A 99,719-nucleotide genomic window follows, 5' to 3' on the forward strand; every position below is an offset into this window, starting at 1 on the left:
CGTTGACCGTGACCCTGCTATGCGTCACAACCCCACATCGGACGCCCGCTCGCTCTGCCGTGGCGTTGCTCGGTTGGTCGATGTGGTCCTGCGGGCTGGCCTTGCCGTTGGACGTCGGGTACGGCGAACACCTGACCGACGGGCGCGTGCGTACGTTCATTCCTAACCGCCAAGGCAACTACAGCTTTGCCGAGTGGCGATATGGTTTGTGTGACAGCCATCCGCAGCATTGGACCGACGATACTGTTGATTTGGACCGACGAGCCGGTGACGCGCTGGCTGGGAAGGATCGATTCACGAGCCGGTTGAAGACGCTGTGCGTAGCAAAACGCGCAGCCACTCTTCGTCCGGGGACGGCGGTCCCGAAATGGGTGCCGGCTCCACCGTGGCCAGCAGGTCAACGAGTGGCGCCAACTGTGCGTCGAAGTATGACGCGAGTATGAACATCTCCCTTCCGCGGCGACGATCCCACGGCTTGCCAGGCCGGTAATAGGTGTCGCCCGCCTCCCATCGCTGTCGGTCGAGTGGTTCCTTCGAACTGTCCCACTCAGAGTGTTGCTGCTCGCCCTTCGCGTACGGCACGACGTAGTCGACCGATCCGCGGATCGAGGAACCGCTCGGTGACTTGTAGTCGTACAGACCTGCTCCGCCCGACCGACGGGCGGCCAGCGCCAGTTCCATCAGGTTCTTCAGGCAACTGGTGTGGTAGCTCATCGCATCGCGGCGGTGGAGGTCCTCGCTGGTGCCGTCGGGATGAAGACCGGCGGCGATCAACCGTTTGGCGCCCGCCACGCCATGGTCCACCCACTTCTGCTCCCCGAGCGCGGCGCCGATCAGCAGCACGATCTTCAGCCGCTTGGCACCCCAGTTGTCGTTCTCGCCGATATTGCCCGTGCGGATTTGCAGGTCCGCCATCTTCCGCAGCCACGTTTCGGTCCGCTGGCGTTCATCGGGCGTCAGGCGGTCGCGCAGCAGGTCGTACGAGGTAATTGTGGCGTCGAGTTTGTTCTCGTTGATCGAGTTGCCCGTCGGCTCATACGTGCTAACCCACGCCACTAGAAGCTGCACGGCCTTATCTGCAAAACGCTCCTCTCCAGTTGCGGCCCATGCCCAACTGAGGGCCCGGAGGTGATCCATATCCCCCAGTGCGGCCTTGGTGAGCACACGATCCGGGTGGGCTTCCAAGTATCCCTGGTAAACAAGCACGGGAATCGGAGACGGCGTGACAGCCAACGCCATCTCGGCACGTGCGACCAGGCGTGCCAGCACTGCTTGCGCGTTCGGATCCGCAGCGATGACATCCGGCAGGCGCTTCCACTCCGCCGGCAGCAGCATCATCGAGGGAGGCGGTTGGATGTCGACCATCGCAGCCGGCTTCACGGTCGCTGGGGCTGGGGTGGCCGTCGGTGTGCCGACGAAGATGCCGCGACCGCCGGTTCCGACGTACACGCGTCCGGGATGTTGCCGGTCGATTGCGATCACGTTCGGATTGGCCATCGCGACGCGGTCGTCGTTAGCGCGGGCCCAAGTCGCGCCGGCGTCGGTCGAGCGATATAGTGCCATGCCTGGCGTGGTCGAACCGGCGATCTCGCCGAACACGTACGTCGTCGCCGTCCTGTTGCCGAACAGGCTCGGGCCGACCGCGATTCGGTAGGCCCGGGTGATGCCCGTCAGCTTTGTCCATCGCTCGCCGCCATCGGTAGAACGAAACAGACCTTTGTCGTCGGCCGCCAGCCACAGCTCGCCCTCGATTCCGGGCGCGGCAGCGAGCGTGTGCTGCGTGAAGTGTTCCGATCCCTGCTGCGGCAAGTCGGCAATATGCTTGAAGTTCGCTCCGCCGTCCGTGCTGCGCAAGAATTTTCCGTCCCGGCGGTCGTAGATGTAAAACGTGTCGGGCCTGGCGCGATCGGCGACGAGCGGCTGGTACAGCGGGTAGATGAACCCGCCGTAAATCATGCCCTCGGGCGCGCCCGCTGCGAGCGTCCAAGTCTTGCCGAGGTCGGCCGTGCGATAGACGGCGGCGTCGTCGCCCATCGGCGCCCAGACCATCACGTCCGGGTTGGTCGCCGACACGGCGATCCGCCCGTTGCGCGCGCCGTCGAAGGGCTGGGTCGCGACCGGCGTCCAGGTCTGACCACCGTCGCGCGACGTGAAGGCGGTGCCGTGTTTTCCTTCCTTGTGACCGGCCGTGCGCGCCATGTGCAGTGGCTGCGTTTCGCAGAAGTCGATCTTCGACGTGTCGCCGATGCCCCAGGGGTATCGATTGTCCTCCTTCGCAGGATTGGCAGACAGCGCTGCGGTCGGCTCGCCGTCCATCGGTGACGTGTGGACGAAGCCATCCGTGTCCAGCACCGCGCTCAGCAGCGGCGCCGCGGGCACGGGCGGGCAGATCAGGTCGTTGATGCAGAGCAGTTCAAGCCCGGGATGCTCGCTGCGGAACACGGGCCGGTCGGCGGTGATGTCGTCGCAGCTCCACGCGCCGTACCAGAAGCCGGCCCAGATGCGCTTCGGGTTGCGCCGGTCGAACGCGATGTCGGATGGGCTCGCAAACGCCGCCGCGCGCCCCTGCCAGCCCGGCCACCCTTCGACGGTCCAGTTCTTCGTCTGCGCGGTGAAGCGGTCCCACGTCGCGCCGCCATCGCGCGAGCGGTACAGGGCCGAGTTGTACGCCCCCTTCGCCTCGCCGACCACGATCAGTCTGGGGTCGGCGGCGCTGACGGCGATGCCGGCGTAGCTCTTGCCCTTCTCGGGGGTGATGTCCTGCCACACGCTACCGTGCAACCGCCACACGCCACCGGTGCCGTCGTCACCGCGACCGGCGACGTAGAAGGCGCCGTCCGGCCCGGCCTCGCCGCGCATGGGGGAGAAGCCTTCGACCGGACCGTTGGTGCCACTGCCGGTAATGCGCCTCCAGGTGCGGCCGGCATCGCCGCTCGTATAAATGCCGCCGGGCGAGGCGGCGCGGTTCTTCTTATCGGGGGCCGCGCCGACGTAAACCGCCGGCGTGACGGACGACGTTTTGCCATCGGCCGGCGCGAAGGTGACGAACGTCAGGCCGCGCCACGCTTCACCCCGCGTGGGGAACGAGTCGACCGGCGACCAGCTCACGCCGCCATCGGTCGTGCGGAACAGGCCGTCGTTGCGCGACGCGAAGTAGACGATGTTGGCGTCGACCGGGTGGACGGCGAGCCGCTCGCCCCCCTGTCGGTCGGCGCCGTTTCCCTCCATCGTCACGTCCTTTCCGTCGGGCGTGCGCAGGTTGGTGCGCTGCCACGTGCGCCCGCCATCGACGCTTTTGATCACGTCGGCGTTCTTCTCCCAGCGGCTGGCCCCTGCGGCGGCGTAGATCACGTTTGGGTCGCCCGGCGCGACGGCCAGCCCTTCCACACCCTGGAAGTTCTTCACCTCGAACGGCAGACCGTCCATCAGCGGCGTCCAGCGGTTGCCGGCATAGTCGCGCCGGAACGCGCCGCCCACGTCGGTGCGGATCAACAGCAGGTCGGCATCCGCAGGATGAGTAACCACGCCGGTGACGAACCCACCGGCCCCCATGGGAACCGACGCCCACGCGTGCGGCACGTCAGCCTGCATGCGAACCGCGGGCGATTCGGCCGGCGCGGCCATGTCCGCGCCGGCCGGTGGCGTCGCCGGGCGCACGACAACGTCGTCCAGCCACGCTTTACCGTCGCCTTGGATCATCAGCATGACCGAGGCGTGGCGCGTGTTGGCCGGCAGCCGCACGCGCTTCGAAAATTGCTGCCAGTCCCGCACGCCTGTCAGGTCGGCGACGATCTCCCAGCTTAGTTGCTTGTACTGGTCGTCCATCGCCTGAATGACGACCTGCGCCAGCTCAAATTCCTTCCCGACACCTGCCGGCTGGCTTTTGGTCGACAGCGAAATTCGGAACGCCTTGTCACCACCCAGCCGGTCGAGCTTCAGCGCTTGCGCCGCCGAACCGTGCGCCGGCCCGGCGATCGTCGCGAAGGCCATCGACGCGGGGGCGCTGACGAAGTCGTTCGTGTCCCGCTGCAACTTGAACTTGTCGGCGGTGGTCTTCCAGCCAAGCGACCATTCGTCGGGCGCAGCGTCACCGGTCGAGAAATTGCCGTTGGCCAGCACGCCGCTCTCGTCGGCGGCGCCGTGGGTTGCGGTCGCATCGTCATCGAACGACACGGCTCGCTTCGCCGGTTCGGGCTTGGCCGCGACGGGCGCAGCCGCAGCGGGGGTGAGGGGGATCCAGAACGCGCCGGCGCCGGCACTGCCAATGACCAGCCGGTCACCGGCGAAGGCCATCGGGTTGGCGTCGACGCGTTCGGGCAGCGATCGATCAAGCACCTGCCAGCTACGTGCGCCGTCGGTCGAGACGATCACGCCATCCATGGTCGCCGCTGCCGCGCGGTTCGGCACGGCACGGTCGAACGTGACGTGAGACGCGCCGGTGCGATCGTACGTGCGCTGCCACGTGCGGCCGGCGTCATCGCTGACGTAGACGCCCGCAGCCTTGGCATCGCCAGACACGCCAATCGCAAACCGACCAGGCGTCGTCCAGTCGGCGGCGACGCTCATGGGACGGGTGCCGTTCGGCAGGTCGAGGCTCGCCTTCGCCCATTCCGCCGCTGCGGGGTCGTAACGGTAGACGTGCCGCCCATCGCGGCTGATTGCCACCAGCACACCGTCGGCACCGATCGCGATCTCACGACCGATCGCCCAAATATCGTCGCGGAAGAACTTCGTCCCGTTCGGCAAGCCCTGGCCCACCCAGCGCCACGAGCCGCCCCCGTCGTCGCTGCGGTAGACGCCCCCCTTGTCCGGCTCCACCTCGCCCGACACGGCCAGGTACAGCACGCCCGCCTCGCGCGGATCGGCGGCGATCGAGTTGCAACGGTGTTTGCCCATGTCGGGCAGGCCTTCCATCGGCGACTTCGACCACGTCTGCCCGCGGTCGGCACTGGCGTAAACCAGGTTGGCCGCCCACGCGCCCGGCTCGCTCGGCCCCACGCCCCACAGGCGGTTCAGTTCCATGGGGCTTGCGGTCAAATCCTTGATGTTCGCCGCCAAGCGCACCTGGTCGAACGTCTCACCGCCGTTCGTGCTGCGGAAGTAGCCGTTGTCGGCCATGCCCAGGTGAACGAGGCCCGGGTCGGTCGGGTCCTGCAGGAGGTTGTGGATAACCGTGACCTCAATGCCATCGATGCTCAGCTTCCAGTTCTTGCCCCCGTCGTGGCTTTGGTAGAGCGCGTACCAGTCCGTGAAGAACCAGTGGTTCGGGTCGCGCGGATCGATGGTGACGGTGCCGAGCGCTTTGCCGAAGTGCGTCCAGCCGCCGTCCTTTTTGTCGTTCTCCGATGATGCGTACCAGCCGGCGTCGTGGATGCCCTCTCGCTCGATGCGCTGCCACTTGGCACCACCGGCAGGCATGCGGAAGAACATGCCGTCCCCATTGGCGACCACGACGAAATTGGGACCGGCGGCCAGCGCGTTCCAGCCCTCGGCCCCCTTCCACGTCGCGCCGCTCGTGTCCAGCCCCTCGACGAGCGGCTGCCAAGTGGCGCCGGCGTCGGTGCTAATGCGAACGCCAGGCTTACCGTCAAAGGTGCCGTACAGGCGGGCCGGGTTCTTGGGATCCTGCAAGATCTCCTTCGGCCCTTCATCGTCGAGTTTCTTCCACGACGCGCCACCGTCCTGCGTGCGATAGAATCCACCTGGGAACTCCAGATGTTTCTGGTGGACCCAATCCTTCCGCGGTACGGTGCTGAGCCACAGCCGCTCGGGGTTCGCCCGATCGACCACGAGCCCACCGGGGTTGAGTCCCTCGGGGCCCAGCTTCGTCCACGTCTTGCCGTTGTCGTCGCTCCGATGCACGCCGGTGTTGATGGCGGCGGCGTAGACGACGTCGGGGTTGCTCGGGTCGCGCGCCAGCACGAAGCCTGAGTTGCGGCGGCTGCCGTTGACGAAACTGGCCTTGAGCGTCTGCTCGAACGTCGCCCCGCCATCAGTGCTGACGTAGACGCCCTCTTGCGGATCCCATGCCGAGCCAAGGGCGACGATGAGGTGGTCCGGGTTGCGCGGATCGACAACGAGGCCGCGCGTAGAGTAATTGCCGCGCCGGGCCGGCAGGTTTCCCTGCAACATCCGCCACGTGTTGCCCCCGTCGTCGCTGCGGTACGGCCCGCTGACGTCGGTGTAGGCGTAGGCACGGTTGGCATCGGTCGGGTGAAGGACGACGTTCTGAATGAACCCACCGCCACCGATGCGGCTCGAGCGCCAGTCGCCGTACTGCCGGGCGTCGGTCGGCGCCCAAGAGGTGTGACTTGGCTTCGCGGTGGCGTCATCAGCCATTACGTTGACCGGGCGGGCGCCCGTGAGCGCGACGACCATAAGGGATAGGCGAATCGCGCGGGGAATCATGCGAGGTATCTCCAACAGGTGTAAGTACTTCGGATGCGATGACGTTCGCTCGACTATTGATTGATGAAGAACAACCCGCGCACCACTTGCCGGATGCTGATCGACTCGACATGGAAGTCGGCGTGAAGCACGTTCGCCCGCGTGTTCCGCGAGTGGCGCAGTCGGACCCCGTTGCCCGCTTCGTCATAGTTCACCAGGTCGCGGTTCACCGTGGGAATGAATCGCGTCGGATCATACGTAGTCGTATCGACCCAGTATGGTGGCGCGTAATAGCTCCATCCGTCCATGGCTTCAGAACGAGCAGTGGCGTTGAACGCGCCGCCGGGGGTCCCGGGGTTGTTGCTGCACTGGTTGCCGTCCCAGACCAGCGCTTTCTCCGTCGGTTTGCGGATTGCGGCGATCTTCATCGTCTTCGCCGGCACGGCCGGCGTTACGGAGTTGTCGGTCAGGTAACGCCCGCCGAACGCGCGGGCATTGGCCGTGTAATGATTGACGCCACCGTCAAGCGTATCGGTGTCGCGGAAGACCGGCGAGGTGCGCAAGGTCGGGCTGGGCGTGGCACCAGTGGCCGGCTGCTGATAGGTGAGGAACTGGCTGATGGTTTCATACCACGCGTCTGACCGCCCGCCGTTCAACGGGTTGCCGGCCGACAGGCCTCGAGGGAGCGCGCCCTTGCTATTGTTGACCGCATACAGGTTCAGCGCCTGTCCGATCTGCCGCAGGTTCGACGCACACGCCACCGAGTTAGCTGCTGCTCGTGCCCGGTTCAGGGCCGGCAGCAGCATGCTGATTAGCAGAGCAATAATTCCGATAACAACGAGTAATTCGACCAGCGTGAATGCGCGAAGCTTGCGTTGAACAGCGGACATGGGACCTCCGTTACGAATTTGGCCAGCACGTTACCGGCGGAAGGTTGCGGACAACATGAACGACATGACAGCGGCAGCACATGATCGAGGCCCCGCACGTTCGTCACAACGCGGGCTGGCCTCGAGTAGGTCACTGGATCGGATTGCGCATCGAGGCCGACGTCAGCGTCTGCGGGGCGACGAGCTCGACGTGCCCGTCGACGAAGACCGCGTTCGCCCGCATGCGCTTGCGAGCCTCGACCGACGAGCCGCGATATTCCGGGTGCCGGAAGGCGACCCATCCGCCTGTGTTCTGATACGGATTGCTGTAGGACCAGAATCCCGCAGGGGCTAACGTTTTGGTGACAGCATTATATTGTGGCGAAAAGTTCCGATCGCCGTTGAACGTCGTAAACATTCCTGTGGATTCGGCGTGCATCTCGCCGACAAGCACCCGCTCAGACGGCCGCCGGGCCTTTGCTCCTCGATATAACCACCCGGGCCCGCCGTTCGTGTTGGACGGGGGCAACACCATGGCCACGAACGGGGCGTACGCATAAGTGGTGGAGCGCGAGTCCAACCCAGACGGTGCAGCGGCGAACTCGCCCTCGGGAACGGCCGGACAGTTGAAGATCGAGGTAGGATCCCTGGAGATCCGGCGCTGACCGGACGGTGGCGAATCAGGGACGTAGCCTCGTCGCACCAACGGCCCCAACTTCTCCTGCCACTTCAAATAGCCGTCAAACGCGCCCAGTTCCGGAACGTACCACCCGCGGTTCTCGTTGGCGTACATCGTCTGATACATCGCGATCTGACGCAGGTTGGCCGCACACTTGGTCGACACCGCAGCGGCGCGCGCCTTGTTCAATGCGGGCAACAGGATGCTGACCAGCAGGGCAATGATGCCAATGACAACCAGCAGCTCCACCAGCGTAAAGGCCGTCGCCGGGTGGGAAGGGCTAACTGGACGGGTATTGCTTGCGATCCTAAACATGCACAACCTCGTTTGCACCGGACGTGCGACCAGCGTTTCTCGACGGCCCAATCGCGCACCTGCCGATGCGTGCCGCGATTACCACTTTCCGATCTCACTACGCAACCGATCGGTCACTAGACTTCTGGCGATCTCGCGATCGTCTCCCCCGGCCGTTCCTCGAACGGGACGGCGACCGTGGCCACCGCGGTGCTGGGGACGCGGATCTTCTCAACCAGCAGCCGGACCGCCGCTTCGCCTTCGTGGCGACCGTGGACGGCGAACGACGAGACCCGCAGGCCAGCGGCAAACAGGTCCCACTCGTCGCTGATCGCGACGACAGACACCTGCCCAGGGACCGACAGGCCAGCGTGGACCGCCTCATAAATGGCGTGGACCGCATTGCCGTCGCTGCCGGCGATGATGGCGGTCGGTCGATCCGATCCCGTGACGAACGCGCGGGCGGCAGCGGGCTGGTCGGCATGGGAAACCTGCCGATGAAGAACCCGAGGCGATAGTCCGGCGGCGGCCATGACGGCCGAATAGCCCGCAATGCGGTCGCCGGCGCTGTAGTGCGGCAACGGGACCGCCAACGGGCTCATGTGCAGGTACGCGATCCGACGGTGACCGAGCGCGAGCAATTTCTCAGTCGCCATGCGGCCGGCGAGCTCGTCGTCGGGACGCACGGCATCATTGGGTCGCTTGGTGTTCAACCACACCGCTGGCGCACCCGACCATTCCATCAGTTTCGCCAGCTCGGGCGGATACTCGTGCGTGTAGTTGACGATGATGCCGTCGGCCATGTTCTGGCGAAGCACCTTCGGCACGATGTTCGGGTCCGACAGTTGCTGGTCGGGCATGCGCGTGACCGCCAAGTGCATGTCGTGCGTCACGAGCTCCGCCTGAATGCCGTTGATCACCCCCATCGGCACGAAGCTTCGGCCAGGATCGGTGCCCATCACCAGCACCGCACAGTCAAACCGCCCGGAGTTGATCGCCTTGGCGGCGGCGTTCGGTCGATATCCCAAGCGACGGGCGGCCTCCATCACGCGCTCGCGCGTCTCGGCCCGAAAGGGAGCCGACGCGTCGCGCAATACTCGTGCAACCGTGGGCTTGGACAACCCCGTGGCGGCCGCGATATCCGAAACGGTGACTCGCATGCTCATAATCTACGTGATACTGGTATAAAAGGCAAATTACACCGGTATTTTTCTGTGTTTTTCAGGCTATGGGGCGGATCCCTGTGTCCGCAATCTTTGTTTGCCCCTGCGAACTTTTAGTGAAATCAGGATCCCGGACAGGCCCTAGTTGGCTGACTGGGTCAATTTCAGTCGAGTACCAACCGAGAGAACCGGCACGTCGAGTAGATTGACCAGCCCGCGGTCGTCTGCCGCCACGGACCCGCTCGCCAGCAAGCGGCCATCATCCCGTGCGGTGGCCCGCCAATCCACGGTTTGACCGGGCCGCGGTCGGAAAGCGATCGTGTTGCGCGGCGTGATCGCGACTTTCACGGCGTCCCCGGTCAAGGCTTTGAGCGTCACGCTGAACTCATCGGCCCGGTCAACCATGGCGTCCTTGAGCGAGTCGGGCCACAGGTCGCGCAGGCTCGAACTCCAATCGACGTTCAGGTTGCGCGACCCCGCGGCGGGCACGTCCAGGTCGTCCCCGGCGCCCGAGAAGGCCAGGTACGCTTCGTCCTTGCGAAACCGAAACATGCTGCGGCCCCAGTTCCAATCGTTGAAGAAGGCTTGGTCGCCGTCGATCTGTCCGTACCCCTTGTGCTTGCCGTCGCGCCAGCCGGCGGTGAAGTGCTGATGTCGATCTTCCAGCGCCGCGAGGAACGCGGGCACGCCCTGCCCGAGGATGATTGGGTCGTCCTTCCGATAGAAGAGCGCGACCGGCGGCAACTGAACGGTCGGTGGTGCATGCGCGGCCAGCCAGTTGGCGTCGACGGCCTGCGCCCAGGTTGCACCGGCGCGTTCCCACCACGGGTCGCTATAGGGGCTGCGGGCTGGCCAACTGGTGGCGGCGTCGACGCCGCCGAAGCTGCCGATCATGTCCTTGTGGGCGGCGGGGAAGGCGGCAGCGTCGATCCACGGCAGTTCCACCGCGGTGGCGGCAAACGTGTCGGGATAGGCCCATGCCAGTTTCAGCGAACCGCCACCGCCCATGCTGCCACCCGTGACGTAGACGCGGTTCGCATCTGCGTTCACCGGTGGATGTTGTTTTAGATACTCGATGAAGCGGACGATCCGCTCCTGCGTCCAGTTGTAAGCGACGCCGTCGCTGCCGTAGCCGAACCAGAACGAGTGGGGCTGCTTACGCCCGCTGTACGGGTTGGGCTCTTTCTCGTCCCACTTCCAGTCCTGGGTGACGATCCAGACGGCGGGCCCACCGGGCGTCCAGCCGGCGTAGCCGGGCCCCGTGACCCCGGCGCCGTGCAACCACACCGCCAGCGGGCGCTTCTCCCCCGCTTCTGTCGCGGCACGAGCGGTGCGATCGCTCACCAGGAACGCGGTGCCGTAGTAGCCCGCCTGCGGGTCCCACTTGGCGTAGTCGTCCCACATGAAGTAATGGCCATCGATGGGATGGGCGGTCTTGCCATTCAGATCGAACCGATAGGCCTGAGGGGCCACGACCGTTTCCAAAACCGGGCGTGCAGTGGCGTTGACGCCGCCCACGATCGCCTCGTCCACGGGCGTCGTGACCGCGTAATGGAACTCACCCGGCTCGGCCGTCGTCCAGACCAGCAGGCCCGTGTCGGTAGGAAGCGGCTCGCCATCGTGGGTAATGGTGAACATCGTCTGGGGCCTGTGAAGCCGGTTCAGGCCCGACCCAGGCCGGAGCGTGGCGATCGGCCGTAGTTCGGTGGTGGCGGCGATCGGACTCGCCGAGCGGTAGACGCGGTACTCGCCGTCGTAGCCGGCGATCTCATCGAACGTCACGAAGCTCTGGCCGTGCTGGTGCAGCACGCGCAGGTTCCGCGGGGATGCGGCGTCGGCGCAGGCGACGAACGCGCAGAGGGCCGTCAACGACGAAAGCAGGGAGTGAAGCCTTGGAAACATGTTCGATTTCGCCCGAGACTAAGAGCACCTGAAAACATCACCTTCAGAACTTCTACGGCAGGTGAACCGGCCCGGTGTTCGCTCCCGGCGGTTGCCGTCCCATGGTCGCCCACCACCACTGCGTCACCGTAAATGCCGACGGGCCGGCTTTCGCCGGCCCGCGGGAGCAATGCAGGGGATGGCCGTCTGATCGGGTTAAGCATTTTGCCGGCGCCGGGCGAGCGCACCAAGCCCCACAAGGCAGAGCATGGCGATCGCGGTGGGCTCGGGGACGGCGGTGACGTCGGCGAAGGTCTCGCCCAGGCGGATTTCGTCGACCGCGATTGCGTTGCTGCTGAATCGGCCGACCGCGAAGCGGTCGAACCCACCGAAGTTCACGCCGCTGACAATCGCGGCGGCGGCGGCCGAATCGCTAGTGGGATTGATGAAAAGCGAAACCGTGTCGGCGTTATTGTCGGCCGACATATCGAACTTCAGCACGAACAGGTTCACGTCCTCGTTGAAGGCGACGTTGCTGAGCGCCCGGCTGGTGCTGCTGTTGTTCACCCGCATGCCGAAGTTGGCGGAGGCCGTGCCGAAGTCGGTGCTGCTGTAGCCGACTTGAAGCTTGCGGTGGTCGCCCTCGTTCGTGCCGCCGTTGAAAAGTTCGACGGCGCGGTAGTTGGTGGCGGTCCCAGTGAACTGGGCGAGGAAGCTGAGGTAGCGCGTGCCGACGAACGAGGCGCCGGTCGTCGCGCCGGTCGTCGTCTCGGTCGTCGGCGTAAAGTTGCGGAAGACCCGTGCGTTAGTGCCCGTGCTGGTGATGGCGCCGCCTTGGGTGGTCCCACTGACGGTCGCGCCGGCTCTGGACAGGCCAGTCGCCGTGACGCTGACGGAGCCCGACGACCAGTTTCCGGTGAAACCAGGCACCGTGGGGCCTTGGCCACCGATGTTGCCGATCGTGTACTGGCCCGCGGTCGAGTTCGAACCGACCAAGAACGAGTCCGTCGCCAGCACCGCCGCCTCGCTGGTGCTGCCCATCATAGATAGACCCAAGCCGAACAGCGCCGCCATCACAAACCGAACCGATTGCTTTGCCTGATTCACTCTACTCTCCTTTGACATGACTAACCCCGCATCGCTAATCAGACCGCCTGCCCACACGGGCCGAGCCTGCTAACGCCTGCGCAACCATCACGAATCGAAATTTTAGAAATGACCCCCTGTTGCCTCTGTCCCCTCAAAGCGCTGCCGGACGGAGGGCGTCCTGTTCACCCATGCGTAGCGACACCGGCCCTTACCAAACGCAACGCGGTGCCGATGTGGCTGATCGTCAGCACTATCGCCTTACAGGCCTTAACTCTACCATGATACCGGTGTAAAACAAGTTATGACGGAAATATTGATGGACTTGCAATTTTTGGATATCGACAAAGGCCCAAAAGGGTCAGATCAATAACCCCACAACTCCAGTTCCGCGACGTTTCCCCAAGAATTGTCTGGGGCGACGTAGCGCACGTACTGATACGTTCCCGCGACCGAAACGTTGCGCGTCGTGAAACTGCCGCTGGGCGGGTTCTCGCTGGCGCCGATCATGTAGAGCGTGACGTTGCCCGAACTGAAATTGGCAGTGTTGGAGGCCTGGAAGTACCCGCCGTTCATTCGCGCCGATTGCCCGCTGCGGGCGGCGTACTTGATCTGCGTGATCGTCTTGGCAGAGCCAAGGTTCAGCCCGACCCAGTTGCCACTGGCGGCCGGGCCGTCGAAGAATGTCGTGAGGTCGCTGTCGAACACCTTGTCGCGCGTGTTGCCGAGGCTGTTGTACGACCCGCTCGTGCCGATGACGGTGCCCGAAAACTTCACCGCCGTTGCGGTGACGGCGTTGGACGGCGTGAGCGAGGCGTCGTTGGTCACAAGGAACCGGTCGATCCGGGTGCCGCTCTCGCGGTAGGCGATCGTCAGCGTATGGCTGCCGGCGGCAAGGTTGAAGGTCGATCCCCACTTCTTCCAACTGAACCCGCTGGCCGAGTTCATGTTGTTCCAGGTGTTCCAGCCGCCGTTGTCGACCTTGAAGTAGATCGAGTCGTCATCGACGGTTGGGGCGTGCACGCGCGTCCAGATGTTGAACGAGCCGGAGCCGGAGAAGGGCATCGAGAACTGCCCGTCGGTCGGGACCGAACTGGTGTTGGCGGTGGTGACGATGTACTTGCCGCCGAACGCCGCCATGTCGCTGACCTCAGTCCACGGGCTGACGTCGTAGGCCTCGGCCTCGAAGTAGGTCGAGGACGTGGCCACCGGCGGCGCGACCGGCGTCGCGGTGGCCTGGTTCGAGTTGCCGCTCTCGCCCGCGGTGTTGACGGCGCGGACGACGTAGTGGTACGCGGTGCCGTTCGTGCGGCCAGTGTCGGTGTAGGTCGTGCCGCTGACCGCTGAACCGTTGATCTTGCTGTATCCCGACCCGCTGGTGGTGGACCGGTAGACGTTAAAAGTCGACGCCCCGCTGACGGCAGACCACGATAGGCTCACCTGCGCGTTGCCGGCGGCGGCCGATAGGTTGGCCGGCGCGGTGGGGACGGCCGGCGCAGAGGTGCCCGAGATCTCGCCGACCCAAGCCCCCCTGCCGAGCGTGCCGACGTAGACGCGGCCGTAGGTCTGGCGGTCGGCGGCCATGCGGAGCCACTCGCCGTGGTTGATGCCGGTCGCGTACGTCGCCGAGTCATAGATCTTGACCCACGTCGCCCCCGCGGCGTCGGCGGTCGTGGTCGCCGTCGCGTCGTCGGAACGGAAGATGCCACGGGCGAACGTCCCGTTGGCGTTCACCCGGCCCAGCACGTAGAGCGCCGGGTTGCTGCGCCCCGGCGCGGGCTTGCCGAAGCTGAACGCCTGAACGTTGTCGATGTTGGCCACCCGCGTCAAACCCGTGGCGGCATCGGTGGAGCGGAACAGGCCGCCGTCCTGGCCGTTGTGATTGTTGTATTGGCCCCAGTTCCCGACCCACACTTCCCGCCTGCCACGCGTCGCGCCGCTGCCATCGACCCAGAGCGGCATGGCACGCACGTCGTTGATCACCCCACCCGCAGCGCCGTAGATGCCGACCCGGTTGACCTTCGACCAGTTCCGCCCGCCGTCCGTGCTGCGGTAGACGTCGGTGTTGCCGTACGTGAGGTAGAAAAGGTTCGGGTCGGACGCGTCGGCGGCGACGAGCTCGCCCCGCTCCTGATACCCGCCGCCCATGCCGGGCAATGCGCCGGTGGAGTCGTTCCAACTGATGTTGCCGGCGGCGTCGAACGTCGCATAGCGCGGCACGTGTTGCGATCCGGGAACGTAGACCATGTTCGGGTAGGTGGACGGTTGCCCGGCGACGGGCACTTGGCCGCCCGGACCGCGCGCGCCGACCGCGACCTTGCCCTGGTGATAGGTCGTGCTGCGCGTGCCGTACGTCAGCCCCGGCATGCCGGCGCCACCAGCGCCGAACGGAAGCCAGTTCGTGCCGTCGACCGTGTACCCACCGATCGCGCCGTCGCGGCGGTTGCCTTCACCGACGAACGCCTGGAAGTTGACGTTCCCCTCGCTGAACGCGTACCCGCTCGTGTCGCCCAGCCCGATGAACGGCGCCTTGGTGGTGTCCCGACCGGGATTGGGCGCTTGGCCGAGGTCGCCGTAGGTGACGCCACCGACGTCTGAGAAGTAATGGACGAACCGATTTCCACCCGCGGGTTGCGACGACACGCCGATCGACACGATTGATTCGTACCCGTTGGAATCGCTGATGAACGTGGGCGTGGTGGCGCTGAGGTTATCGGTTCGCCAAACGCGGTAGTAGTCGGACGTCCAGGCCCGGTTCGCATTGTTCGGGTCGATGGTGACCATCACCGCCGACCCGAAGGCGCCCAGGCCCTGGTTGATCCACGGCGAATCGGAGCGGTCGATGTTGGCGGTGCTCTTGTCGTCCACCAGCACCGTCCACGTGGGTGACGCGGCCGAACCGTTGGTCGTGCGACGTACGGAGTAGCCGGTGGTGATAATGGCGGTGTTGCCGTCGAGCGAATCGATGCCCTTGGCCCGGCCCGTGAAGTTCTTGTTGACCAGCACCGGCGCGTTGGTCCCGGTTGGACGCCCCGCGGCGAAGACGCCCGCGTCGTCGGCGACCCAGAGCGTGCCGTTGGCGTCGACGGTCATCTGATTGACCTGCCACGGGCTGCTGGCGATCTTCGACCAGGTTTGCCCGCCGTTGTTCGTGTAGTGGATGCCACCGGCGACGAACTCGTTCACCGCGGTGGTTGCGGGATCGTCGGCGCGACCGCGCACGCCTGCATAGGCGATCCTGGAGACCGTTTGGTTGTTGACGGTCGTCGTTCCGCCGTTCTTATCGAACGCGATCGACTGCACGCCGAACGGCCCAACGCCGAACTCCGTGAACGCCGCGACCGGCGCCCACGAGCCGGGGGACGACGCGGCGCCACTGCGCCACAACCCGTCCTGGGCTGACCCGAAGAACAGGACCTGCCCGTTGCTGTTGGGGTCGACCGCCAGTCGCTCCCCCTTCTGGCGGCTGTCGTCGCCGCCACCGATCTTCACCCGGGTGGTCGTGCCAGGGTACTTCAGCCCGCTCGCCGTCCAGTTTCGCCCACCGTCGGTCGACTTGAAGATCTCGCCATTGTGTTGGCCCGTGCCGCTGAATCGGTTGCCGCCGGCGACGTAGACCACCTGCTTGGTCGCGTCGGACGGGTCGATCGCCAGCGAGGAGGTGGGCCAGTACGAGGGGTCGGTCATGGTGTCGGAAATGCCCTCCCACTTGTTGGCCGTCGCGTCCCATCGGCTGGCCCCCGTGTCGGAACGCAGGTAGCGGACGTTGGAGTCGCTGGGGTGTACGATCACGTGCAGCGCGTAGCCGCCCCCGTTGAGCGTGACCGTGTCCCAATCGTACGCGACGTCCGCGGCGAGCAACTTGCGCGGTTCAAGGGCTTCGGCCCAGACGAAACCCGATCGGTGTGGACGTGAGGCGAGCAGCGTCGTGATCATGGTGAGGACTCCGAAAAATCGAACGGTCATTCGGGGGTTTGGCACGGGAAGATAGGTCCCTAAAATCGCGGAACCCGGCGCGCGCGGGGACGCGGGCCGGGTTCCGGTGAGTACGAAGGTGATAGGTGCCGCCCTGCGATCGAACGTCACGCGAGGCCGATCGGCGAGCAGTCTTAACGCGGCCTTAGCAGGTCGCGCCATTGCTGCTGCGGCGACGCCGGGCGAGCAGTCCGCAGGCGCCGACGGCGGCGAGGGCCAATGAGGTCGGCTCGGGGACGGCGGTGACGCTGACGATCTGGAAGCCGTTGACCGACCCGTTGAACCGGGCCGCGAAGGCCTCGATGCGGAACGTGGAGGCGGTCAGCGGGGCGGCATCGCTGCCCAGGGTCACATAGTTCCCGATCGCCAGCGCCTCCGTCGTGTTGTCCGCCGGGACCGGGTTGACGGTGACGGTGCTTTCCACGTAGTTCGCCGACGTGCCGTTGGCGGTGAAGTTGGCGCTATCCCGGAGATACTTCGCCTCGCCCAGTTGGGTCGAGCCGCTGGTGCCTGAGAGGATGCGGTACTGCCCGACGCGGTCGCCGTCGGTCTTGTCGCTGTCGGCGTAGACGATGACCTTGTACCCGGCGTCCGTGAACGTGGCCGGGAGGTTGGCGATCGTGATCGTCGCGGCGCCGTTGTTGTCGAGGTAGGCCTTCATCAACTGCCCGTCGCCGGTCGTCGCCGTGGCGGTGAAGATGCGGTACACGCTGGTGGACGACCAGCCGATCGTGGTGCTCGCCAGCGCGTTGCCGGCGTCGTCCTTGACCGTTCCGGCGGCCAGGCTGGGCGTGACGGCACTGCTGACGACCGCATCGTTCCAGTTCGCCGCCGGTACGACGCCGGCCGTTTGCGTGGCGGTCAGCGGGGTGTCACCGCTGCGTTGAAAGTTCACGCTGATGACCGCAGCGTTCGCCACCGATGGGACGACGATGGCGGCGATCAAGGCGGCGGCGGCGCGGGAGACAAAAGATGACGACATGTTGCTTATCCTCGAAACGACGGTGACAGGGCGGCGGTCAACAACGACCACGTGCAGAAGATACGCCACGTGACATGCACAAAAGCGGATTTTGAGTCTCCGATTGCGGCAGACGTGTGGCTTTTAGCGTAGAATGAAATAATGACCCCAAAGACGGTCGGCGTCGTGCTTTACCGCGGAAGCGGCATGCACTTACGGATGCTCCACGGGGTGCAGCGATTCGTGCAGGAAGGGCACGATTGGCGAATTCAGCTCATCGAGCCGGACTCAGACCAGGTGCCGTGGCTGGAGCGCGCAGGGGTTTCCGGGGTGTTGGCCAGCCACTCGGTGCCGGAACTGGCAAGGCTAAGTCGCGCGGGCGTACCCGTCGTGGGGATGAGCCATTCGACCGGACTGCTGCTGCGCTTGCCCGGCACAATCTGCGACGACCTTGCCGTGGGCCGGGTGGCGGCCGAAGCGCTGCTGGCGCAACCGGTGGCCGACCTGGGATTCGTCGGGCGGGCGGGCGTGGTCTGGTCCACCCTGCGCGAGGCGGGCTTCCGCTCGGCCGTAGAACAGGCGGGCCGCCGCTACCACCGGTGTCCAGAGCCGCACGGCGCCGGTCAGGCGGAGCCGAGCGATGACGACCTGATGGAATGGCTGCGCAGCCTGCCGAAGCCCGTGGGCGTGCTGGCGGCCAACGACGTGCTGGGCCATCGGGTGGCGGCGATGTGCCAGCACCTGCAGATCGGCGTGCCCGACCGGGTGGCGCTGGTGGGGGTCGACAACGAGGAGCTGCTCTGCCGGATGACCCACCCCCCGCTCAGCAGCGTCGCCATTCCCCACGAGCGCATCGGCTACGAGGCGGCCGCCCTGCTTCACCGAGCGATGAGCGGTCAGGACGTTCCGACCGCGCGCGTGACGCTGCCGCCCCTGGGCGTCGTTGTGCGCCAGTCGAGCGAGGTGCTGGCCGCCGGTGACGCCGACCTCACCACGGCCGTTCGGTTCATCCGCGACCGGGCGGGCGACCCGATCACCGTCCGCGACGTGCTCGACCAAGTGCCGGCGTCGCGGCGTTCGCTCGAACGGCGGTTTAAGAAGCTGTACGGGCGCACCCTGCTGCAGGAGATCCGCCGCGTGCGCCTAACCCGCGTTCGCGACCTGCTGGCCCACACCGACCAAAGCCTCAAGCAGGTCGCCCGGCGCAGCGGCTTCCGCAGCGTGCGCCGGCTGCACATGGTCTTCACCGCCGAGGTTGGAATGACCCTCGCGGCGTACCGGCGGCAGTTCCGTTCGATGGGCGGCGACGAAGAGGCGTAGAGTCGGCCGCTGGCCCCAGCGAGGGCCGTCGCGGGCATGCTATGCCTGCCAGGCCTTGCACGACAGTCCCTCGCTTGCGCGGCCTCAGGCACGCTGCGTGCCCAGCACGGCCCGCAGGGCGGCAAGGACGAGGTCGACGTTGCGCAGCGAAGCGCCGTGGCCCATCAGGCCTATGCGCCACGCCTTGCCCTTGAACGCGCCCAAGCCGCCGCCGATCTCGATGTCGTGATCGGCCAGCAGGCGCTTGCGCACGGCCAAGTCGTCGATGCCGTCGGGAACGCGGATCGCGTTGAGCATCGGCAGGCCAAAGCCCGCTTGACTGACGTACTCGATGTCCATCTGGCGCAACCCGTCGCGCAGCCGCTCGTGGGCGGCGCGGTGGCGGGCGAAGCGCGGCTCGAGCCCTTCCTCGAGCACGATCGTCAGCGCCTCGTGCAGCGCGTAAAGCATGTTGATGGGCGCAGTGTGGTGGTACGCGCGCTCGCCGCCCCAGTAGCTGCGGACCATCATCAAATCGAGGTACCAGCTCTGCACCTTCTGCTTGCGGGCGTCGAGGCGGGCCACGGCGCGGGGGGAGATCGTGACCGGCGACAGGCCGGGCGGGCAGGAGAGACATTTTTGCGTGCCGCTGTAGGCGGCGTCGACACCCCAGGCGTCGATCTCGACCGGAACGCCGGCCAGGCTCGTCACGCAGTCGAGGACGAACAACCCCCCCGCGTCGTGGACGGCCTGTCCGATGCGGTCGACGGGCTGGAGCGCGCCGGTGCTGGTCTCGGCGTGAACGATGCCGAAGACCTTGGGCTTTCGCCGGCGAATCTCCGCGATGAGGGCTTCCTGATCGAACACGGTGCCCCAGGGGGCTTCAATGGTTTCAACGACGGCCCCGCACCGCCCCGCGACATCGGCCATGCGCCCGCCGAAGACGCCGTTGACGGCCACCAGCACCGTGTCGCCTGGCTCGACGAGATTGGCGATAACCATCTCCATCCCGGCCGACCCGGTCCCGCTGACGGCCAGCGTCATCTCGTTCGTCGTGCGAAAAACTTGCCGCAGCATGTCGCGGATGTCGTCCATTAAGCGAAGGAAGACGGGATCGAGATGGCCGATGGTCGGCCGGGCGAGCGCCGAGAGCACGCGCGCGGGAACCTCACTGGGACCGGGGCCGAGAAGGACGCGTTGTGGGATAGCAATCATGGTGGTTCGGTTGAACGACGTTGCGCTGGAAACTCTCGGGCACCCGCCGCGCGTGCTCTATGCTGAGCCGCGGGCTGGTGAGACGGCTGGTGGCTTGTTCGCCGTGCGGGCGCGGCTCTCGTTGTGCGTCACGCGATTGACGCCGGCGGCGCGTTCGGCGCGCGTGCGGTCGACGACCTTCTCCGCCACCGCGTAGCGGTCGGCCTGGCTCGTCAGGAAGTCCTGCGACCGCAGGCGCTGCTTCAGGTCCGCCGCGGGCAGTTGCCGCGGGACGATTCCCCGCTCGGCGGCCATGGCGGCGGCAGTGCCGCAGACCTGGCCGCTCTGGTGTACGCTCTCCTGCTTGCGGAACGTGGCGTTGGCGATGTGATCGGTCGATGCGCACCGCCCGCCGACCAGCAGGCCGTCGACCCCCAGCGGCAGGAAGCAGCCGTACGGCATGTCGCACACGCCGCTGATGCACTCGAGGATGTACTTGTCCACGTCGTGCGCGTCGAACGCGATGCGAGTGGTCATCACCGAGTTTGGGAACTCGGCGTTTCGCCGGCAGTCGTCCTCGGTCAGCGTGTAGTCGCCGATCACCTCGCGGGTCTCGCGCACGCCCACCGCCGCGGCGACGTCGACGATGCAGCTATGATCGAAGCCAGGTACGTACTTCCGCAGGCACCGCCAGATCGCATAGGCCTGTTTGCGGGTGACGACCTCGGCGCGGCTCAGGTCCTCGGCCCTCGTACCATCGAGCCCGTAGACGCGCGTGCAGTTCACGCTCAACTCGCCGGGACGCATGCAGCTTGTGTTGAAGTAGGTGTGTTCGGGGATGTCCGGGAACTCGTCGCGGTGGGCGGCGAGGATTCCGTCGAGCCTCGTCGGAAGAAAGAACGCCGCGCCGGCGCTCGCCAGACGGCGGCGGGAGGCGAAGAAATCGTGATCGTGTTGCGACTGGGGAAAGTACGCGGGATTCTGCTCGCCGAACGCGAAGAGGCGTTCGAGGTCGATGTGACCGATGCGGAAGCGAAGGCTCATGCCCTGCATCTTGCCACCGTCGCCCTTGTTGTACTGCGCGCCCGCCAGGGCGGCGGCGTCACCGTCGCCGGTGGTGTCGACCATGGCCTTGCACACGAACGCGCGCCGGCCCGACTTGCTCTCGGTGACGATGCCGGTAACCCGATCACCGTCCTTCAGCACCCCGACGACCCAGGTGTGCAGGTGCAGGTGGACGCCGGCCTCTTCCAGCATGTTGAGCGCGACGATCTTGACCGTCTCGGGCTCCATGTGCCCGCCACTGGTGAACGGGTCGGGCCCTTGGCCAAACGCGGCGACGCGCCGGCCGAACTCGCTGAGCAACCCGGTGTGGTGCCCCGACATGCCGTGCCAGCAGGGCATGATGGAGTACGCCGCGACGCCACCGGCGAAGCCGTGACGTTCGAACAGGGCGGTGCGAGCCCCGTTGCGCGCCGCCGCGATGGCGGCTGGGACGCCCGCGGTACCACCGCCGCACACGATCACGTCATACTCACCCGCCACTTCGGTGTCTCTGGCGGGCTCGCGGACGACGGGCATCGACTGGTGTTTACCATCCATCATTGAAGTTCCTTTCCAAATGGTCTCTTCCTGGAACGACGGAGAACCAGCGTGACCGTCGGCAGCCAGTCGCTGATCGATGGATGGAGTATCGCGTGCCGTAGCCGCTGCGGCGTTAGCAAAAGAGGACGAAGTGTGAGCGCATTAAGACGGATCGTCGCGCGGTTCAGGACCGACCGTCGGAAATGCGGGCTTGGGTGGGGGTGATGCCGGCCTCGCGCCGGAACCAGCGGGAGAACGTCTGCACGGAATCGAAGCCCATCTCCCGCGCGACCTGCTTGACCCGCACGTCCGGCCGACTGAGCAGTTCCTGCGCCAACCGGGCGCGCTGGCCATCGGCCCAAACGTAAGCAGACGAACCGGTGGCGGCGCGGAATCGCCTCGACAGATGGCGCGGGGAAAGCCCGACGTGGTCGGCCATCTCCTGCAGTTCCACGCGACGGTTCAGGTGCGCCTGGACGTAGCCCATCGCCTGCTCGACCGATTCGTCCTCAACGCTCCACGGCCCCGGGTTTGGCGCCACTGGGTTTCGCGCGGGCCAGAGGCATAGCACCTCTTGAAGCCGCACGAGCCGCATCGGGACGTGCGTGCCTGGCCCCATCAAGCGGACGAGCCGCTCAACGGACCGCGCCATGGTTTGGGAAGTGGCCAGGCGAGGACGGTGTTCAGCGAACCAGCGTCGAGTGACGCACGGTTCATCAACGCGGTCGACCCGGATCTTGATGCTGAATACCCGCCCGCCGCCCCGGGCGCGGGGCCAGATATCGTACCGATGAACTTGGTGGGGATAGAAGACGGCCGCCGTGTCCCCATGGATCTCGTAAGCGCGCCCATCGACCTCCCAGCGGCCGACGCATCCGAGCGCAAGGTCGAACTGGAGCAAGTCGTCGTGCGCGTGCAACCCCATCTGATGCGAGCTGCCCGCCGGAAACACGTGCGCCTTCAGTAGCCGGGCCGGGTCGGCGATTAACTTCGCGAACAGCGTGAGCAATGGGTCCACCAGCCGCGCCTCCATGGCCCCCTCGCGAGAGAAGCACCCGCCCCACACGATAACCTCAACATCCTTAGCGGCGAAACGGTCGATGACTTGGCGGTCGCCTCAACGAGACACCGTTGCAGCCTGCGCGGGCCACGACGCGTGCCGCCCCGCCGCTTGGGTAACCTCTTGGGGCCCACGCCTCACGGCCGAGGTGACGTGCTTGACACCTGACGCGGGCGGACGCAGAACTGCGCCCAACTTCATTGGACCACACCCGTACATGCCACATCGTTATTCAGCCTCGCGAGGTGCGCAAAGCGGCGATTGACGAAAGCGGCGCCGGCATGGCAAACTCGTCGTCGAAGATCACAACTTCGGGGGCATCCACGCAATGGCTCCGTCCCTTGGTGACTTCCTCGCACGCGGACTGCTCGACCGTTTCTGAACATCGGCGATCGGGCCGGCTGCATAACCCGCTATTGCAGCGGACCGAGCCGGCGGGTAGCTTCTCGTGGCCCGAGAATCGGGGCGGCGCCGCCTCGGCCACGGGTTGGCACTACGTCATTCGTCGCGGAGGACTGCATGCTTGTGCTCTCCCGTGAACCCGGCACCTCGATCCACATCGGCTCGCTCGATGAGGCGTGTCTCGTGACGGTCCTCGGGCTGCTGACGGAAAGACGGGCCGTCGCCGTACTCGTCAATCGCGCCACGGCCGCTCGTCCCGGCGACCTGGAGAGCCGCAGCGTCGAGCTGGCGATCGACGCGGTTCTGAAGATCGGCGAATCGGTAGAAGTGACGCTCGTCGAGCTGCGCGAGGACAAAGCCCGGATCGGCATCAACGCCCCGAAGGACACCGCGCTCCACCGTCTCGAGGTCTACGAGGCGCTCAGCAACGGCAAGCGGCGTGGCCCGGATCCGGAGGACGGACCAGCTGGCTCGCGCGTCCCCCGTCCCTCCTCGCCCAGCCCCGTCGCTTGATGTCCTATTGGATGAGCCGCCCACAGCCGACGGCTGAGGTGAATAGACACGCGCTGCCGCGGAAGGGTCGATCGTCACCCCCTGCCCCCTCCCGGCCGAGACGGAACGATGGCGGGCGGGGCCGGCGGGGCAGCGCTCGCATAGTGCGATATCGCGATGACAAAACTAGCGGGTCCCATTCATGAACTCACCGACCACCGCCCCTGACGTCCTGCGGTAGCCACGTGTTCCTCGCCCGCGTGCCCAAAGATCAGGTCCTCGATCGCAGCGTGTGGCGCTTCTACGGCGGCCGTTCCACCTCGAACGAGGCCGCGTGGATCCCGGAGGAGACCTATGCCCGCCCCATCCTCACGGATCACGGGCACGTCGGCCATCCGATGATGACGTACGTCCCCGGCCTGAAGCTATTCCTACTCACCTTCGGTAGCGACGCCGTTACGAAAAGCTACGCGCACGACCCGCAGATCGCCTGGGCGCATTAGCATCGCCGCCGCGAACTGCAGATCTACGAGGCGCCCACGCCATGGGAACCGTGGGCACTCGTGCATTACGATCCCGCGTGGGAAGGCGATCACATCGCCTATCTCCCGCAGCTGCCGCCCTGCTGGTTCGATGCCTCCGGGGCCGAGGGTACGTTGCTCTTTAGCGGCGACTACCGCACATGTGGGGCGTGCCGAAACCGCCTGGCCACGAATCTGGTATGCACAGATGACCCGGCCGTTCCGATTGATGCTTCACGAAGGCACACCTGCATCCCGTGATCTTTGACCGGTCCTGCCGACTTTCCCCTGCTACGGGACAGCGTCCGTCTTCCGGCGGTCGCAGTCGCTGCAACGGCACCGCTCGTGGACCTGCAGCGAGCGACGACGTGGACGCCATCGCGGCGTGGGCACGCGTCAAACTATCCTCGCCTTTTCCGCGCCCGTTCCCGCACAGGGTGCCGATCCCGACGCGGTTAACTGGCAGCGGGAACAGCAAGCCACCCGAAAGACGACTGAGTCCTTAGGAACTTAACTTCTGCTAGCTCAAGGAGCTTTCGTCGAGGGACTGTGCGACGCGACGGGTGATTAGAAATGTACAGCGGCTAGTCTGTTTGGGGTGTAAGCCGGGCAAGCCGAAAGTGACATCGCTTTGAACTATTGAAACTGGAAACTGGAAACTGGAAACTGGAAACTCTCGAATGTAAACATGGAAGAATGAGAGGCGAAATGTAAAAACGATCTTCCAATTCAAAGTCGGAAATCGATTTTTATCGATGCTATCCCCGATTTATCGCAATGCGAGACGCACCGCGACATGAAAATCAAAATGGAATTTACAATTTGACATAAATCAAATCGGTGTCATGATGGAGTAGCTATGCCGCCAACCATTGCAGAACTGGGAAAGCTCGCTGGGTGTTCCATTGCGACCGTGTCGCGGGCGTTGAACAACAGTGGATCGGTCAGCCCCAAGACGCGGGAAAGCGTGATGAAGGCGCTTCGCACCGCTCAGGCGGGACAGGGAAGCATCGGGAAGAATAGCGCGCGACGGGGGAAGGCAACGGGACGGCAAGTAGGTTTCGTCGAGATCATCCTACATCGCCATACGATTTACGAACGCGTCGAACTCAACAAGGACGGATTGAGAATTGGCCCGCTGGCCGAGCAGCCGTCGACGGGGGTGCTGGACGAGCAGTCGGGTGCGTTGTCGCACGCATTCTACCGTCGGATTGTCGACGCGGCCGTGGCAGAACTGGGGCGATGGGATCAGCGGGCGGTCATGCAGTTCAACAGCGACTTGATGGATGGCTCCTTCCTGCAGGGTCTGAATCGGCCCGACTGCAACGGGGTCATCCTCGTCGGCGAGCCGAGCCCGGACCTGGGGCCATTCATCGCCCAGTGTTCGCATCCATTAATCCTCGCCGACAGCGCCTGTGACAGTTGGCCCAGCGTCGTCACCGTCGACAACATCGCAGGCATCACGATGGCCTTCGAGCACGTGTACAAGCTTGGCCATCGCAAGATCGGCTTCGTCGGCGCCGAACTGGACAACTTTGCCGCTGCGGAGCGATTCACGGCGTTCAAAATGCGACTGGCGGACGTCGGCCTGCCGCTGCGGCCCGATTGGGTGTACGGGGGTGGTCCGCAGATCCAGCCAGCCGTTCGGGGGATGACGAAGATCCTGTCGCTCGCCGATCGGCCGACCGCCTTGGTCTGCGTGAACGACTGGAACGCGATCGCGACGATTCGCGCCGCCGAGTCGCTGGGGCTCAGCGTGCCACGCGACGTCAGCGTCGTCGGCTTCGACGACGTGGAAATCGGCTCACTGTTCAACCCGCCGCTGACGACCGTACGCGTGCCTGTGACGGAGATCGGACGGCAGGCGGTGCGGCAGCTCATGATTCAGATCCAAGCCGGCATTTCGACCGGCACGCTTGGTAGCAAGATCCGTCTTGTGCCGGAATTGATCGTCCGCAGTTCGACGGCGACGGTTGCCGGATAGGGTCTCTTTAGCGACGTCGTGTACTTAACGAAGCGCACTGATCGTCCGTCACGACGACGAGAGCACGGGGGCGCACGCCCGCTGGTCCCGGCCGATGCCGGGCGATTGGCGTGCCGGTCGGACATGTCTCATCTGTGACGCATAGAAGGTGGAGGAACATATGGCAGGTGCATTTTCATCTCGTTCACGACACGGCGTCGCCCGGCATGGCACCGGGGTTTTGATCGGTGCCGCGGCCATGCTGTCGCTTGCGCACGCCGCCGGCGCCGCCACTTTGTACTGGGACGCCGACGGTAACGGGGCCAACGCCGGGTACGGCGGCTCGGGCACGTGGGATTCCGCCACAGCCAACTGGAACACGAGTGCCGTAGTCGGCGACGGCAGCCTCCAGACTTGGAACAGCGCCGCCGATCCGTTGAATGATGCGAGCTTCCTCCGCGGCACTGACGCGACCGTCGCCGTCAACGGCACGCAGATCCTCAAGTCCATCAGTTTCGGCGCCAGTACTGGCAGCTTCACGACCGGCAGCGGCACCTACAACTTGAGCGGTGACATCCTCGATATTCGCCAGACCAGCTTCTCTAACGGTATCAACAACCTGAATGGCGCCGTCACCACGATCGGTGGTGAAACACGTTTGTTCGGCGGGCTGACGAGCAGCGGCAACAGCACCCAACGCATGAACATCGCCAGCGGCGACCTGACCTTCGGCAACCTTCAGGATGCCTCTGGCGTCGGCGGCACGCACACGCTGTCGCTCGAAACTTACGGCACCAGCAATCTGACCTTCAACGGCAACATCACCAAGACCGCAGGCAGCAGCGGCATCACCCTGCAGGTCGGCGGCAGTGGGACGTCCAACAATGCCACGATCAGGCTCGGCGGAAACAATTCCGGGCTGACGGGCACCACGACCTTCACCCGCGGCACGCTTGTCTTGAATCACAATAGCGTGCTGGCAGGCGCGTCGTCACTCACCGTCAGCAACGCCAACTCCACCGTCGCCAACGCCGACTCGGCCAAAGTCCTCATCGGCACGGCGGGCGTCAGCGTCAACAAGAGCATTAGCTTTTCGAGTCTGACCGCGACCGACACGTCCGACGTCCGCGTGATCGGCGGCGCGAACACTACCGGGACCGCGACCTACCAGGGAAGCATCACGCTCGGCGCATTCGCGCCGTCGGGCAACGGGTCCCGCCTGGAAGTAACGGCTGCCGAAGGTGGCACGGTTGCGTTCACCAACACGATCAACGACGGCTCGAACTCGGTCCCGATCTTCAAGACGGGTGCCGGTACCGTGGTCTTCTCGCGGCCCAACGGCAACACCTACGACGGTGGCACGACCGTCGCCGCCGGTACGCTACTCGTGAACAACACGGACGGCAGCGGTACAGGCACCGGTTTGACGGTCGTGAACACCGGCGCCACGCTCGGCGGCACGGGGTCGGTCGCGGCGCTGAGCACCAGCGGCACCCTCGCCCCCGGTTCGGGTTCCAGCACCACGGCCACCCTCTCCGCAGCCGGAAACGTGAACTTCAATAGCGGCTCGACGTTCGCGATCGAGATTGCTGGCGACGGCATTGGTTCCTACGACCAGTTGCGTCTGACCAATACCGCGAACGCCGACGTCGTCACGCTCAGCGGCGGGCCGATGCTGTCGGTCGACCTGATCGACACCAGCTGGTTGACACCATTGGTTAGCCAGACGTTCGTCATCATCGATAATGCCGGCACCAACGCGCAGGCCTACTGGGGGAGCTACTTCACCCTGGCCGACTCCACGACGTTGACCGACGGGTCGACCTTTTCAGTGGAGGGGACAACCTTCCAGATCAACTATGGCGTCGATGGCAGCGGCTTGGGCGGCGTGGGGAATGACGTGACCCTGACCACGGTCGTCACCGCCGTCCCGGAGCCGGCGTCCCTCGGTGTCGCAGCAGTCGCCGGGCTTGCCGTGCTGGCCCGCCGGCGCCGCCGGTAGCGTTTCGCACGCATCGGGCGATGCGCGTGGGGGATCAGACCGCACTTCGGATTTTCTTTGGAGGACTGTCATGAGTCGGACAAAGGTCGATCGAGGTTTTACGCTGGTTGAGTTGCTGGTGGTGATCGGCATCATCGCTTTGCTCGTATCGATGCTTCTGCCAGCGCTGAACAAGGCACGTTACCAGGCGGGGCTGGTGAACTGCGCGAGCAACCTGCGACAGTTCGGCATGTCGCTGCAGATGTATGGAAACTATTACAAGGGCGTGGTGCCCATGGGGTACTACGATGGCACGACATGGCCGTCCGTCTACCATAACAACCAGTGGCAGTTCCTCGGGGTGCTGATGGAAAGCGGGATCGTGAAACCGACGGGAAGCATTGCCGCGTTCTATTGCCCGTTAGAGACCGATCCGCGCATCTCGTACAACACGGCCGAGAACAGGTGGCCGATCGTACCGCCGGACTGGGGGCTGCACTCCTTGGGCTACACCGTCCGGCCCGTTACCCGATGGCTGGCCCGTCCCAATAGCGCCGCGCGGTTGGTGGGTCGGACCGACGTTTGGCCCTGGGCCACCGAGTCGTTCCCGAAGATCACGCAGTTCAAGCCACAGCAGGCGATGGCCTCAGATGCCATGATGAAGTTGGACGGACGAGGGACCGGTCACGTGCTGAAGGGATCCAACGTCTGTTCCATCGACGGCTCGGTCCGATGGGTGCCCTTCTCGGTCTACAAGGCGAACCATAACATCATGCTGGGCGGGGCCAATGCGGTGGCGATCAATTCGATCCTATCCCCGCGCACGTTAAACCAGCCGACCTACTCGGGCATCTTCAACGATTTCGACGTGTACAATCGATAAGCGCACCACCGGGTGCGTACAGGGACGGTTGCCATGGCAGTCAAGTCACGCAGTATGGGTTTCACGCTCGTGGAACTGTTGGTCGTCATTGGAGTGATCGCCGTGCTGATCGCGATGCTGCTGCCGGCCCTCGGCAAGGCGCGATACCAGGCGAACATGATCAATTGTGCCAGCAACGTTCGGCAGTTCGGACTTGCACTGCAGATCTACGCGAGCGAGAACCGGGGCGCGGTACCGCTCACCTTCTACTGGGGCGACAACATCCGACGTTCGGAAAACAGCGTGGTCAACAAGAGGGGCCACCTGCTGACGTCCGGCGCCCCATTCCTGCCACCGTTGGGTGACATGATTTTGAAGACGCGAATCGTGCCGAGCCCGAAGCCGTTCTTCTGTCCGTTGGAGACCGTACCGTCCCGGCAGTTCAACACGTCGGTGAACCGCTGGCCGCTGGACACCGCCAATTCCGACTTCATCCTCGGCTATGGTACGCGTCCGGTCGTCGTGGCCAGACCGATCGGCAACGTGATGCCAGCAACTGGCTACGAATTGTCGATGCCGATGCCGAAGCTGACGCAATTCAAGTCGTACCAGGCGATTGCCGCCGACGTGATCCCGCGGAACCTCGCCGGCGCTGTGCCAGCCAACCAACTGCCGGCCGTCTCGCACGCGCTGAAGGGCGTTAACGTCTTCTTTGCCGATTCGTCGGTTTCGTTCGTGCCGTACAAGATCTACAAAGACAGCTACGTCAACGTGCTCTATCCCGCCGGTGAACTGCCCAACCAACTCAATTCGACGAACGACACCGGCATCTGGTTTGACTACGACCGGTACCACCGCTGAGCAGGCATGCGTTGCCCTTATCAAGCTGACCTACAAGTTGCCGAGTGACACCTCAGACTCCTAGCTGAAAGTACGACCCATGAAGTTTCCTACGCACATGCTCCGGTTCGTCATGACCGCCGTTCTCGCCTTCCCCGCCATGGCCGGCGCTGCGACGATCCGTGCGACCGACGCCAACCTGTCGATCGACGCCGGCACGCTCGGCACACTGACGCTTGAATATCCACAGTTGATCGGCGCCGACAACCAGGCCACCAAGCCGAGCGCGGCCAAGGCGGCGGGTGACGCGGTGTCGTTGACCTATGCGGGCGGCGCGACGATCGATGTCACGGTCGCCAATGACGGCACGATCGCGTTCAAGCTCGCAAATTTGCCGGACAACGTGAAGTCGTTCTCCACGACGATGCTGCTCCGCCAGGCTAGCGTACAAGGGGGCACGTATCAGCTCGGCACTGGCGAGGCAAAATCTTTTCCGGTTGAGAAGCCTGACCGGCCGCACCTGTTTCAGGGCCAGTCCAAGGGGATCGTGTTGACCAGCGCGGACGGCAAGACGTTGAGCGTCGCGGCGCCGCGATCGTATTCGTACAACCAATTGATGGACAACCGGGAATGGGGTGGGTCCGTTTTTGCGTGGCGCGTCTCGACGCCGATCGACCCGCGAAACCTGACCTACAATATGAAGGTCGCCGACGGCCCGCTCGCCGACGCGCCTGCGCCTGCCGCCGCCCCCGCCCCCGCCGCCGAAGCTCCGAAGCCTGCGGCACCGGTGGCTGCAAAACCGTTCGAGCTAACCGAAAAGGGATTGCAGTTCGGCGCGGGCACGATCGGCACGTTCACGATCGAGTATCCACAGCTGTTGGGCGAAGATCGTAAGGTGGCTCGGAAGGTGATCGAGAAGAAGATCGACGGCAACAAGGCGGTCGTGCGCTACGAGGGGGGCGCGCGGGTGGACGTTGAGCTGCAGGGCACCGAACTGCTGCTGAAGTTTGCCGACGTCCCCGCCGACGTGAAAAGTTACAACTGTACCACGCTGCTCCCGTTCTCCCTGGCAACCGGTGGCCGGTGGCAGATGAACGACGGATCGGAAACGCCCTTCCCCGCCGAGAAGCAGGAAAGCCCGCACTTGTTCCAAGGCCAGGCGACGCGCGTGACCATCACGAACTTCGAGGACAAGACGATGTCGATCGTCGTCCCCGACCACAGCTACGTGCAGTTGACCGACAACCGCCATTGGAATTGGAAGGTCTTCGCGATCCGGTTCGGTACGCCGTATAACGCGAACTGGGGCACGCAGCGGATCGCGGTCAACTTCGATCAGGCCACGGTCGCAGCGCCGACGGTGAAGAAGCTCGTCGATAAGTTCGGCCAATCGACGCTCGTGGATTTTCCCGACAAGGTCACGAACGTCGACGAGCTGAAGGCCGACGTGGCCGACGAGGCGGAGTACTACGCCAACCTGCAACCGCCCGCGTTCGACATCTATGGCGGTCTGGCGGGCAGTGGCGAACAATTGGGCTTCAGGAAGACCGGCTACTTCCACGTCGAGCAGAAGGACGGCAAGTGGTACATGGTCAACCCGGCCGGCAACGCGTTCTACGCGCTGGGCATTTGCTCGTACTCGCCGGTGGACGACTACACGTACACGCAGGGCCGCGAGGGAATCTACGAGTGGCTCCCGTCGCCCGACGGCGAGTTCGCCAGCGCGTATCGCCCGTCGTCGCCGGGCGTCTTCTCGTATCATCTGGCCAACCAGTTCCGCAAGTACGGCAAGCCGTTCGACCACGAGGAGTACGCCACGCGCATGCTCGAGCGATTCCGCAAGTGGGGCTTTAACACGGTCGGCCCCTTCGCCTCGCCGCGCGAGGCGCTGAAGTCCGCCAACTTCCCGTACGTCATCACGCTGAACTACGGCGCTTGGCCAGGCCTGCCTGACATTCCGGGCGTGCACCGCGCGTGGGACCCGTTCGACGAAGCCAACCGCGCCGCGGTCGAGTCCGCATTCGCTAAGACCGTGCCCGCGCGGGCCGAGGACCCGTTGCTGATCGGCTACTACCTCGTCAACGAACCGCTGTACGAAGACCTGCCGCGGGCGATCCCGCGACTGGACGGTACCAAGCACGCGGCCAAGCGCAAACTCGTCGAGACTCTGCAGTCGAAGTACGAGACGATCGACGCCTTCAACGCCGCTTGGGGCATGACGGCCAAGAGTTTCGATGATTTGATCGCTTCGGGCCTTCCCGTCACCACCGCTGCGGCGGCCGCGGACGTGCAGGCGTACATGGACCTGTTCTTCGAGACCTACTACGCGCTCGTCGCCGACACGTTTCGCAAGCACGACAAGAACCACATGCTGATCGGCAATCGCTTTCAGGCCGGCACGATCAACAACGAAAGCCTGCTGCGCATCGCGGGCAAATACCTGGACGTCATCTCGTTCAACTACTACACCTACGCGGTCGATAAGGACTTCCTGAAGCGGATCCACACCTGGTCCGGCGGCAAGCCGCTCATGCTGACCGAGTTTTACTACAACTCGCCCAAGTCGTCCGGCCTGCCTGGCGGCGGCAAGGACGTGGACAACCAGGAAGACCGCGGCCTCGCCTACCGCAACTACGTCGAGCAAACGGCCTCGCTTGGGTTCGTCGTCGGCGCGACGTGGTTCACCCACGTCGATCAAGCGCTAACCGGGCGTTGGTTCTCGAAGTACAACGGTGAGAACGGGAACTCCGGGCTGATCGCCGTCACCGACCGCCCGTGGAAGCCGATGCTCGCCCACATGATGCAGACGAACTACGGCATCTACGACCTGATTCTGGGCAAGCGCGAGGCGTTCGCTTGGGACGACGCGCGGTTCACAATGTCGGCTGCCAATAAGCGGTTGACCATCCCGCGCGCCGTCGGTGAGGTGAAGATGGACGGCACCGCCGCCGGGTTCCCCGGCACGCCGGCCGAGCAGATCTCTGGCCAGCGGCTGGTGAATGGCAGCGACGCGAATGGCCTTGAGGCGGCGTTCAAACTCTGCTGGGACGACGACAACCTCTACCTGCTCGCCAACATCAGCGACCCGACGCCAATGCGGAACGATCGAACCGGCGACCGCCTCTGGAGCGGTGACGCTGTCGAACTATTTCTGGGGCACGACGCCGTCGGCGAGGGCGGCGCCATGCGGTTCAACGACCAGCAGATCCTGCTCGGGGCCGGCGTGACCGATGGCGAAGCGAAGTGGCACTTTGCCAAGGCGGCGGTGCAGCCGACGGGCGTCCGGCTCGTCGTCACGCCGAACGTCGACGGCAAGGGCTACACGCTCCAGGCCGCCCTGCCGTTCGACGCGCTCGGGTTCAAGCCGACCGTCGGTCGAGAGGTTCGCTTCGACATCGGCATCGACGACAGCGCCGACGGCACCGAGCGGCACCGGCAGCTGATGTGGAACGGTACCGCTCGCAACTCGTCCGACCGCGGCGGTTGGGGACAGGCGATGTTCAATCAGTAGGCCAGTCGGCCGCGCGCCCGGCGAGCGCCGTTCGCCGTCAATCGTCGCTCCCGCGTAGCGAGTGGTTCTATGCCCCAGCGTATCGTCTTCACCGCCAAGCAAACGGTTGCGGCGCAGCGATGGCGAATTTTCCCAACAGCGGTTCATCAACGTCGCGTGGCAGGTGGGCCTTGGGCTGGCCATCATACGGCAGTTGGTAGAACTGCACGGCGGCACCGTCCGGGCCCACAGTGCTGGCGAGGGCAACGGAGCGACGTTCACCGTGATGCTGCCGCACCTGCGGCCCCGGCAGATGACCGGCGGGTTGGGCAGAGCGGGCACGGCGAGCACGCGCCCCGGCAAGCTCGACCCGGCCCCGATGCTCGCCGGCGTGCGGGTACGGTTGGTAGAGGACGACCCGAGCATGCTCTCGGCCGTCCAGTTGCTGCTCCGAAAGAGCGGGGCCGAGGCCACGGGGGTCGGATCGGCACGGGAAGCTTTGGCCGTGTTCAACGAGTCGCTTTCGACGAACCGGCCGTTTGACGTGCTTACGAGCGATCTGGGCATGCCGGGCATGGACGGGTACGGACTGATCCGCGAGGTCCGCCGGATCGAGCGGGAGCGGGGCTTCTCCCGAGGTATTCCGGCCGTCGCCCTCAGCGCTTACGCGCGGGAGGAGGACCGGGCTAAGTCCACCGTAGCAGGCTTCCAAATGCACGTGTCCAAGCCTGTGGAACCCGCCGAGTTGGTCACCATGGTCGCCAGCCTCGCCGGTCGAGCATGAGGCTCGCATTGCACGGCAGCAACGTTTGCCCGCCCTCCTTCTGTACCCGCCGGCTTTTTTGCGCAGCTAGCGGTAGAGGCCGATCAGCCTGAAGGCGTTTCAATGTCGCCCTCACCGCGGCTTTTCATACCACTCCTGGCGTCGCTTGCGCTGACGCTCGCGGAGCGCGATGAGTTGTTCGGCCAGCCGCGCGTCCCGTTGTAGCTCTGGGTCGGCAGAATCGAGCGCCGTTCGGAGCAGGTTGTGATCGGTCGCCGCTAAGCGGATCGCCGCGGCGATTGCATACTGTCGGAGCACGTTCCGATCGTCCTTTAGATGCGCCGTCACCTGATTGGGATCTTGCGCCGCATCGCTGCGAAACCGCATGTAAGCCACCTTGGACGTCTCGCTCTAACAGTGCCTGCGCCGCGTCCAAATGCGCGTCGGTGGCCCTAGGATCTTCGAACTTTCTCGGTTGATGAGTCCCTGGCGGGCACTGTCTGAACGAGCGTCGGATGATCCTGGTGTCACAGCAGCTCAACGTGCTTTGGCTCGATGTCGTCGCCGACCGCCATGCGCGTTGCGCGGAATCGGACGTAGCGGGCGGTGACATCGCATGGGACGATCTGCGGGGCCGCATTGGCCATCACGTTCCCGAACTCGCCGCTCAGGACGGCGCTCGACCAATTTTCCGGCGTGGTCGCGAACGATAGCTCATAACGACTTACACGACGTGCGATGCTCGGCATATAGCGAACGCCGCGCACGCGCACCGCCGCGCCCAGATCGAAGACGAGCTCCACAGGCGACAGCTGGGTGACGCTTGCGGCGTGCACGCGCCGTACTTCCGTGGCGGTATCGGCCAGGTCCGGCTCGAGATAAAGGCCGACGTGCTCTATCAACGGTTCGCCGCGCGAATCGGTGACGCGCACCCGAAACCGTTTCGCGGTCGTCTGTGGGACGCGGATCAGCCGTTGAGCGCCGACCGCCTCGACCGACGCGATTTCGACCCACCGTCCATCCTCGCGCTCGGCTTCAGCAAGCCATCGCCCGATGCGCTGTCCGTGCGCGATCCGCTCGCGAAGCTCGATCACGTTCACGCGCTGCGGCGCAGCAAACGCGAGATTGATCGTCATTGAATGGCCGGCCGTAGTCCGCTCGATTTCCGCGCGTTCGGCCAAATTCGTCGCGAATGTACGATCGAGGTGCGACCGGAAGCCCGCCAGCGACGCGCGATCCGTCTCCGGGATCAACCCGCGCCGGTCGGGCGGCAGATTGAGCAGGAAATTGGCTCCGCGCCCGACGGATGCGAAGTAGAGGTCGACGAGATTGCGGGGCGAACGGACGGCTTCGTCTTCGGCGGCATGGTAGAACCATCCGGGCCGGATCGAGACGTCGCACTCGGGAATCAACCAGGTCGGGCCGTCGCAGTCCCCACGATTGAGCCTGGCGCGATCGGCCTGCCCGGGCCAGGCACCGGTCGTGTCGATCGTGTACCAGCAGGGATCACCCGCGATGCCCGACTCGTTGCCGACCCACCGCACGTCGGGGCCGGTATCGGAGAAGATGACGGCATCCGGCTGCAGGTCACGCACCATTTGCCACGTCCGCGGCCAGTCGTAGTACGTGCGGTTGTCGATCGACCGCTGCTCCCGCGCGCCGCCGTAGTAGCCGTCTCCACCGTTGGCGCCGTCGAACCACACCTCGAACAGCTCGCCATAGTTGGTTAGCAGTTCGCGAAGTTGGCCGCGGTAGTAATCCAAGTATGCAGGCCTGCCATACTCTGCATGGTTCCGATCCCACGGGGATAGGTAAACGCCAAACTCGATGCCGGCGGAACGGCATGCCCGTTCGAGTTCGCGCACAACGTCACCATTTCCGTTCCGGAACGGACTGTTGCGGACCGAGTGGCCCGTGAGTTCGCTGGGCCACAGGCAGAACCCGTCGTGATGCTTGCACGTGAGGATCAGCCCTTGCATGCCGGCGAGGCGCGCCGAATCGACAATTTGATCGGCGTCAAATGCGCTTGGATCGAAAATTGACGGCGGTTCATCGCCGAACCCCCATTCTTTGTCTGTGAACGTATTGGTCGTGAAGTGCACGAAGCCGTAGAAGGCCCGCTCATGATGGCGCAGTTGGCGCGTGCTGGGTGATGGACCGGACGGCACTTCCACTTGTTATTCCTACAACATGGCCATTCGGTTCCAACGCACTCCCGAACTACAACTGCTCAACGGGAGTGGTTGCTCATCGCCGCCGTCGCCAGCAGCGGCCTTTCCCGTGGGGGAACGCCCGAACCGGCTGACCAGGAGTCGACTTCGGACTGAGTTACCAGATCTGTGCTGATGATGTTAACAGATTGGCGGGCATACGAGATGTGTACGCTGCGCACGGTCAGGTCGTCGTGGTGCCGCGGCGTCCATGTTTCATTATCGCGTCGGCCGTAACCCCAACCATCGGGGCAGTGGACTTGCCAGACGCCATCGTCGGTCTGATATGCGCCGAACAGAGGGTGCGTGGCAGCAAAGTGAACGTGTCCTGAGAGCCACCAGGTCGCATGGCTTCGGCGACGTAACCGCGAGCGTACGGCAGACGTCGGCACGTAGTAGGGCCTGCGGCCGGCCTCGTAGTAGCGGGCGCCGTCCAGTTGCGCCGACAGCAGCGGGAAGTGACAGAAGACCAACAGCGGCACGTCGCTCATCTCGTCCAATTGATTCGCGAACCACGCCTCGTGCTCCGGATCGAGCCGCGCGCTGGAGTCGGTCGCAACGCTGTCAACGCCAAGCAGGACGCACCCCATTTTGCCGTTCTGATTCGCGTGATAACGGCTCTCGATGCCGTAGAACTTCTCGAACCGGCGAAGCAACGATTGCCCAACGGTGGCCGGTGAGTGCGTCCACACCTTGGCGTATGCGGACGCGTCGTCGTCGTCCTGCGGGACGAACGAAAACTCATGATTGCCGTTGACGACCGAGTAAGGCCGGTCCAGCGCTGCGATGAAGTCGCGTACTTTGGCGTACTCGCCGGGCGTGCCGTAGCAGGCCGTCATGTCGCCGAGCAGGACCACCCAGTCGTGCGCGTCGAGAAACGCCCGGTTGCCCAAGAGCAGTTCCTTCTGGCGCGGCCCGAACGGGATGTGCAGGTCGGGCAACACCAGGATGCGCAGCATGTCGCGCCCCGACATCGCCTCGGCAGGCGTAACGGGACGGCGTTCGGCGGATAAGCCGTTCATGCGCATGGACAACTCCTTCCTCAACAACTTCCGGACGTCTCGATGACACCGGCACCGGGCGTAGCGACTATTGATGCTCCCAGACGTACACGGGTTCTTCGCCGACCTGAACGGTGACGTACCCGTTAACCGCGGCCAACGTCTGGCGGCGCCTCCATCGGTTGACGCAGCAGGTCGACGTGCTTCACGAGGCTGTTGATCGCACCATCGGCGTCGTAGCTGTGCATCTCCTCGTACCAGTGGCCCGACACAACGTCGACCTGATTCAGGATGCCCGCCTCGACTTGGGCGTTCACGTACTTTTTGTGGTCACCGGCGCTAACGGCGATGCCGATGATCCGCGGCTTGCCGGGCGACCGTTCCCGCTCCTCCCGGAGGATGCGCGCCATCTCGACCAACTGCTGCGGCGTGCCGTTCCAGCGGTCGGAGGTGTTGGCTTCGTTCCACGTCTCAACCGCCGCCAGCGTGTTCGTGCCGTCGTCGTACCGGTCGAGCAAGGCCCGCACGTAGGTGCGGTAGTCGTTCATGTCGTCGGGCGGGTTGGCGATGCCCCCCTTGATCCACTTGATCGGCACCGCTCGTTCAGGCGAGACCGACCATGCAGGCGCGCTGTCGTCGGCAAGCGTCATCCGGCCGCCGATGCGCTTGATCGTCTCGAATTGCCCGTCAAGCTTGGTCCAAATGTACTCGCCGCGCTGCGGGTTGTTGGTGGCCCAATGCGTGAAGACGCGATAGGTCTTAAAGCCCTGGAGCGGTGGGAGGTCCGCCGACAGGTGCGTGTTCAACGGCCAATCGTCAGGAAGATCGCGCGCCCATCGTGCCGGTGCGTGGCCGATGAACTGGCGAGCGGTCGCAAGCGGCGCGACATCGCCACTGGTCGATGGCTTGGCCATCAACGCCATGTCCAATCGGTACATCCCGTTCGCGAGCGACGGTGCGTACTCGACATGAGCTGGTTGTCCCCCCGTGATCTCAACCGGCAGCTCCTCGACCACCTGCTCTTCGGTGAGCAGGTCGGCGCGCGTGATCAGCAGCCGCCCCGACCAGGTTGGCGCAGTGGGATCGGGTTCGATGCGCACGTTAAGCTTGGCGGGCTGCTGGGGCGTATAGAGTCCCAGTGGCACACCGGCATCAACGCTGAGCTTCATCTCGGCCATAACGGATTGGGCCTCGGTGAGCAGGCTCAGGGCAATCAAACCGGCCGTCAACCCGGTGTGGCGAAAGGTTCTGCATTGTCGAGACGGATTCTGACCGGCCATGTTGACGCTCCCGCTGGACTTAGTTCGTAATGGGTACCCAATCGTCGTTGAACTGCTGGCCGCGGAAGATCGTCTCGACGTGCATGTCGGCAAACAGCGCATTCGACCGCTTGCCGTGGGTAACGTTGTCGATCTCGTAGCCGAGCATCGACACGTTGGCCGACTGCGGCCAATTGGCCCAGTTGCTGGCGTCGACCTGCCACTGCTCCATGCGAAGCTTTTCCCACAGCAGGATGCCCTGAGACGGTAGGCGCGTCAGCTTGTTCGGCACCTCGTTGACCCAGGGGAAGTCGCGGTTGATCCAGCCGCCCTTAGCGCCGTCGTCGCCGGCCCAGGTGTAGCTGTAGCTGTTGCCCTTGCCGTTCACGTCACCGAAGGGAGTAATGTTGGGATCGTTATCGAACTTCCCCGGGCAGAGGAACAGCCCGCCGCGCCCGAAGAGGTAGTTCCGGTACGCCGAGGTGTCCGGCACGCTGTTCGGTCGCTTCTGCCCGAGGTATGGACCGACCAGTGCGGCCCAGCTGTAGCGGGAGCTGCCGTAGATGTAGACGCCGCTGCTGTTCCTGGGATGCAGCGGCGGGATGTAGTTTCGGTTGTCGTTGCCGTACATCGTCAGGCCAAGGCCGAGCTGCTTGAGCTGGCTCGCGCATGCCACCGCTTGGGCCGAACGTCGCGCCTTCTGCAGCGACGGCAACAGGATCGAGATGAGCAGTGCGATGATTCCGATCACGACCAGCAATTCAACCAGCGTGAACCCGCGGTGCTTTTGCCCTCTCATGGGATTACTCCTCTTCATTCTCAGGACCGGTCATCTTGTGGGACCAGCTAGTTTGCAATCGGCCTCTCGCCGCCACGTTACGCACGGCGCCGACGCAGGGCAGCCATCAGCCCGACGCCAAGCAGGGACAGCGACGCCGGCTCTGGGACCACGGCCGTCGCTTCCGTCAGGCGCAGGGCGTTCACGTACCACGCCACGTTCGCCACGGCACCATTGGCATCCCCGCCGGTGACCGTGATGCTGAAGTCTCCATCGCTGCCCGGGCTGATGCTGGAGAAGCGGGCGACATGACCAGCATCGTTGTTGCCAACGGTGAACGTCGCGGCGTCGTTGGTCATGCCCGATGGCGTGCTTGAGATCACGGCGCCGTCGCTGCTGGCGTTCACGAACGAGTCGATGTCGGAGATCTGATAACGGTTCTTTCGAGCCGTGTCGATCGAGCCGCTGGCGCGATTGCCCGTGCTGGCAAAGTCGTACGTCCTCGTCGGGTCCAGGCCGGAAAACGTGAACGTCGCCGTGTTGGCCGTGTTACCGCCGTAGGTCAGATTGCCGTTCAGGTTGACCCCGTCCACCATGAACAGCACACGAGCGTCACTGTCGACCGGCGGGCTCGGGGTCCAGGCAGAGTCGCCGCTGTTGGCGAAAGGGCTGGTGCCCGGCCGCGTCAGGACGACCGTGAGCGAGGCGTTGGAAATCGTCGTTCCAGTTTCGTAATTGACCAAGTCCGTGACGAGCGTTTTTTCCAAGCCCGAACCGTCCGTGCCAACCGACAAATTCCTGGCGTTGCCTGTACTTTGCGTATTGGTACCGCCTAGGTCGACGTACGCGATGAAGTCAGCCTGCGCTAAAGATGGAACTGCCAAGACTACGACCGACAGTAGAATGCTACGCGATGTGAACATGCTATTCCCTCTCCGATAGAATCCAAAAACAATTTATACGCTTAAAAAGAGATGCAAGTCTTAATTCCCAGAGGTCGATTCCCAAAGACTGGGCTTTCCGCAAATGTACCTATGGTTGCAAGCCTAAACGCTTGTCATCCACCCGCTTGCCTCTGAATTCACCAACGAAGCTGAGGCCGCTTTCATTCGCTGGCACCAAGCCAATCAGCTGTCCCATGCTCATATTACACCTTATTTATGCGTATACAAACGGATTTCCAGTTTTTTTGTATTCGCTCCCATTCTTACTGGGTTGACCCACTTGCAAGAGAGCCAGCGGGTCGGACCAGGCAGAAGGAGCCACAAGTTACTGGGCGGTGCCCGCGAGGGTGATCAGTTCCAGCGGGCGAATGCGGACGCGAAGTTCATTCCCTTCAATCACTACATCTTCCGTTTTGCCACCCGGCGACCCGGGCCCCCGGCGATGGACTCGAAAGCGCTGCGGCATTCCGTCGGTCGCGGCGGCGAACCTCACCGTCACCTCGTAGCTCTCCGCCGGTCGGCCCATCTGCTCGCGTTGCCAAGCTGTCGCCTGGTCGCTCGTGAAGAAGTCAGACGTGAAGTTGCTCAGCATCACCGTCCATTTCCCGTCAGGTTGACGCGCCGCAACGGCGCTGACGCGCGGCTTGTGGCCGTACGTCCATGCCATGCCCTCGTCGGCGGAACTGCGGCAACGAAAGATCGTCGAACCGATCGGCAGGGCCCGGCTGATCATGCCGTAGTACGCCGCCTTCTCGAACGGGATAAGGCGAAACGGGTCAGATTCGTAGGCGAAAATGCGGGTGGCATTGTCCCTTGGGTCCACCCGCTCGTAACCGATAAAGTGGATCCATCGGTGGACCCCGTGATTCAGGTCACTCAGCACGCGCGACGCCAGCGAGGCGGCCACCCGGTGGTCGCCCGGCGCCTCTGGGCCGTTGTCCGAAGCCTCGGTCTGCCAATATTCGACCCGCTGCCCGTCCACACGTTCGGCGACCGCGGCCGTCGGACCCATGTTGTACGTGTGCGAGGCAATGGCATGAAGCGCGTTCCAAGCTTCCGCGTCCTGCCGCATCGCATCGACGTTTCGCAGCAGGTGCCCGTCGGCGTTCGCGTTTTCGGGCGCGATGATCTTGACGGCAGTTAACCCGCGCCGATCCAGCTCGCTGCGCAGGCGCTTGACGATGCCCGCCAGCTGTGTCGGGGTGAACGCTACCGGGTCGTTTGGCTCGTTCTGCAGTCCTGTCGCGTCCAGGCTCACGCCGCCATCGCGCAAGGCGGTGACGGTGTCGGCCAACAGCACCGCGTAGGCGTCGGTTTCGGATTCCTTCAGCCGTACTTTGTCGGGCGCGGCCTCGCGCGGTTCTGTCATGTATGACGGGCAGCGACTTGGGGCCAGCAGCAACGTCGTCGCGCCACTGGCCTGGGCATCGCGGATCATGCCCGAGGTCAGGTATCGATCGATGAAGCCCGACACGTCCACCGTCCCACGCTCGGGCGACACCGTATCCAGGTGAATCCAGAGCCGCAGCGTGTTGAAGCCCAGATCGCGCCACAGGGCGTCGTTCAGTTGCGCCCGGGCAGCGGCGGGAAGCTTGCCGTAGTTGCTTCCATCGTTGATAAGGCTGGCCCCGAAGCCACCGAACCGCTGTCGCGGCGTCGCATCGACGTCGATCGTCAGCGGTTGATATGTCACGGGCGCTGCTGCGCCTGCCGCCGGCGCGGTGGCGCCTGCATCAGCGGTAGCGAACCGCCCGATCCGGATCGACATGCCCTCCCAGTAGGCCCCGCCACCACCACCATCCGCATTCGTGTCAACCTGGAATGCCAGTTCATCGCCGGCCTGCATCTGGAGTTCGGCGGTGATGTTCAATCCCGCCTTCCTGTCGCTGTCCGTCGATGCAAACGCGATTGACTTGCCCACGTCCGCAGCGCCGGTGAAGTGAATTACATATAACGCGATGGCCTTGTGATGGCTCCACAGCGTCACCCCGTCCGACGTCGCGGAGACGACGTACCTTCCGTTTGCGGGCGCGATGAAGCTGAGCACGCCCAGTGCCTTGTCCTTGGCGCCCAGCCGGCTGCCCGCACGGTTCCCTTCTGCCTTCGCGGCCAGGGATTGTGCCTTGGGATGGTCGGCCGTGAACGCCCGGGCGGCCGGAAAGTATTGCATCGCTCCGCTGCGTTCGGATCGCAGGAGCCCCACCTCGTTCGTCAGCTTCATCCCCGCCGTGGTCGGCAGCGTCGCCAGCCGCCAGCGGACCTGCCCACCGTCCTTGAACTCCGGCTGGTCGGTCCAGTTCAGGCCGAAAATGGGTAGCGCGTAGGTCGCTTCCGCCTTGGCGCCCGCTGCATCCGTCACCGGATCGGTCGGCGCCATCGGCTCGGCTGGCTCCGTGGGCGCGTCTGCAGCCAGGTCAGCAATCAGCGTTTCGCCCAACGCGTGGGAACCGGCGTTGCCAGCCGCCAACACCTGCTGCAAGGCAGCGACAATCGTTTTCGTGTAGATCGCGTAGTCTGCAGGCTTCGGATGAACGACGTCCCCGAAAAGCGCCTCCCACGATTCGGCGTTCGCATTGACGGCCTGACCGACCGCTGCGCCGGTGTTCACACTGGGAATCTGGTAATGCGCCGCCACCTGTTCGTGGAACGCCGCCACCGCGGGCAGCTCCCCCTTGGCGTATGTCGGGAGGAACTCCTTCTTCGCGTGGTACATGAACGCGATGTCGGTCTGCGGGTCGCGCGTCCACGTCTTTCGCACGAGCCGTTCCATCCATTCGCGCGCATCACCGTCGTCGTTGACGGCGAACTCGATCAGCACGAGGTCGGGCTTTTCGGCCAACACGTCGCGCTCGTACCGCTGACTACCGAACTTTGAGTTTGTCCCGCCGATGCCCGCATTGACGACGTTGATGGCGGACGCGGGATAAGCCTCTTTCAGCCATCTGCCGACGCCCGCAACGTAACCGTTCTCGCGGCCGCCCTCGGTGACTGATCCTCCGATAAAGACCACCGTCAGTGGCTGCCCCGCCGCCAACTTTGCAGCGGCGTTCGGCAGCCCGCCGCGCACCTCTACGAAATCCAGCTGAGCCCCCGGTGCCGGTGCGGCGCCATCGGCGGCGCGCGCGGTTCCCCAACCGTTGGCGAGCCAGCCCACCACCGCAACCACACCAAACAGGAACGTGTGTAACTTTCGAATACCCGTCATGCCTGATCCCTCGCTTCTGGAAATGTATGCTCGCCGCGACACGCAATTGTCATAGTTGCCCCAACCGGTGATTCCCGAACCCACGCGGGAACCGCAGCGGCACCATTCGATGTGCCAGCGGCGAAAGTTGTACTTGCAACCACTCACGCGTGCGTCTAACTTGGACCGGTCCGAAAAACTTCAGGTGCGATCACTTATGCCACGGAAGACACGATTCGCCAGCCTCAAAGCCGAACTTGATCGACAAAGGCGGCAGCATCTGATTGGGATCCTCGATCTTCGCGAGTAGCATCCGCACGGACTCGCGCCCGACAGCCTGCGTCGGATTGACGAACGTATCGATCGCGAAGCCCGTTTCGTCACAGCGACCGCCGTGAAACGTGACGACAGACAGATCCGGGGGCACGCGCATGCCCAACGCTCGCGCGGCGTCAATCGTGGGCCAAGCCGTCGTTTCCGAGTAACAGATGACCGCTGTCGGGCGATCCCGCTCAGGCTCCGAGAGCCACGAAGTGGAGTACGCCACGCGTTTGGCGCGCGGCAACTCTCGCGTGATTATACGGGACGGCAACCCCGCCTCCGCCATGGCAGCCTTGTAGCCCGCCTGCCGATCGCACGTGCTGTAGTGGCTTCCACCCGAATACGAGACGAACGCGATCCGCTGGTGCCCCAACGCCAGCAACCGGCGGGTCGCCTGGTGGCCAGCGTCTAGATCGTCTGGGAACACGCAGTTCGCCTCTTGGCGCGAATTGATCCACACGGACGGGACGCGATACTCGGCAATAAGTTCGATCAGCGAGGGCGGGATGTCGGCATTGTAATTGATCAGCAGCCCGTCAGCCATCAACTGACGGAGGATCTTGGGCACGTAGCCCGTGTTCGTCAGCTTTTCGTCTGGCAACTTCGCGACGGTCAAGTGCAGGTCGAGTTCGGCAAGTCCATCCTGAATGCCGTCCATCATGCCGGTGAACAAACTGCTGCGGTGGGGTTCCGTGCTGAGCAGCATCGCGATCGCCCCGAACCGCCCCGTCGCCGTCGCCTTGGCGGCCGCATTCGTGCGATAGCCCAACTCTTTGGCTACGCGCAGAACTTTTTCACGCGTTTCCGTGCGATACAAGTGCCCTTTGTTATTGAGGATGTTACTGACAGCCGGCTGCGTTAGCCCGACCTGAGCAGCGATCTGCTTAAGTGTTATTGCCACTCCCACCACCTCGCATCGAATAACTAAAATATTTAAGCGTATAAAACGACTTGTGTCAAGCCAGTAGAACATCACAGCATAACCACTGCGTGCCTGCTCTGGATCTTACCGTTCCAAGCGAGGGAGAGGTTTGTGGCAGACTTCCGCGGGCGTGCAGAAGGAGGAAAATCTGGCCGGCGATCGTGGCCGTCCGGAGGAGCAGATGGTCAGCTCTAACATTACCCCGCCCTTCCCCTCCTCCAGTTCCGCCAGCGTCTCCCGCAGCGCCGCTCTTAAACAGTCGTCGCATCGCTAAATATGGCCGAGGGCGCACCTGTTAACTAGCGAGTTAGCGCACCGCGACGGCGAGGAAAATTCAGCTCCCACCTCCCGGCCGAGACGGTATGGTGGCCGGCGCGCGGGGTTGGCCATTGACCGTAGTTGCGTCATTCCGCACAGAGTGAGGCGCAGTGCCCCTAGCGTACGTCGAGGAGATTCCTGACGTGGGCGCGCTTGCGGAGATCGTCAAAGAATGGACGCCGTCGCAAACGCATCGAGCGACGGCTGTATAGGCGTCGGCTGAGCCACCGCATGCCCTCTTGAAGCGCTTCCATGCTCATTCTCTGCGGACGGAAGTTCACGTCGAACAGCGTGCACAAGTCCCACCGATCCGGTTGCAGGATCCGCCCCTCGCGGGCAAGCCGGTCGTACAGAGGCGTGCCCGGAAATGGCGTCAGCACGGTGATCTGCACGTCGAACAGCGGCACCTCCATCGCGAACTCAAGCACCTGCTCAAAGATCGCTGGCTCGTGGCCGTCGAGGCCGAGAATGAAGCAACCGTTCACAGTTATGCCGTGCGACTGGATCCGCCGCAGGCGCTCGACGTACCGCGGCGCCCACCGGGCCTTCGCGTTACGCCGCTGTTCGAGTCCCTCGAGCGGTGCCTGTGCCGGGCTCTCCAGGCCGACCAACACCTGGCGACATCCGGCAGCGCGCATCAACGACAGCAGTTCCGCGTCGTCCGCGACCGTCACGTCCGTCTCCGTGAACCACCGGATTCCGAGCGGGATCAGCGCGCGGCAAAGCGCCTTGCCCCACGCCTTGTCGACGAACGTGTTGTCGTCGGCGAACTCGATGAACGCCTGCGGGCGAAGCCGCTGGATCTCGCGGATGTCGCGAATCACGTCATCCACGGGACGCTTGCGGTACGTTCGGCTGAGCATCACCGTCGACGCGCAGAAATCGCACCGCCACGGGCACCCACGCGACGTTTGCACCGTAAAGCGGTCGTACGGGCGACCGTCCAGCAAGTCGTAACGAGGCGTCGGTAGCCGCGCGACATCGACCGGCGGGTAATCCTTGGAGTCGAACGTTCGGGGCGACGCGGTGGCCCGCGAGCCGCTGGCCCGGTCCCGGTCGGCCGTTGCGACGACCGCTGGCCAAACGTTGTCCCCCTCACCGACGATCACGTAGTCCGCGTGCCGCGCCGCCTCGTCCGGCCGCACGCTCACGTGCAGCCCTCCCATGGCGACCGCAACCCCCGCGCCGCGCAACCGTTTGGCGATTGCGTACGCCTCGAAGACCTGGGCCGAGAACGTGCTGATCGCGACGAGGTCACACTCGTACACCTCATTCGGTTCCTTGCCGTCCCCCTCGGCCTCAAAGTACCGCAGTTCGTGCCCCGCCGGCGTCGCCGCCGCGAGGTAAAGCAGCCCGAGGCTCGGCAGTGACGCGATCGTCTTGCCGCGTTCGACAAAGCCGGGCAACGTCAGGCCCAACCTGAGCAACTCCGGGTCGTGCGCACGCACGCCGCTCATCGCGAGGAAGCCGATCTTCATTTGCCGCCTCCGACCACAGCGCGCGTCGCAGGCCGCGTCGTCGGCACATCCCGATTGTCGTGGCGGAAGGCCAGCGCCCGGATCACCTCGTTGTGCCTCACGCGAAGCGCCGCCCCCTCGGGTAGCTGGTCTAGGACGCGTTGGACGTCCGTCCAACGGGCTGCTTCCTGGTAAATGGCACCCCGGGACAGGAACCTGCGCTCGAACTTATCGAGGTACTGTGCCCGGACCCAACCGGCGGCACCGTGGGCGTCGATAACGTCGAGCACGGCGATGACGTCCGGCACCTCCGCCTCGGGCCACCCGATGCGGGGCGGCGGATCCCACAGCGGCGGGTAGTCGGACTGCGCATGGCGCGACATGGTGGCGATCGCGGCCTCCAGATCGTTGGCCCGCAACAACCGCTCGGCCTCGGAGCGACGCTGCTGCGGAGGCTGCGTGACCGGCAGCAGCATCCCAAACGCGATCAACGCGACGGCGCCGAGCGCGAGGGGACCCCGCGCTATGCCAGGTAGCGCTGCCGCTGCCATGGCCAGGGGGTCGCCTCGTGTACCCGTTCCGGGCGGGCGTTCTCTCAACCAAATGACCGACGCGATAATCGCGAGGATCGGCAGCGATGCTATCGTGACGAGCCTCGCGATCAGGCCGGTGCTCTGCAGGAGTTGGTCGACCTCGGTCAGGCGGACGCCACCCATCACCTGCAACGTGGGGATGGGCGCCGCGATCAGAGCGATGACGGCGAACACGTCGGCCACGAATGCCGCCAGGAAGAAGCTGGCGCCGAAGCCACGCCCGGTCACGACCTGCACCAGGCGAGCGGTGACGAAGCCGCGCCACGCGGAGACGACGGCCAACGTCCACAGGTTCGCCCGCACCGATTGAGCCGGTTCGAGGAAACGCTCGTAGGGGATCGCGTAAAACAACGCCATGGGCGCCGTTAACCAGAACAGGCCGAGGAACTGACGATATCCGTTCCAGAACTGACCTTCCCGGTTGCCGCTGCGCACCAATACGAACAGCGCGGCCGAAAGCGCAACGGACGCTGCGAACGGGATCAGGAGGTGCCACGGCTGGCGGCGGAGGTCTTCCTGGTCGTACTCGCGTGCGAGCGCGGCGACGCCCACGAAGACCATGCCCACCCAAAACGTCGATGGATCGCGGGCGGCTGCCTCGACTGACCCGCGCCGGCCGGCCAGCACCCCCGCGAGGTGTGCGAGCGTCAGCCGTCGCGTCGGACTCGTAGCCTCGACCATTCCGTCATCCAAGTGGTTTGCCGTTCGAACAGCTCAGCTGGCCCACGTTGGGTGGTTCGGCCGCCGCCAGTCGCACTGGCGGCTTTAGGATACCCGCGTCATCCATTCGATCCAGCGCGAGCAAACCCCGCTAACTCGGTAAAAGGGGTTCGCCGTGAAGTGTTCTCACGCCTTGCCAGACAAGAATTCATGAAGATCGTTGAGCTGGCCGACGTATCGCACCAGATCCTGGACCGCACGACCGCGACGTTCGCATTCCCGCATGCCGGCTGCGGGGCATTGATCTTGGCGGGGGGTTCAGACCAGCTTGTGCTGCCGCGATGCCGCCGCGCCCGTGGCACGTGGAACTTGATCGGGCGCGAGGACGGCAACGCGTCCGGAGATCAATTCCAACGTGTGCAATTGCCGGCGGAGCGGGTCGAGGCGCCGGGTGAACCGCACGCAGCTGACGTGCCAGGCGCCCTTCACGTGGTGACACGTGACGACGGCGCCAGGCACGGCCGCAACCTGACCGTTCTCATGCGGCAGGTGCACAACCAGCGCCGATCCCTCGTAGAGGAAGTTCCGGCGAAGGAACGTCAGCTCGCTGCACGAAAGCTCGCGCCCGTGCGCCAGCAGGCGCCATGCGAATTCAGCCTGAACTACGGCTGCCGCCGCCGCAGCAGGGCGAGCATCGCCGCCCCGCCGAAAACGCCGAGAGCCGCGGGCTCGGGGACAGCGGCGGTCTCGATGAGCGACACGTCGTCCGCAAACATCGCGCCGCCGCCGTTGTCGGGATTGTTCAAGAACAACATGACCTCAACCGACGTGGTGCCCAAGGGTGCCACTGCCGACACCGTCCGCTGGGCCCAAATGTCGGTGTTGCCGGCGGGCGCAAACGCCGGGCTGATGATCGAGTCTCCGATGGCGACGCCGCCGGAGTCTTTGAACGTCAACCGGACATCTTCGGTGGCGTTCGCGCTGGTGATCGCGTCACTGGCCGCGTTATAGAACCAGGCGGATGCCTCGTACGTCATGCCCGCAGTCGCCGCCACGGACTGGTAGATGCCAGCATTGGGCCCGCTGTACGTCTTGCCGCTCTGGGTGCCGGTGCGCGCATGTGCGGCGCTGTAGTAGGCCGAGTGAGGCGAAACCCAATTGTTCCAACCGCTCCACGGGTTCGCCGCGGTTGACACGTCACCGGCGGCGGCACTCGGTGCTCCTTCGGATTCCTCGAACCCACCGGCGATCAGCGGGGCCGCAAAGGCGGACGACCCGACCGACATGGCACCGACGATGGCGACGGCACCGACAATAAGTGTACGAAACATGGCCATAGGATCCTCTCCCTCAATGAAGCGCCCGCGGACGCCGGAACCGGCAACCGCACGGGCACTGAAAATGGTTCAAGACATGACCGGCGCTCGATTGCGACGCGCCAGCAGGACGATCGTGCTTATAAGCGAGAACAAGCCCGCGGTGCCCGGCTCCGGCACGGGCGTTACCAGCGAGCGAAACTCGAGCCAGTTGATCACCTGCCCAGGCCGCTGGAACTGGAGCGAGAGCGACTCATATCCGGCGTCGAGTTGGACCTGCGTGACCAGCGTACGCCAGCCGCCGGCCTCCATCCACACGGAGCCAAGCGTTTCGGTCCCATCCAACAGCGTGACGTTGCCCCACTCGCCGGCAACCCGCAGCGACACCTCGTAGAGGCCCGGCTGGTCCACGAACAGGTTGTAGTTCAGCTGGGCGCCGTTCGCCGACGATACCATGTCGGCGAGGCCGGCGGCGTCGCCGGTCGCGCCGATCACCTGGTCGATCATCGTCACGTACCGCTCGGCCTGCAGCCGGCCGTTGGGCCGGTAGTACAGGTCCGGGTCGTGCACCGGCATGTTCACGTATGTCTGGCCGAGCGAGGTCAGCACCCCCGGCTCGGACGCCAGCAGCGAGATGTGCGGCGTGGCCGAGCTGTTGCGTTCCTTGAACCACGCGTACGCCTCGACGTGCGAGCTACGCTCCATCAGGTCGACCGTCTTGATCATGTGGTCGCGGGCGGCCGCAACAGTCGGGGCGTCCCACCATGCGAATTCGGTGACCCAGATCGGGCCGGCGAACTGCTGCTGCGCCTCACCCAGCCAGTACTCGAACCCGCCTCGGTTGTCGTACGCGTGGAACCCGATGCTGTCGACGGTCGTGTTGTTGCCCGCGGCCTGCTGGAAGAACTGGGTGAGGAACGACTGCATCGTCATCGTTCCGTTTACCGCCATCTGCGGGCCCGAGACGGGCACCCCGTACGGGGCGGCGATCGCCTTCACATTCTTGTAGACTGTGGCCGCTTGGGCCGGGGTCATCGTCGCTTGCCCCTCCAGGTTCGGCTCGTTGATCGCCAGCACCTGCCGCGGGAGGTTGCCGGCGGCGTTCGCATCGGCGAGGTAGTTGCTGAGGGAGTCGAGGCTCCCCGACGTCCCGTTCCACGCCATCGGGATGAATTCCATATTGGCATTGCCGGGAATCGACTGATTGGGGGTGGGAGCCCAATTGTACCACCACGACACGCCTGGACTCAGCGCGGTGAAGTCACTTGCGTTGAGGAAGTTGGCCGACACCCCCCGCTTGACGCTCTGTACCTGTGCTGCCGCGTCCACGATCCGCACCTGCCCATGCGCCGCGCCGGCCGCCATGCCCCCCAACGCGGCGAGCGTCGCGGCGGCCATGGCCTGAGTCGACGGGCGACGGACGTGTCGGGCGGGGCGATGTCCAGTCATGCGAGCATCGTTCATCTAACCACCAATCTCATTTGCACAGCGTCGACCGGACGTGGGCCAAGGGCAACCCGATCCGAGGCGAGGCGACTTAACCAGCGGGAGTTCGCGACGAGGCCACTGCTCGCCGCACGGAAGATGCGATTCACTATGCCCTACGTTTCGCGGTCGGCAAATTTCTTCGCACATTTTCGGCTTGGGAGTTTGCGGGCCGCGCGCGGCGTCGAGAAACGACGCGAGGCGGCAAGAACTTTGCCGCATATCGCAAAGCACATCCTGCCAGCGTGGGCGATGATGCACGGTTCGGACTGTTGGTGCGAAAGGCCAATCGTGTTCGCGCCTTTTGAGCATTTGGGTGGCCGCGCTGCGATGCGAGCGCGCACGCCCCAACTCGTGTCGCCGTGGGACGCGCGATCGGCGTGCGCGGCGAGAAAGATTCGAGGATTATGACGAACAAGTTCGCTACCACCCTGGGTCTCGCCACTGCTGTGCTGCAGCCCCCGGTCGTCAAACTCGAATTGCCCGCGATGGCAGCAGTCCCGGACTTTGGGCCGAACGTGCTCGTTTTCGATCCGAGCACGCCCGACATGCAGCGGCAGGTGGACGCGCTGTTCGCGAAGCAGGAAGCCAGACAGTTCGACGACAACCGTCACGCCGTCCTGTTCAAGCCGGGGCGCTACGAGTTGGACGTGCAGGTCGGCTTCTACACGCAGGTGGTGGGTCTCGGGCGGTCGCCCACAGACGTTGCGATCGCCGGCGCGGTTCGGACCAACGCCCGATGGATGCGGGACAACAACGCGACGTGCAACTTCTGGCGGTGCGCCGAGAACATCAGCATCCGCCCGGCCGTCAGCGATGCGGCGAACGTGTGGGCCGTGTCGCAGGCCACGGCCCTGCGCCGCGTGCACGTCGCCGGCGACGTGCACCTGTGGGACGGCGGGTGGTCGAGCGGCGGGTTCCTGGCCGACTGCGTGATCGATGGCACCGTGACCAGCGGGTCGCAGCAGCAGTGGCTCTCCCGCAATACCGACTGGCGCCGGTGGGACGGCGGGAACTGGAACATGGTGTTCGTGGGCGTCAACCGTCCACCCTTGGATAACTGGCCCCATCAGCCGTACACGGTGATCGATAGCGCTCCAGTGGTGTGCGAGAAGCCCTACCTGTACGTGGATGGCGACGCCCGCTACGCCGTCATGGTGCCGCGGCCAAGGATCAACGCCAGGGGCGCGTCTTGGCAGACCGGCCATCAGGGGAAAGGCATCGCAATCCCGATTGACCGGTTCCACATCGCTCGCCCCGACCGCGACACCGCCGCGACGCTGAACGCGGCGCTAGACAAGGGCAAGCATTTGCTGCTGACGCCCGGCATCTACGAACTGGACGACGCGCTGCGGGTGACGCGGCCGGGTACGGTCGTGCTCGGGCTTGGGTACGCCACGCTCCGCCCCACCGCCGGCACGCCCGCCGTCGTGCTGGCCGACGTCGGTGGAATCCGTCTAGCCGGGGTGCTGCTCGAAGCGACCGTGTCCGGCTCGGTCACACTGCTGCAGGTGGGCGAGCCGGGCGCCACCACACGCGCCTCCCACGCGGCCGACCCGATCGTGCTCTCGGACCTGTTCTGCCGCACAGGCGGCGCCATCGCTGGGCGGGCCGACACGTTCGTCACGATCGATGCCAACCATGTGATCGGCGACAACCTGTGGCTCTGGCGCGCCGACCACGGTGAGGGTGCCGAGTGGAACGTCAACTACAATCGTAATGGCTTGGTCGTCAACGGCGATGACGTCACGATGTACGGCCTGTTCGTCGAGCACTGCCAAGAGTACCAGACCATCTGGAACGGCGAGCGCGGGCGGGTCTACTTTTATCAGTCCGAGATGCCGTACGACCCGCCGAGCCAAGAGGTCTGGTCGCACGATGGCGTCCGTGGATTCGCATCGTACAAGGTCGCAGACCACGTGACGCAGCATGAGGCGTGGGGCATGGGCGTCTACAGCTACTTCACCCGCGCGGCGGTCGTCGCCGACTCGGCGTTCGAGGCCCCGGCGGTGCCGGGCGTGAAGCTGCGGCACCTCGTGACGGTGCGGCTCGGTGGGCAGGTCGGTAGCGGCATCGCCAACATTCTCAACGACCGGGGAGGGCCGAGTGTGGGCAGCGGCGTCGTTCCAGTCCGAATGGACTGACCGGCACCGGACGCACGAGCCGTCCTCGTCGCCCCTCGCGACCCGCACAGGCGATGCGAACGGGCCCATGCGTGACGCGGCAGGGTCGGAAAAGCCAATTCGGTCGCCCAGCGTGCGACGAGTCACGGCCGCAAAATGAGAACTGCGGGCGACTGTTGTCCGAGCGGCCGTGGCCGCTCATTCGGCATCGAGATTATGGGGCTATTATTGGTAATTTACTCGTACTTTCGGTTGAAGTCGGACTGAAAATGCGAACCCTCATTCTCCTGACAATAGCCGTCGCAAATTGTGAATTGTTTTTGCGTGAATCGAAACGCATGGTCGGACGCACGCGTGTAAAATTCACCCGTCCAGACAATTCTTTTGGCTGTCCATGAACACTGACGGCTTGGCGGCAATCGGTCGCCGAGCATCTATCACTTCGAAGCAGTCGGACAGACCAGACGTGAGATCACTTCCCCGCTTATGTCGGGCGCTCGGGGCGCCCAGAACAGAAACGTCGAGCCGGTGGTCAGTGAGAAATCGGCTTCCGCTCGATCGCTGCACGTTGAACCGTGTGCATGTCCTGCCCAAGGAGATCGTCATGAAGAACGCTAAGGCTCAGGTCGCTTCGGTTCGCAATGGTTTCACGTTGGTTGAGCTCCTCGTTGTAATCGGGATCATCGCCCTGCTGATCTCGATCCTGCTGCCGGCCTTGGGCAAGGCCCGGGCGTCGTCGGCCAGCATCAAGTGCCAGAGCAACCTCCGGTCGATGGGCCAGGCGTTGATGCTCTACACCAACGCCAACAAAGGGTGGATCCCTCACTGCTTCGGTCCTGACAACTACGCGACCAAGTCTGACAACTTCGATGACTACCTCGCCAAGTACATGCCCGGTCAGCAGCACGATAATGCGACTGGCGACCGGTTTCTGGAGTCGGTCTTCCTCTGCCCCAGCCGGGTGATCACCGACCTTCACTGGTCTGAGATCACCTACGCCAGCAACCGGGGAGCGTTTGCATTCAACTGGGACGGGAACCAGAAGCTCAAGAAGATCACGAAGATCAAGCGCACCAGTGAGGTGATCGCAGTCGCCGATGCCAACCAGGCGTTCCCGACTGGCGGGTCCTGGGTCTACTTCGATCTCGCCGCCTATTACGAGCCGGCCGTGCCAAATCCGGGTCAAAAAATCGTGGCCAACAACCCGGTGGGTGGGAACAGTGACATTCCGTGGAGCGCCACGGGTCTTCGGTACCGCCACCACGAGCGGAAGCGAAACGTCGACGGATTTGCCAACGCCGTCTTCTTTGACGGGCACTGCGAGGCCGTTCGGGCCAACTCGCTGCAGGAAAAGAACATTGCAGTGTCCTACTAGCCAGTCGACCGCACCCGCATAAGACCTTCAGCCGGCACCGCTGCGTCGGTGCCGGTCATCGCCTCGAACATGGCGGCGAGGTTCGGGTACTGGAGCACCAGATCGGCTCATCCGTCGGGCATGACCGCCTAGCCAACAGCAGGGACGCCAAGATCTGCGCCACTCCAATCCTGATTGAGGCGGCATGTCTGCAACCGCCTCAACCCAATGGTTCCAACCCTGCCGGAGATGACCCGCACACCACGTGCCGATGTCCCCAGCCGACGCATCGGGAGCGCCCTCGGCATATTCGAGACCGGAGCCAGTAGGGCAGCTGACGCCGACGAGGCGCCGAAACACGTCAGTGCGACCTATGCCCATCGGGTAACGGAACAAAGCAAGAACGCGGTCCAGCCTTGCTTGGAAGTGATTGGTCGTGCGTAAGCACTGTGACGGCAATTCCTCGCGCATCGGAATGATCTCATGCGACGCCGTCTTGCTGTTACGACGCGTATCGCAAGCCAACCGCTCAGCAAGAGAGGTCGACGCCGATCGGTTCAGGCACCGCTGACACCGATGGGAATCAAGCCAGCTGATAGCGTGTCCTAGCCGCTCGAACTGAAGTGATAACGAGTCGAAGCCCGCGTTGTGAGTAGCACCTGCGTGACCAGCATTCGCCATATACCGGCGCTATTGTCGATCGCACACGGGCGCTGTGTCGGCGTCACGTCAGTCTTCCGATCGTTCCACCACGATCGACTGCTGCGCAATCGCAAGGTTGTCGTGCTTGTCCTTCACGTACGCGTAGATCTTGATGACTCCGGGGTGGTCGGGAACCTTGATCTCGTAACCCGCGGCACGTGACCCGCGCGATTGCAGGTCGAGGATCTCATCGCGCTCTTTTCGCGTGGTCCCGCTCGCACGACGGTTGAATCGGAAGGAGATCTCGAGGGCGTCTTTCGACCCCTGAGTCGTCAATTCGATCGGCAACCACTGCCCGACGCGCGCAGCGTTCTGGCTGGCCTTGAACGAGGTAATCGCTGGAAACCGGGCCGCCGGCTCGCGGTTCCGATATGCTTTGTAGATCCCCCAGTAGGCGGGCCGCGTCAGGCCCGCCACTCGCGTGCTGAGCCAGACGGCGGCGTGGTCGTCGTTGTCGCCGTAATGAAACACGAAAGCGCCCAGGCACATCGGCTGCGGCCGAATCCACTCCCTGTAGCCCGTCGCGATGGCGTCATATTTCTCTTTGTCGTTGGGCTCGATTTCCAGGCCATTCTGATCTTTGGGCGCGTCCCACTCGCCGCGCACGCCGAACTCGCTGATGAGGTACGGTTTCGTCATGCCCATGCGTTTGTGTTCGCCGTCAAGTACGCCGGCGCCTGGACCGTACACGTTCGTGCCGTACACATCGACGTCGGCGGCGTGGTCCGCCCAATACTGCCAGCCGATGGTCCATGCCTCTACGGACATCACGGGATGGTCGCGATCAATCGCCTTGATCTCACGGCAGAGGCTGCCGAGAAACTTCGCATATGCGAGTTTTGCGGGCTCGGTGGCGATGTTCAGGATCACCTCGTTGCCGACGCCCCACATCAGCAGCGCCGGATGATCTTTGAATCGTTGCACTGTTGCCAAGGTTCGATCCAACTGCGCTTGCCGTCCGGCTTCGTCGCTTACCCAATCGAAACTGTCGTCACCCTCGGCGCCCGGGCGCCCATGTCTCAACCACAGGCCGAGAACGACCTTGATGCCGTGCCGTTCAGCGGCGTCGAGCAAGAGTGCAGACCGTTCCTCAGTGTCCCAAGTGCGGATCGCGTTGACACCGAGAAACTTCAAGTCCTTGAATGCCGCGTCGAGACGGTCCGGATCATCGATGCTGACGCCGAACGTCACGCCCTGCACCTGAAATGGGCGTCCATCGACAACGAGTGAAGCCTGGCGGTCGCGCACCGTGACTTCAACGCGGCCAGCCCGGGCGGTCGCGGTGATGAACGGAACAGTCAAGAGCATGGCCATCGTCGTGCTGCGGAACATGGTGTGGAACCTTTCGAATCATCCCTTGTGCCCCCGTGGCGATGAATCAGTGGCGGCGATTACTCGTAGCGAATGTCGTCGAGAAAAAAGATGACGGGCTTGCCTTGGCCGGCGACCACCCAGCCGAACCCCGTCTTGATGCGAGTGAGGTCCTTGCCCTCGAGGTCAATCGCGTACTGCTTCCAGTCCTTTTCGAGTTGCTGGTCTTTCAACTCGGCGTTCGCGGTGTCGTGAAACGGCTTGTCCTTGCCGATGTAGCCAAAGCCGAAGCTGACGACCTCTCCACCTTCGGCGCCTCGAGCCCAGAACGTGAGCTTCTTAGCGCCGGTCAGGTCGACGCCACCATCGACGTCGCCCCAATCGTTAATCGGACTTTGCGCAACGATTCCGCCGAATCCACTCGGACTCTTAAACTCGCACTTCATGCTCGTATTGCCCGAGTGGGGGTTCGCAGAGTCCTTGTCGTCCATAGCAACCGAGGCACCATCGCCCATCCAGCCCGACCAGACGTAGGGCGCGTCAACCAGGTCATCTTCAAACACGGGCAGTGGCATGGTCCCCTTGCGGGCGGCAGCGATGGCTGTCCAGGCCGTCAAGAAGCCGATCAGCGCCGCGCACACGAATGTTAGCTGGATTTGCTTGTTCATAGTTCAGGAGCGCCGCCGACCGGCGGCGCTTTCCCATTTTCCCGGTGCCATCTCCAGAAGCTGGCGACGACTTGAAGCTTCCAAATTTTACTGACTCGTCATCCTGCCGTACCCCGAAGGGTCTCCTTGGTTCCGGATGACGATCAGGGTTGTTTAAGAAGCTCTTAGTAGGTCCACGCGACGTTTTTTTCCTGGACCGTCCGGAGGCGCATCGACTCCGCGTGCCCGTCGAAGAACACGGCGTTCGCGGACCCGTCCTTGTTTCGGTTTCGTTCGAAGTGCCGATACCGGAGGCCGGTCGGCCCCATGCCGTCGGTGTTACCGAGGATTGGGATGGCGCGGCCTGGCTGCGGGCCAGGGACGGGGCTGGTCGGCTTGTGCCACGTGTCGTTCAGGTCATCCAGGTAGACCCACGAACCGCCGTCGCCAAACGCTTGATTGTTGTCGCCGATCGCGATCACCTCTGAAGACCGCCTGATCTTGACGAGCTTAACGTAGGCAACCGGCCCACCCCAGTTGAACACGAACGGACCCGGCAACGCGCCGTAGTGGATCGCCATGTCGACGGTGGTGGTGAGGTTGAGCGTGGCAGTTGGGCAGAGGAACACTCGGGCAGCATGGGTGGCCCTCCCCGAGCTGTTCGCGGCATTGCCGGGCAGATACTTGGAGAGCAGGTCGTCATAGCAGTCATTGGGATTGCCACCAGGCCCGTACCCGTGCGGCAGGGAGCCCTTGTTCTCATTCGTGTACATCAGCAGCGCGATCCCCATCTGCTTCAGATTGCTGAGGCAGCTCGCGTTCTGGGCCGACTGCTTCGCCTTCTGCAGCGAGGGCAAGAGGATCGAAATCAGCAGTGCGATGATACCGATGACCACCAGCAGCTCGACTAACGTAAAGGCATGCTTCCTTGACATGATGCTCTCCTTGGCCATGTCGACAGTGCGGCTGTCGTCGACGATGATGACAACGAATGAAATGACGTATCAGTAACTATTATGCTTGTAATCGGTCGACTTGCCTTTCTCCATGCGACCTTCCGGTTTACGCTATGCGCACAGTGGGGCCACCTTGGTTCACGAAGTTTCCCGAGGGCATGGCTGAGCTGCCAGACGAAAAGAACCTCTTGGGGGCGGCCCCGCCCTGATTCTCAGATTTCGCACCGCGGCTTTAGGGGTTCAAATCAGTTCGCTCACCTGGCTGGATCAATCGCTAAGGGCTTTACCCTTCAGTTCTCGCAACGCGCATACGGTAACAAGTCCGTCGCCGCGAGATTTTGCGCGGCCAGCGGGCCAGTCGCTACGCCCCGCTCAGCTTAAGAACGCCTCAGGAAGATGGTTCGCTTGCACTAACTTGTCGAGTTTGTGCGCATAGCGTAAATCGCGTTTCGCGAATGGTAAGGCCTTCGACATTTTATGGCGTATGTTAGGACCGTGCGTTGAGGAAGGAGCGGAGGAGCAGGGCTTCCTCAGCGCGATGATCAAGTCTCTTTAGTATCAAGTCACGCCGACAGCAATTAGTGCAAGATTCGCCGTTCGTCGAACGCATCGGAACTTGATCCGATCGCGCGGGCGTCGTTCGTCGATCCGTACGGCACTATCTGAGGCATTTTGGAGGACGAGGCCATGTCGAAGCTTATTGATCGTTCATTTGGGCCGGGTCGCTGGCCAATCGGGCACCGTGCGGTACGCGCCGCGGCGGCGGTGGCGGTGGTGGCGATGGTCGCTGCCCATGCCTCGGCCGAGACGTGGGATAACACGAGCACCGATTTCGATTGGGATACACCGACCAACTGGAATCCGGACACCGTACCGGGCTCGGGTTCAACGGCGACGTTCTCCAGCAATGCCGCGGGCGTGATCGGTACGATCGACCTGGAAGGACAGGCCCAGAGCATCGACGCGCTGCAATTCACGCACGGCTCAGGGCTGTACACGATCGGCACCGCGATCGGCGATGGCTCGCTGACGCTCAATCAACTGACGAAGACCGGCGGTGGGAACCTTACCATCAACTCCGGATTGATCGGAGCCGGGTCGGCGCTGACGCTGAACGTCAGTAACCAAACCACAACGATCGCTGGCACAGTGACGGCTACGAACCTCACAAAGGGTGGCGACAACACGCTCGTGCTGTCCAATCTTGGCAACGCGATCAGCGGCACGCTGACGGTCGGCTCAGGCACGGTCGACGCTCGCGGCGTTGGCTCGCTCGGGCCCGCTGGAAGCGCGGCCATCGCGATGTCCGGTGGTACGCTCAGCCTTCGCAGCACCAGCGCCACGCCGAATCCGCTGGTGTGGGGCAACAACGTCACGATCACCGGCAACGCGTCGATCAACGTGGACGCCGCACCGAGCACCAGCGGTTCGGGAATCACGCAGCGCCTGGGCAACTTGTCGATCGGCGGCCAGCAATTGAGCTTTGGCAACGGCAGCAACCAACGCCTGTCGTTCGTCGGAACGACGCTTAGCGGTAACGCGACGTTTTCCAACGCGGGCGGCATCAGCCTCGGCGCGTTGGACGACGGCGGCGTCGCTCGCACGATCACCGTCACCGGTGGCAGCAGCAACAACGGCGGATTCAACCTCGATACGGCGGCGGCAAGCCTGACGGCGGGCGGCACCCTGAACGTGGTGAACGGCGCGACCGTCTCCCTTGCGACGGCAAACGCGTGGAACTCGACGATCAATGTCACCGGCGGAACCGTCAACTACAACGTCAACGACGCGCTGGCAAACGGGTCGGCCGTCAACGCCATCGGCACCAGCACGGGTAGCAATACCGTCGGTCAGGTGGTGGTGAACAGCGCGGTCAGCAGCTTTGGCAACGACACGGTCTCCATTGCTTCGGGCAACGTCCTTCAAATCAACTCTAATGCGGCGACGGGCCTGACGCGCGGCTCGAACCTGACGTTGGCTCCTGGTGCCATCGTCTCCGAGACGGCTGCCAACCAACTCACAGCCGGCACACCCATCGCCAACCTCGGCACGAGCAATGACCTCATGCTTGGGCTGTCCAACGGCATCACGCAGAGCGTGACCGTCGGCAACGCGGGCGGCACGACCCCCTGGATGGGCATCAGTACCGATGCGTTGAGCGACCGCCAACTGAACAGCGGCAGCGTGATCACCGTCGCAGCGGGCGCGTCGCAATTCACGCTCCAAGGTGTGAACAACCGCGTGTTGGCCATCGCGTCCGGCGTCACGATCAACTCGGCCAGCGCATCAACAGCCAACCTCGTCGGTCGCATCAATTTGAACAATAGTACGGCCGGGGCATACAACAACGTGACGTTGCTCGCCAAGGCGGCAACCGCCAACTCGGCGGGCAGCGAGGTGACGCTCAACCAGAACGCCGGCTCCCTCCCCGGCGCCGTGGCACTCAACGTTGAGGGCGCCAATGCAATCGGTCTGAATCCGGCGCGGATCACCTCCATCACCAACGGAGCGATCAACGGCTCGATCAACGTGCAGAGCGGCGCAGCGAGCAACCTCCCGGGCGGGCAGGTGACGTTCGGCAACAACAATCTCTTCAACACCACCACGCAGGGGACCGTTACCGTCAACGTGGGCGGGCTGGTGAACATCACCCAGCAGCAGGCGATCAACAATGGACCGGGCTCCTCGGTCAACGAACTCGTGCTCGCGACCGATGCAACCAAGCCTTATCAGGGTCCGATCGTTCAGGTTAACACCGGTGGCCTGAACGGCACCGGACAGATTGCCCGCACTGGCACGGGTGCCGTGATCTGGCAGCTGGGCCAGTCAGGTGCGCTCAGCGGTGCCCAGCTAACCCCTGGCACAATCCAGGCTGGGGACATCGTTCGGTTGAGCGCTGACAATATCACGAACCTCAGCAACGTCACCGGCGCCGCGATCTACGAAATCATCAACGATCGCAACGAGAGCACCAACAACAGCAATATCAACCTCAACGGAGGCATGCTGGTCACCGACCAGAACAACCGCGTCGTGGCGACGACGGGCGGCATCAATGTTGGCTCAGCTGGCGGGACGTTCGGGGCACCCAACGCCGGCTCGTTCCGGATCAGCGCGCCGGTCCTGGCGGCCGGCAATGCACTGACGCTCGGCGTCAACGCGGTAATTGATCCGATCCAGCAGAACAGCGCGACGAAGATCAAGGATGGCCTGATCCGTTTCAACACCGACGGCGCTGCTAACACCGTCACGGCCGGCTCGGTCACCCTCGCGGTGGGTTCCGCCGAGTTCACCAGTGGGGCCAACTCGATCGGCAGCTACACCAGCAACAGCACCGGCAAAACCTTCGCGTCAAACGGCACGACAGGATCGGCGTTGGGCACGGCGAGCGTGCTGATGAACGCGGGCATCCTCGCCACGGGTGGAAACGGGTCATCGACCGGCACGCTTGCCGGCCTCGTCTCGGCCGGATCGGGTGCCCATACGTTCGCGCCCGGAGACCTCGGCGGCATCGGCACCCTCAATCTGGCGGCGGCCGGTAGCTCGCTGTCGCTCAACGGACTGTCGACGTTGCACTTCGACATCAACGGAACCACTGAGGCCAGCGACCTGCTGGTGCTCACGGGCACGTTGGACATCAGCGGCGGCACGCCGAGCATCGCGCTGCAGACGTTCGGTGGGACGCTGGACAGCGAGACCTATACGCTCGCTACGTTTGCGGATTCCGCCATCAACCAAGGCAGCTTCAATCTGCCGGCGGCGCCGTTCGGTTATGCGTGGTCGGTGTCGTCAACCGGCATCCAGTTGACCACCGCCGCCGTTCCCGAGCCGTCGGGTCTCGGGCTTCTGGCCCTGGGCGCGGCCCGGTTGCTCAAACGACGGCGCGCGACGCGATAGTCGGTGGCCATCTAGATTTGCGCCCCAGCGTTCTCCTCGGCCTGACGGTCCACCCGTCAGGCCTTTTTTTATTGCTGTTGGGCGAATCCCGTCCGACACGAACGCGACGGGCGTCCTCCGAACGCTCGGCGTCGTTTGCGAGACGGACACGTTGTATTGCGATACGGCCGCGAGGTGCCATCGTGGCCGCGCTGCGTAAGGAGGCCTACAGGCGGGTCGGCTTGGCCGCCGATCTCACGTGGGTCCCATACAGTCGGCGAAATTCGATCGGGCTGATGCCGGTTTCCCGGCGGAAGACGGCCGAGAACTTGGACGCGCTCGGAAAGCCACTTTGAAGCGCGACGTCGATGGCCTGTAGATCCGTGCTGACCAGGAGCGTCTTCGCGTTCGCCAGACGTGTCCGCAGAATTTCGTTTCGCGGCGTACGACCGAGCAACGTGGCAAACTTTCGCTCCAACAGGCGTCGCGAAATCATCACGGCCTCGGCGACGTCGCCAACCTCAATGGGAGCCGAGGAGCGGCGTCGAATAAAGCGGATGGCAGCCACGAGATCGTGATCGTCGATCGCCAGGACATCGGTCGATTGGCGGACTGCGATCCCGCCCGGCTTTACCTTGATCTCCCTTGTCGGCGCCGCCACCGTCCCACCCATCAAGCGGTGCAGGAGCTCGGCGCCTTCGTATCCCACCCGCCTTGCCGAGCCCATAATGCTCGACAGTTCCGGCGTCGCAAAGCCGCACTCCAGCAGGCTGTTGTCGACACCGAGGATCGCAATGTCTTCCGGCACTCGCGTCTGCAGGAAGGTACATGCGTTGGCGCAGAGCATGGCCGCGCGATCGTGCGCCGCGAACAACGCGACCGGTTTGGGAAGTTCAGCCAACCATCGCGTGATCGGACCGGTGACCGCGCGCGCGACGAGTTCGCCATGATCGGCCTCGAACGACGCCGCGTCGTATCCGCTCTGCCTTAGCTGTTGGCGATATCCTAACAACCGCTCGTCAGACCAATCCGTGCCGCGATATCCAGCAAACGCGAAATGACGAAATCCGCTCTCGAGAAAATGCGTTGCTGCGATGCGACCGATCGCGAGATTGTCGGTCGTAACCCGTGGCACGCCAGCCATCACCGGTCCGCCGATTTGGACGGTGGGCACATTCAAGCGATTGATCAGTCCAAGCCAATCGCCATCGGTGTTGCTCACCAAGATGCCATCCGGCGCCCAAGACGTGGTCGACGCGACCGCTATCTCAAATGATGGGTATACTTCCAACACCCATTTGGCCCCGCCTTTCACGAATTCCTGCACGCCCATCACGACGTCGCCGAAATAGCCGACCGTGGGGGGGAAGAAGAGCCCGATTAGCAAAGGCGAGCTAGCCATTCGTGGTGCGATCAAAAGTGCCGAAGCCTGCGCGTTTCGTAACCCGCGGCGGACATCGACGAGTAGCACGCGTTGACATGTGCGCTCAATTGTCGTTGCCGTACTGACAGGCGTCAAATCAAAATGCGGTTGCTCGACGTCCACATGCTGTCTTGACGTTGTGATAGCCAGGCGTGCGCAACGACGGTAAGGTGACACGCTTGTGTAGCACGCGAGCGATCGCACGATGGCGGCCTAAAATGCGATCATGCATGTCGATGCGATAAGCTCGAGTCGGCACCTGTTGGCAATACGGCGGGGCCTCCCACCCTACAGGGCGCAACTTTCCAATGCCGGCTCCCACCGCTGAAACCTCAGGCGATCTGCCGTGCCACCAGTGCGGGTACGACCTGCGCGCCCACCCGCATGACGGCAAATGCCCGGAGTGCGAGGCGTCCGTCGCCGAATCGGTGCGAGTGACCGCGATACCCGGCCGCCCGTCTTGGCGGAACAGTGACCCGCGCTGGCGGCGGCGGGTGCTTGCCGGCACGTGGACCCTGGTGCTGTTGCCGCTCGTGGACATGCTGAACACGCTCGGGTGGGCTAAGAACGTGCCCGTCCCCACCGTCTTCGACTACCGGCACACCGTCCGCACGCTGGACGACACCCTTCTTTGCAGCGGCATGGACGTGTACGAGCCGCTTGTCTTCTGCATCGGTGTGGCGCTGCTATGCTCGAACGAGCGCGGGCGACGCCCCAGCACGCTGGACTGGACGCGTCGCTGGGGTGTCCTATGCAGTTACGTCGTGCTGCTGCTCAGCGCCGCTCAGGTGCTCTTCATCGTCGCACTGGTCCTGCTCGGCATCGCCGCGCTCTTGCAGAGCATGCCGCCGAAGTATCAGCCGGGCACTACGGAGTTATTCGTTGACGTAAGCACGGCCAACCTTCGGTACGGGCCCCACCCGCAGGAAATCGCGAGCCTCGTGCTTGTAGCATTCTCCTCGATCGCGATCCTGCTGGCCTGCGTCCCGCTCTTCGACGCCCTGCGCAGCAGCGGCCGAAAGGCGTTCGCCGCCGTCCTCCTCGTTCCGCTCGCGTTGTTCGCATTGGTTTACGTCGCGCAGGTCGGTTGGTCCATCGTGAGCGACCCACGCGTGGGGTCGCAGGAATTATTCGGTTACCAGACCTACTTCTGGCCCGAGTTATTGATCGCGACGTTCACCGGTCGTCAGACGGACTGGAGCGCGTCTGGATCCGTCGTGAGCCCGCTCGTAGAAACGACGAAATGGTGCGTCCTCTTCGTGACCGCCGTCTGGTTGACCGCTGGCCTGCTCCTGACAAGGTGGCGGGGCCGGAAAACGCCGGCCGCGTAACTTCTACCCATTCGGACCCCTTCAGCAGGTGGCGATGCCCGCAACGACCTTCCCTGTGAGACGGGCGTGCTGGCTGGCGGGACCTGCGACGTGCGAGGTCCCCTACCTGTAATTACCGGGTTGGCGGGCGGAAGGGGTTAGGAAGGTGGGAAAAATTCTTGGCCAGTGACCTGGCACAACGGTAGGCTCCTGGTGCGGGACTGGGGGATGGGGAGCGTTCCCTGCTACCTGGTCCGCATTCTAGATCATGATCTTATGTCACCCGAAGACCAGCCGCCGAAGCCAATTCTGATTCATCCTGCTGCCAATGAACGTGGGATGACCGAGCTGCACTTTGCTGCTTACTGCAATGATGCCGAGGCGGTCGCCTCCCTCTTGAACGGCGGTGCCACGGTGGGGCATAGGCCGCCCCCTGCCTCCTCCCGCCCCGCTCGCCATCCCGGCCGAACAGGAAACAGCCCAAAACCAGCCCGAAACGAGCGAACCCCGCTAACTCGGTTAACGGGGTTTGCCAAAGAGATTTTACCCGTACCATCATCGCAGCCGCCGGTTCCGATCGGCTTGGCCGCCGCACTGTGGGTAGTGCGCGATGGGCGGCGGCGGCCAACACGATTGGCTGGTTGTCTACAGCTGGATGCTGTCGGGCCGAACGTCAGTCACCGGAACGTCGCAAACCCCCACACTGATCGGTCGGCGGCGTTGCGGCCGTTGCCGCTCCACATGAACTGGCGCAGACGGCGGTTGCCATCGGCGCTGTCGTCGACGGCGAGATCGAAGCGGACCGTCTGGCCCGGCTGGGGCGTGAAGCCGAGCGTCGCGAAGGGGATGGCGGCCTGCAGGCGGTAGCCGGCACCATTCACGTTCGGCGTCACCGCGACGTTCGTCGTGTCGGGCTGTCGGTCGGCCTGAACGAAGTGCCACTGCGACTGGCCGTCCACCTGCCCCGCGCTCAACAGCACCTGGTGATCGCCGAATCCCAGCGGGCCACCGGCGTCCGGGTCGCGCGAACCGATGAACAGCTCGACGCCATCCCCCTTCCAGATCGGCTTGCCGGTCTGCAGGTTCTGCATCGGTGTCGGATCGACGACGTCGACGAGCACGTGCAGGAACTGATCGTCGTAACAGAGTCGAAACGTCGCCTCCACGCCGCCGGAGTCGGCGCCCGAAACCATGCGCTGGCTTGAGATCGGCTCGCCCGGAACCCCCGGATAACCGCTGGTCGTCCCATCAAGTTGTACCGGCCCGACCGCCCGCCCAATGCTTACCGAGCGGCTGGCGGTCGCGCTGACGACGAACCGCGGGTCGTCCCATGCGAACGCCTCGCGCTTGCCCAGCACGACGTCGTACACCGTGTGGTTCGTCTCCATCATGTGGGCGAGCATTGGCCGGTACGGCCGGTCGCTCGTCGCGATCAGTCCCGTGTTGAAGTTCTCGCCGCTCAGCCCCTCGTGCGCACGGCCGAGGACCGACTGGTCGACCGTCTCGAACCAGGTCGACCCGATCACGAACCCGGTCGCCGCGGTCTGCTCGACGTAGTTGCGGTAGCCCAGCCCGCGCATCGCCTGCGTCTCGACGCTCTTGGCGGGGCCGGGCACGCCCGACTCCTGCGGGCAGCTGTAAAAGTACTCCGACAACAGCAGCGGTCGTCCCGACCACGCGTGGACGTTCTTCAGGAACGCGTGGTCGATGCCGTACGTGTAATAGTTGACCGACATCACGTCGAGGTACTTGCCTGCGATCTCCAGCAAGCGCCGGTCGCTGGTGGTGGCGGTGAGGAACCGGTTGCCCAGCAGCATGTGATTCGGGTCGTGCCGGCGGAACGTGTCGGCGATCAGCTTGTAGTACGTCTCGAAGAAGTGCTCGACCATGGCCTGCAGGTCCGCCGCGGCCACGGCCGTCTTCGGGAACAGGTTGGCATCGGGCAGTTCATCGAACGAAGCGAACGTGGTGCCCCACGCTTTATTCAGCGCGTCGATCGACTTGTACTGCTCCTGAAGCCGACCGACGAACTCGCGTTTTACCGCATGCGAGCCGTCGAGCTTGGCGATCAGGCGCGGCACCTCTTCAAAGTGCGGCTCATTGTTGATGAAGTACCCGATCAGCACCTGCTCGCTCGCCTTGGGCGCTAAGATCTTTGCGAACGAAGCATCCATCGCAGCGCGGTTCTTTTCGTCGAACGGATCGAAGACGTGTTTGAGCTCCTTAAACATCGTGACCCCGTGCCACGTGATCGGCAGCGAGATCATGTACGGGTACTTCAACCGCTTGCTGGCGGCGGACGGTCCACTGAAGGGCCCGCCGGCGTTGAAGCCCCACTTGCGCAGCCGCTCGACCATGCGGGTCTGGTAGGAGTCGCGGTCGTAGGGTTTCCCGTACTTCCTGATCTGGTTGGCCAAATGGAACGAGAAATTGTCGGTGCCCCCGTCCTGGTACGCCGTGCGGAACGGTCCGTCGGCCGGCGGTAGCCATTCGAACACGCTCTCGGGTCGGCCCTTCACGCGCACCCAATCGTCGCCGGGCGCGTACACGCAGACGCCGAGCATGTAGTAGAGATTCCCATCCGGGCTCACGAGGTGCCAGCGGTCACCCTTCTGTTCGACGTGGAAGAATCCGGTCTTCTTCAGGCCCAGCGCCCCGCCGCTGCCGGGCAGGCCGCCCCACGGATCGCGCGCAGGCGGGTTGATGGCGTCGTAGTACGCCTTCTCCCGTTCCACGTCGGCCATCAGGTCCGCCTCGTCGCGGACCTTATCGGGGTAGTCCATCTGCGTGTTCTGACCAAAGCGATCGACGGCCGGCGAAGCGGGCGACGTCGTCGGCTCGGCGCCGAACGCAGGACCAACGAAGCCGAGCAAACAAACGGGCAACAGGGAACGGCGCAGGGGGGACAGGAATGTCATATTGGCTCCGAAACGTGGAATGGGCGTCTCGCCCTTGCAGTTAAGTGGGAGGAAAGCCGGATCTGTGCCAGTCGGGCTAGCCGGCCGCCGAAGATGAACTGGAACTTCTGACATCGCCGGCCGCATGGGCGAGACACCCATGCGGCGGCGGAAGTCGATGTACCGGGCGGCTACTTGGCCAGTTCCAGCCGCCGCTTGATCGCCGACAGGTTGGCTTCGCGGACACGCTCGAGGAGCGGCCACTTCGGGCGGTCGGTTGTGTCGACCATTCCGAAAGCCCAATGCTCGCCCCGGGTCAGCTGCTGGTTTGGCTCGCCGGCGTCGCGGCCGGTAAGCGCTTGGTCGCGGTACTGGAACCATTCCACACCGACGATGTGTGGGTTCGACGATGTCGCTTCCAACCACTTGGCGTACAGTTCACCCGCCTCGGCCTCAGAGTAAACGGCCGAACTGTTGGCGGCGTAGCCCTTGGCGAAGATGGGGAACGAAAACTCGCCGATCAACGCGGGCTTGCCGGTTTGCTTGATCAACTTCAGCAAGTCCGGCTTCTGGAATTCACGGTCGTAGTAGTCGAACCCGACGACGTCGACGTGTTTGGCCATCACGTGCCAGTCTGCCTCCGACTCCCACCATCCGTGCACAATCCAGAAGCCGAAGTACAGGTGGTTCGGGTCGATCTCCTTGAACGTGCGGTAGACGAACCCGTAGTACGCGTCGGCGAAGAACAGGCGCATCGCTTCGATGTCGGCTGCAGGGGCCTTGGCGTTGGTGGCGGATTCGAGATCGGCGATCGTCGTCACCGCGGGCGGCAGCTGCCACGCCTTGGCCAGCGCCGCGACGTCACCGTCGTAGCGCGTCTTCAAGGCGTGCGCGATGATGGCCTTCTTCGCCGGCAGCGTCGCGGGCTTGGCCAGGATCGCAGTGATCTCCGAACGTAGGACGATCTCCTCGTGCTCGTTGCCCAGCGACCAGCCGACGACCGTCGGATCGCCCTTCTGCGGCTCAATATTTTTGCGGATCGTCTCGCGGAACTGGGATTGTACTTCGACGTCGAAGATGTCGGGCATCTTCACGATCTTCGGCACACCGCTGCGCCGCACGACCGGTTGGCGCGGCAAACCCGGGCGCGTGTCGCCGGACCACTTGGCGACACCACAGAAGCCCCAGTGACGAATGCGCTCCTCGAGCGAGTCCATGTGCTGCTCGGCCCAGTCGGCCTGGCCGTACTTGCGGATCAGGTTCGCGATTGGGAACGAGAATCCACGTTCGGTCCAGGCGTCGGCGAACTGACCTTCGCGCGGGGGAAGCCATTCGTAAAGGAATTCACGCCCGCCGGTGAACGTGCGCTCGAATACACCGGGCGCAGTATCGACACCCGTGTAGAAGACCGGATTGCCTTCCGGCGAGATGAGGAAGTCGAACCCGTTGCGCCGCGCGATCTTGTAGAACCCGGTCGGCTCTTCCTTCCACGGCGAGGCGGTGTACCCGCCGTAGGCGTCGCGATCGGTCGGCAGGCCCCATTGGGCATATCGTTCGGCCTCTTCATCGGCAAACGCCTTGAGCTGCTCATCGGCCGTCACTTTCTTGTCCCAGTTGGCATGGACGGCTTGACCGTACCGATCGACGAACGGCGCGATTTCCGAAATGGCCGGCGCGGGGACCACACGGAACGTGGTCTCGATCGTCACGCTGTCGCCGGTGTTCAGGGACACTGGCAACCGGGCGGGTGCTTGCGGGTCGAACAGGAATAGTGGCAGGGAAGTCGCGTCCGGGTCGGGCAGATCGGCCGATATCGTCTGATCACCGGCCAAAATCTTCAGTGCCGACACGCGGACGACAAACTCCGGATCACCGGTGATGGCCTTGTACGGCAGACCAGAGACGACGTCGGTTTCCTCACCGGCCTTGGGAATGAACCCACCGGGGCTGACCGCGACGGACTTCCCATCGATGAAGAGTTCCGCTTTCGACGGCGAGATGACGGCACGCACGCGATAGTCGTGGCCTGGCTTCCACGGGCCGTCCTGCGACAGGAACCGCCAGGACTTGCCATCTCCGACTTGCAGATTGAGCTTGAGCTTGTCAGCGGGAATGTTGCGCGTGTCGGTGCTCGTCTCCAGCAGCAGGTTAAAGCCGCTCTTGGCGCTCCAGCTCTGCAGCATGGCCAACTGGTAGCGATATTTGCCGGCCGGCTTGGCGACCGGGGCGGCGGTGTCGGCCGGTTGCTGCTGGGCGTCCGTGGGGAGGGCCGGGAGGGCGAGGAACGCCGGGAGTAATAACAATGGTAGCAGTCGGCGGGGATGGCGCACGGGGGGAACTCCTGGATTTTCGAGTTACGATACGACCCGCGGCGGAACGCACACGGGTCGAACGAAGCTGGCGTACGGAGCTGATGCTGGCGACCGACGGTCGCGAAGGGTTCGCGACCGTCGGCGGTGGCCAGCGCGGTCGCTAGTAGTGCACGCCGTGATAGTTGTCGAAGTCGACGAAGATCCCGCGGCGCGGACGATACGCGTTCCAAGCCGCCCCGTAACCGCTCGACCCGTAGATCATGCAGGTGCCCGTACCACCGTCGATCCCGTCGCCGTAGTTGGCTTTATAGACACTGAATGGGACGATCGAGACGGAGCCATCAGCGAAGTACACATTGACGTTCTTCGCAAAGTGCCCGTGCGCCGACGTCTGACCAATGTTGGTGTTGTTCGCCGGGATGAAGTCTGACGCCAACGCGACGCCCGACTTCATCCGCGAGAGCTTCACGGGGCCTGGCTGAACCGTGCGGTAGTCTTCGCCACCACCCGCGATCGAGTCACCGTAGTACGAATAACGATATCCACCCGCACCGTTACCGACCCAAGTGTTCATCGGGCGCAGGCTAAAGCCAATCGACGTCCGGGTGCCGGGCCTGAACGGGAACGGATTCTCCGAGGTGGCATATTGGAATCTGGGCATCGACTGCAGTGGGCAATAGTACGTCTTGATGTCCTTCGAAACCTGCATTAACGCGTCGCCGAGCGGCGAGAGCACGTTCGTACCCGCGGTCGTGCTGAAATCAGCGGCGACCAAACTCGTCTGGCTGGCGGTGCCCGAATAGCTCGACAGCGGCGCATAACCCTTGTTTTGCGACGCGTACATCTGCAGGGCCATTCCAAGCTGACGGAGGTTGCTCCCGCAGGCGATCAGGTTGGCTTGGAAGCGCGCCTTGTTCAGCGACGGCAGCAGGATCGAGATCAGCAGCGCGATGATGCCGATGACCACCAGCAACTCGACGAGCGTGAAACCGACCAGTCCATGATACTGGGGGTGGCACTTGGCACCTTGAAGACGTGAACGATTCATGACGACCTCCGTATACCCTCGGAACCGAGGGGTCACTCGACGACAGGACCCCAGCACGGAACGAGTGGTGAAATGTTGGTTTGACCATCTACTTAAATCGATCAGCAGCTGAACGCGCCGATCTGTAATGGACATGTTCATTTCCAGATGAACAGGCGACACTGAAACTATACAACAGGTCTCATAATGGTCAAGCAACATTTCAGATTGGACATGTTCACTGATTTCGCGGTGCGATCACTTCAGATGCGGCGTGCGGCAAGTAGATTATGCGTATTCTCGCGGGAACCGTCCGGCAAATAGCAGTCTGCCTTCCGGCCGGCGTGTGTTGGATCACGCAGGCACGGGACCATCGGTCGTACCGTCGAGAAGCGTGCAGGGCAAAATGGACGTCTTCTGCGGCAATTGTCCAGCAGCGGCCTCACGGGCTTGTTGTGCGAGCAGACGTCCCGTTGCTTCCAAGGGTAGCGCAACTGTCGTCACCGTTTGGCCTGGGAACCAACTAGCTTCGCGGGCGGCCTGATCGAAAACGATGACGGATAAGTCGCCGGGGATCATGAGGCCGACCTCGACGACCGCAAGCGTTAGCACGCGCAGCAGTGACGCGGATCCGACCACCACGGCGGTCGGCCTACGCCGGCGCAGGAAGCGGGCGAGCCGACCATCGTCTGTTTTACGTTCTTCCTGGTTGATCCAAAGGCACAGGTCTTCATCGGGATCGAGCCCGGCCTCGGTCATGGCCTCAACGTACCCCCGGTATCGCTCGAAGGCCCAAGGGGCAGGGACCATGTCCTGAATGAACGCGATCCGCTGATGCCCCAATCCGACCAACCGTTGCACCGCCAACTTCGCGCCACCGACGCCGTCCTCGCGGATTGTGGGTATTCCCATCCCGGCCAATCGGCTGCCCGTCAGCAGCACCGGTATTCCCATTGCCTTGGCCTCCGCCACCAGCATCGCCCACTCCTGGTGGGGCGACAGACAGGCCAACACGTCCGGTCGGATCTGCTCGAGCCGGCGGCGGACGTGTTCGATGCCCAATCCGCACCCGAGCAGGTCGATCGACAACCGCTCGGCTACCGCCGACTGTTCAAGTCCTTGGATCACCTCGAACGAGTACCAACTCCATCGCGGCCCCGCCGGATAGCCCAGAAGCAGGGCTAGCCGGACCAAACCCTCCACCGGCCCGACCGCGGCAGCGCCGTCCCTTGCCGCGGGCGCGGATCCCATGTCGCCGTCGTCGGACCTCCCCTTGCCCGTCCCCAACCGCGCCGCGGGATTGACGATGCGCGGCCCGACGAAGGTGCCCGTCCCTTGGCGACGCTCCAATAGTCCCTCACGAACGAGAAGGTCGAGCGACTTGCGCACCGTATTTCTCGATAAACCGGTGCGGCGAACCAACTCATGGTCCGACAAGAACAATTCCCCGGGCACCGCCTTCCCGTTCAGGATGTACTCCCGAAGTTGCTTCCGGAGCACTTCGAATGCGTTTCGTCCCGGGAGGGGCTCCGTCAAGATGAAATCTGCATTGGACATGTGCAGCTAATATACCACAGTTATGCCCATGTTGGTGGCCGAGTTTCTGAGTGATAGACAATTTCCAGCAGCATAGTCCAGCCAAATACTTTCACTATGCAGGCGACGCGCCCTCAGATGATGCAGTATTCCGCCCCATTTTCCCTCGACTCAAGCGATACGGTCGTTTCGGGCAGATCGAGACGACGCCGCAGAGCCGTCCTCATCCCGTTCGCACAATCCTCTGATCGCAGACAGCAATTGATGGACATGTCCAACACTGATTTCCGTTCCGAAAACGCCTATTTCATCCCAAGAGTAGACCGTTTGCGAGAATTCCTCCCTTCTTCTTTGCCCCTTGGGAAAGATGATGTATAGTTGCACTGCTACTTGTTCACTAACTCGTCGGCATGTTCATTATGTTGGTCGGCATTGGCGGTGACCGCGATCACTCCGCACACAGCTAACGACCGCAAGCATGAGAGTGGTGATTTCCCGTCCATGGGCTGAGGGTGGTCTTTCCCAGTGCCGAGATCGGCGGTCAGGCCAAAGGTCGGGCAGAGACACGGTCCCGGTAATGCGATGGAGGCGAAGGGACCAACGGGGCTGGAACGCCTTTGGTTCGCTTGTAGCGGCAACGCCCGGAACGCCACCACCGGTCACAATCTAGCGCGCTTTGCGAAGGAACAATATGACTGCCCCATCTGCCTTCCGGCACCATCAACCCACCGTCTGCGAATCGCTGGAGTCGCGCAGTTTGCTTGCCGCCGCTCCACTGTTTCTCGACTTCGGCGGCATCGCGAGTGAAGCTGCGACGTACACGTTCTCCGGCGCCTATAGCGCCAGCCCGGTCTCCCATACCACACCGGCCCACCAAGACATCGCAGGCGGTGGTGGCGCGGGCCTCAGCGGGTCGTTGTTCAACACGTACAACAACGTGGGCATGACCCATCGCGCCAGCGGCCTGAAGTTCGCCAACGGCGCCGCCGCAAACAACGTGACATTGACGTGGGGGCGGTCACCCACCGCCGGTGGGACGATCGCGTGGGGCACGTTGCCCGCCCTGTCGACGGCAACCGTCACCACCGCGGGCGCCGAGCTCAACCATCCGGTCTTCCGATCCGTCTCATCGGCCTCCACAAGCGCCAATGGAAACGCCGACGTGGGCGTGCGGATCGCCGGTTTGGCGCCGGGTACCTACACGATCTACCTGATCAACCAAAACCCCGGCGCGCCCAACGAGCAGTACGCCACCCTGATCGGGAAGAACGTCGGGAAGTTCGATCCTGAACTGAGTCGCACGTCGGGCGCATTGAAGGCTGACGGACAATTCTCGTCACCGACCGACTACACCATCGTCCGCATGGCGATCAACGCCGGCGATAACTTGGACGTCGTCGTCCGCGGGCTGGGCGCCCAGCGGGGCACAGCCAAGTTCAACCTGATCGAGATCGTCCCCGACGCCAACGACACGACGCAGTTCGCGATCCCGGGCGTGGGTGGCGTCGTCGGGCCGGTAGGTGGCAGCGCCGGCGACAACGGCGCACGTAACACGAACGCGATTCAGGAATGGCTCGGGGGCGTCAACGGCGTCGGGATCAGCAACAACGAGATCTGGACCGGCGATTTCATTGGCGGCTCGAACTGGTCGGAAATGGCTTACTCGGCCACCACCCAGCGCATCTGGGGCCAGTGGGCGAACGACCCCAACCATTCAGGCCGCAAGGCCGCCTTCGCAGTGAAGATGTTTGCCGGGCCGGGCGACGGATCGGGCACGCCGAAGTATCAGGCCGATGGGGTGACGCTCACGAGCGACGGCCGCAGCGGGTGGTCGGGCCCGGCGTCGTTCGACGACGGCTTGGCCGGCAAGTGGGACAGCGTTTGGCGCCGGCTGGCGAACATCTTCGTCGAGCAGGGCCTGGGGGACACGGTCATCCGGCTCGGCTGGGAGATGGACGGCACTTGGTATTCATGGTCGGCGCTGGAGGAACCCGAGAAGTTCGCAGCCTATTTCCGCCACATCGTTCACGTCATGCGGTCCGTTGCGCCCGACCTCCAGTTCTGCTGGAATCCCGGCGCGTCCAACAGCCCGGTGACACCGAAGTTCGACGCCTACGCGGCCTACCCAGGCGACGACGTCGTCGACCTCATCGGCTTGGACTTCTATGACTGGGACGCGTACATCTACCCGTCCACGAACTACAACAACCCGCCGTCGCAAAACCAACGTGAGATTGTCGCCAACCGGTTTCTCACCGGCCCGAAGGGGCTGAATTTCTGGGCGGACTTCGCGCGCAACCGTGCACAACCCAAGCCGCTGGTCATCTGCGAATGGGGAACGGCCGACCGTGTCGGTGACGTGAAGGGCAGCGGCCTGGACAACGCGACGTTCGTGCAGATGCTCCACTCGTTTGCCAGCGATCCAATCAACAACGTGGCTTGGTCGGCGTACTTCAACCGAGGTGGCGACGGCAACCATCAGATCGCGCCGTACGAGGGTGGCCGGTTCGTCCATTACCTCGACGACGGCGGCACCCAGCGTCAGACAACTTACAAGTCGCAGTTCCCCGTCGCGGCGACGAAGTACCAACAACTGAACACCTACACGCCGACGTCGCTGGCCAACAACTGGGACGTCGGCGGCGCGGCGGCCGGTGGCGCGTGGTACGACCGCTACACGAACGGTTGGACCGTCGTGGGCGGGGGCAGCGACATCTTCGGCACCGCCGACCATTTCCGCTTCGCCGGCGCTGCCGCCACCGGCGACACGACGATCGTCGCCCGCGTCACCTCGCTGACAAACGAGGACCCGTTTTCCAAGGCCGGCATCATGCTGCGCGACGGTACGACGAACGCGGCGGGGGCCGCCTTCGCCAACGTGGTCGTCACGCCCACGAACGGTCTTCGCTTCACCTATCGCCCGAGCGCCAACGCACCCGCGCAGTCGATCGGTAGCGCGACGGTTCCCGCCGGCGCCCCGACGTTCGTGAAGCTCGTGCGCGTCGGCAACATCGTGACGGCTTACTACGCGATCACCACGACCTCGCCGGACGCGGCGGACTGGAAGATCGTGGGCAAGTCCGTCACGCTCAACCTCGCCGCGAATTACCAGGCCGGCCTGGCCGTCACGTCGCACAACACGTCCCGTTTGGCTACCGCGACGTTCACGCATTTCTCGATCACCAAGCCGGGTCGTTCGCCGGCCGCCAATGGGGCGTCCGACGCGTTCGGTGGGTCGGTGTTGGCACGGTCGGCGGACGTGGGCGCCCCCTCGTTGCCGGGTGGCGCTTACTACGCGAACGGCCAGTACACCGTGAGTGCCGGTGGCACTGACATCAACGGCGCCGCCGACCAGTTCCACTTCGCCTCGACGCACCGATCGGGCGACACGACGATGATCACCCGCGTCGAGGCCATCTCGGGCGGCAGCGACTGGGTAAAGGCCGGGCTGATGTTGCGCGATACCGGCGTGACCGACGATGCCGGTGCCCGGTATGCCGCGGTCCTGCAGACGCCGGCGCACGGCATCCTGTTCCAGTTCCGAAGCGGCACGTCTGGTGGGACGAACGCCACCTTCCGGACCTCGCAGAACATCGCCGGTCCTCTGTGGCTGCGGCTCGTGCGCAGCGGGGACAATTTCAGCGCCTACTACGCGACGACGACCGCCACCCCGGCGGCCGGCGACTGGGTACAAATCGGCGGCACCGCGACCCTGCCGCTGTCACCGGTCATGGCCGCGGGACTCGCGGTGACGGGCCACAGCGCGTCCGCCACCGGCCAGGCCGTTTTCAGCAACCTTGCCGTCCTGTCAGGCAACGCCGGGGTCGCCGCGCCGGTGCTGCTGTCCACCGCGGTCAACGGTGGTGGCGCGCAACGCTCCATCGTCAACTCATGGGTCTTCACGTTCGACCGACCGGTCGCGTTCGACAGCACTTCGATCGTGATGCAACGGCGCGGTGGCAGCAGCGTGACGTCCATGTCGTTCAGCCTCGTCAATGCGTCAAAGGACCTGATGCGATACGCGTTGACGTTCAGCGACGCGTCCCACATCGGCGGCTCGCTGCCGGATGGCGTTTACGACCTTCGGATCGGCACGACCGGGGCCACCTACACCTTCCACCGCCTGTTCGGCGACGTTGACGGGAACGCCCGGGTGGATGGGTCCGACTTCGTCGCGTTCCGCGCCGCTTACGGCACCGGTGTGGCCGGCTACAACCCCGCGTTCGACTACAACGGGGACGGCCTGATCGATGGTACCGATTTCGTTGCCTTCCGCGCGCGGTACGGAACTGGCATCACTTACTAGGAGAGGAACCCGAGCAACATGATGAGCAACTACAAGAAGACGAAACAGATGATGGCGACGATCGGCGCGGCCATGCTGTCATTGGCAGCAGTGAACGTCGACCGCGCGACGGCGGCCTATTCGCTGCAATACACGTTTGACGATGCGGACGGATACGTCATCGCTTCGCCAGGCGCAACGACGGCGGTCACGGTATCGCTGCGGGAGACGGTTAGCGGCGCCGATGCATCAATCCTCGGCACCGCGGGGTTGACCGGGGCCGGTGTGAGACTGAACTGGGCCGGATCGGCCCTCGGCGTCGCCGGCGCCAGTTCCGTCACCGCGTTGTCCGGGTTGAGCAAGACCGTTGACCTTACCTCCAGCGGGTCGGTCGGTTACGCGGGCTTCGCGTTCGACAACGTCATCCCCGCCGCGACCAACAACGGCAACGGGAGCGTGAGCTACACGATCCCCATTGCGCGATTCGTCATCTCCGGTTCGACCGCAGGCGCCACGACCCTGAGCCTTTCCCGCTACCAGCCAACTGGAAATTACACGTTCTCCGACGGCACGGAACTCGACGGGGTGGAAGCCCTGTTCGCGAGCACTACCACGATCACGGTCGTTCCCGAACCGAGCGCGATCGGGCTGATCGTCGTCTCTGCCCTGTTCATGCTCGGGCACCGAAACCCGAAACTGCGGCGACACTTTACCGCTTGAGGCATCCGAACTGACTGATAAGTCATAACAAAAGCGTACTTGCTCCTGATCCACGTGGCTTAGGGTCAGTCCGCTCATTTCATCCGGAGGGAAACTCACATGAAGAATGGTCCAGCAACGGTCTCTTGCGTTTTGGCTGCTGTTTCTACTTTGACCATGTTTGGCACGATGGCCCACAGCGCCGAAATCGTGCTAAACAATAATGACGCGTTCGGGCAGTCGAGCTTCGCTCCGAATGCGGGCACCACGCTTGCGCAGGTAAAGTGGAGCGACGGTCAGTTTCCCACGGCTGGCAACAACTATGACGTGAACGGTAGGCAACTGCGCACGCCCGCAGATGCCAATAGTTACAGCTTTGCCGGTGACTCGCTAACCGTTGAGGCCAACGGGATCATCAATACCAAGGGCACGTCCAACAGTGTCGTCTATACCTTTGCAAACCTGATCCTGTCGGGCGGTCGGATCGCCAACGGGAACGGCGTCTTCAACGGTGGAACTCAAACGATTGCCGGTGCCATCACGCTGGCCGATGGCACAACCTCCAGCCTCTCGACCCCCGCGGGTGGAAGCAACTCGAATGTCCTCTCGGTGACGGCTGCCATTTCGGGCACTGGCGCGCTGTACGCGTATGGTGAAGGCGGTTCGATCGGCAAGATCGTTCGGCTGAGTAACACCAACAACGCCTATTCCGGTGGCACGACAGTTGGTGGCGGCACGAGCACGGGGGGCGACATCGACCTGCAGGTGACCGCCGATCGCGCGCTGGGTTCCGGCAACCTGACCATCGCGCCCAGTTCAGCCACCACCTCGAGCAACGTGACGTTCAGCGGCGGCCTGACGAACGACTACATCGCCGACGTAGCCACCTTGAACTTCGCCACCGGCCCGGAGGCCAGCCCCAACAAGCTGAACCTGAACTTCACCGGTAGCGATATCCTGATGGCGATCCTCGTTGACAACGTCGCGCTGGGCGCGGGCATCTACGGATCGTCGACCAACACGGACGTCGGAGTCACCCAGGTCAACTGGATCTCCGGCACCGGCACGCTGACCGTCGCGGCGGTGCCCGAGCCATCGATGGTGATGGCCGGCGCCGTCGCGACAGGCATCATGATGATGCGCCGGCGGCGCCAGCATTGATAATGCCGCATAGGAACGGGGCGGCGGCGGACGGCACGGTTGCTGTCCGCTGCCGCCATCCTTTTCCTTCGCAGCACGATTTCCCGCCTCCTTCTGCATCCGCTGGCGCTTTTATGCGCCCATCAATACAAGACAACAGCCAAGGCTACGCCGCCCTCTCCTCCAACGCTGCCAGCTCAGAGCGCCGCCCGCAGACAGTTATCTCACTGCTGGATATGCACGCCGCCACAGGAGTCGCAGTGCGTCTGACGATACTCCTGCTCGTCGGCATAAGCGTTGATGAAATTTACAACTGGCCACTACGCGAGGCCTTGAGTTTTGCCTAGCGCGTCCGACGTTTGAGCAGGTCCGCCACCGTCGCGACCAATTCATCTGGATCTAGGGGCTTGGCCAGATGAGATTGGAAGCCAGCCTCGAGCGCGCGGCCACGGGCGGCGCCAGTGGCGTAGGCGGTAATGGCGATCGCGAGAATCGTCCCGCCTTGGGCGGCGGGGGTGGCGCGGACGTGCTCGATCAGCTGATAACCGTCCATCCCCGGCAAGCCGATGTCGCTTAGAAGAACATCGGGCAGGCCACCCGCCCCGCCTGCGGACGTTCGCTGGAGCACGTCGAGCGCGTCGATGGCCCCGCTTACGGCCACCACCCCGGCGCCCGCCGCCTCGAGCGCGAGCGTTAACGCGCGGCGCACGTCGGGGTCGTCCTCGACCAGCAAGATGCGGACGCCCCGCAGCGCTTCGGCCGTCGCGACCGCGTCGGGCGCGGGCGGCGCGTTCGAGGCACTGCCTTGCGCTGGCGTCGTGTCGCGCGCCAATGGCAGCTGAACGATGAACGCCGACCCCTTGCCCTCGCCATCGCTCCGGACGGAGATCGCACCGCCGTGCAGCTCGACGAGTTGATGCGTGATCGCCAGGCCCAGCCCCAGGCCACCTTGACGACGGCCCGCCGATGCGTCGGCCTGCCGGAAGCGATCGAAGACGTGCGCGAGGAACGCCGGGTGGATGCCCTTGCCGGTATCGGCCACTTCGATGAAGACGTGCGCGTCGTCGGCATCTCGCCCGAGGCGCACGAGCACGTCGCCGCCGCGCGCGGTGAACTTCACGGCGTTGCTCAGCAGGTTCCAGACGATCTGCTGCATCCGATCGGGATCGGCGCGCACCACGCCGGCACGAGCATCCAGCGATGCGGTCAGCCGCACGCCCTTGGCGTCGGCCGATGGACGCACCACGTCGATCGCTGCCCGCACGGCCGGTTCGACCTCCACCTGGCGGTCGTTGAGGCGCAGCTGGCCCGAGGTCATGCGCGCCGCATCGAGCAGGTCGTCGATCAACCGCGACTGCGACTGGGCGCTCCGCTCGATGTTGCGCAGCGCCTCGGGCAGCTCCCTGTCCTTCAACCGCCCCGCCGACGCCAGCTTGGACCAGAGCAGGATCGCGCTCAACGGCGTGCGCAGCTCGTGGCTGACGGTCGCGAGGAATTCGTCTTTCAGGTGATTGGCCCGCTCGGCCTCAACGCGGGCCGCGTGCTCGCGCGCCATCAGGTCCCGCACCTCGAACTGCCGCCGCCGGGCGCGCATGGCCGCCTGCGCCGTCGTCACCAGCGCCACGGCCGGCACCGGGCGAAACAGCACCGTCACGTTCCCCGCGCGGCGCAGGGTGCCGACCAGCTCGGCGACCGGCTCGCGCAGCCGCTGGTCATCGGCCAGCAGCAACAGGACGGGAAGGTCCGACCAGGGCGCCTGCGCCGCCAGTGCCGAAACGAGTTCGGTCAGGCCGTTCTTGGTCAACGCTTCGACGGCGACGACGATGGCAGCGGTCAGCTCGCTCCCCACCGCCGCGGCGAGTTCGGACATGCTTCCCACCGCGGCGCAACCGATGCCCCCCTTATTGAGCACGTCGCAGATGACCGACGCATCACGTCCCACTGGCGTAAGCGCGACGATGCCCGCAGCCGCAGCCGCAGCCGCAGTATCATGCCGGTCATCCGCCGTCATCGGCAACTCCGGCATTGCTCCGCCCGCCGACGGCGCGCGTGTCGGGCAGCAACAGGTGGTAGAAGCCGGTCAGCGGCTCGTCGCCGACGACGATCCGGCCGTCAATCACGGCCAGCTCGCGGATGCCGGTGTCGTGGGCGCCGTGCTTCTTCTTTACGGCGGAGATGCAGCGGTGGATGGTAGCGTCGGACTCGTAGAAGCCGAGGACGAGGATCGTGTCGGACAGGTAGCTGACGTCGACGCCGTCGGTCGTGCCGATGCTCATGAAGCCTTCCTGGGCGCCGCACATGATCAGCAGCACGCCGCTGCGGGTCAGGTAGGTCAGCAGCTCGTGCAATTGGGTGACGAGCACGTCGGCGACGCCCATGGCGGCGAAGTAGCCGATGACGCTGTCGATCACGACGATCTTGGTCCCCTTCTTCTCGACGAGCTCGCGGACCTGCTGAGCGAACTCGCCGGGCGCGATCTCGCCGGGGTCGAGCTGGCGGATGAGCATGCGGCCGGCGTCGATCTCGCGGCGGATCGGGATGCCGACGCCCTCGGAGCGGGTGATGTAGGTCTCGGGGCGCTCGTCGAGCAGGAACAACGCCGAGTGCCCGCCGGCGCGAGAGACGGACGCGGCGAACGCGGTCGCGAGGCTGCTCTTGCCGACGCCGGACGGGCCGACGATCAGGCAGCTCGTGCCCTCCTCGACGCCCCCGCCGAGGATTCGATCGAGGTTGTCGATCCCGCTGGGGATGCGGCGGTACTCCTTGTATTCGGGTTGGACGTACGCACCGAGGCGCGGGAAGACGGTCATCAGACCGGTGTCGATCTTCATGTCGTGGTACCCGCCGTTGTGCGGCAGCCCGCGGGCCTTGATCACGCGGACGCGGCGGCGGACGTCGCCGTACGGGCGCGGGTCCTGGCTGAGCTGGATCACGCAGCCGCACAGCGGGTGGAAGATCACCTCCGGCGGGCTCCCCTTCTCCTCCTCCGCGGGATGATCGGCCATCACCATCACGGTGCAGCCGTTCTCCGCGAACAACTGGCGGAGCGTGACGACCTCGCGATGGTAGCGCTCGACGGTGCCGGCGACGATCTGCAGGATCGTGATCGAGTCGATGACGGCCCGCTTGGGCTTGACCTTCTTGACGAGCTTCTCGACGTCGTGAAACAGCTCGTCCAGCTCGACCTCGGTGGTCGGCAGGACGGTCTGCTTCCGCGAGACGCGGTCGGCGACGGTGGCGGGCGCGAGCTCGTGAACGGTGATGCCGTCGAGCGACCAGCCGTGCGAGTGGGCCATCCGCTCCAGGTGTAGCGCGGCCTGCGACAACGTCACGTACAGGCACGGCTCGCCCAGGCGCACGCCCTCGCGCAGGAAGTGGAGGGCGATCGTCGTCTTCCCGGTGCCGGCGACGCCCTGCACCATGTGCATCTCCTCGCGCGGCAGTCCGCCGTGCAGGACGTCGTCGAGCCCGGCGACGCCGGTGGAGGCGACGGGCGGCTGTTCGGGGCTGATGTCTTTGTTGCTCGAGGGTGACGTGGCCATGTGGAATGAGCGGAAGGAGTTCCGGACCGTGGGCCGCCCCAACGTCCGCTAACGCCGTGGCCGCCCTTACGATTTCGACCAGCATATCGCTGGCGGCAATTGGTGAATGCGCCGAAATATCTCGCGATGGCCGCGCCGCCCTCGAAGGCGGTCCCCAGCGACTACCTTGGGCCGGTCGTCTCTGTCGCGGCGTGTCCCTGGCGGCTGACGTAGACATGCCCGGACATCACCGACCGTATCGCGACGACCAGTTCGTCGTACGCCTTCTGCTTGCTCAGCACGGCCGCTGCGCCGGCGTGCAGCGCGCGGTCGGTCGCTCCGGCGTCGGTGTGAGCCGTCAGGGCAACGACCTTCGTCTGCGGCGCCATGGCCAAGATCTGGCTGGTCGCGCCGAAACCATCGAGCTCGGGCATTCCCAGGTCCATCACCACCACGTCCGGCCGGAACTGGGCGGACAACCGAACCGCATCACGACCGTCGGCGGCATCGTTGGCCAGAACGCTGAGGTCGTGCTCGGCGTTAAGCAGCGCGCGCAGCCCGTCGCGCACGATCTGGTGGTCGTCGACCAGCAAAACCTTCGTCAGCGCGCGCTCGCCGAGGTCGGACGCTGTACCGGCCTCATCATGTGCGCGGGGCGACGCTTCCTGACGGGCCAGCACCTGCAGCAGCAACGGACCCATCTCGCTGGGCGGCAACACCCACTGCGCCGGTCCGATCGCCGCCGCCGCCTCCGGCATTTCCGGCCACCGGGCCGAGATTGGATCCTGGGCGACCACGACGCCGCCCGCGTCGACGATCGCCTTGCTCCCGATCGCGCCGTCCGTGCCGGTGCCCGACAGCACGATGCCGATCGCGCGCGAGCCGTGCGTCCAGGCGAGCGAGGTGAACATCAGGTCCGCCGACGGCCGCACGAAGTTCAACCGCGGCCCGTCGATCAATCGTAGTGTTTGGCCCGCCGTGATGTGCATGCCCGGCGGGCAGATGTAAATTGAACCGGCCCGCAGCGGCTCGCCGTCACCCGCTTCCTTCACCGTCCACGTCGTGTGTTTGCGCAACAGCTCGACCAGGAAGCTCCGGTGTCCAACGGCCCGGTGCAACGCGATGACGATGGCTGCGCCCGCGCGGTCGGACACCGACGGCAACAGCTCGACCAATGCCTCATAACCCCCAGCCGACGCGGCGATCACGATGACCGGACACGTCGCGCCCTGCCGCGACTCTTCACGGTTTGACCGTCCCGCTGCTGTGTCCTGATTGCCCACGATCGCCACCTGCCATTGTGGGCGTGGCCTGCGTCCCGGGATGACCAATACGCCGGTCCCCCTGAGCCCACAAGCCTCGCCTGCCCGCGGGAAGATGATAGCCGACGTGGCCCCCTTTCGCACCATACGGTCGCGTTCCCAATCACGCAGCCGAGCAGGGCGGTTGTTCGCGCGGTGCGACTCTCCCCTGGCCAAGCAGCCGCCCCGCCGTCGGGGCACGCCGCCCCTGCGACTCGATCCCGCCCCCTGCGCCGCCCTTCCCCCTCCAGCTCCGCCAGCGTCTTCCACAACGCCGTTCTCAAGCAGTCATCGCACTGCTGATGATGAATCCCCGCCACGATCGTGCCCGCCGTCACGCCGCCACAGCAATCGCAGTGCGTGGCGGTACTCCTGCTCCTCGCGGTAGTTGTTGGCTCAAGTCGAAGTCTCGGCTCGTATGTAAGCCGCACGTCGGCACGTACGCATCAGTGGACAATTCGTGGACGGACGGGGACTCGATTCGGCCAACGCGCCGCTGGAGCCGGACCGTTGGCGCGAGCTCTATCCGGTGCCGTCCTCCCACTCGTCGCTCGCCCAGTTGTCCGGCCGCCGGGACATCGAGGAGTTGGTCGGACGATGGCTGCAGTTCTTTGAGGTCCATGGCGTCAAGCACCAGCATATTCCGTCGCTGCTGCCCCAGCATTACTTACCACTGACCGCGCTGATGGATGGGCGCCAGATCGCCACGTTGCTCGAGGAGCGCGTCCTCCGCGACGCCTCCGAGCTCTTCAACGTTTGCTACGAATGGTTGATCGGCGACTCGGATCTCATCTATCACGGCGTTCCGCTTTCCTTCGACGTTCGGGGCCTGCTTCGCGTGCTCGAAGCGTGGATCCCAACATGCGAGGAGGTCGCGATGTTCGGGTTCCGGGGCGGGAAGAAGCCACTGGAGGACGCGCCGCCCCAGACCTGCGCGTTCATGCTGCGCGGCACGATCCCCGAATTCGGCGAGAAGCCGGTCTTCAAGTACCAGCCACTCTACGACGCGTGGCGCCGGTTTGCTTCAGGCGAACGACCAGCTGTTCCAGACGCTCGGCATACTCCTCCTCGCTGGCGGCGATCATCCCGCAGCTTGCGGTGACCGTGGCGGATCATCTTCGTGTCGGTCCCGCAGATCGAAGTGGCGGCCACCTTCAGCAGCACTTCGTCGTCCCCGACGCTGGGCAACGGCACGTCGGCGACCTTCAGTCCGCCGCCCTGCGAATAGGTTGCTGCGATCATCGTCGGAAGGCTTCGTATCGCGCTAGGCGATCATGGCGCGGCCAGTGTGCTACCGAGCGATGGCCTTCCGGCGTCGCAGGGTCAGACCGGCAGCGGCGGCGGCGAGGAACACGAACGAACCGGGTTCCGGAACCGGGGTTACCGACGTCTCGACCAGCACGTTGTCGAACTGCCGCCGATCGCCGGTGTTGATGCCGAACACGACCTCGTTGAACGTGAACTGCGTCGCGCTCGCGTCGATCGCCGAGGCGGTTCCGAGGACCGTGGTACCCGCGGCATTGGAGATGGTGAGCGCCACCGTGTTGGAGGTCGCCGTGGAGCGGGTGATCAGGAGTTCCGCAAGGTAGCTGACCCGCCGCTGATTGAGGGCCGGCGCGACGCTCACGCCGGTCAACGTCGCGTTGTCCGTGCCCGCCAGAATGCCACTGTTCGTACCGCCCTCGTAAGCCAGTTCGGCCAACGAGGTAGTTCCGGTTCCGAGGTTGGCCCGATAGCCGGAATCGTCATTGAACGACGAGCCCCCATTGGCCGTGGTGAACGTCAGGGACGGCGAGTTGTAGAGGCCAATCGAGAAGCTGCCGTTAAGAATGGGATCCTCGTCCAGAAGGAAATTCGTGCGCAGGCGAATGTAGTCACCAACGCCAAGCGTGACCGACGCCGGCACATCCCCTCCTGCGTTGTAAAACGTGCCGACCGCCGCGGTTCCGGGATATCGCATCTGCAATGCGGGGCGCGAGGGGTTGAAGCCCCCAGACGTAGGCGACACGGTTCCGAACGAACCGCTGGCGGTGTTATCGGTGAACCATGGGACATCAGTCGTATTAGTTAAATCATTGCTCAAGCCATCGGTGAAATCGTCGTTCAGGACGGTCACCCCCGATGCGACTGAGCTGCTAGCAAGCAGGCTGAAACCGACGATAGATGCTGTGAAATAGCCACATTTGAACGTCGCACCGAACTGAGACATTTCTTCCTCCATCTGATTTCGCTTCGCCCCAACCTCAACCCCGATTTGCCCGCGTGGGAACGTGAACAAACGTATCACGTATCTGAACCGATGCCTTCCCAATATGCGGAATGTTCTTCCAATTTTGCGACATCGAATACACCGCCGCTGCTGTATCAATCCAGTAGGTCAGAGCCTAAATAGTCAGCGACGGTGACCCTCGACGGCCCAACCGTACCCGCCACCGGTCAGCCGGGCGAAGTTCATTCCCATCTCGTCGAACAGCACATCGACCTCTGGCGACGGATCGGATGGATAGTTGGCTCCTATCAAAAAGGGTTGCTCGTCCGCCGCGTTGACCGGCGAAACCTGAGCGAGCAATGAGCCAACCACAACCAGCCCGAATGCCGATCTACCTGACATGCATCCGTCGGCTGTTCAGGAGTCTAATTTGCCAAGCTGCGGCATCCACCCCAAATTGCGGAAGATATTTCCTGCTTTGCGACAGAAATTCGTTTATATAAGACGGCGTCGATTACCTGCGAGGACACTTCTCCACGGGGATGGCGACTCGTGAGAACCCTCGCGTTTGCGCAGAAGCCGGAGCTCTGGCAGGACGAACCCCTATGCCCCACACGCTTCCCATCGCGCTCCTGATGCGTCCGGACTCGGGCTACTACCGCGGCGTGCTCCGTGGGATCGTCAGCTACGCCGACCAAGCTCATAACTGGGTCTTCGGTATGGCGGCACAGACGACCGACGTGCTGCAGATGCTCAAGACGTGGCACCCGGCTGGCGTGCTGGCGTTCATCTACAACAACGAGATGCCCGAGCTGCTTAAGTCGCTGGGCATCCCCGTCGTCAGCTTTGCCAATACGGACGCGAGCGTCAACTTGCCCATGGTTGGCGTCGACGACGTGGCGGTCGGGCGAATGGCCGGTGAGCACCTGCTGGAGCGCGGGTTCCGGCACTTCGCGTTCGTGGGGTGCTCGTCGTTCGCGTATTCGAACCAGCGCGAACAGGGGTTCGTGCAAACGCTTCAGAAGGTCGGCTTGGCGTGCCAGAGCTACCATGATCCCCACGCCCCCGACGCCGCCAGCGTCTGGGCGTGGACGGCCGACGCCGGCATCCAGCAATGGCTGCTGTCGCTCCCACGGCCGTGCGGCATGTTTGCCGCCAATGACGCGATTGGGCTGCGATTATCAGAGATTTGCCGACAGGTGGGCGTGCGCATTCCTGAAGACATCGCGCTGATCGGTGTGGACGATGACGACCTGTTCTGTGGCCTGGCTCACCCACCGCTGTCCAGCGTGAAGACGCCGCTGGAGCGCATCGGTTACGAGGCGGCCAAGCTGCTTGCAAAGCTGATGAGCGGGGAACCGGCGCCTGCAGAACCCGCGTTGCTGCCACCGGTCCACGTCGTCACGCGCGCCTCGACCGACGTGCAGGCCATTGCGGATCTCGATTTGGCGGCGGCCATCCGGTTCATCCACCAGAACGCGCACCGCCCGATCGACATCAAGCAGGTGCTGCAGGACATTCCCCTTTCTCGCCGATCGCTCGAGCGCAAGTTCCGCGCCGCCTTCAGCCGCACCCCATTGGCCGAGTTGATGCGCGTGCGACTGCAACGCGCCCAAGACCTGCTGAGCAGTTCCGACTTGTCCATGTCGACGATCGCGCAGCGTGCCGGCTTTGGTACGGGAAAGCAGCTCAGCATGACGTTCCACAAGCAGCTCGGCATCACCCCCACCGCCTACCGTCGCCAGTACCGCCTTCACCGATAGAGCCGCTCCACTGCCATTCCCCAACTGCGGCATCAAAGACTTCTACAGTGTCGCATTCCGGGAAAAGATTTCCGCATCTTGGGAAGGTCACCGCCGATTTCGGGACTATATTTCCTTCATAACACCGGTCGCGGCAAGTTAGTCGTGTCTGACCTCGGTGGATCGGGTGATGCAGTGGGACACAGGTCAACTTCGGCCGCCTCCTCCTGCGAAGGCCGCCCGCAGCGCGCCTGGCACGTCCTTGCTAAACCGGTGACGACGGGCTCGGCGATGTTGACCAGCCCACGCACCAAAATGTGCCACCGTTCCCCATCGACGGCGGCTCGAGCCATCTCTCTTTCGTACCGGGGCGCGTTCAGCACCACCGCCCTGTAGGAGCATCCCATGCAGCGACGCAGTCAAGGGTTCACCCTCGTGGAATTGCTTGTCGTAATCGGCATCATCGCCGTTCTCATCTCGATCCTCCTGCCCTCGCTTGGCAAGGCCCGACGGTCAGCGGCGTCGGTGGCGTGCCAGTCGAACCTGCGGCAAATCGCAATGTGGGGCCTGCAGTACGCCAACGATTGGAAGGGCTATTTGCCGCACAACGGGTATCAATCGAACAACTTCACGTTGGGCTACCCCGCGTCGAACACGTGGTGGTATCACAAATACTTGATGAGCCAGTTCCGCACCGAGCCGCAGGTCCTCGCCGCGCTCAACCGTCAGGAAGGCACCGCCCTTCACTGCCCCACGACCACGGCCGAGCTGCAGCCGAAGCGAGCCCCTTCGGGAACCACGCCATGGACCAACGGCTCGTACAAGGGGTCGGCGACCAACTACAGCATGAACAAATGGTTGGGCGGAGACCTTGGTGGTGGCTATTACGCGACGCCCACCAGCGTGAAGAGCGGACTACTGAAGTCGAGCAAGTTCTGGTTCACCGACACCTGGACCAGCACCTATCTTGGGACATGGCAGTTCGATAGCCGCGTCGACATGATCCTGGTCGCGGGCAATCGCAAGCCGTGGATGTACCAGTACGGCGGGCGCGACGCTGGCCACCCCGGCCGTTCGGCGAACTTCGCGTTTGGTGACGGTCACGTGGAATCCATTCGCTACCACGATTTTCGCACCCTTCACGCCAACGGCACCCAATGGAAGCAGTTCACCGGCTCGCCGCAGGGTGCTCCGGCTGCCACCCTTCCGTTGGACTGATAGCCACCGTTGGACCCGACATTACCAGCATCGCCAGAGACATGATTGATGTTCAAGACCGCAACCCAAATATTCATCTGTACGGTGTTGCTCACGGGTCTCGGGTTTGCCCCAACCGCCAGTGTATCGGCGGCGCCGCTCAGCTGGGCGCCGCCGACGCTGACCACCCCCACCGTCATCGATGTGGCAAAGGTCCTTCGCGACGCCCCAGCGTGGAAGACGACGCCGGGCCATCTGGATCTGGACGTCACGAAGGACTACGTCATCCACATGCCCAGCACCTCCATGACCGTCCCGGGCGGCCTGGGGATCATCGGTGGACGCAACGTCGTGGTCATCGGTGGCGACGTTCGTTTTGATGAGGCTCCAGCGGCCGACTCCCCATCAACCCACCGCCGCGGCCTTTACGTGAAGGGGTCGACCGGGACCGTTCACGTCGAAGGGCTGCGCATCGGCGGCGATCATCTGGCGGAAGGCATCAACATCGACGTCCGCACGCCCGGCGCGATCGTTCAGGTGCAGAACATGCGCATCGGGCGGGCGCTGGGCAGCCGCGAGGGTCATCACGCCGACGTGCTTCAGACATGGGGCGGCCCCAGCCAGTTGCGCGTGGACCGGCTTTCAGGATTCAGCAGCTACCAGGGCTTCTTCCTGAACCCGATGGACTTCAGTTCGACACCGGTCGATCTGTTCGACTTCCGCAACATGAACGTGGTGACCGGCGGCTACGCCTATTGGCAGACAAGCGACTTCCCGATCGCCATCCAGAACGTGTGGGCCCGGTCCGAGAATCCAACGAGAGACAACGTCGATGATCTCCTGTGGCCCAAGGTGGGCACGCAGAACTGGCGCGACTGGGCGGACGTGCGACTGGGCACGCCGCCGGGTGGCGACTTCGTTCCCGAAGGTGTCGCCGGCGTCGATTATGTTTCGCCGGGCTACGTCGCCGTCGCCGTACCGGAACCAGCGGCGCTCGCCCTGCTAATGTCGGCCAGCCTGCTGTTCCTGCATCGCCGTCGCGGCATCATGAATTGACAGGGTGCGTTGAGGAAACCAGAAGCTTTCAATCTTCAGGAGTAGTTCATGCAGATCAATCGAATACGTCACGCATGCCTGATGGCGTTGCTGAGCGCGGGCGCGGTACTCGCCAGCGGCAGCGTTACCCTTGCCGAAGCGCAGGCGCCGGCGACCGATGCGGCCCAGGCCGAGCAGGCGGCCAATCGGCCCGCGCAACTGACGTGGGCCCCGCCAACGCTGGAGAACCCGACTACGATCGATGTGGCCCAGGTGATCAAGGACCGGGCCGACGCGCCGCGGCCGGCCCACCTGAAGTTGGACAAGTCCAAGGACTACATCATCAAGATGCCATCGGAGCCATTGACCACCACCGGTGGCCTGAGCATCGGTGGCGGGCGCAACGTCGTGCTGATCGGTGGTGAGATTCGCTTCGACGAGCCCCCGGTCGTCGTGCCCGGCGAGAAGGAAGCCGCCCTACGCCGCCGCGCGGTTTACGTCAACGGCGCCACCGGTACCGTGCACGTCGAGGGCTTGCTGATCACCGGCGAGTATGCCGCCGAGGGCTTCAACATCGACATGCGCGATCCCAACGCCGTCCTGCAGATCCAGAACGTGCGAGTCGAGAAGCTGCTGGGCACGCGCGAGGGCCACCATGCCGACGTCGTGCAGACGTGGGCCGGACCGGCCGAACTGCGGATCGACCGGTTGACCGGCATCAGCCAATACCAGGGCTTCTTCCTCGGGCCCGATCAGCACTTTAAGGACGCGAACGTGAAGGTGTTCGACTTCCGCCGGATGAACGTGCGCGCCGGCGGGTACGTCTACTGGCAGCTTCGCCCGTTCCCGATGAAGCTCGAAGACGTTTGGGCGGAATCCGAGAATCCCGACCGTCAATGGCCGGAGTTGGTGCTGTGGCCCAAGAACAGCCCGGTCTGGGAACCCGTGAAGCGCGGCGCACCGACCGGCGGGGACTTCGTACCCGAGGGCGTTGCTGGGATCAATTACGTTTCGCCCGGTTATGCGCCGTCGGTTTCCGAGCCGACGGCCAACGTCCCCACACCGTGATTGTCGCCCGTTCAGGTAAGGTGATAGGCTTGGGCTTGGGCTTGGGCTTGGGCTTTGGCTTGGGGGGATGAACCGAGGTGACTCGCTCATGCGTATTCAGTTGCTGGGCACCGCCGCGGCCGAGGGATGGCCCGCCGCTTATTGTGACTGTCACGCCTGCACCGAAGCGCGCCGCCGTGGCGGCCCGAACATTCGTACGCGCAGCGGCGCGCTGATCGGCGACGACCTGAAGATCGACCACAACGGCGATACGGTCACGCACGCGCAACGGCAGTCGCTGGCGAACGTGCGGTCGATCCTCTTCACCCACGAGCATGCCGATCACCTGGCTCCGCAGGAACTGCATTGGTTGCAGAAGTGGTACACGTCCACGCGCGTGCAGGAGCCGGTGGCCATATACGGCAACGTGCACGTCCTGGCTGCCATCCGACGCGAGCACAGCCATCCGATGAAGGCGATGCTCGACCTGAGGTTAATGCGGCCGCTCGAACCATTCGCGACCCACGCGGGCGACCGGGTGCTTCCGTTGCCTGCGGAGCACAGCGCACCGGGCGCGCTGATGCTGAAGGTCACTCGTGGCGGCAAGCACCTGCTGTACGGACACGACTCCGGCCTCTTCCCCGAGGCCACGCTCGACGCGCTCAACGGCGAGCCACTGGACGTGGCACTGCTGGAATGCACGAGCGGCAGCCAGCGGTCGGACAACCGCCATCACCTGAACGTGCCCGGCGTGTTGCAGACAGTTGAAGCCCTTCGCCGTCGTGGCGCGGTGACGGACGCGACGTTCGTCGTGGTCACGCACTTTTCGCACAACGGGGGTGTGCTGCACGAAGAATTGATTCGCACCTTCCTCCCGCACGGCATTGCCGTTGCCTTCGATGGCATGGTGATCGACGTGTGATCGTCCATTCGTTGACCGAACCAGAAACATTGACGGCATCGAACTTGGCTATTTAGCATAGTATGGCCTGCGATCGGCGTTGTTAGCGCAGGTCCGAGTCCTACCTAGCATCTCTTCATTTCCGCACCCCGTTCCACACGGCCCCCCGATCCCGACCCGGTTGTTACTCCGATCCGCCGTGCGCCGGTGGCTAACACGCAGTCACGCGACCTCCGCGCCGAACGCGTCGGCGATCGATTCCTTCAGCGCATAGTAGGCGGGCTTGGGTTGGCCGGCGACGTCGATCATCCCCCAGGCGCATTCGGCGGGGCAGAGCCGCTGCCCGCATTGCCAGCACGTTTCCGTGTCGCCGTACCGAAAGAAGAAATTGCCGATGCAATGCGGGTGATCGGTGAAAATGCCAATGCATTCACGCACGTAGTCGGCCTGCTCCTCCGGCGTGTGGCGCTGTCGCCAGACCTTGCCCCAGCGTTTGCCGCGGCAGACGTCCTGGTTGTACGGCTTCGCGCGTCCCGGGTCATCGGTGATGGGCCCTTCGTGCAGCGAGGAATAGCCCCACTCGGCGACGATGACGGGCCGCCCGGTCATGGCGTGGGCTTCGTCGATGTACGCCGGCCAACTGTCTGGCCCGCCCCGCTGCCACGAGCCGAAGTACCCGTCGATACCGACGTAGTCGAACGGGCAGGCCGAGACGTGGTAGACCTCCTTGGCCAGCGCGCGTGCCTTATCGTTGGGCCCGCCAAGGTTTATGCCGCATTGGGCATCGGGATTGCCGCGTTTGACGCCGCGGGCGGTGGTGAGGAGGAACCGGGCAATCGCATCATCGTCGAGCGGGCCGCGGAACAGGTCGATGTCCGGCTCGTTGGAGACCTGCCAATAGTCGACCACGCCGCGCGACTGGCGGGCCATCTCGGCGCAGGACTCCTCGAGGACCTGATAGTACCTGTCTTCGCGGTGCGACCCGGCCCACTCTGGAAGGCTGGGGATCCAACGCGTCTGCTTAGTCTGGGGATCGAATCGGCTGGACCCTGGCGTCGGCGTCGAACACATCAGGCGCAGGCCCGCGTCGCGATGTTGGCCGAGCCGTTCCAAGCCTTGGGTGAAACCGCTGCGAAGCGCGCCGCCCACCTCCTCGTCGAAGGGGAGGCCAAGGTGCACGCGCATCCATTGGAAACCGGCCGCCTTGAGTATCGAATAATCCGGCGTTCCCGCCGGCGTAATGCCGATCATGTGGCCGTTTCGCATGCGCGATTGTAGCCGGGTGGCACGCCGGGAGCGTGAACGGGGCGTAAGTGCTCGTGCCGGCGGGCGGGTGGGCTTGCTGGCTGGCGTGGCGAGTGTGGCGGGCGCGGTGATCATCTCAGCGGACCAGCGGTCAGGTCGCGCCAGCGACGCCCCCGCGTCTGTTGTTTAACGAACTTACGGTCGGAGGCAGTGCCACCTCCACGCGTTGCGCCGTGACCTCACGCCGCGCTCACCGACCGCCAAGCATGCACGTTCCTCGCCGGCATCGAGCGCCACCGCCACCGCCAGCGGCTGCCGGCGGACGACCGTACCCTGATCGCGATGCGCGAGCGCCTGCAAGGCACGCGCGCGCTGTGCTTGAATCTGGCGGGGTCGCTGCGCAAGAGGCGACACTGCCGGTACATGAAGCGGCCGACGGTCTGGCCGCGGCTCTGACTAGGTCGTCGGCGTCCCGGCTTGCGCCGACGCGGCTGGTTCTTGGTCGGCGCCTCTGTACAATCGCTACGCCCCCACCGCCGCCGGCACGAGGAACCACCACCAACTGACGATCGTCGCGCCGCACGGCGTGCGCAGCTCCTCGTCGCCGCTGATCCGCGTGACGCCCCACCGCGTCTCGACCCTCGTCGCGCCCTGCCCGGCCTCACCCGACCGTGACGGCGTCGAGATTGACACCGTTGTCTGTCGTGCTCGTTAGGCGGATCACGTTGCTGCCAGCGACCAGGTCCAGCGAGAGCGTCAGCTCGTTCCACGTCGTCCACGAGCCAGTGCCGTCCATCGTTACGCTGGGCTGCTTCACCACGCCGTTGACCGACACACTCAGCGGGCGGTTGTAGGTCGACCCGTTGGCGTACTGCAGCTTCACCGTCACCGGCCCAGCGGCCGTGCGGCTTACCGTGAACTGCACGTACGAGCCCGCCCCGCCGTAGTCGGCGAAGCCGCCGCCCGTATAGCCGCCGTGGTTCGCCTGCCGCGTCACCCCAACGAGCGTCGTCGACTCGGCCTGGATCGTCACGGGCGGCTGGGACGTCGGCGGCTGCGGCGTGATGGTGCCGCCGGTCGCGACCGTCAGCGCGTCGACGTTGGCCCCCGTGGCGGCCCCGGCGACGAGGCGGATCAGGCTGGCGCCGGCACCGAGCGCGACGTTCGCCAAGGACGAGGTGCCCCACATGGTCCACGCGCCGGTCGGGATGCAGGGGACCGTGCCGACCGCAACGTTGTTGACGAGGACGGTCAGCGGCCGGTTGGCCGTGCCGCCGTTGGCGTACCGCAGCGATAGGGTCACCGTGCCGGCCGCGGCCCGGTTGATGGTCCACTGGGCCGCCGAGCCACTGCCGGCGTAGTCGGCGTAGCCCGTTCCCGTGAAGCCCGCGTGCTGGCTTGACCTCGCCGTCCCGCCGCTCAGCAGTGCGTCCTCCGCCTGCAGCGTGACGCTCGCCAGGTCGGCCGGCGGCGGCGGCGGTGGCGGTGGCGGTGGCGGTGGCACGACGGTGCTGCCGGAAATTACTAAGGAATCGACGTTGCCGCCGCCGGCGACCGAGCTGGCGACGGGCTTGATCGTGTTGGTGCCGGCCGCCAGCGTCGCCGGCAGCGAGACGGTCGACCAAGTGGTCCACGACCCGGTCGGGGCGCAGGCGACCGTGCCAACCACCGCGCCGTTGACGTAGATCGTCAGCGGGCGGTCGGCCGTGCCGCCGTTGGCGTACCTCAGCGACAGCGTCGCCGGCCCGGCCGCCGCGCGGTTGACGGTCCACTGGGCCGCCGAGCCGCTGCCGGCGTAGTCGGCGTAGCCCGTTCCCGTGAAGCCAGTGTGCTGGGTGGACCTGGCGGTCCCGCCGGACAGGACCGCGTCCTCCGCCTGCAGCGTCACCGCTGGGTTCACGACGACCGACGTATCGAACGCGCCAAACTTCACGTCCGTCGTCGCGCGACCTGATGCGGGCACGACATTGATCGGTGCGCCAGCCGAGGGCGACGATTGCTGCCAACCGCTCGGCAACGCCTGACGTATTGCCGCGGCCGCCACCGGCACGCCGGAGAGCACATACCGGCCATGCACATCGGTGACCGCCTGCGGTTCGCCAACATCGATTACCGCATCGTTATCGATGTCGATCCAGACGGTGCGACCGGCGATCCCGGACTCCCCGGCTTCCTGCGCACCGTTGCGGTCAAGGTCATTGAAGATCGAGCCGAGAATTGCGTACGGCGCGGTGCCAAAATCCACGTCGTTGACCGCCGCGCCCGCGCTGAACTGAACGGTGTGATAGTCGAACTGCCCCGGCGAGGTCTGCACCCAGCCCGGCTGCACGATCTGGCGGAGGCGCCGTTCGCCAGCGTCGACGCGCGGGTAGGCGTACCAGCCTTCGCGATCGGTTCGGACGTACTGACTACTGTCGAGCCGCACGACTTGGAACGGGACGCCCGGCTCGTCCGGCTCGCGAGTACCGTTGTAGTTCAGATCCCTGAAGACCGTGCCCGCGATGTAGTTGCTGGTCGGGCGGTAGAAGCCGAACTCGCCGATGTTGTCGTACACCCGGGCGACGCCGGCCGAGCGGAACGTGATCTGGTCGCCGAACTCGCCGTACGGGGCCGTTCGTACCCATCGCGACGGCGTGTGGACGCGGAAGACGTAGGGCAGCGCGTACGGGTTGAGGTCCGCGAACGTCCAGACGCCGTTCGCGTTGGTCGTCACCTGTCGTTCGACGGCATCGAGCAACCCGTTGTTGTTGGTGTCGATGAAGACGACGACGCCAGCCATGCCCAGTTCGCCGTCCTCGCGTGCGCCGCTCTGATTGGCATCGTTGTAGATCCGGCCGCCGACCGTCAGCGGCGTCGCGACGAAGCCGAAGTCGAACGGGCCGGCCACCTGGCCGACGGCGACCGTGACGTCGTAGCCGTTGCCCGTCGTCGGCTTGGTCAGGCGGTGGGCGGCCGGGGCGTCCCAGCTGACACGGTACTGCCCCGCCGGGATGCCGGCGAACGTGTACGTGCCGTTGTGGTTGGTCGTGACCTGCAGCACCGGCGTCTGAGGGTCTCCGTCGTCGAGCTGAACCGTGCGCCCCGACCCGCTGGAATCGCCTGCATCGTAGACGCCGTTGCCGTTGACGTCCTCGTAGACCCTGCCGGTGATCGAGCCCCCGATCAGCCACAGGCCAAAGTCAACGTTGGCGGTGGCCACGAGCGGCGCGACGGTGACTGTGCTCGTCCCCTGCGCCAGCGGGTACGTCTGCGCCCAGCCGGTGGGCACCTGAAGGCGAAGTGTGTACGCGCCGGGCGACAGGTTCGCGAACGTGTAGGTGCCGTCGGCCGCACCGGACGCCACGAGATCGTTGACGCCGCTAAAGACGCCGTCACCGTCAACGTCCAGTTGCACGCGTCCATTCGCGTAAGGCAGTTCGCCTTGGTCGCGTTCACCGTTCCCGTTCAGATCGTTGAAGAGGAGGCCGGTCAGGCTGCCCGGCGCGAATCGCGCGCCGAAATTTCTGTCGTCGGCAAGGGTGCCGGCCGTAACGGTGACGGGATGCGCGCCGCCGTTGCCGTTCGGGGTGGTCTGGGCCCAGCCCCCTTCCCAGCCGGCGCGGGGCAGGTCGAGTCGGACCTGGTAAGTGCCGACGGCGAGGCTGCCGAACACGTAATGGCCTCGGGAATTGGTCCGCGCTGTCAGCTCGAACGTATCGCGACGGCCATTGCCATTGCTATCGACGTAGACGAGCCTGCCGGCCAACGCGGGCTCGCTGGCGGCGCGAAGGCCGTCGCCGTTGGCGTCGTCGAACGCCCGGCCGCTGATGGCGCCCGGCAGCGGCGCACCGGCCGGCGCCGTGACGCCGAAATTGACGTTGTCAGTGGCTCCCAGCGCCGGGGCCACCACCTGCCGGCCCGCCGATTGCGGGAGGGTGGCCGACCAGCCCGAGGGCAACGTGATGGTGACGGACGCGAACGAGGACGGCGTGAGGCGAAGGACGTACTGCCCGTCCGCGTCGGTCAGGGTGACGGGGGCCGCGTTCAAGTTGGGATTGAGAGGGCCGCGAACCAGCACGTTGGCCAATCCGGCCTCACCGCTGTCGCGCACACCGTCGCCGTCCAGATCGGCGAAGATCGAACCGCGGACAATCGCCGCTTCAGCAATCGAAACATGGCCGAAATTCCGGTTCGCAACCGGCGCACCAGGCGTCAGTACGATGGAATGCTGAGCCACCGTCTGCGGGGGGTTGGGGCCCGGCACCAGTGGATACGTGTGCAGGTGCCCGGGGGCACCGCTCAGGGAGACGACCGTGTAGTTACCCGAGGCGACCCCGACGAACTCGTACCAGCCGTTGGCGTCGGTGTAGGTGCCGACGTCGTTCACCGGGGACGGGTCCGCCGCGTTACGCAGGACGATGAACGTCCGCGTCGTCAGGGCCGATTCGTCGGCGTCGAAGATGCCATCCAAATCGTAGTCGACGAACGCCCTGCCCGAGATGCTGGCGGGGCCGGAACGGTTGGCCGTGATGCCCAAATCGGTCGACACCGCGGTATTGCCGCTGACGACCACGAGCAGGTTGCCGGAGTTGGTCGGGACGGCACCGGCGGTGCCCGCCACGCGGACGCGGTAGGTTCCCGGCGCAACGTTGGAGAAGGTGAACGACGAGAGCGCGCGCAGGCTGACCTCGCCAGCGTCGAGCTGCCCGTTGTCGTTGGCATCAAGGTAGACCGTGGAGACGAGTTTGTCCGAGTTCTCCTCGCCCGCGTCGCGGACACCGTCGGCGTCGGCATCGAGGAAAATCTTGCCGGAGACCTTGCCCGGAACGGGCAGCGATGTCGACGCGAAGTAGGTGAGGTTGGTTTCGGTGGCGCTCTTCGATGGCAAGACCAGGCGGCGCCACGCCTGGACTTCGCTGGATCGCCACCCCGCCGGCTGCACCGTACGGACGTCGTACGTACCGTTAGGCACCGACGGAAGGTAGAACGCGCCGTTGCCGTCCGTAACCACGGACACCTCGCCGCTGTCGACGTTGCCGTCGCCGTCCACGTCAAAAAATATAGTTCGGCCCGCAAGCGATGGTTCGTCGCCGTCGCGCACCCCATCGCCGTCGCGGTCGTCAAAGACGCCACCGCTCACGCGGTGGGTATATTCCAGGCCGAAGTCCAGACCGGAGACGTCGTTGCCACCAGTAGCGGCGATCGTAACGTCGTAGAACGTCGTTCCCGGCGCGGATATGCGCGCGTTGCCCGGCTTGATCGCGACTCGGTGCTGGCCGCTGGCCAGCCCGTAGAACGTGTAGCGTCCCTGCGCATCAGTGAGCGTTTGGGATTCGTCCCAGTCGGCCGAGCCGTTGCGGTTGACGTCGAGGAAGACGGTTTGATCGGCGCTCGGCGTTTCGCCTGCTTCGCGGACACCGTTGGCGTTTGCATCGGTGTAAACGGTGCCGGTGAAGTTCGGCGCGTGCAGGCCAGGCAACTGGAGCACGTAGGGCTCGCGGTCCGGGCTCGTCTGGCTTGGCGCTCCGACGAAAACGACGCGCGACCCGAGCACCGCGGGCTGGCTGGGGCCGGCGATCCACGCCGGGCTGGCGGCAAGGTGGAAGTTGCCGTCCGGCACGACCGCGCGGGCCTGCGTCGGGTCCGCCGCGTCGACGTAGAATAGCTGTTGCCACAATCGGTCCCCGCGCACGACGGGCGCGACCACGGAGGGCACTGGCGCCAATCGATTCGTCCCACCCGCCGTCCCATCGGTGCGCCAAAGGCCACTGGGTCCCTGGAAGTAGACGGCGCCTGCGAACGGCACGAACGCCGACGTGTGCTGTCCGTACCGGCTGGCACCGACGATGTGGTCACCGACGCGCGTCGTCCCTAACGCGGTCCCATTGGACCGGTAGAGGTAGACGTCGCTGCTCTCGATAGCGCGGGCGGTGAAGAGGACGTCGCCCGCGATCGTGCCGAGCGAGGCGGTGTACAGTTGCAGAATTCCGGTGTCGACGACCCCGGTGCCGCCGACGGTGCCGTTGCTGCGCCACAAGCGGTCGCCCTGGCTGGTGTTGATCAGCATGTACGCCAAGTCACCGGCGGCCACAAACGCTCGCGGTTGGGCCTGGGAGATGCCGACGTTGAACTTGCCGAGCACCTGCGTGCCGGCCGCGGTCCCGTCGGTCTTCAACAGGCGGCGGCCCTCGGTGGTCGTGGCGTCGACGAAGTAGACCACATTGCCGACGGCGCCCAGGATCGCGGTGACGCGCGCGTGCGGCGCCGCCAGCGACGCGGTGATCGCCGACGTCCCCGCCGCCGTGCCGTTCGACTTGTACAACTGCGGCGCGCCGCCGACCGTGGCGGCGCCGACGAAGTACAGCGTCTCGCCCACCGCCAGCGCCCACTCGCCGCTGTTCTCGGAGGAATAGGTGGGCAGGTAAACGTCGACGACGCGCCCGGTGCCGGCGTCGGTGCCATCGGTCGCCCAGAGCTTGCCCTGCCCCAAGATTAGGGATTCGCTGGCGGCGAAGTACGCCTTGCCACCCAACATGACCGGCGTCGAGTGCGTCTCCGCCACGAAGGTGCTGAACGGCTGGCCCGCCGTCGGGCCAGCGCCGGCGAGCAGCGGCTTCGTTCCCGTCGGCGTCCCGTCGGTCCGGTGTAGCTGGTACGTCGACCCGGACGACGTCAGTTCCGGTACCGCGTGGAAGATCGACAGGTCATTCGCAAGCTCGAAGAACGCCCCTGGCGTAGAGCCGTTGTCCCCAGGCCGCAGGTCCGCCAGTGGCGCGGCCGCCAGTAGAAGACGGTTCTCCAGCCGTTCGATGAAGGCCGTACGGTGCCAATGGTTGCGCGAGCCCAAGAGGCCCTCCTTTTGACGATGTGTCCCTGTGACCACTCGCGAACATAATATCGCGACGGCTGAGGTTGTCACGGCTGCTGAAAAAAGCACCTCTCCGGACGGCGGTGCGTGTGTGCGGAACTACTTCATAGCGAAAGACGAGTGGGTAATGCCGCATCCCCATGCGGCAAGGCTGTCATGCCGGAACCCACCGAGTAGCTAATCCTGCCGGCCTAACTCCAGGCAGAACTACACGTTTTTGGCTAGCGCGTGTACGACCGCAGCACCCTCGCCCACCTTTCCTAAGCGGCAGATTCGGACGTATTCAGCACCGGCCGGCACATAGTTCCCTCAGCCCTGTTGCCGGTCGCTGCACCTCACCTCGGCCGGCATGCGGTCGACCGGGATGTAGACCATCTCCAGCCGGTCGCGCGGCATTGCCGCCGCCGGACGCCCGGCCTGGACCGGTCGGATGCGGATCGCGTCGGCCGTCACCCGGTCCACCATGCCGAACCACCCGCCGCCACTACGCCGATGATGCTGTTGCTTGCCGTAGCGCTCAGCATGCAGTCTGCGGGCGGTGCCGAAAGAGCGAACGTAGCAGCGGGCGATGCCGCTCGCTTGGCCGGTGCGGCGCTTGCGCCGAAGACGGCCGTCCTCGAGATGGGCGGCGCGTTCGACTACGAGTGCGACGATGCTTGCCTCGCGACGGGCGCGCCGGTGCCTGCGGGGAAGTACGCGGTCGTGTCGCCGGTGGGCAAGCCGACCGTGCAGATGATCAAACAGGCGCCGCGCCTGGAGACGCTGGACGGCAAGACGATCGCGGTCGTGGGCGGCAGCTTTATGGCCAGCATCACGCACGTCGAGATCAAGCGGCTGATCCTCGCCAATCACCCGACCGCCAAGGTGATCCTGCTGAACGAA

At 64.5% G+C, this 99,719-nt stretch carries 65 protein-coding genes (1 of these 65 only partly in view); 23 read left to right on the forward strand and 42 right to left on the reverse strand.

The features are described from left to right. From VGN72_03020 to VGN72_03060, 9 genes are all read right to left on the reverse strand, one after another. Positions 1-160 carry the beginning of a hypothetical protein gene (locus VGN72_03020; GenBank protein ID HEV7298309.1) on the reverse strand. The gene continues 1,016 nt to the left of window position 1, outside the view, so 160 of the gene's 1,176 nt are visible here — the first part of the coding sequence; its start codon is at positions 158-160; the stop codon falls past the left edge of the window. 134 nt (positions 161-294) lie between these two features. Then, positions 295-6,408 carry an alginate lyase family protein gene (locus VGN72_03025; protein ID HEV7298310.1) on the reverse strand — a complete coding sequence of 2,038 codons (6,114 nt, stop codon included), beginning with the start codon at positions 6,406-6,408 and terminating at the stop codon, positions 295-297. 53 nt (positions 6,409-6,461) lie between these two features. Then, the gene (locus tag VGN72_03030; protein ID HEV7298311.1) at positions 6,462-7,277 is read right to left on the reverse strand and encodes a type II secretion system protein; all 816 of its coding nucleotides are present in this window, start codon (positions 7,275-7,277) and stop codon (positions 6,462-6,464) included. A gap of 130 nt (positions 7,278-7,407) precedes the next feature. Continuing rightward, positions 7,408-8,250 (reverse strand): type II secretion system protein, encoded by an 843-nt coding sequence (locus VGN72_03035; protein ID HEV7298312.1) that lies wholly within the window; start codon positions 8,248-8,250, stop codon positions 7,408-7,410. A gap of 116 nt (positions 8,251-8,366) precedes the next feature. Continuing rightward, entirely contained in the window at positions 8,367-9,389 is a 1,023-nt protein-coding gene (locus VGN72_03040; GenBank protein ID HEV7298313.1) for a LacI family DNA-binding transcriptional regulator, read from the reverse strand. A 144-nt stretch (positions 9,390-9,533) separates the two neighbouring features. Next, positions 9,534-11,294, reverse strand: coding sequence for an alpha/beta hydrolase-fold protein (locus VGN72_03045; GenBank protein ID HEV7298314.1), 1,761 nt, complete (start codon positions 11,292-11,294; stop codon positions 9,534-9,536). Between the two features lie 195 nt (positions 11,295-11,489). Beyond that, positions 11,490-12,380: a PEP-CTERM sorting domain-containing protein gene (locus tag VGN72_03050; GenBank protein ID HEV7298315.1), complete on the reverse strand. Its 891-nt coding sequence runs from the start codon at positions 12,378-12,380 to the stop codon at positions 11,490-11,492. A gap of 345 nt (positions 12,381-12,725) precedes the next feature. Further along, a complete protein-coding gene (locus tag VGN72_03055; GenBank protein ID HEV7298316.1) occupies positions 12,726-16,295 on the reverse strand; it encodes a fibronectin type III domain-containing protein in 3,570 nt (1,189 codons plus the stop codon). A gap of 184 nt (positions 16,296-16,479) precedes the next feature. Next, positions 16,480-17,316, reverse strand: coding sequence for a PEP-CTERM sorting domain-containing protein (locus tag VGN72_03060; GenBank protein ID HEV7298317.1), 837 nt, complete (start codon positions 17,314-17,316; stop codon positions 16,480-16,482). Positions 17,317-17,457: 141 nt separating this feature from the next. On the opposite strand from VGN72_03060, the gene VGN72_03065 reads away from it, so the two are divergent. Next, positions 17,458-18,615, forward strand: coding sequence for a XylR family transcriptional regulator (locus VGN72_03065; protein HEV7298318.1), 1,158 nt, complete (start codon positions 17,458-17,460; stop codon positions 18,613-18,615). 84 nt (positions 18,616-18,699) lie between these two features. Here the strand turns inward: VGN72_03065 and VGN72_03070 are convergent, their stop codons facing one another. From VGN72_03070 to VGN72_03080, 3 genes are all read right to left on the reverse strand, one after another. Then, positions 18,700-19,809: an alanine--glyoxylate aminotransferase family protein gene (locus VGN72_03070; GenBank protein HEV7298319.1), complete on the reverse strand. Its 1,110-nt coding sequence runs from the start codon at positions 19,807-19,809 to the stop codon at positions 18,700-18,702. 57 nt (positions 19,810-19,866) lie between these two features. Beyond that, complete coding sequence (locus VGN72_03075; protein HEV7298320.1) at positions 19,867-21,393, reverse strand: FAD-dependent oxidoreductase; 1,527 nt, start codon at positions 21,391-21,393, stop codon at positions 19,867-19,869. 163 nt (positions 21,394-21,556) lie between these two features. After that, a complete protein-coding gene (locus VGN72_03080; GenBank protein HEV7298321.1) occupies positions 21,557-22,405 on the reverse strand; it encodes an AraC family transcriptional regulator in 849 nt (282 codons plus the stop codon). Positions 22,406-22,951: 546 nt separating this feature from the next. On the opposite strand from VGN72_03080, the gene VGN72_03085 reads away from it, so the two are divergent. The 8 genes from VGN72_03085 to VGN72_03120 all read left to right on the forward strand — a co-directional run bounded on the left by VGN72_03085 (position 22,952) and on the right by VGN72_03120 (position 33,767). Beyond that, on the forward strand, positions 22,952-23,347 hold the full coding sequence (locus VGN72_03085; GenBank protein HEV7298322.1) for a carbon storage regulator: 396 nt from the start codon (positions 22,952-22,954) through the stop codon (positions 23,345-23,347). 224 nt (positions 23,348-23,571) lie between these two features. Then, a complete protein-coding gene (locus tag VGN72_03090) occupies positions 23,572-23,829 on the forward strand; it encodes a hypothetical protein (GenBank protein HEV7298323.1) in 258 nt (85 codons plus the stop codon). 877 nt (positions 23,830-24,706) lie between these two features. Beyond that, the gene (locus VGN72_03095; protein HEV7298324.1) at positions 24,707-25,831 is read left to right on the forward strand and encodes a LacI family DNA-binding transcriptional regulator; all 1,125 of its coding nucleotides are present in this window, start codon (positions 24,707-24,709) and stop codon (positions 25,829-25,831) included. 238 nt (positions 25,832-26,069) lie between these two features. Then, positions 26,070-27,812, forward strand: a complete 1,743-nt coding sequence (locus tag VGN72_03100) for an autotransporter-associated beta strand repeat-containing protein (GenBank protein ID HEV7298325.1) — start codon at positions 26,070-26,072, stop codon at positions 27,810-27,812. A 70-nt stretch (positions 27,813-27,882) separates the two neighbouring features. Further along, the gene (locus VGN72_03105; GenBank protein ID HEV7298326.1) at positions 27,883-28,674 is read left to right on the forward strand and encodes a type II secretion system protein; all 792 of its coding nucleotides are present in this window, start codon (positions 27,883-27,885) and stop codon (positions 28,672-28,674) included. A gap of 33 nt (positions 28,675-28,707) precedes the next feature. Continuing rightward, positions 28,708-29,514 (forward strand): type II secretion system protein, encoded by an 807-nt coding sequence (locus VGN72_03110; protein ID HEV7298327.1) that lies wholly within the window; start codon positions 28,708-28,710, stop codon positions 29,512-29,514. Between the two features lie 79 nt (positions 29,515-29,593). Then, entirely contained in the window at positions 29,594-33,004 is a 3,411-nt protein-coding gene (locus VGN72_03115; GenBank protein HEV7298328.1) for a sugar-binding protein, read from the forward strand. Positions 33,005-33,110: 106 nt separating this feature from the next. Continuing rightward, positions 33,111-33,767 (forward strand): response regulator, encoded by a 657-nt coding sequence (locus VGN72_03120; protein ID HEV7298329.1) that lies wholly within the window; start codon positions 33,111-33,113, stop codon positions 33,765-33,767. 111 nt (positions 33,768-33,878) lie between these two features. On the opposite strand, the gene VGN72_03125 is transcribed toward VGN72_03120, so the two are convergent. The 13 genes from VGN72_03125 to VGN72_03185 all read right to left on the reverse strand — a co-directional run bounded on the left by VGN72_03125 (position 33,879) and on the right by VGN72_03185 (position 50,158). Further along, the gene (locus tag VGN72_03125) at positions 33,879-34,133 is read right to left on the reverse strand and encodes a hypothetical protein (GenBank protein HEV7298330.1); all 255 of its coding nucleotides are present in this window, start codon (positions 34,131-34,133) and stop codon (positions 33,879-33,881) included. Positions 34,134-34,273: 140 nt separating this feature from the next. Continuing rightward, positions 34,274-35,920 (reverse strand): alpha-L-fucosidase, encoded by a 1,647-nt coding sequence (locus tag VGN72_03130; protein HEV7298331.1) that lies wholly within the window; start codon positions 35,918-35,920, stop codon positions 34,274-34,276. Positions 35,921-35,976: 56 nt separating this feature from the next. After that, complete coding sequence (locus tag VGN72_03135; protein ID HEV7298332.1) at positions 35,977-36,984, reverse strand: metallophosphoesterase; 1,008 nt, start codon at positions 36,982-36,984, stop codon at positions 35,977-35,979. Positions 36,985-37,103: 119 nt separating this feature from the next. After that, positions 37,104-38,237 (reverse strand): hypothetical protein, encoded by a 1,134-nt coding sequence (locus VGN72_03140; protein ID HEV7298333.1) that lies wholly within the window; start codon positions 38,235-38,237, stop codon positions 37,104-37,106. A gap of 19 nt (positions 38,238-38,256) precedes the next feature. After that, on the reverse strand, positions 38,257-39,015 hold the full coding sequence (locus VGN72_03145) for a prepilin-type N-terminal cleavage/methylation domain-containing protein (protein ID HEV7298334.1): 759 nt from the start codon (positions 39,013-39,015) through the stop codon (positions 38,257-38,259). 77 nt (positions 39,016-39,092) lie between these two features. Then, a complete protein-coding gene (locus tag VGN72_03150; protein HEV7298335.1) occupies positions 39,093-39,917 on the reverse strand; it encodes a PEP-CTERM sorting domain-containing protein in 825 nt (274 codons plus the stop codon). 346 nt (positions 39,918-40,263) lie between these two features. Further along, positions 40,264-43,143, reverse strand: coding sequence for a GDSL-type esterase/lipase family protein (locus VGN72_03155; GenBank protein HEV7298336.1), 2,880 nt, complete (start codon positions 43,141-43,143; stop codon positions 40,264-40,266). Positions 43,144-43,333: 190 nt separating this feature from the next. Next, positions 43,334-44,416 (reverse strand): LacI family DNA-binding transcriptional regulator, encoded by a 1,083-nt coding sequence (locus VGN72_03160; protein ID HEV7298337.1) that lies wholly within the window; start codon positions 44,414-44,416, stop codon positions 43,334-43,336. 383 nt (positions 44,417-44,799) lie between these two features. Continuing rightward, positions 44,800-46,161, reverse strand: coding sequence for a radical SAM protein (locus tag VGN72_03165; GenBank protein HEV7298338.1), 1,362 nt, complete (start codon positions 46,159-46,161; stop codon positions 44,800-44,802). Continuing rightward, the gene (locus tag VGN72_03170) at positions 46,158-47,414 is read right to left on the reverse strand and encodes a hypothetical protein (GenBank protein ID HEV7298339.1); all 1,257 of its coding nucleotides are present in this window, start codon (positions 47,412-47,414) and stop codon (positions 46,158-46,160) included. Before VGN72_03170 ends, VGN72_03165 begins: the two co-directional genes overlap by 4 nt. 297 nt (positions 47,415-47,711) lie before the next feature. Continuing rightward, the gene (locus VGN72_03175) at positions 47,712-47,948 is read right to left on the reverse strand and encodes a hypothetical protein (protein ID HEV7298340.1); all 237 of its coding nucleotides are present in this window, start codon (positions 47,946-47,948) and stop codon (positions 47,712-47,714) included. A 107-nt stretch (positions 47,949-48,055) separates the two neighbouring features. Next, positions 48,056-48,724, reverse strand: a complete 669-nt coding sequence (locus tag VGN72_03180) for a PEP-CTERM sorting domain-containing protein (GenBank protein ID HEV7298341.1) — start codon at positions 48,722-48,724, stop codon at positions 48,056-48,058. 75 nt (positions 48,725-48,799) lie between these two features. Next, positions 48,800-50,158, reverse strand: coding sequence for a glycosyl hydrolase (locus tag VGN72_03185; protein HEV7298342.1), 1,359 nt, complete (start codon positions 50,156-50,158; stop codon positions 48,800-48,802). Positions 50,159-50,601: 443 nt separating this feature from the next. Here VGN72_03185 and VGN72_03190 point away from each other — a divergent pair, with 443 nt between their 5' ends. Continuing rightward, entirely contained in the window at positions 50,602-52,338 is a 1,737-nt protein-coding gene (locus VGN72_03190; protein HEV7298343.1) for a coagulation factor 5/8 type domain-containing protein, read from the forward strand. Between the two features lie 583 nt (positions 52,339-52,921). After that, positions 52,922-53,692 (forward strand): prepilin-type N-terminal cleavage/methylation domain-containing protein, encoded by a 771-nt coding sequence (locus VGN72_03195; protein HEV7298344.1) that lies wholly within the window; start codon positions 52,922-52,924, stop codon positions 53,690-53,692. Positions 53,693-54,400: 708 nt separating this feature from the next. Here the strand turns inward: VGN72_03195 and VGN72_03200 are convergent. The 3 genes from VGN72_03200 to VGN72_03210 form a co-directional block, all read right to left on the reverse strand. Further along, the gene (locus VGN72_03200) at positions 54,401-55,705 is read right to left on the reverse strand and encodes a glycoside hydrolase family 2 TIM barrel-domain containing protein (protein HEV7298345.1); all 1,305 of its coding nucleotides are present in this window, start codon (positions 55,703-55,705) and stop codon (positions 54,401-54,403) included. A 59-nt stretch (positions 55,706-55,764) separates the two neighbouring features. Then, positions 55,765-56,352, reverse strand: a complete 588-nt coding sequence (locus VGN72_03205; GenBank protein HEV7298346.1) for a hypothetical protein — start codon at positions 56,350-56,352, stop codon at positions 55,765-55,767. Between the two features lie 164 nt (positions 56,353-56,516). Then, the gene (locus VGN72_03210; GenBank protein ID HEV7298347.1) at positions 56,517-57,266 is read right to left on the reverse strand and encodes a prepilin-type N-terminal cleavage/methylation domain-containing protein; all 750 of its coding nucleotides are present in this window, start codon (positions 57,264-57,266) and stop codon (positions 56,517-56,519) included. Between the two features lie 708 nt (positions 57,267-57,974). On the opposite strand from VGN72_03210, the gene VGN72_03215 reads away from it, so the two are divergent. Continuing rightward, the gene (locus tag VGN72_03215; protein ID HEV7298348.1) at positions 57,975-61,184 is read left to right on the forward strand and encodes a hypothetical protein; all 3,210 of its coding nucleotides are present in this window, start codon (positions 57,975-57,977) and stop codon (positions 61,182-61,184) included. Between the two features lie 205 nt (positions 61,185-61,389). Here VGN72_03215 and VGN72_03220 read toward each other — a convergent pair whose 3' ends face one another. Then, complete coding sequence (locus VGN72_03220) at positions 61,390-62,709, reverse strand: XylR family transcriptional regulator (GenBank protein ID HEV7298349.1); 1,320 nt, start codon at positions 62,707-62,709, stop codon at positions 61,390-61,392. 185 nt (positions 62,710-62,894) lie between these two features. Between VGN72_03220 and VGN72_03225 the strand changes: the two genes are divergently transcribed. Continuing rightward, positions 62,895-63,917: a hypothetical protein gene (locus tag VGN72_03225; protein ID HEV7298350.1), complete on the forward strand. Its 1,023-nt coding sequence runs from the start codon at positions 62,895-62,897 to the stop codon at positions 63,915-63,917. A gap of 656 nt (positions 63,918-64,573) precedes the next feature. On the opposite strand, the gene VGN72_03230 is transcribed toward VGN72_03225, so the two are convergent. The 4 genes from VGN72_03230 to VGN72_03245 form a co-directional block, all read right to left on the reverse strand. Continuing rightward, the gene (locus tag VGN72_03230) at positions 64,574-66,814 is read right to left on the reverse strand and encodes a sugar-binding protein (GenBank protein HEV7298351.1); all 2,241 of its coding nucleotides are present in this window, start codon (positions 66,812-66,814) and stop codon (positions 64,574-64,576) included. A 170-nt stretch (positions 66,815-66,984) separates the two neighbouring features. Next, positions 66,985-69,123, reverse strand: coding sequence for a hypothetical protein (locus VGN72_03235; protein ID HEV7298352.1), 2,139 nt, complete (start codon positions 69,121-69,123; stop codon positions 66,985-66,987). Between the two features lie 142 nt (positions 69,124-69,265). Beyond that, positions 69,266-70,153, reverse strand: a complete 888-nt coding sequence (locus VGN72_03240) for a prepilin-type N-terminal cleavage/methylation domain-containing protein (protein HEV7298353.1) — start codon at positions 70,151-70,153, stop codon at positions 69,266-69,268. Positions 70,154-70,486: 333 nt separating this feature from the next. Continuing rightward, a complete protein-coding gene (locus VGN72_03245; protein ID HEV7298354.1) occupies positions 70,487-71,689 on the reverse strand; it encodes a substrate-binding domain-containing protein in 1,203 nt (400 codons plus the stop codon). A gap of 670 nt (positions 71,690-72,359) precedes the next feature. Between VGN72_03245 and VGN72_03250 the strand changes: the two genes are divergently transcribed. The 3 genes from VGN72_03250 (at position 72,360) to VGN72_03260 (ending at position 77,813) form a co-directional block, all read left to right on the forward strand. Next, on the forward strand, positions 72,360-75,974 hold the full coding sequence (locus VGN72_03250; GenBank protein ID HEV7298355.1) for a glycosyl hydrolase: 3,615 nt from the start codon (positions 72,360-72,362) through the stop codon (positions 75,972-75,974). A gap of 21 nt (positions 75,975-75,995) precedes the next feature. Continuing rightward, on the forward strand, positions 75,996-76,673 hold the full coding sequence (locus VGN72_03255) for a hypothetical protein (protein HEV7298356.1): 678 nt from the start codon (positions 75,996-75,998) through the stop codon (positions 76,671-76,673). A gap of 150 nt (positions 76,674-76,823) precedes the next feature. Then, a complete protein-coding gene (locus tag VGN72_03260) occupies positions 76,824-77,813 on the forward strand; it encodes a hypothetical protein (GenBank protein ID HEV7298357.1) in 990 nt (329 codons plus the stop codon). A gap of 322 nt (positions 77,814-78,135) precedes the next feature. On the opposite strand, the gene VGN72_03265 is transcribed toward VGN72_03260, so the two are convergent. The 3 genes from VGN72_03265 to VGN72_03275 all read right to left on the reverse strand — a co-directional run bounded on the left by VGN72_03265 (position 78,136) and on the right by VGN72_03275 (position 82,596). Next, positions 78,136-79,803: an ATP-binding protein gene (locus VGN72_03265; GenBank protein HEV7298358.1), complete on the reverse strand. Its 1,668-nt coding sequence runs from the start codon at positions 79,801-79,803 to the stop codon at positions 78,136-78,138. Next, positions 79,790-81,334 (reverse strand): ATPase domain-containing protein, encoded by a 1,545-nt coding sequence (locus VGN72_03270; GenBank protein HEV7298359.1) that lies wholly within the window; start codon positions 81,332-81,334, stop codon positions 79,790-79,792. The genes VGN72_03265 and VGN72_03270 overlap by 14 nt, the downstream gene beginning before the upstream one ends. A 161-nt stretch (positions 81,335-81,495) precedes the next feature. Continuing rightward, positions 81,496-82,596, reverse strand: coding sequence for a chemotaxis protein CheB (locus VGN72_03275; GenBank protein HEV7298360.1), 1,101 nt, complete (start codon positions 82,594-82,596; stop codon positions 81,496-81,498). 478 nt (positions 82,597-83,074) lie between these two features. On the opposite strand from VGN72_03275, the gene VGN72_03280 reads away from it, so the two are divergent. Beyond that, on the forward strand, positions 83,075-83,716 hold the full coding sequence (locus VGN72_03280; protein ID HEV7298361.1) for a hypothetical protein: 642 nt from the start codon (positions 83,075-83,077) through the stop codon (positions 83,714-83,716). 189 nt (positions 83,717-83,905) lie between these two features. Here the strand turns inward: VGN72_03280 and VGN72_03285 are convergent, their stop codons facing one another. Further along, the gene (locus VGN72_03285; protein HEV7298362.1) at positions 83,906-84,823 is read right to left on the reverse strand and encodes a PEP-CTERM sorting domain-containing protein; all 918 of its coding nucleotides are present in this window, start codon (positions 84,821-84,823) and stop codon (positions 83,906-83,908) included. A gap of 183 nt (positions 84,824-85,006) precedes the next feature. Next, complete coding sequence (locus VGN72_03290; protein HEV7298363.1) at positions 85,007-85,135, reverse strand: hypothetical protein; 129 nt, start codon at positions 85,133-85,135, stop codon at positions 85,007-85,009. Positions 85,136-85,428: 293 nt separating this feature from the next. Between VGN72_03290 and VGN72_03295 the strand changes: the two genes are divergently transcribed. The 5 genes from VGN72_03295 to VGN72_03315 all read left to right on the forward strand — a co-directional run bounded on the left by VGN72_03295 (position 85,429) and on the right by VGN72_03315 (position 90,766). Then, a complete protein-coding gene (locus VGN72_03295) occupies positions 85,429-86,586 on the forward strand; it encodes a DNA-binding transcriptional regulator (protein ID HEV7298364.1) in 1,158 nt (385 codons plus the stop codon). Between the two features lie 384 nt (positions 86,587-86,970). Then, the gene (locus VGN72_03300) at positions 86,971-87,783 is read left to right on the forward strand and encodes a type II secretion system protein (GenBank protein HEV7298365.1); all 813 of its coding nucleotides are present in this window, start codon (positions 86,971-86,973) and stop codon (positions 87,781-87,783) included. A gap of 48 nt (positions 87,784-87,831) precedes the next feature. Then, a complete protein-coding gene (locus tag VGN72_03305) occupies positions 87,832-88,818 on the forward strand; it encodes a PEP-CTERM sorting domain-containing protein (GenBank protein ID HEV7298366.1) in 987 nt (328 codons plus the stop codon). Between the two features lie 48 nt (positions 88,819-88,866). Next, complete coding sequence (locus VGN72_03310; protein HEV7298367.1) at positions 88,867-89,865, forward strand: hypothetical protein; 999 nt, start codon at positions 88,867-88,869, stop codon at positions 89,863-89,865. Positions 89,866-89,953: 88 nt separating this feature from the next. Then, positions 89,954-90,766, forward strand: a complete 813-nt coding sequence (locus VGN72_03315) for an MBL fold metallo-hydrolase (protein ID HEV7298368.1) — start codon at positions 89,954-89,956, stop codon at positions 90,764-90,766. 201 nt (positions 90,767-90,967) lie between these two features. Here the strand turns inward: VGN72_03315 and VGN72_03320 are convergent, their stop codons facing one another. The 4 genes from VGN72_03320 to VGN72_03335 all read right to left on the reverse strand — a co-directional run bounded on the left by VGN72_03320 (position 90,968) and on the right by VGN72_03335 (position 99,302). Further along, entirely contained in the window at positions 90,968-91,996 is a 1,029-nt protein-coding gene (locus tag VGN72_03320; protein ID HEV7298369.1) for a hypothetical protein, read from the reverse strand. A gap of 516 nt (positions 91,997-92,512) precedes the next feature. Further along, on the reverse strand, positions 92,513-92,683 hold the full coding sequence (locus VGN72_03325) for a hypothetical protein (protein ID HEV7298370.1): 171 nt from the start codon (positions 92,681-92,683) through the stop codon (positions 92,513-92,515). After that, positions 92,652-98,816: an SdrD B-like domain-containing protein gene (locus VGN72_03330; GenBank protein HEV7298371.1), complete on the reverse strand. Its 6,165-nt coding sequence runs from the start codon at positions 98,814-98,816 to the stop codon at positions 92,652-92,654. The genes VGN72_03325 and VGN72_03330 overlap by 32 nt, the downstream gene beginning before the upstream one ends. Before the next feature lie 330 nt (positions 98,817-99,146). Beyond that, complete coding sequence (locus VGN72_03335; protein ID HEV7298372.1) at positions 99,147-99,302, reverse strand: hypothetical protein; 156 nt, start codon at positions 99,300-99,302, stop codon at positions 99,147-99,149. Between the two features lie 27 nt (positions 99,303-99,329). Between VGN72_03335 and VGN72_03340 the strand changes: the two genes are divergently transcribed. Then, on the forward strand, positions 99,330-99,719 hold a 390-nt coding region (locus tag VGN72_03340; GenBank protein HEV7298373.1), incomplete at its 3' end, for a hypothetical protein.

The organism is Tepidisphaeraceae bacterium, from assembly GCA_035998445.1.
In the GTDB taxonomy this organism is placed as follows: domain Bacteria; phylum Planctomycetota; class Phycisphaerae; order Tepidisphaerales; family Tepidisphaeraceae; genus DASYHQ01.

Bases quoted from the DNA above. Each gene is read 5' to 3' on its own strand.
- VGN72_03025 (HEV7298310.1), bottom strand. From the start codon at position 6,408: ATGATTCCCCGCGCGATTCGCCTATCCCTTATGGTCGTCGCGCTCACG.
- VGN72_03030 (HEV7298311.1), bottom strand. From the start codon at position 7,277: ATGTCCGCTGTTCAACGCAAGCTTCGCGCATTCACGCTGGTCGAATTA.
- VGN72_03035 (HEV7298312.1), bottom strand. From the start codon at position 8,250: ATGTTTAGGATCGCAAGCAATACCCGTCCAGTTAGCCCTTCCCACCCG.
- VGN72_03040 (HEV7298313.1), bottom strand. From the start codon at position 9,389: ATGCGAGTCACCGTTTCGGATATCGCGGCCGCCACGGGGTTGTCCAAG.
- VGN72_03045 (HEV7298314.1), bottom strand. From the start codon at position 11,294: ATGTTTCCAAGGCTTCACTCCCTGCTTTCGTCGTTGACGGCCCTCTGC.
- VGN72_03055 (HEV7298316.1), bottom strand. From the start codon at position 16,295: ATGATCACGACGCTGCTCGCCTCACGTCCACACCGATCGGGTTTCGTC.
- VGN72_03060 (HEV7298317.1), bottom strand. From the start codon at position 17,316: ATGTCGTCATCTTTTGTCTCCCGCGCCGCCGCCGCCTTGATCGCCGCC.
- VGN72_03065 (HEV7298318.1), top strand. From the start codon at position 17,458: ATGACCCCAAAGACGGTCGGCGTCGTGCTTTACCGCGGAAGCGGCATG.
- VGN72_03070 (HEV7298319.1), bottom strand. From the start codon at position 19,809: ATGATTGCTATCCCACAACGCGTCCTTCTCGGCCCCGGTCCCAGTGAG.
- VGN72_03075 (HEV7298320.1), bottom strand. From the start codon at position 21,393: ATGATGGATGGTAAACACCAGTCGATGCCCGTCGTCCGCGAGCCCGCC.
- VGN72_03080 (HEV7298321.1), bottom strand. From the start codon at position 22,405: ATGGAGGCGCGGCTGGTGGACCCATTGCTCACGCTGTTCGCGAAGTTA.
- VGN72_03085 (HEV7298322.1), top strand. From the start codon at position 22,952: ATGCTTGTGCTCTCCCGTGAACCCGGCACCTCGATCCACATCGGCTCG.
- VGN72_03095 (HEV7298324.1), top strand. From the start codon at position 24,707: ATGCCGCCAACCATTGCAGAACTGGGAAAGCTCGCTGGGTGTTCCATT.
- VGN72_03100 (HEV7298325.1), top strand. From the start codon at position 26,070: ATGCTGTCGCTTGCGCACGCCGCCGGCGCCGCCACTTTGTACTGGGAC.
- VGN72_03105 (HEV7298326.1), top strand. From the start codon at position 27,883: ATGAGTCGGACAAAGGTCGATCGAGGTTTTACGCTGGTTGAGTTGCTG.
- VGN72_03110 (HEV7298327.1), top strand. From the start codon at position 28,708: ATGGCAGTCAAGTCACGCAGTATGGGTTTCACGCTCGTGGAACTGTTG.
- VGN72_03115 (HEV7298328.1), top strand. From the start codon at position 29,594: ATGAAGTTTCCTACGCACATGCTCCGGTTCGTCATGACCGCCGTTCTC.
- VGN72_03125 (HEV7298330.1), bottom strand. From the start codon at position 34,133: ATGCGGTTTCGCAGCGATGCGGCGCAAGATCCCAATCAGGTGACGGCG.
- VGN72_03135 (HEV7298332.1), bottom strand. From the start codon at position 36,984: ATGCGCATGAACGGCTTATCCGCCGAACGCCGTCCCGTTACGCCTGCC.
- VGN72_03140 (HEV7298333.1), bottom strand. From the start codon at position 38,237: ATGGCCGGTCAGAATCCGTCTCGACAATGCAGAACCTTTCGCCACACC.
- VGN72_03145 (HEV7298334.1), bottom strand. From the start codon at position 39,015: ATGAGAGGGCAAAAGCACCGCGGGTTCACGCTGGTTGAATTGCTGGTC.
- VGN72_03150 (HEV7298335.1), bottom strand. From the start codon at position 39,917: ATGTTCACATCGCGTAGCATTCTACTGTCGGTCGTAGTCTTGGCAGTT.
- VGN72_03155 (HEV7298336.1), bottom strand. From the start codon at position 43,143: ATGACGGGTATTCGAAAGTTACACACGTTCCTGTTTGGTGTGGTTGCG.
- VGN72_03160 (HEV7298337.1), bottom strand. From the start codon at position 44,416: ATGTTCTACTGGCTTGACACAAGTCGTTTTATACGCTTAAATATTTTA.
- VGN72_03165 (HEV7298338.1), bottom strand. From the start codon at position 46,161: ATGAAGATCGGCTTCCTCGCGATGAGCGGCGTGCGTGCGCACGACCCG.
- VGN72_03170 (HEV7298339.1), bottom strand. From the start codon at position 47,414: ATGGTCGAGGCTACGAGTCCGACGCGACGGCTGACGCTCGCACACCTC.
- VGN72_03180 (HEV7298341.1), bottom strand. From the start codon at position 48,724: ATGTTTCGTACACTTATTGTCGGTGCCGTCGCCATCGTCGGTGCCATG.
- VGN72_03185 (HEV7298342.1), bottom strand. From the start codon at position 50,158: ATGACTGGACATCGCCCCGCCCGACACGTCCGTCGCCCGTCGACTCAG.
- VGN72_03190 (HEV7298343.1), top strand. From the start codon at position 50,602: ATGACGAACAAGTTCGCTACCACCCTGGGTCTCGCCACTGCTGTGCTG.
- VGN72_03195 (HEV7298344.1), top strand. From the start codon at position 52,922: ATGAAGAACGCTAAGGCTCAGGTCGCTTCGGTTCGCAATGGTTTCACG.
- VGN72_03200 (HEV7298345.1), bottom strand. From the start codon at position 55,705: ATGTTCCGCAGCACGACGATGGCCATGCTCTTGACTGTTCCGTTCATC.
- VGN72_03205 (HEV7298346.1), bottom strand. From the start codon at position 56,352: ATGAACAAGCAAATCCAGCTAACATTCGTGTGCGCGGCGCTGATCGGC.
- VGN72_03210 (HEV7298347.1), bottom strand. From the start codon at position 57,266: ATGTCAAGGAAGCATGCCTTTACGTTAGTCGAGCTGCTGGTGGTCATC.
- VGN72_03215 (HEV7298348.1), top strand. From the start codon at position 57,975: ATGTCGAAGCTTATTGATCGTTCATTTGGGCCGGGTCGCTGGCCAATC.
- VGN72_03225 (HEV7298350.1), top strand. From the start codon at position 62,895: ATGCCGGCTCCCACCGCTGAAACCTCAGGCGATCTGCCGTGCCACCAG.
- VGN72_03230 (HEV7298351.1), bottom strand. From the start codon at position 66,814: ATGACATTCCTGTCCCCCCTGCGCCGTTCCCTGTTGCCCGTTTGTTTG.
- VGN72_03240 (HEV7298353.1), bottom strand. From the start codon at position 70,153: ATGAATCGTTCACGTCTTCAAGGTGCCAAGTGCCACCCCCAGTATCAT.
- VGN72_03245 (HEV7298354.1), bottom strand. From the start codon at position 71,689: ATGTCCAATGCAGATTTCATCTTGACGGAGCCCCTCCCGGGACGAAAC.
- VGN72_03250 (HEV7298355.1), top strand. From the start codon at position 72,360: ATGACTGCCCCATCTGCCTTCCGGCACCATCAACCCACCGTCTGCGAA.
- VGN72_03255 (HEV7298356.1), top strand. From the start codon at position 75,996: ATGAGCAACTACAAGAAGACGAAACAGATGATGGCGACGATCGGCGCG.
- VGN72_03265 (HEV7298358.1), bottom strand. From the start codon at position 79,803: ATGACGGCGGATGACCGGCATGATACTGCGGCTGCGGCTGCGGCTGCG.
- VGN72_03270 (HEV7298359.1), bottom strand. From the start codon at position 81,334: ATGGCCACGTCACCCTCGAGCAACAAAGACATCAGCCCCGAACAGCCG.
- VGN72_03285 (HEV7298362.1), bottom strand. From the start codon at position 84,823: ATGTCTCAGTTCGGTGCGACGTTCAAATGTGGCTATTTCACAGCATCT.
- VGN72_03295 (HEV7298364.1), top strand. From the start codon at position 85,429: ATGCCCCACACGCTTCCCATCGCGCTCCTGATGCGTCCGGACTCGGGC.
- VGN72_03300 (HEV7298365.1), top strand. From the start codon at position 86,971: ATGCAGCGACGCAGTCAAGGGTTCACCCTCGTGGAATTGCTTGTCGTA.
- VGN72_03305 (HEV7298366.1), top strand. From the start codon at position 87,832: ATGTTCAAGACCGCAACCCAAATATTCATCTGTACGGTGTTGCTCACG.
- VGN72_03310 (HEV7298367.1), top strand. From the start codon at position 88,867: ATGCAGATCAATCGAATACGTCACGCATGCCTGATGGCGTTGCTGAGC.
- VGN72_03315 (HEV7298368.1), top strand. From the start codon at position 89,954: ATGCGTATTCAGTTGCTGGGCACCGCCGCGGCCGAGGGATGGCCCGCC.
- VGN72_03320 (HEV7298369.1), bottom strand. From the start codon at position 91,996: ATGATCGGCATTACGCCGGCGGGAACGCCGGATTATTCGATACTCAAG.
- VGN72_03335 (HEV7298372.1), bottom strand. From the start codon at position 99,302: ATGGTGGACCGGGTGACGGCCGACGCGATCCGCATCCGACCGGTCCAG.